General features: G+C 63.8%; 102 protein-coding genes and 1 tRNA gene (2 of these 103 cut by a window edge). 48 read left to right on the top strand and 55 right to left on the bottom strand.

The annotated features are described in order from the left end of the window. A protein-coding gene (gene cphA, locus ACJRPG_RS08260) for a cyanophycin synthetase (protein ID WP_407999585.1) crosses the window boundary here: on the bottom strand, window positions 1-652 show its start. The gene continues 1,919 nt to the left of window position 1, outside the view; the window shows 652 of its 2,571 coding nt (coding positions 1-652); its start codon is at window positions 650-652; its stop codon lies off the left edge, out of view. A 15-nt stretch (window positions 653-667) separates the two neighbouring features. Next, complete coding sequence (locus tag ACJRPG_RS08255; RefSeq protein WP_407999584.1) at window positions 668-2,845, bottom strand: cyanophycin synthetase; 2,178 nt, start codon at window positions 2,843-2,845, stop codon at window positions 668-670. Between the two features lie 223 nt (window positions 2,846-3,068). Here ACJRPG_RS08255 and ACJRPG_RS08250 point away from each other — a divergent pair, with 223 nt between their 5' ends. Both ACJRPG_RS08250 and ACJRPG_RS08245 read left to right on the top strand, forming a co-directional pair. After that, window positions 3,069-5,354, top strand: a complete 2,286-nt coding sequence (locus ACJRPG_RS08250; RefSeq protein ID WP_407999583.1) for a cyanophycin metabolism-associated ABC transporter — start codon at window positions 3,069-3,071, stop codon at window positions 5,352-5,354. Next, window positions 5,341-5,811 carry a cyanophycin metabolism-associated DUF1854 family protein gene (locus tag ACJRPG_RS08245; RefSeq protein ID WP_407999582.1) on the top strand — a complete coding sequence of 157 codons (471 nt, stop codon included), beginning with the start codon at window positions 5,341-5,343 and terminating at the stop codon, window positions 5,809-5,811. Before ACJRPG_RS08250 ends, ACJRPG_RS08245 begins: the two co-directional genes overlap by 14 nt. Before the next feature lie 11 nt (window positions 5,812-5,822). On the opposite strand, the gene ACJRPG_RS08240 is transcribed toward ACJRPG_RS08245, so the two are convergent. Both ACJRPG_RS08240 and ACJRPG_RS08235 read right to left on the bottom strand, forming a co-directional pair. Beyond that, window positions 5,823-6,395: a hypothetical protein gene (locus ACJRPG_RS08240; RefSeq protein WP_407999581.1), complete on the bottom strand. Its 573-nt coding sequence runs from the start codon at window positions 6,393-6,395 to the stop codon at window positions 5,823-5,825. A gap of 58 nt (window positions 6,396-6,453) precedes the next feature. Further along, window positions 6,454-7,350, bottom strand: a complete 897-nt coding sequence (locus ACJRPG_RS08235; RefSeq protein WP_407999580.1) for a hypothetical protein — start codon at window positions 7,348-7,350, stop codon at window positions 6,454-6,456. 94 nt (window positions 7,351-7,444) lie between these two features. Between ACJRPG_RS08235 and ACJRPG_RS08230 the strand changes: the two genes are divergently transcribed. Next, window positions 7,445-8,677: an alpha/beta hydrolase family protein gene (locus ACJRPG_RS08230; protein WP_407999579.1), complete on the top strand. Its 1,233-nt coding sequence runs from the start codon at window positions 7,445-7,447 to the stop codon at window positions 8,675-8,677. A 6-nt stretch (window positions 8,678-8,683) separates the two neighbouring features. On the opposite strand, the gene ACJRPG_RS08225 is transcribed toward ACJRPG_RS08230, so the two are convergent. The 6 genes from ACJRPG_RS08225 to ACJRPG_RS08200 all read right to left on the bottom strand — a co-directional run bounded on the left by ACJRPG_RS08225 (window position 8,684) and on the right by ACJRPG_RS08200 (window position 12,265). Next, complete coding sequence (locus ACJRPG_RS08225; RefSeq protein ID WP_407999578.1) at window positions 8,684-9,574, bottom strand: alpha/beta fold hydrolase; 891 nt, start codon at window positions 9,572-9,574, stop codon at window positions 8,684-8,686. A gap of 68 nt (window positions 9,575-9,642) precedes the next feature. Continuing rightward, the gene (locus ACJRPG_RS08220) at window positions 9,643-10,041 is read right to left on the bottom strand and encodes an FKBP-type peptidyl-prolyl cis-trans isomerase (protein ID WP_407999577.1); all 399 of its coding nucleotides are present in this window, start codon (window positions 10,039-10,041) and stop codon (window positions 9,643-9,645) included. Between the two features lie 151 nt (window positions 10,042-10,192). Beyond that, window positions 10,193-10,267, bottom strand: a tRNA-Val gene (locus ACJRPG_RS08215). A gap of 36 nt (window positions 10,268-10,303) precedes the next feature. Further along, the gene (dnaQ, locus tag ACJRPG_RS08210) at window positions 10,304-11,005 is read right to left on the bottom strand and encodes a DNA polymerase III subunit epsilon (RefSeq protein WP_407999576.1); all 702 of its coding nucleotides are present in this window, start codon (window positions 11,003-11,005) and stop codon (window positions 10,304-10,306) included. A gap of 38 nt (window positions 11,006-11,043) precedes the next feature. After that, on the bottom strand, window positions 11,044-11,487 hold the full coding sequence (rnhA, locus tag ACJRPG_RS08205) for a ribonuclease HI (RefSeq protein ID WP_407999575.1): 444 nt from the start codon (window positions 11,485-11,487) through the stop codon (window positions 11,044-11,046). After that, window positions 11,480-12,265, bottom strand: a complete 786-nt coding sequence (locus ACJRPG_RS08200) for a class I SAM-dependent methyltransferase (protein ID WP_407999574.1) — start codon at window positions 12,263-12,265, stop codon at window positions 11,480-11,482. Before ACJRPG_RS08200 ends, rnhA begins: the two co-directional genes overlap by 8 nt. A 17-nt stretch (window positions 12,266-12,282) precedes the next feature. On the opposite strand from ACJRPG_RS08200, the gene gloB reads away from it, so the two are divergent. Both gloB and ACJRPG_RS08190 read left to right on the top strand, forming a co-directional pair. Then, on the top strand, window positions 12,283-13,068 hold the full coding sequence (gene gloB / locus ACJRPG_RS08195) for a hydroxyacylglutathione hydrolase (RefSeq protein ID WP_407999573.1): 786 nt from the start codon (window positions 12,283-12,285) through the stop codon (window positions 13,066-13,068). A 10-nt stretch (window positions 13,069-13,078) separates the two neighbouring features. Then, the gene (locus ACJRPG_RS08190; RefSeq protein WP_407999572.1) at window positions 13,079-13,726 is read left to right on the top strand and encodes a 2-hydroxychromene-2-carboxylate isomerase; all 648 of its coding nucleotides are present in this window, start codon (window positions 13,079-13,081) and stop codon (window positions 13,724-13,726) included. A gap of 6 nt (window positions 13,727-13,732) precedes the next feature. On the opposite strand, the gene aceB is transcribed toward ACJRPG_RS08190, so the two are convergent. Continuing rightward, window positions 13,733-15,325 carry a malate synthase A gene (gene aceB / locus ACJRPG_RS08185; protein WP_407999571.1) on the bottom strand — a complete coding sequence of 531 codons (1,593 nt, stop codon included), beginning with the start codon at window positions 15,323-15,325 and terminating at the stop codon, window positions 13,733-13,735. A 113-nt stretch (window positions 15,326-15,438) separates the two neighbouring features. Between aceB and ACJRPG_RS08180 the strand changes: the two genes are divergently transcribed. Continuing rightward, window positions 15,439-16,344 carry a LysR family transcriptional regulator gene (locus ACJRPG_RS08180; RefSeq protein WP_407999570.1) on the top strand — a complete coding sequence of 302 codons (906 nt, stop codon included), beginning with the start codon at window positions 15,439-15,441 and terminating at the stop codon, window positions 16,342-16,344. 67 nt (window positions 16,345-16,411) lie between these two features. Here the strand turns inward: ACJRPG_RS08180 and ACJRPG_RS08175 are convergent, their stop codons facing one another. The 4 genes from ACJRPG_RS08175 to ACJRPG_RS08160 form a co-directional block, all read right to left on the bottom strand. Next, window positions 16,412-16,615, bottom strand: coding sequence for a cold-shock protein (locus ACJRPG_RS08175; RefSeq protein WP_231769333.1), 204 nt, complete (start codon window positions 16,613-16,615; stop codon window positions 16,412-16,414). A 264-nt stretch (window positions 16,616-16,879) separates the two neighbouring features. Continuing rightward, on the bottom strand, window positions 16,880-17,236 hold the full coding sequence (locus tag ACJRPG_RS08170) for an Hpt domain-containing protein (protein ID WP_407999569.1): 357 nt from the start codon (window positions 17,234-17,236) through the stop codon (window positions 16,880-16,882). A gap of 2 nt (window positions 17,237-17,238) precedes the next feature. Next, complete coding sequence (upp, locus tag ACJRPG_RS08165) at window positions 17,239-17,889, bottom strand: uracil phosphoribosyltransferase (RefSeq protein WP_407999568.1); 651 nt, start codon at window positions 17,887-17,889, stop codon at window positions 17,239-17,241. A gap of 41 nt (window positions 17,890-17,930) precedes the next feature. Beyond that, window positions 17,931-19,625 (bottom strand): isovaleryl-CoA dehydrogenase, encoded by a 1,695-nt coding sequence (locus ACJRPG_RS08160; RefSeq protein ID WP_407999567.1) that lies wholly within the window; start codon window positions 19,623-19,625, stop codon window positions 17,931-17,933. Between the two features lie 218 nt (window positions 19,626-19,843). Between ACJRPG_RS08160 and ACJRPG_RS08155 the strand changes: the two genes are divergently transcribed. Together ACJRPG_RS08155 and ACJRPG_RS08150 are read left to right on the top strand one after the other, a co-directional pair. Then, window positions 19,844-21,574 carry a putative bifunctional diguanylate cyclase/phosphodiesterase gene (locus tag ACJRPG_RS08155; protein WP_407999989.1) on the top strand — a complete coding sequence of 577 codons (1,731 nt, stop codon included), beginning with the start codon at window positions 19,844-19,846 and terminating at the stop codon, window positions 21,572-21,574. Beyond that, window positions 21,571-23,067: an HDOD domain-containing protein gene (locus ACJRPG_RS08150; protein ID WP_407999566.1), complete on the top strand. Its 1,497-nt coding sequence runs from the start codon at window positions 21,571-21,573 to the stop codon at window positions 23,065-23,067. The genes ACJRPG_RS08155 and ACJRPG_RS08150 overlap by 4 nt, the downstream gene beginning before the upstream one ends. Here the strand turns inward: ACJRPG_RS08150 and ACJRPG_RS08145 are convergent, their stop codons facing one another. Both ACJRPG_RS08145 and aroC read right to left on the bottom strand, forming a co-directional pair. Then, complete coding sequence (locus ACJRPG_RS08145; RefSeq protein WP_407999565.1) at window positions 23,068-24,219, bottom strand: MFS transporter; 1,152 nt, start codon at window positions 24,217-24,219, stop codon at window positions 23,068-23,070. A 63-nt stretch (window positions 24,220-24,282) separates the two neighbouring features. Beyond that, the gene (gene aroC / locus ACJRPG_RS08140) at window positions 24,283-25,386 is read right to left on the bottom strand and encodes a chorismate synthase (protein WP_407999564.1); all 1,104 of its coding nucleotides are present in this window, start codon (window positions 25,384-25,386) and stop codon (window positions 24,283-24,285) included. 168 nt (window positions 25,387-25,554) lie between these two features. Here aroC and ACJRPG_RS08135 point away from each other — a divergent pair, with 168 nt between their 5' ends. After that, window positions 25,555-27,816 (top strand): EAL domain-containing response regulator, encoded by a 2,262-nt coding sequence (locus tag ACJRPG_RS08135; protein WP_407999563.1) that lies wholly within the window; start codon window positions 25,555-25,557, stop codon window positions 27,814-27,816. Between the two features lie 18 nt (window positions 27,817-27,834). Here the strand turns inward: ACJRPG_RS08135 and ACJRPG_RS08130 are convergent, their stop codons facing one another. After that, complete coding sequence (locus ACJRPG_RS08130) at window positions 27,835-28,290, bottom strand: CBS domain-containing protein (protein ID WP_407999562.1); 456 nt, start codon at window positions 28,288-28,290, stop codon at window positions 27,835-27,837. A 143-nt stretch (window positions 28,291-28,433) separates the two neighbouring features. Here ACJRPG_RS08130 and ACJRPG_RS08125 point away from each other — a divergent pair, with 143 nt between their 5' ends. Continuing rightward, window positions 28,434-29,135 (top strand): alpha/beta fold hydrolase, encoded by a 702-nt coding sequence (locus tag ACJRPG_RS08125; RefSeq protein WP_407999561.1) that lies wholly within the window; start codon window positions 28,434-28,436, stop codon window positions 29,133-29,135. On the opposite strand, the gene ACJRPG_RS08120 is transcribed toward ACJRPG_RS08125, so the two are convergent. Beyond that, complete coding sequence (locus ACJRPG_RS08120) at window positions 29,132-30,502, bottom strand: YihY family inner membrane protein (RefSeq protein ID WP_407999560.1); 1,371 nt, start codon at window positions 30,500-30,502, stop codon at window positions 29,132-29,134. The genes ACJRPG_RS08125 and ACJRPG_RS08120 overlap by 4 nt on opposite strands. A 38-nt stretch (window positions 30,503-30,540) precedes the next feature. Between ACJRPG_RS08120 and wrbA the strand changes: the two genes are divergently transcribed. The 11 genes from wrbA (at window position 30,541) to ACJRPG_RS08065 (ending at window position 43,203) form a co-directional block, all read left to right on the top strand. Next, window positions 30,541-31,149 carry an NAD(P)H:quinone oxidoreductase gene (gene wrbA, locus ACJRPG_RS08115; RefSeq protein ID WP_407999988.1) on the top strand — a complete coding sequence of 203 codons (609 nt, stop codon included), beginning with the start codon at window positions 30,541-30,543 and terminating at the stop codon, window positions 31,147-31,149. Beyond that, complete coding sequence (locus ACJRPG_RS08110; RefSeq protein WP_407999559.1) at window positions 31,149-31,538, top strand: DUF2069 domain-containing protein; 390 nt, start codon at window positions 31,149-31,151, stop codon at window positions 31,536-31,538. The genes wrbA and ACJRPG_RS08110 overlap by 1 nt, the downstream gene beginning before the upstream one ends. 1 nt (window position 31,539) lies before the next feature. Continuing rightward, entirely contained in the window at window positions 31,540-32,952 is a 1,413-nt protein-coding gene (locus ACJRPG_RS08105) for an FAD-binding oxidoreductase (protein ID WP_407999558.1), read from the top strand. Continuing rightward, window positions 32,949-33,374, top strand: coding sequence for a DUF4124 domain-containing protein (locus tag ACJRPG_RS08100; protein ID WP_407999557.1), 426 nt, complete (start codon window positions 32,949-32,951; stop codon window positions 33,372-33,374). Before ACJRPG_RS08105 ends, ACJRPG_RS08100 begins: the two co-directional genes overlap by 4 nt. Continuing rightward, on the top strand, window positions 33,365-35,923 hold the full coding sequence (locus tag ACJRPG_RS08095; RefSeq protein ID WP_407999556.1) for an FtsX-like permease family protein: 2,559 nt from the start codon (window positions 33,365-33,367) through the stop codon (window positions 35,921-35,923). Before ACJRPG_RS08100 ends, ACJRPG_RS08095 begins: the two co-directional genes overlap by 10 nt. Beyond that, entirely contained in the window at window positions 35,923-36,987 is a 1,065-nt protein-coding gene (locus ACJRPG_RS08090) for a lipocalin-like domain-containing protein (RefSeq protein WP_407999555.1), read from the top strand. Before ACJRPG_RS08095 ends, ACJRPG_RS08090 begins: the two co-directional genes overlap by 1 nt. Window positions 36,988-37,009: 22 nt before the next feature. Then, complete coding sequence (locus ACJRPG_RS08085) at window positions 37,010-38,851, top strand: ABC transporter transmembrane domain-containing protein (protein WP_407999554.1); 1,842 nt, start codon at window positions 37,010-37,012, stop codon at window positions 38,849-38,851. Between the two features lie 96 nt (window positions 38,852-38,947). Beyond that, window positions 38,948-39,961 (top strand): threonine aldolase family protein, encoded by a 1,014-nt coding sequence (locus ACJRPG_RS08080; protein ID WP_407999553.1) that lies wholly within the window; start codon window positions 38,948-38,950, stop codon window positions 39,959-39,961. Then, complete coding sequence (locus ACJRPG_RS08075; protein ID WP_407999552.1) at window positions 39,958-41,508, top strand: DEAD/DEAH box helicase; 1,551 nt, start codon at window positions 39,958-39,960, stop codon at window positions 41,506-41,508. The genes ACJRPG_RS08080 and ACJRPG_RS08075 overlap by 4 nt, the downstream gene beginning before the upstream one ends. A 31-nt stretch (window positions 41,509-41,539) precedes the next feature. Next, window positions 41,540-42,511 carry a thymidylate synthase gene (locus tag ACJRPG_RS08070; RefSeq protein WP_407999551.1) on the top strand — a complete coding sequence of 324 codons (972 nt, stop codon included), beginning with the start codon at window positions 41,540-41,542 and terminating at the stop codon, window positions 42,509-42,511. Beyond that, window positions 42,508-43,203, top strand: a complete 696-nt coding sequence (locus ACJRPG_RS08065; RefSeq protein ID WP_407999550.1) for a uracil-DNA glycosylase — start codon at window positions 42,508-42,510, stop codon at window positions 43,201-43,203. The genes ACJRPG_RS08070 and ACJRPG_RS08065 overlap by 4 nt, the downstream gene beginning before the upstream one ends. On the opposite strand, the gene ACJRPG_RS08060 is transcribed toward ACJRPG_RS08065, so the two are convergent. Next, entirely contained in the window at window positions 43,166-43,414 is a 249-nt protein-coding gene (locus ACJRPG_RS08060) for a DUF3297 family protein (protein ID WP_407999549.1), read from the bottom strand. The two genes, ACJRPG_RS08065 and ACJRPG_RS08060, sit on opposite strands and share 38 nt — an antisense overlap. A gap of 9 nt (window positions 43,415-43,423) precedes the next feature. Then, window positions 43,424-44,047: a type 1 glutamine amidotransferase family protein gene (locus ACJRPG_RS08055; protein ID WP_407999548.1), complete on the bottom strand. Its 624-nt coding sequence runs from the start codon at window positions 44,045-44,047 to the stop codon at window positions 43,424-43,426. 82 nt (window positions 44,048-44,129) lie between these two features. Here ACJRPG_RS08055 and ACJRPG_RS08050 point away from each other — a divergent pair, with 82 nt between their 5' ends. Both ACJRPG_RS08050 and ACJRPG_RS08045 read left to right on the top strand, forming a co-directional pair. Beyond that, complete coding sequence (locus ACJRPG_RS08050) at window positions 44,130-44,618, top strand: dihydrofolate reductase (protein ID WP_407999547.1); 489 nt, start codon at window positions 44,130-44,132, stop codon at window positions 44,616-44,618. A gap of 94 nt (window positions 44,619-44,712) precedes the next feature. Continuing rightward, window positions 44,713-46,965, top strand: a complete 2,253-nt coding sequence (locus tag ACJRPG_RS08045) for an Orn/Lys/Arg family decarboxylase (RefSeq protein WP_407999546.1) — start codon at window positions 44,713-44,715, stop codon at window positions 46,963-46,965. A 30-nt stretch (window positions 46,966-46,995) separates the two neighbouring features. On the opposite strand, the gene ACJRPG_RS08040 is transcribed toward ACJRPG_RS08045, so the two are convergent. Continuing rightward, a complete protein-coding gene (locus tag ACJRPG_RS08040; RefSeq protein ID WP_407999987.1) occupies window positions 46,996-47,883 on the bottom strand; it encodes a dioxygenase family protein in 888 nt (295 codons plus the stop codon). 44 nt (window positions 47,884-47,927) lie between these two features. After that, window positions 47,928-48,419, bottom strand: a complete 492-nt coding sequence (locus tag ACJRPG_RS08035) for a Spy/CpxP family protein refolding chaperone (protein WP_407999545.1) — start codon at window positions 48,417-48,419, stop codon at window positions 47,928-47,930. A gap of 150 nt (window positions 48,420-48,569) precedes the next feature. On the opposite strand from ACJRPG_RS08035, the gene ACJRPG_RS08030 reads away from it, so the two are divergent. Continuing rightward, window positions 48,570-49,262, top strand: coding sequence for a response regulator transcription factor (locus tag ACJRPG_RS08030; protein WP_407999544.1), 693 nt, complete (start codon window positions 48,570-48,572; stop codon window positions 49,260-49,262). A 2-nt stretch (window positions 49,263-49,264) separates the two neighbouring features. Continuing rightward, complete coding sequence (locus ACJRPG_RS08025; protein WP_407999543.1) at window positions 49,265-50,878, top strand: sensor histidine kinase; 1,614 nt, start codon at window positions 49,265-49,267, stop codon at window positions 50,876-50,878. Window positions 50,879-50,884: 6 nt separating this feature from the next. On the opposite strand, the gene dcd is transcribed toward ACJRPG_RS08025, so the two are convergent. Then, entirely contained in the window at window positions 50,885-51,451 is a 567-nt protein-coding gene (dcd, locus tag ACJRPG_RS08020; protein ID WP_407999542.1) for a dCTP deaminase, read from the bottom strand. 77 nt (window positions 51,452-51,528) lie between these two features. Next, complete coding sequence (locus ACJRPG_RS08015; protein WP_407999541.1) at window positions 51,529-52,368, bottom strand: alpha/beta fold hydrolase; 840 nt, start codon at window positions 52,366-52,368, stop codon at window positions 51,529-51,531. A 72-nt stretch (window positions 52,369-52,440) separates the two neighbouring features. Between ACJRPG_RS08015 and ACJRPG_RS08010 the strand changes: the two genes are divergently transcribed. Then, entirely contained in the window at window positions 52,441-52,878 is a 438-nt protein-coding gene (locus ACJRPG_RS08010) for a GNAT family N-acetyltransferase (RefSeq protein WP_407999540.1), read from the top strand. On the opposite strand, the gene ACJRPG_RS08005 is transcribed toward ACJRPG_RS08010, so the two are convergent. Genes ACJRPG_RS08005 through ACJRPG_RS07985 form a run of 5 tightly spaced genes read right to left on the bottom strand, consistent with a single transcriptional unit; the run spans window position 52,875 to window position 59,383 of the window. Next, complete coding sequence (locus ACJRPG_RS08005; RefSeq protein ID WP_407999539.1) at window positions 52,875-55,310, bottom strand: DNA internalization-related competence protein ComEC/Rec2; 2,436 nt, start codon at window positions 55,308-55,310, stop codon at window positions 52,875-52,877. The two genes, ACJRPG_RS08010 and ACJRPG_RS08005, sit on opposite strands and share 4 nt — an antisense overlap. Window positions 55,311-55,352: 42 nt before the next feature. Continuing rightward, the gene (locus tag ACJRPG_RS08000) at window positions 55,353-56,156 is read right to left on the bottom strand and encodes a TatD family hydrolase (protein ID WP_407999538.1); all 804 of its coding nucleotides are present in this window, start codon (window positions 56,154-56,156) and stop codon (window positions 55,353-55,355) included. 4 nt (window positions 56,157-56,160) lie between these two features. After that, window positions 56,161-56,850 (bottom strand): lipoprotein-releasing ABC transporter ATP-binding protein LolD, encoded by a 690-nt coding sequence (gene lolD / locus ACJRPG_RS07995; RefSeq protein ID WP_407999537.1) that lies wholly within the window; start codon window positions 56,848-56,850, stop codon window positions 56,161-56,163. Next, window positions 56,843-58,111: a lipoprotein-releasing ABC transporter permease subunit gene (locus ACJRPG_RS07990; RefSeq protein WP_407999536.1), complete on the bottom strand. Its 1,269-nt coding sequence runs from the start codon at window positions 58,109-58,111 to the stop codon at window positions 56,843-56,845. Before ACJRPG_RS07990 ends, lolD begins: the two co-directional genes overlap by 8 nt. Window positions 58,112-58,117: 6 nt before the next feature. Continuing rightward, window positions 58,118-59,383: a lipoprotein-releasing ABC transporter permease subunit gene (locus ACJRPG_RS07985; protein ID WP_407999535.1), complete on the bottom strand. Its 1,266-nt coding sequence runs from the start codon at window positions 59,381-59,383 to the stop codon at window positions 58,118-58,120. A gap of 75 nt (window positions 59,384-59,458) precedes the next feature. Here ACJRPG_RS07985 and ACJRPG_RS07980 point away from each other — a divergent pair, with 75 nt between their 5' ends. Together ACJRPG_RS07980 and recJ are read left to right on the top strand one after the other, a co-directional pair. Beyond that, window positions 59,459-60,475 carry a hypothetical protein gene (locus tag ACJRPG_RS07980; RefSeq protein WP_407999534.1) on the top strand — a complete coding sequence of 339 codons (1,017 nt, stop codon included), beginning with the start codon at window positions 59,459-59,461 and terminating at the stop codon, window positions 60,473-60,475. Continuing rightward, on the top strand, window positions 60,472-62,166 hold the full coding sequence (gene recJ / locus ACJRPG_RS07975; RefSeq protein WP_407999533.1) for a single-stranded-DNA-specific exonuclease RecJ: 1,695 nt from the start codon (window positions 60,472-60,474) through the stop codon (window positions 62,164-62,166). Before ACJRPG_RS07980 ends, recJ begins: the two co-directional genes overlap by 4 nt. Window positions 62,167-62,170: 4 nt before the next feature. Here the strand turns inward: recJ and ACJRPG_RS07970 are convergent, their stop codons facing one another. The 4 genes from ACJRPG_RS07970 to tssF all read right to left on the bottom strand — a co-directional run bounded on the left by ACJRPG_RS07970 (window position 62,171) and on the right by tssF (window position 65,837). Next, a complete protein-coding gene (locus tag ACJRPG_RS07970) occupies window positions 62,171-62,620 on the bottom strand; it encodes a YybH family protein (protein WP_407999532.1) in 450 nt (149 codons plus the stop codon). 46 nt (window positions 62,621-62,666) lie between these two features. Continuing rightward, entirely contained in the window at window positions 62,667-63,320 is a 654-nt protein-coding gene (locus tag ACJRPG_RS07965; protein WP_407999531.1) for a hydrolase, read from the bottom strand. 85 nt (window positions 63,321-63,405) lie between these two features. Further along, window positions 63,406-64,266: a type VI secretion system baseplate subunit TssG gene (gene tssG / locus ACJRPG_RS07960; protein WP_407999530.1), complete on the bottom strand. Its 861-nt coding sequence runs from the start codon at window positions 64,264-64,266 to the stop codon at window positions 63,406-63,408. Beyond that, window positions 64,230-65,837, bottom strand: a complete 1,608-nt coding sequence (tssF, locus tag ACJRPG_RS07955) for a type VI secretion system baseplate subunit TssF (protein ID WP_407999529.1) — start codon at window positions 65,835-65,837, stop codon at window positions 64,230-64,232. The genes tssG and tssF overlap by 37 nt, the downstream gene beginning before the upstream one ends. Before the next feature lie 128 nt (window positions 65,838-65,965). On the opposite strand from tssF, the gene ACJRPG_RS07950 reads away from it, so the two are divergent. From ACJRPG_RS07950 to ACJRPG_RS07935, 4 genes are read left to right on the top strand one after another with little or no spacing between them, the layout of a single operon-like run. Next, entirely contained in the window at window positions 65,966-66,403 is a 438-nt protein-coding gene (locus ACJRPG_RS07950) for an antitoxin Xre/MbcA/ParS toxin-binding domain-containing protein (RefSeq protein ID WP_407999528.1), read from the top strand. Then, a complete protein-coding gene (locus ACJRPG_RS07945) occupies window positions 66,404-67,093 on the top strand; it encodes an RES family NAD+ phosphorylase (protein WP_407999527.1) in 690 nt (229 codons plus the stop codon). A gap of 17 nt (window positions 67,094-67,110) precedes the next feature. Next, the gene (locus tag ACJRPG_RS07940; protein ID WP_407999526.1) at window positions 67,111-67,431 is read left to right on the top strand and encodes a DUF2288 domain-containing protein; all 321 of its coding nucleotides are present in this window, start codon (window positions 67,111-67,113) and stop codon (window positions 67,429-67,431) included. Between the two features lie 6 nt (window positions 67,432-67,437). Further along, complete coding sequence (locus tag ACJRPG_RS07935) at window positions 67,438-68,274, top strand: DUF817 domain-containing protein (RefSeq protein ID WP_407999525.1); 837 nt, start codon at window positions 67,438-67,440, stop codon at window positions 68,272-68,274. Window positions 68,275-68,344: 70 nt separating this feature from the next. On the opposite strand, the gene ACJRPG_RS07930 is transcribed toward ACJRPG_RS07935, so the two are convergent. The 6 genes from ACJRPG_RS07930 to ACJRPG_RS07905 all read right to left on the bottom strand — a co-directional run bounded on the left by ACJRPG_RS07930 (window position 68,345) and on the right by ACJRPG_RS07905 (window position 76,027). Continuing rightward, window positions 68,345-68,968: a sulfotransferase family protein gene (locus ACJRPG_RS07930; RefSeq protein ID WP_407999524.1), complete on the bottom strand. Its 624-nt coding sequence runs from the start codon at window positions 68,966-68,968 to the stop codon at window positions 68,345-68,347. Between the two features lie 85 nt (window positions 68,969-69,053). After that, complete coding sequence (locus ACJRPG_RS07925; RefSeq protein ID WP_407999523.1) at window positions 69,054-69,776, bottom strand: ABC transporter ATP-binding protein; 723 nt, start codon at window positions 69,774-69,776, stop codon at window positions 69,054-69,056. 13 nt (window positions 69,777-69,789) lie between these two features. Then, on the bottom strand, window positions 69,790-71,736 hold the full coding sequence (locus tag ACJRPG_RS07920; protein ID WP_407999522.1) for a branched-chain amino acid ABC transporter ATP-binding protein/permease: 1,947 nt from the start codon (window positions 71,734-71,736) through the stop codon (window positions 69,790-69,792). Window positions 71,737-71,740: 4 nt separating this feature from the next. Further along, complete coding sequence (locus tag ACJRPG_RS07915) at window positions 71,741-72,631, bottom strand: branched-chain amino acid ABC transporter permease (protein WP_407999521.1); 891 nt, start codon at window positions 72,629-72,631, stop codon at window positions 71,741-71,743. 69 nt (window positions 72,632-72,700) lie between these two features. After that, on the bottom strand, window positions 72,701-73,864 hold the full coding sequence (locus ACJRPG_RS07910) for an ABC transporter substrate-binding protein (RefSeq protein ID WP_407999520.1): 1,164 nt from the start codon (window positions 73,862-73,864) through the stop codon (window positions 72,701-72,703). Window positions 73,865-74,041: 177 nt separating this feature from the next. After that, window positions 74,042-76,027 (bottom strand): bifunctional 2',3'-cyclic-nucleotide 2'-phosphodiesterase/3'-nucleotidase, encoded by a 1,986-nt coding sequence (locus ACJRPG_RS07905; RefSeq protein ID WP_407999519.1) that lies wholly within the window; start codon window positions 76,025-76,027, stop codon window positions 74,042-74,044. Between the two features lie 142 nt (window positions 76,028-76,169). Between ACJRPG_RS07905 and prfB the strand changes: the two genes are divergently transcribed. The 5 genes from prfB (at window position 76,170) to ACJRPG_RS07880 (ending at window position 81,157) form a co-directional block, all read left to right on the top strand. Beyond that, a protein-coding gene (gene prfB, locus ACJRPG_RS07900) for a peptide chain release factor 2 (RefSeq protein ID WP_407999518.1) occupies window positions 76,170-77,274 on the top strand; the annotation gives its coding sequence in 2 pieces (ribosomal slippage) (window positions 76,170-76,250 and window positions 76,252-77,274; 1,104 coding nt in all). 3 nt (window positions 77,275-77,277) lie between these two features. Further along, window positions 77,278-77,958 (top strand): HAD family hydrolase, encoded by a 681-nt coding sequence (locus ACJRPG_RS07895; RefSeq protein ID WP_407999517.1) that lies wholly within the window; start codon window positions 77,278-77,280, stop codon window positions 77,956-77,958. Between the two features lie 22 nt (window positions 77,959-77,980). Beyond that, window positions 77,981-79,510: a lysine--tRNA ligase gene (lysS, locus tag ACJRPG_RS07890; protein WP_407999516.1), complete on the top strand. Its 1,530-nt coding sequence runs from the start codon at window positions 77,981-77,983 to the stop codon at window positions 79,508-79,510. 97 nt (window positions 79,511-79,607) lie between these two features. Beyond that, window positions 79,608-80,534, top strand: a complete 927-nt coding sequence (locus ACJRPG_RS07885; protein WP_407999515.1) for an alpha/beta fold hydrolase — start codon at window positions 79,608-79,610, stop codon at window positions 80,532-80,534. A gap of 74 nt (window positions 80,535-80,608) precedes the next feature. After that, window positions 80,609-81,157: a hypothetical protein gene (locus tag ACJRPG_RS07880; protein WP_407999514.1), complete on the top strand. Its 549-nt coding sequence runs from the start codon at window positions 80,609-80,611 to the stop codon at window positions 81,155-81,157. 9 nt (window positions 81,158-81,166) lie between these two features. On the opposite strand, the gene ppnN is transcribed toward ACJRPG_RS07880, so the two are convergent. After that, complete coding sequence (gene ppnN / locus ACJRPG_RS07875; RefSeq protein WP_407999513.1) at window positions 81,167-82,537, bottom strand: nucleotide 5'-monophosphate nucleosidase PpnN; 1,371 nt, start codon at window positions 82,535-82,537, stop codon at window positions 81,167-81,169. 217 nt (window positions 82,538-82,754) lie between these two features. On the opposite strand from ppnN, the gene ACJRPG_RS07870 reads away from it, so the two are divergent. Both ACJRPG_RS07870 and ACJRPG_RS07865 read left to right on the top strand, forming a co-directional pair. Next, on the top strand, window positions 82,755-84,260 hold the full coding sequence (locus ACJRPG_RS07870; RefSeq protein WP_407999512.1) for a peptide MFS transporter: 1,506 nt from the start codon (window positions 82,755-82,757) through the stop codon (window positions 84,258-84,260). A gap of 224 nt (window positions 84,261-84,484) precedes the next feature. Continuing rightward, the gene (locus tag ACJRPG_RS07865) at window positions 84,485-84,934 is read left to right on the top strand and encodes a hypothetical protein (RefSeq protein WP_407999511.1); all 450 of its coding nucleotides are present in this window, start codon (window positions 84,485-84,487) and stop codon (window positions 84,932-84,934) included. Window positions 84,935-84,942: 8 nt separating this feature from the next. Here ACJRPG_RS07865 and glpD read toward each other — a convergent pair whose 3' ends face one another. Next, entirely contained in the window at window positions 84,943-86,481 is a 1,539-nt protein-coding gene (gene glpD / locus ACJRPG_RS07860; protein WP_407999510.1) for a glycerol-3-phosphate dehydrogenase, read from the bottom strand. A 204-nt stretch (window positions 86,482-86,685) separates the two neighbouring features. Here glpD and ACJRPG_RS07855 point away from each other — a divergent pair, with 204 nt between their 5' ends. Both ACJRPG_RS07855 and ACJRPG_RS07850 read left to right on the top strand, forming a co-directional pair. Then, window positions 86,686-88,995, top strand: a complete 2,310-nt coding sequence (locus ACJRPG_RS07855) for a penicillin-binding protein 1A (RefSeq protein WP_407999986.1) — start codon at window positions 86,686-86,688, stop codon at window positions 88,993-88,995. After that, a complete protein-coding gene (locus tag ACJRPG_RS07850; RefSeq protein WP_407999509.1) occupies window positions 88,992-89,795 on the top strand; it encodes a PP2C family protein-serine/threonine phosphatase in 804 nt (267 codons plus the stop codon). Before ACJRPG_RS07855 ends, ACJRPG_RS07850 begins: the two co-directional genes overlap by 4 nt. On the opposite strand, the gene ACJRPG_RS07845 is transcribed toward ACJRPG_RS07850, so the two are convergent. Then, window positions 89,792-91,561, bottom strand: a complete 1,770-nt coding sequence (locus ACJRPG_RS07845) for a methyl-accepting chemotaxis protein (protein WP_407999508.1) — start codon at window positions 91,559-91,561, stop codon at window positions 89,792-89,794. The two genes, ACJRPG_RS07850 and ACJRPG_RS07845, sit on opposite strands and share 4 nt — an antisense overlap. 221 nt (window positions 91,562-91,782) lie before the next feature. Here ACJRPG_RS07845 and mfd point away from each other — a divergent pair, with 221 nt between their 5' ends. The 3 genes from mfd to ACJRPG_RS07830 are packed head-to-tail and all read left to right on the top strand — an operon-like array spanning window position 91,783 to window position 96,374. Further along, window positions 91,783-95,226, top strand: a complete 3,444-nt coding sequence (gene mfd / locus ACJRPG_RS07840; protein WP_407999507.1) for a transcription-repair coupling factor — start codon at window positions 91,783-91,785, stop codon at window positions 95,224-95,226. Beyond that, window positions 95,226-96,092 carry a phosphoserine phosphatase SerB gene (serB, locus tag ACJRPG_RS07835; protein WP_407999506.1) on the top strand — a complete coding sequence of 289 codons (867 nt, stop codon included), beginning with the start codon at window positions 95,226-95,228 and terminating at the stop codon, window positions 96,090-96,092. Before mfd ends, serB begins: the two co-directional genes overlap by 1 nt. Window positions 96,093-96,146: 54 nt before the next feature. Further along, on the top strand, window positions 96,147-96,374 hold the full coding sequence (locus ACJRPG_RS07830; protein ID WP_407999505.1) for a hypothetical protein: 228 nt from the start codon (window positions 96,147-96,149) through the stop codon (window positions 96,372-96,374). A gap of 14 nt (window positions 96,375-96,388) precedes the next feature. Here ACJRPG_RS07830 and ACJRPG_RS07825 read toward each other — a convergent pair whose 3' ends face one another. Beyond that, window positions 96,389-97,582, bottom strand: coding sequence for a CaiB/BaiF CoA transferase family protein (locus ACJRPG_RS07825; RefSeq protein WP_407999504.1), 1,194 nt, complete (start codon window positions 97,580-97,582; stop codon window positions 96,389-96,391). A gap of 64 nt (window positions 97,583-97,646) precedes the next feature. Between ACJRPG_RS07825 and ACJRPG_RS07820 the strand changes: the two genes are divergently transcribed. Together ACJRPG_RS07820 and ACJRPG_RS07815 are read left to right on the top strand one after the other, a co-directional pair. After that, window positions 97,647-98,027: a c-type cytochrome gene (locus ACJRPG_RS07820; RefSeq protein WP_407999503.1), complete on the top strand. Its 381-nt coding sequence runs from the start codon at window positions 97,647-97,649 to the stop codon at window positions 98,025-98,027. Continuing rightward, window positions 98,024-98,371 (top strand): GFA family protein, encoded by a 348-nt coding sequence (locus ACJRPG_RS07815; RefSeq protein ID WP_407999502.1) that lies wholly within the window; start codon window positions 98,024-98,026, stop codon window positions 98,369-98,371. The genes ACJRPG_RS07820 and ACJRPG_RS07815 overlap by 4 nt, the downstream gene beginning before the upstream one ends. A gap of 3 nt (window positions 98,372-98,374) precedes the next feature. On the opposite strand, the gene ACJRPG_RS07810 is transcribed toward ACJRPG_RS07815, so the two are convergent. Together ACJRPG_RS07810 and ACJRPG_RS07805 are read right to left on the bottom strand one after the other, a co-directional pair. After that, window positions 98,375-99,772 (bottom strand): hypothetical protein, encoded by a 1,398-nt coding sequence (locus tag ACJRPG_RS07810; RefSeq protein ID WP_407999501.1) that lies wholly within the window; start codon window positions 99,770-99,772, stop codon window positions 98,375-98,377. 98 nt (window positions 99,773-99,870) lie between these two features. Then, window positions 99,871-100,365: a TspO/MBR family protein gene (locus tag ACJRPG_RS07805; RefSeq protein ID WP_407999500.1), complete on the bottom strand. Its 495-nt coding sequence runs from the start codon at window positions 100,363-100,365 to the stop codon at window positions 99,871-99,873. Between the two features lie 117 nt (window positions 100,366-100,482). Here ACJRPG_RS07805 and ACJRPG_RS07800 point away from each other — a divergent pair, with 117 nt between their 5' ends. Then, window positions 100,483-100,839, top strand: a complete 357-nt coding sequence (locus tag ACJRPG_RS07800; protein ID WP_407999499.1) for a DUF4870 family protein — start codon at window positions 100,483-100,485, stop codon at window positions 100,837-100,839. Here the strand turns inward: ACJRPG_RS07800 and ACJRPG_RS07795 are convergent, their stop codons facing one another. Further along, window positions 100,840-102,003 carry a cystathionine beta-lyase gene (locus ACJRPG_RS07795; protein WP_407999498.1) on the bottom strand — a complete coding sequence of 388 codons (1,164 nt, stop codon included), beginning with the start codon at window positions 102,001-102,003 and terminating at the stop codon, window positions 100,840-100,842. A 2-nt stretch (window positions 102,004-102,005) separates the two neighbouring features. Beyond that, a complete protein-coding gene (gene rimO, locus ACJRPG_RS07790; protein WP_407999497.1) occupies window positions 102,006-103,415 on the bottom strand; it encodes a 30S ribosomal protein S12 methylthiotransferase RimO in 1,410 nt (469 codons plus the stop codon). A 92-nt stretch (window positions 103,416-103,507) separates the two neighbouring features. On the opposite strand from rimO, the gene ACJRPG_RS07785 reads away from it, so the two are divergent. Continuing rightward, window positions 103,508-104,530 carry a LacI family DNA-binding transcriptional regulator gene (locus tag ACJRPG_RS07785; protein WP_407999496.1) on the top strand — a complete coding sequence of 341 codons (1,023 nt, stop codon included), beginning with the start codon at window positions 103,508-103,510 and terminating at the stop codon, window positions 104,528-104,530. Window positions 104,531-104,592: 62 nt separating this feature from the next. Here ACJRPG_RS07785 and ACJRPG_RS07780 read toward each other — a convergent pair whose 3' ends face one another. The 7 genes from ACJRPG_RS07780 to phaC form a co-directional block, all read right to left on the bottom strand. After that, window positions 104,593-105,651 carry an ABC transporter ATP-binding protein gene (locus ACJRPG_RS07780; RefSeq protein WP_407999495.1) on the bottom strand — a complete coding sequence of 353 codons (1,059 nt, stop codon included), beginning with the start codon at window positions 105,649-105,651 and terminating at the stop codon, window positions 104,593-104,595. Between the two features lie 3 nt (window positions 105,652-105,654). Next, window positions 105,655-106,518: a carbohydrate ABC transporter permease gene (locus ACJRPG_RS07775; protein ID WP_407999494.1), complete on the bottom strand. Its 864-nt coding sequence runs from the start codon at window positions 106,516-106,518 to the stop codon at window positions 105,655-105,657. Further along, on the bottom strand, window positions 106,515-107,405 hold the full coding sequence (locus ACJRPG_RS07770; protein WP_407999493.1) for a carbohydrate ABC transporter permease: 891 nt from the start codon (window positions 107,403-107,405) through the stop codon (window positions 106,515-106,517). Before ACJRPG_RS07770 ends, ACJRPG_RS07775 begins: the two co-directional genes overlap by 4 nt. Then, on the bottom strand, window positions 107,399-108,637 hold the full coding sequence (locus ACJRPG_RS07765) for an ABC transporter substrate-binding protein (protein ID WP_407999985.1): 1,239 nt from the start codon (window positions 108,635-108,637) through the stop codon (window positions 107,399-107,401). Before ACJRPG_RS07765 ends, ACJRPG_RS07770 begins: the two co-directional genes overlap by 7 nt. A 130-nt stretch (window positions 108,638-108,767) precedes the next feature. Continuing rightward, window positions 108,768-110,144 (bottom strand): GH1 family beta-glucosidase, encoded by a 1,377-nt coding sequence (locus ACJRPG_RS07760; RefSeq protein ID WP_407999492.1) that lies wholly within the window; start codon window positions 110,142-110,144, stop codon window positions 108,768-108,770. A 168-nt stretch (window positions 110,145-110,312) separates the two neighbouring features. Then, window positions 110,313-110,867: a polyhydroxyalkanoate synthesis repressor PhaR gene (gene phaR / locus ACJRPG_RS07755; protein WP_407999491.1), complete on the bottom strand. Its 555-nt coding sequence runs from the start codon at window positions 110,865-110,867 to the stop codon at window positions 110,313-110,315. 198 nt (window positions 110,868-111,065) lie between these two features. Further along, window positions 111,066-111,740, bottom strand: partial view of a class I poly(R)-hydroxyalkanoic acid synthase gene (phaC, locus tag ACJRPG_RS07750; protein ID WP_407999490.1) — the final stretch only. The gene runs 1,059 nt beyond the window's last position; 675 of the gene's 1,734 nt are visible here — the last part of the coding sequence; its start codon lies beyond the right edge, outside the window — the gene reads right to left on this strand; its stop codon occupies window positions 111,066-111,068.

Raw genomic sequence — 111,740 nt, 5'->3', positions numbered from 1 at the left:
GCACGCCTGCGGCGTCCAGCAGTTTCTTGGTCAGTTCCTTGTCCTGCGCGATCGATTCGGCGATGGCGCTGGTGCTGTCCATTTCGGCAGCCTGGATGCGGCGCTGGCGCGAACCCCAGCCGAAGCTCACCATGCTGCCGCTGGTCATGCGGCGGTAAGGAATATTGCGCACCACGGCGGCATGCACGATGGCGCCGGTACTCGGGCCAAGGCGCACGTCCTCGTCCAGGTCGCGCAGTTCGGTCAGCGCGGCGTTCAGGTCGAACGGTTCATCCTTCAGCGCGGCGTTGATCAGCTTCTCCGCCAGCTCAACGGCGAGGCGGCCCACTTCTTCTTCCGTGTATTCCACCACCATCTGGAAAATGCCTTCTTCCAGGGTGGGCGTGGTGCGGCTGAAAGTCACCGGGCAGCCCGCTTCGGCCTGCAAGGCCAGTGCGGTCAGCTCCAGCACATGCACCATCGGCACGGCGTCCGCATGGCCATCCGGCTGCAGCTGGGCGATGCGCGGGAAGCGTGCGCGCAGGCGCACTTCGAAGCCTTCCAGCTTGTCGACTGCCATTTCCTCCGGCGTGCAGGAGACGATGGCCTCGATCGCGGTGTGGTGGCTCCACAGATTTGGTCCACGCAGCGCGCGGGTACGAATTACTTCCATTCCCTGTATTCCCGATTAGTTATTCTTGGTGTTCCACTCGAACGTGCGCAGTGCGGCGCCGATCAGGTCCGGCTGCAGGCCGAGCGCCCAGCCGGTGCCAATGGCGGCCAGCACGGCCTCGGTGCAGCCGGACTCGCTCTCCGGCAGACAATTCAGCGGCAGCGTTGCCACCACATCGGCGCCATCAGCCATCACGTAGCCGTCGGCGCGCAGGAATACAGCGCGCTGGCCGTCCTGCAGCTGGGCGGCAATCGCCGGCACGTGTTCATCGGTGCCGTAGAAGATCACGGAACCGTCGCACAATCCGGCCATTTCAGCCACCTGCGCATCCGATGCATTGAGCACGGCCGCGCCTTCCGGCAGCACCACGTCCACCTGCGTGCGCAGCACGTTGAACATCTGTTCTTGTTCGCTGATGTAGAACTCGCCCAGCTCGCCGTGGCCCTGCGCGTCGGTGACGACGCCTACCAGGCACTTGTCGTAGGCATAACCTTCGGTCAGCACCATGCGGTTGCCGTTGGCAAAAACGGCGGCTTCCACGTTCTTGTTCAGCAGCAGGCGCTGGCCGGATTCCCATTCGCTCAGCGGCCCGCGCGGCACCTTGCGGCCGTTCAGGTGGACGCCTTCTTCATTGGCCATGCCGACATAACGGCCGCTGACCTGCAGCAGCCACGCGGTGATACGCGCGATCAGCGCCGTGTGGCGGGTGCCGGACACGCCGACGATTGGAATACGGCCGTCTTCGCCTTCGGCAAACAGCTGGTCCACAATCGCCGCGCCGACAGGACGTGCAATGCCGCCTTCCGCAGGCTTCAGGTGCGCCAGCAGGCCGGGGCTTGCGTTCACTTCGATCACGGCGCCGCCCTGCTCCTGCAAGGGCTTCGAGACATCCTGCACCACGAGGTCGATGCCCGCAATGTCCAGGCCTACGGTGCGCGCAGCCAGCGCGGCCATCTCGGCCACTTCCGGATGCACCAGGTCGGTCACGTCGTTGGCCACATTCCCGTTCAGCTGGATCAGCACACGGCGCCCCGCTTCCGGCACGGAGTCCGGCGTCAGGCCCTGGCGCTGCAGGTCCAGCTGCACTTCGGTGGACTTGCGCGGCTCTACGATATTGAGCGGGAATTCTTCGGTGGTGCCGCGGCGCGGATCGGTGTTGATCTGGGTATCGACCAGTTCCTGCACGCTCTGCTTGCCGTCGCCGGTCACCCACAGCGATTCGCCTTTGGAGGCGGCCACCACCTTGCGGCCGACCACCAGCAGGCGGTGTTCGTCGCCCACGATGAAGCGTTCCACGATCACGCTCTCGCTGCCACCGCGCTGCACGGCGATGTGGTAGGCGGCCTTCACGTCGGCTTCGGTGCCCAGGTTCAGCGACACGCCGCGGCCATGGTTGCCGTCATACGGCTTCACGGCAACCGGCAGGCCGATGTCCTGCGCTTCTTCCCATGCTTCGTCCGCGCTGCGCACCAGCACGCCCTCGGGCACCGGCACGCCAACGGCAGCCAGCAGGTCCTTGGTCATGTCCTTGTCGCTCGCAATGCCTTCGGCAATGGCGCTCGTATGGTCGGTTTCCGCGGTCCAGATGCGGCGCTGGCGCGCGCCATGGCCCAGTTGCACCAGGTTGCCGTCGGTCAGGCGGGTATGGGGAATCTTGCGGTCGGTCGCGGCATCCACGATATTGGCCGTGCTGGGGCCGAGGCAGAGCGACTCCACCATATCGGTCAGCTGCGCCACGGCAGCGTCCAGGTCGAACGGCCGGTCTTCGATGGCGGCCATCAGCAGTTCGCGGCCGGCAGCCAGCGCGGCGCGGCCCACCTGCTCCTGGCGCGTGCGGAATGCCATTTTGTAAATGCCGCTGCCTTCGGCCGTCTGGCGCGTCTTGCCGAAACCGGTGCGCATGCCTGCCAGGTTCTGCAGCTCCAGCACCACGTGTTCGAGGATATGGCCGGCATAGGTGCCGTCGCGCAGGCGCTCCAGGAAGCCGCCGACCTCGCCCACGCCGCAGCGGTGCTCAACCAGATTGGGCAGCATGGCCGTCAGCCGTTCGTACAGGCCAGGAAGTTTGTTCGAAGGGAAGTTTTCCAGCTCGCCGATATCGAGCCAGGCTTCGATCACCGGCCGATAAGTCCAGATATTTGGCCCACGCAGGTGCGTCACGCGGAGCACTTCAATGTCTTTCTTCTTTGTCATGTTTTTGCTCTGATACCTTTTGCGCTTATACTTCCGCAAAAAGCTGGGCCTTCCTCTTCGTAAATCGTCAAAGTTGATAGCTGAAGAATACAGTAAATAGCAGCTTCCTTCTTCGCCATCCTTATCGTGTTAGCGTTCCGCTTTTTAAGGCCGTACCCTATATTTTCCCACTGTTTCATGTTTCTTGCCACTTGGCAAAGACCGCACCGGAGTCTGTTCCATAATGACAACAACTGATCTTTCCCCTGAACCGATCCGCACCGAGCTGCCCGAAAAATGGCGCTCCGATGTGCAGACACAGCTGGCCTCAGGGGAAAACGTGCTCGGCGCAATAGAGGTTGACCTCGACGCGAAACTGCACTTCGCTAAAGGCTTCATCCTGCTGACCGAGCGGCGCATTATGGCACGCGGTCCGGGTGAGTCGCAGTGGAAACAGTGGCCTTATCAGGAAGGCATGTCGCTCAAGCTGCACGACCATGCCGGCGTGGGCCACCTGGAGCTGTTCGATGCCCACCGCCGCCTCGACTGCTGGCGCTTCACGCTGGGACAGAACCTGCAGGCGATCCGCCTCAGCGAGCAGTTCGCGCCGCTGGTGGAAAGCCACCTGACCGGCAAGCCGGTGGAGAAGGAAGAAGAACACGCCTGCCCGACCTGCAAGGCCCCGCTGGAGCCGGACGAGGAAGAATGCCCGATCTGCGCCAAGGTCGAGTACACGCCGCCCACCACCTGGACCCTGTTCCGCCTGTGGCGTTTTGCCCATCCCTATCGCTGGCAGCTGCTGCTGGGCTTCACGCTGATGCTGCTGTCCACCGGCGCCCACCTGATTCCGCCCTACCTCAGCATTCCGCTGACGGACAATGTGCTGGTGCCTTACCAGAACGGCAAGCCGGTGGACACCGGCCTGGTGGTGCTGTACATGAGCGGCCTGCTCGCTTCCGCCATCCTGGCCTGGGTGCTGGGCTGGGGCAAGACCTATGTGCTGGCGCTGGTGTCCGAGCGCATCGGCGCCGACCTGCGCACGGCTACCTATGAACACCTGCTGCGCCTCTCGCTCGAATACTTCGGCGGCAAGCGCACCGGCGACCTGATGTCGCGCATCGGCAGCGAAAGCGACCGCATCTGCGTGTTCCTGTCGCTGCACCTGCTGGACTTCGCCTCCGACTGCCTGCTGATCGCCATGACCGGCGTGATCATGTTCACCATTAACCCGTGGCTGGCCATCGTCACGCTGGTGCCGCTGCCTTTCATCGCCTGGCTGATCCACCTGGTGCGCGACAAGCTGCGCACCGGCTTCGAGAAAATCGACCGCGTGTGGGGCGAAGTGACCAATGTGCTGGCCGATACGATTCCCGGCATCCGCGTGGTGAAGGCCTTCGCACAGGAGGCACGCGAAGCGAACCGCTTCCGCATCGCCAACAAGCACAACCTGGCCGTGAACGACAAGTTGAACAAGGTGTGGTCTCTGTTCTCGCCCACCGTGTCCTTCCTGACCGAGATCGGCCTGCTGGTGATCTATGTGTTCGGCATTTACCTGGTGTCCAAGGCCAGCATCACGCTCGGCGTGCTGACGGCTTTCCTCACCTACTCCGCTCGCTTCTACAGCCGCCTGGATTCCATGAGCCGCATCGTGTCCGTAACGCAGAAATCGGCGTCGGCGGCGAAGCGCATCTTCGATATCCTGGACCACGTTTCCAGCGTCCCGGAACCCGCGAATCCGGTCAAGGTCAACAGGGTGGAAGGCAATATCACGCTGCGCGAAGTGGGCTTCCGCTACGGGAACCGCGCCGTCAACCGCGGCGTCAACCTCGATATCAAGGCGGGCGAGATGATCGGCCTGGTGGGCCACAGCGGCTCCGGCAAATCCACGCTGGTGAACCTGATCTGCCGCTTCTATGACGTGGCGGAAGGCGCGATCCTGCTCGATGGCACCGACATCCGTTCGTTCGCCGTGTCCGATTACCGCCGCAACATCGGCCTGGTGCTGCAGGAACCCTTCCTGTTCTTCGGCACCATCGCCGAGAACATCGCTTACGGCAAGCCGAACGCCACACGCGCCGAAATCATGGCCGCTGCCCGCGCCGCGCACGCGCACGATTTCATCCTGCGCCTGCCGCAGGGTTACGACTCGATGGTCGGCGAACGTGGCCAGGGCCTGTCCGGCGGCGAACGCCAGCGCATTTCGATTGCCCGCGCGCTGCTGATCGATCCGCGCATCCTGATTCTCGATGAAGCCACGGCATCGGTGGACTCCGAGACCGAAAAGGAAATCCAGAAAGCGCTGGACAACCTGGTAGCCGGCCGCACTACCATCGCCATCGCGCACCGCCTGTCCACGCTGCAGCGCGCCAACCGCCTGGTGGTGATGGACCGCGGCAAGGTGGTGGAAGAAGGCCCGCACGAAGAGCTGATGGAAAAACAGGGCGCCTATTACCGCCTGTACCAGGCCCAGGCCCGCAACGTCGACACCGACCTGGACGACGCACCGAAGGAACGCCATGACGACAATTAATTTCCGGCTGGAGCGCGACGCCTTCGGCCGCCTCAACCTCACCGACGCGCAAGGCGTGGTACATGAACACGTGACGCCGGTGCGCGCCTTCCCGATCCAGGCGCCCGATGAAGGCCTGTCGCTGATGAACAGCGATGGCAAGGAAGTGGCATGGCTGGACAGCCTGAACGAACTGCCCGCCGATGCTGCCGCGCTGGTGCGCGATGAACTGAGCGGCCGGGAGTTCATGCCCGAAATCAGCCGCATCATCAACGTCACCAGCTTCGCCACGCCCTGCACCTGGACCGTGGCCACCGACCGGGGCGAAACCGACTTCGTGCTGCGCGGCGAGGAGGACATCCGCCGGATCGGCGCCGATGCCCTGCTCGTCTCGGACAGCCATGGCATCAACTTCCTGATCCGCAACCAGTATGAACTGGATAAGCACAGCAAGAAGATTCTGGACCGCTTCCTGTAAGCGGCGAAGGCTCAGCGGCGGGCGGCCGGCTCGTCGTTAATACAGATCGGCGCGCGTTTCGCGTAGCTGCTGCAGGCTCTGCGGAAGCAGGCCGCAGCGGCCTCTCCTGCATATTCCTTGCACTGCGCCAGGCGGCGCTCCACGCTTGCGCGCGTCATCCTGGGCTCGCGCACGGCTTTCGCCTGCGCCGGCGCCTCCGTGCGGCGCGCCGGCTTGGCAGGCGCCGGCTGCGTTTTTTCCACCCGGACCGGACGCGATGCGGGCGGCACGGCAGGTGCGGGAGAATGAGAGCTTGGCTGCCCTTGCGGCGCCAAGGCTGGCGGCGGCACCGGCGCCGGCAGCGGCAAGACGGCCGGCGGCGCGGAAGCCTGTATCACAGCAGTGTTGGCGGATTTGCTGATCTGCGCCAGCGTGCGGTCAGCCTGCAGGCTTTTCAGCACGATCATCAGCGATCCCAGTAAAGCGAGCAGCAGCGCGGCGACACCTGCCCACAGGGCAATCGTCTTGCCACGGCTGATCCCGCCGCTGTGCTCCTGGTCTTCGTGGGCGCGGGGTGCTGCGGGCGGCTGCTGCGGTTCGTCCATGATCTGTCGCTAAAATCGTACACAGCAGCAGATTAACGAATTTGCGGAAATTGTGTCGCTACGCTTTGCTCGCCTTTTGCGATTTCGCACGGCAGGCGGCGCTGGCCTTGTTGGGGGCGGTGCAGCGGACCGGTACGGCTTTGCGCACGGTCTTCGCCGCGGCAGCCTTGCTCCTGGAGGAAACCGCAGCCTTGGCCGTCTTTTTGGCGGCAGCGGCTTTGGCGGAACGCTTTGCGGCGGTGGCCTTGGCGGTGGCCGTCTTCGCCGCTGCTGTCTTTGCGGTGGCTGTCTTCGCCGCCGCTGCCTTGGCGCGGCGCGCAACGCGGACCTCGTCGCGCACTACTGGCACTGCACGCACGGGCGCCTCTGCGGCCTGCGCTACGGAGCGCGGAGCGGCGGGCGCTTTATCCGGCTGTGCGGCGACGGCGGCTCCGGTGGCCAATGCGGCAGCGCCTGCCAGCGCGGCCGGCGGCACAGTTGCCCCCTGGGCCGCTGCCGCTTCGGGTGCGGCAGCAGGAGTCTCCGGCGTGCCGCCATCGGTGTGCGGCGGCAGCGGAATGGCCGACGGCACGTGTTCGGGCGCAGGCGGATGCGAGAAATCCGGTGGCGGCAAAGCCTTGGCGGACATGCCCTCCGGCGCCGTCAATGCGGGTTCGGCTTTTTTGGGATGCTGGCCGGCCGTACTGCCGATCCAGGCAATCGCCCCGATCAGGCCCGCGATCACCACTGCGGCGCCGCCAAGCAGCACAGGCTTCAGCGCGCGGCGCGGGGCCTCAGCATCAACAGGCGCCGGCGCTTCGGGCACGCTGTCCGCTACCGGTGCTGCGGGCGGCTCAGCCGCGAACGTGGGTTCAGGATCAAAGGCCGGTGCCGCTGCCGGCGCCGGTGCGGGCGCCATATATTCCTCATCGAACAGGCTGGGTTCAACCCTTTGTACTGCAGTTTCTTTCTTCATTGACTATCGCTTTGTGCTGACGGAGCTGGCGGTCAGCACTCTACCATACTCGGACGGCATGCTATCCTCCCGCCACCCAACCCGGAGTACGCCAATGAAGCCGCTACTTTTTGCCTTGATGGCGCTTGCACATGCCCTCGCATCCGCACAGGACGTCACCTTGCAGGACGTGGCCCGCATGCCCGCGCCGCAGATCCTGCATTCCGAACCGGCGGCTTCGGACGGCATTACGGTTCGCCACATCGTGTTCCGCTCGACCGAGGTTGGCGGCGTGCCGAATGAAGTTTACGCGGTGCTCGCGGCCCCAAGGCATGCGGGCCCGCACCCCGCGCTGCTGGTGCTGCACCCGGGCCGCGCCGCCGCTCAGGCTGCCATCGCCGAGGAATGGGCGCGCAAGGGCTATGTGGCCATATCGCCCGACCTGCCCGGCATCGCCAATCCTGATCTTGCACCCCGTTCCGGCGGCCTGTGGAAGCAGCGCCCGTACGGCGCCGACCGCTGGACGGTCAGCCCCTCGCTGGCGCACAGCACGGTCTTCCAGTCGCTGGCGGCAGGCGCCGGCGCAATTCGCCTGCTCCAGCAAATGGACAATGTGGATGCGAAGCGTATCGGCATCATTGGTGCCTCCTGGGGCAGCTATATGACGACCGTCCTCGCCGGCTTGCTGGGTGAGGACATCCGCGCCGCCTACGCGGTCTGGGGCGCCGGATTTTTTGAAGACACGGTGTTCGCCACCAACCTCGCCAGCCTGAGCGACGCTGAGCGCAGCCGCTGGCAGTCGGCGCTGGGGGCGGAGCACTACCTGCCACGCATCAGCGCACGCTTCTTTATCGCGGGAGCGAGCAACGACCGGGCGTTCTACCTGCCCTCGCTGGTGCGCAGCTACGAAAACATCCAGGCGCCCAAAGGCATCGTGTTCGGGCCGAACGCCGATCACGATGCCGGCGGCTATGCAGGCGGCCCGCCACCGGACGGCAGGAACTGGACGGCGCAGGAAGTCACCTTCTTCGAACATGCGCTGAAAGGCATCGGCGTACCGCTTCCCCACGTGGATACGGTGAAGCTCGCACCGCAGTTCGCGGAGGTGCAGGTGGAGGCCGAGGCCGGCGTGCGCGAGCTCGCACTGTTCCATGCACCCGCCGGTACGCCATGGCCGCAACGCCGGTGGACGCAGCTCGCCGCAGAGCGCATCAAGGTGATCGGCGGCAAGCGCTACCGGATCGACCTGTCAGGCCTGGAACCGGGCGCATGGTATGTGATTGCCACCGACCTGCGCGGCGTATCGGCTTCTTCGCTGCCCAAGCCCCTCGACGGTCAGCGCTTGTAGAGGATCTCAGGAAAAGAACGGCAACACACGGGCCAGCAGTTCAGCGGGCGCCTCCTCCGGCACGTAGTGCCCGCAAGGCAGCGTGCCGCCATCGACATTGTCGGCCACACGACGCCACTCCTTCAGCGGCTCGAAGCAGCGATGCACCACGCCTTGCTCGCCCCACAGCACGAGCAGCGGCATGGACAGCCGCCTGCCGGCCTCGATGTCGGCGCGGTCGTGTTCCAGGTCGATGCTGGCGGCGGCGCGGTAATCCTCGCAGATGCCGTGCGCAGCGCCCGGCAGCGCCAGGCAGCGCTGGTATTCGGCCAGTGCACGCGGATCGAAGGGCGCCAGCCCCGCGCTGCGGCCGCCCATCACATCGCGCACATAGGCTGCTGGATCAGCCTCGATCAGCCGTTCCGGCATCGGCGCGCGCTGGATCAGGAAGAACCAGTGCCAGTAGGCCCGCGCAAAAGCCTCCGAGGTCTGGCTGTACATTGCCAGCGTGGGTGCGATATCGAGCAGCGCGAGGCGCTCCACCGCATCCGGATGATCGGCCGCCAGCCGGTGCGCCACGCGGGCGCCACGGTCGTGCGCCAGCACGCGGAAACGCTGAAAACCCAGCGACTGCATCACCTTCAGCACATCGAGCGCCATGGTGCGCTTGCTGTAGTTGGCATGATCGCCGGCGCCTGCCGGTTTCGAAGAATCGCCGTAGCCGCGCAGGTCGCAGACCACCAGCGTGAAGTGGCGGGCCAGCGCCGGCGCAACCTTATGCCAGATGACATGGGTCTGGGGATGGCCGTGAAGCAGCAGCAATGGCGGCCCGCCGCCCCCTGTCACCGCATTGACATGCACACCTGCTTCGGTTTCCACCCGCAGGTTTCGAAATCCGGGAAAAAGCTCCGACGTCATTGCCGCTCCAGCGAAGATTGGAGCCGCAATTATGGCATCAGTGCCGCAACCGCGTTGCGCTTCGGCGTTTATTGAACGTCCAGCAGCTCAATGTCGAAGATCAGGTTTGCGTTCGGAGGAATCGGGCCGATGCCGTTGGCGCCATAGCCCATCTCGGCCGGCACAATAATCGTGCGCTTTCCGCCCACTTTCATGCCCTGCACCCCGATGTCCCAGCCTTTGATGACCTGGCCGCCATCGACCTGGAAGCTGAACGGAGAACGCCCGGCCGACGAATCGAACTGCGCGCCATGCTGCGCCTCGGCCTTCGGCTCATACAGCCAGCCCGTGTAATTGACGACGGCAGTGGAACCGGACGTTGCCTCCTTGCCCGTACCAACCACAGTATCGATCTTTTGAAGCGCGAGGGCCGGCGCCGTTTCGGACGCAGCTGGCGCCGGCGGGTCCGCGCGCTTGCAGGCGGACATTGCAATTGCCGTTGCCAGGGCCAGGGCGGAACAGGAAAGCAGCTTTTTCAAATCAACACCTCGTCAATGGATAAGTTACGCGCAATGAAAAAAAGCCGACCTGCAAGCAGATCGGCTTTCGTAGCGAGTGATTGCAACCACTCTGGAATTCTGGTGGGAAGTGCAAGTTTCGAACTTGCGACCCCTGCAGTGTGAATGCAGTGCTCTACCCCTGAGCTAACCTCCCGAAGAAGCAGCATTATAGATGCTGCCTTGAAGAACGTCAAGCGGCTGGAGTGCGCCAGATGCAAGTTCCTTTTACTGCCTTATCCAGGCCGTTCAACAGATCCTCGTGCGCGGCCAGTTCTGCGTCCGAAGCGCGCACCACGAGGATGTCGGCCAGCGCCACCTGCGCCAGCTCAACGCCGCCAACCGCTACTTCCTCCTCGATGTCCATGCCCAGGCTGTTCTGGCCGCGCGTCATGGCCAGGTACACGTCCGCCAGCAGCTCCGCGTCCAGCAATGCGCCGTGCAGCTTGCGGTGCGCGTTGGAGATGCCGTAACGGTCGCACAGCGCGTCCAGCGAGTTGCGCTTGCCCGGATGGAGCTCCTTGGCGTGGACCAGCGTATCGATCACGCCGCTGATATGGTCATCGAAAGCCGGCAGGTTCAGCATCCTGAACTCATGATTGAGGAAGCCGAGGTCGAAGGGCGCGTTGTGGATGATGACTTCCGCATCACGAATATATTCGCGCAGCTCTTCCACCACCTCGTGGAAGCGCGGCTTATCGCGCAGGAATTCAGTGGTCAGGCCGTGCACCGCCAGCGCGCCCTCTTCCGAATCGCGCTCCGGATTGATATAGCGGTGGAAGTTATTCCCCGTCAGCATGCGGTTGTGCAGTTCGACGCAGCCGATTTCAATGATTCGGTTGCCCAGCTTGGGATTAATGCCGGTGGTTTCGGTATCGAGAACGATTTGACGCATGGGAGTTCAGCCTGAAAACGGTTGGGCAGTATAACAAATCAGCGTTTGCTGCGGACCAGTTCGACGCCTTTGTTGGCCAGCATGTCGGCGCGTTCGTTGCCAGGGTGGCCGTTGTGGCCGCGCACCCAGCGCCAGTCCACCTTGTGGACGGATTGAGCCTGGTCGAGCGCCTGCCACAGGTCGGCGTTTTTTACCGGCTCCTTTGTCGAGGTCTTCCAGCCCCGCGCTTTCCAGCCGTGGATCCATTCGCTGATGCCCTTCTGGACGTACTGGCTGTCCGTATGCAGGATCACTTCGCAGGGGCGCTTCAGCGCGTTCAGCGATTCGATCACCGCCAGCAGCTCCATGCGGTTGTTGGTGGTATTCAGCTCGCCGCCGAACAGCTCTTTCTCGTTGTCGCCTGCCTTGAGCCAGGCGCCCCAGCCGCCGACGCCGGGATTTCCCTTGCAGGCGCCATCGGTGAAAATCTCTACTTTATCCATTACCCTGTTCTTTGTGCTTGTTGGTCGCCGGGACGGCGACCGGTGATTTGGCGGCCTTCTTGCTCCACGCGGGGCCGATCAGGCGCATGCCTTTGACGCGCTTGATGGCCTGCACCATATACACGGCGCCGAAATACGGCCAGTAGCGCGCTCCGGCACGGTCCATGAAGGCGTAGCGGGCCAGCCAGCGCTCGGTGCGGCAGGCTGGTGCGTAGCAGCCGAAGTGGCTGTTGCTCACGCCCATATTCAGCAATTTTAACCAGTCTTTGATACGCGGCATAGAGATGAATTCGCCTGCTTCCGGCAGATAGTGGGAGCGCGTAATGCGGCCCGTCACCTGGCGCAGCCCCCACAGGCTGGCGGGATTGAAGCCGCACACGATCAGCTGCCCTTCCGGAATCAGCACCCGCTCCACTTCGCGCAGCACCTGGTGCGGCTCGGCCGAGAATTCGAGCACATGGGGCAGCACGATCAGGTCCAGGCTATTGCTGGCAAACGGCAGCTCGCTGCAGTCGAAGGTCACATCCACGCGGCGCATGCCCTCCCCGCCCGCACCCTCGGGACGCAGGCGGGTATCGGCCAGCAGCTGGTGCGGCATGCGGTTGGCGGCCAGTGCGTTGATCATCGGGGTGCCGATCTGCACCGCGTTGAAGCCGAAAATATCCGCCGTGAGCTCGTCCAGGCAGCGCTGCTCCCAGGCGCGCACGTAGGCGCCTGCCGGCGTTTGCAGCCAGCTTTCCAGCGCTATAATGGATTTTTCGGATGTTGCGCTATCCATGCGACCCTTTCAAGCCAATGAGCACTCCTGCAGCTGTACTCACCGTTCCTGCGTTCAAAGATAATTACCTGTGGCTCATTCACGATGGCAGCCATGCCGCCGTGGTCGATCCCGGTGACGCTCAGCCGATCCTGGCGGCGCTGGACGAGCACGGCCTGTCCCTTACCGCCATTCTACTCACCCACCACCATGCTGACCACATTGGCGGCGTGGACGAGCTTTTGCGCCGCCATGACGTGCCGGTGTTCGGGCCGCGCCACGACGGCATCGCGGCCGTCACCGTGCCGCTGGGCCAGGACGATACCGTGCAGGTGCCGGGACTGGACCTCAGGCTCTCCGTGCTCGATGTGCCGGGCCACACGCGCGGCCACATCGCCTACGTGCGCGAAGGCCGGGAGCCATGGCTGTTCTGCGGCGACACCCTGTTCGGCGCGGGCTGCGGGCGCCTGTTCGAAGGCACGCCGGCGCAGATGTTCGACTCGCTGGTCAAGCTGGCCGCGCTGCCGGACGATACCCGGGTGTTCTGCGCCCATGAATACACGATGTCCAACCTGCGCTTCGCGGCGGCCGTGGAGCCTGGCAATGCAGCGCTGCAGGACAGGATAGCCGATGCCACGGCGAAGCGGGCCCGCGGCGAGCCTACCATTCCAAGCACCATCGGCCTGGAACGGGCCACCAATCCTTTCCTGCGCGGCGATCAGGCGGAGATTGCGGCGCAGCTGGATGCTGCGGGCAGGCTGGGAAGCGACCGCAGGCCGGTGGCCGTGTTCACCGCACTGCGGGAATGGAAAAACACTTTCTGAAGGAGATTGCATGGAGCAGCTGACGTTCTACTTCGACCCCATCAGCCCTTTCTTCTGGCTGGCCACGAAGCAGATTCCGCGCATCGAGGCGGCCGGTGTGCAGGTGGTGATGCAGCCGGTACTGTTCGCCGCGATGCTGAATGCGCATGGACTGGTGGGGCCGGCCGAGGTGCCGGCCAAGCGCGAACTCACCTTCCGTGATGTGATGCGGCTGGCCGATGCGCAGGGACTGAACTTCGTGGGACCGCCCGGCCACCCCTTCAACCCCCTGCTGGTGCTGCGCATGGCGATTGCGATTCCTCAGCGCGAGGCGCGCATCCGCTTTGCGGTAGCGGTGGCGGAGGCCACCTGGGAAAAGGGACTGGATGTATCGAATCCGGACGTGATGCGCGAGATCGCGCTGCAATGCGATCTGGATGGGGAGGCGCTGCTGCAGGCGGCCGCGCAGCCTGAGATCAAGCAGGCACTGAATGCGGCCACCGAACAGGCCATTGCCGCAGGCCTGTTCGGGGTGCCGAGTTTTGTCTACCAGGGGGAGCTGTTCTGGGGTGCGGACCGCATCGATTCGCTGCTGCGCCGCATTGCGGGCCATCGCATCGACGAGGCCCGCCTGCAGGACTTCCTGGCGCGCCCTCCGCTGGCGCAGCGGAAGGCGTAAGCCGGATCAGATTTCCTCGTACAGCGGCAGCGTGAGGAATTCGGCGAAGTTTTCGGACGTCGACATCTGTTCGAAGATCTGCGCTGCGCGCTCGTAGGCCGGGCTGCCGCCGTCCGGCGCCGCCGTTTTCACCTTCGCCAGTTCTTCCGGAATCATGGCGCGCACCATATCGGCTGTCACCTTGCGGCCGTCTTCCAGCTGGCCCTTGCTGGAGCGGATCCACTGCCACACCTGCGAGCGGCTGATCTCCGCCGTCGCTGCATCTTCCATCAGGTTATGGATAGGCACGCAGCCATTGCCGCCCAGCCAGCTGCCCAGGTAATGGATGCCCACGTTGATGTTGTAGCGCAGGCCTGCTTCCGTGATCGGCGTTTCAGGCTGGAAGTTCAGCAGCTCGGCCGCCGTCACTTCCACATCCGGACGCTGTTTGGAGATCTGGTTCGGCGCATCGCCCAGCACCTTTTTGAACTCGCCCATCGCCAGCTCCACCAGGCCCGGGTGCGCCACCCAGCCGCCGTCGTAGCCGTCGCCCGCATCGCGCGCCTTGTCGTTGCGCACGCCGCCCATGGCCACGTCGTTCTTCTCCGGATCGTTCTTGATCGGAATCAGCGCCGACATGCCGCCAATCGCCGGCGCGTTGCGCTTGTGGCAGGTCTTCAGCAGCAGCAGCGCATAGGCGCGCATGAAGGGCGAGGTCATGGTGACTTTGGCGCGGTCGGCCAGGCAGAAGTCCTTGTCCAGCTTGAACTTCTTGATGCAGCTGAAGATATAGTCCCAGCGGCCGGCGTTCAGGCCCGCGCTGTGCTCGCGCAGCTCGTAGAGGATTTCGTCCATCTCGAAAGCGGCGAGAATGGTTTCGATCAGGACGGTGGCCTTGATGGTGCCTTGCGGCAGGCCCAGTTCGTTCTGCGTCATCACGAAGATGTCGTTCCACAGCCGCGCTTCGAGGTGCGATTCCATTTTCGGCAGGTAGAAGTATGGACCGGCGCCGCGCGCCAGCTGCTCTTTCGCGTTGTGGAACATGAACAGGGCGAAGTCGAAGATGCCGCCGGAGATGCGCTTGCCATCCACCAGCACGTGCTTTTCATCGAGGTGCCAGCCGCGCGGGCGCACCACCAGCGTGGCGACCTTGTCGTTCAGCTTGTAGGACTTGCCGTTCTGCTCCAGCGAGATTGTCTTGCGCACCGCGTCCATCATGTTGACCTGGCCGCTGATCTGGTTATCCCAGTTCGGAGTGTTCGAGTCCTCGAAGTCCGTCATATAGCTGTCGGCGCCCGAGTTCAGGGCGTTGATCACCATCTTGCGCTCCACCGGGCCGGTGATTTCCACACGGCGGCATTCCAGCGCTTTCGGGATCGGCGCAATTTTCCAGTCGCCTGCGCGGATATGGGCGGTTTCGGCGAGGAAGTCCGGGCGTTCGCCCGCGTCCAGCCGTTTGGCGCGGGCAGCGCGTGCGGCCAGCAGTTCCTGGCGGCGCGGCTCGAAGGCGCGCGTCAGCTTCGCCACCAGCGCGAGCGCTTCCGGCGTGAGGACCGTTTCGTAACCGGGTTTGATATCAGCCTTGATTTCCATGCCGGCAGGCAGAGTGAGGGTGCTCATGGGACGATCTCCAAGTGATGGTGTTGTGTAATGTTTTCCAGTATATTGACTTAATACTTAGCTAAACGAGACAAATAATCACTTCATCTGTGCGTTTTTGTCATAAGTGACCCATGGACCAATTCCGCCAGCTCTCCACCTTTGTCGAGGTCGTCGCCCGCGGCAGCCTCTCCGCTGCGGCCCGTGCCGAGGGCATTGCCCCCGCTGTCATCGGCCGCCGCCTGGATGCGCTGGAACAGCGGCTGGGCGTCAAGCTGCTGCAGCGGACCACGCGCAAGCTGGCGCTGACGGACGAAGGCACAGCCTTCCTCGAAGACTGCCAGCGCATCCTGGCCGAGCTGGAATCGGCCGAGGCCGCAGTGGCCGAGCGCAGTGCGCGCGCCACCGGCCACCTGATGATTTCGGCGCCGGCCGGTTTCGGCCGCCAGCATGTGGCGCCGCTGATCCCCTCCTTCCTCGCCGAGCACCGCGAGGTCACGGTAACGCTGCACCTGAACGACCGCGTGGTGGACCTGATCGGGGAAGGCGTGGACGTGGCGATCCGCATTGCCAGCCTGTCCGATTCTAATCTGGTGAGCGTAAAGCTGGCGGACAACCACCGCGTGGTGGTGGGCACGCCCGCCTACCTCAAGCGCCATGGCGCGCCAAAGACGCTGGACGACCTGGCGCAGCACAACTGCATGGCCATCAGCAGCGAAGGCAGCCAGCGCGGCTGGACCTTCCAGGACGGCGGCAAGAGCGTGACGCTGAAGGTGACGGGAAATATGAGCTGCAACGATGGCGCCGTGCTGCATGACTGGGTGCTGGCCGGCAAAGGACTGGCGTGGCGCTCGATGTGGGAAGTGGGCGGCGATATCGAAGCAGGCCGCCTGCGCACGGTGCTCGACCAGTATTCGGCGCCGGGCAACGACCTGTATGCAGTGTTCGCGCAGCGCCGCCATTTGCCCTTGCGCATACGCGCTTTCGTGGACTTTCTGCGCCGGACTTATGCGCAGCCCGAATACTGGAAAAAAGGCTGAACCAAAACTGACAGGCAAAAAAAAATCCCCGGGAACCGAGGATTTTTGCGTCGTTTAATTCAGCGTCTTACAGAGGTTGAATGTTCGAAGCCTGCTTGCCTTTCGGGCCGGCGGTCACTTCGAAAGACACTCGCTGGTTCTCTTGCAGCGATTTGAAGCCTTGGGTTTGAATCGCCGAGAAGTGCGCGAACAGATCTTCGCCGCCTTCGTCAGGGGTGATGAAACCAAAACCCTTCGAATCATTGAACCATTTTACGATACCAGTTGCCATTACAATTCCTATTACAGTTAAATGAGCTTGCGCCCGTGATATCGTTTAACCCAAGTATGCGATGGCAATCCAACTGCACTACATTGAAACTAAACGATCCCGTATTATACCGGACCCCGCAGGAAAAGTACGTTTTAACTGAACTTTCCGCAAAATCTCGGCAATTTCACGCTGCGTTCGCGACAGGGGAGTGTTTTTTTCACCCAAATGTGCTTGGCATGAATGTAACTATAGACAATATCGCTTGACTACGTTTGATAATTATCAATCGTGCGCGGGGTATGTTGCAGATTGGGGATCGCGACGGGCCCAGGCCAGGAATTCCCGGATGCCGGCCTCGGCATTTCCCCACGGCGCGCCCTGCTCCAGCATGGCCCGCACATCCTGCTCCAGGCGGCGCGCCTGCTCGCCCAGCAGGCGGAAACCGAAGGAACCGGCCGAGCCTGCAATGGTGTGCAGCGCATGGTGCAGGACTTCCAGCTGCGCAGTTGTTGGATTGCCACTAAGACAGCCTTCCAGTCCCTGCTCTACCGCGTCCAGCCGTTCCGGCAAGGCGGCGGCGTACTTGTGGGCCAGGGCCAGCAGGCGTTCGCGGAAGGACGGGTCGGCAGGCGTGGCCATGCTTATTTGGTGCCGAAGATGCGGTCCCCTGCATCGCCGAGGCCCGGCATGATGTAGGCGTGGTCGTTGAGGTGGGAATCCAGCGAGGCGCAATAGATTTTTACGTTCGGGTGCGACTTCTGGAACACTTCGATCCCTTCCGGCGCTGCCACCAGGGCCAGGAAGATAATCTGCTCGTCGCTCACGCCGCGGTTTTTCAGCACGTCCACCGCGTGCACCGCCGAGTTGCCGGTGGCAACCATCGGGTCGCACAGGATGAAGGTGCGGTCCACCAGGTCCGGCAGGCGCACCAGGTATTCCACCGGCTGGTGGGTTTCCGGGTCGCGGAACACGCCGATATGGCCGACGCGGGCCGAGGGCACCAGGTTCAGCAGGCCGTCGCTCATGCCGATGCCGGCGCGCAGGATAGGCACCACGGCCAGTTTTTTACCGGCGATCACCGGCGCGGCGATGGTTTGCAGCGGGGTTTCGATCTCGCGCGTGGTGAGCGGCAGGTCGCGGGTGATTTCATAGCCCATCAGCAGCGTGATTTCCTTCAGCAGCTCGCGGAAGGTGCGGGTGGACGTGGACTTGTCGCGCATGTGGCTCAGCTTGTGCTGAATCAGCGGGTGGTCGGTGATAAACAGGTTCGGGAAGCGCGGATCTTGTTTCATATGAGGTGATGTTCTGGCGTTTGTATGCCGCATTATCCCAGTCAAGTGCGCGGGCTGTCCACTGGCAGGGCCCGCGCCAGAATGGCTGCGCAGTCCACGCCGGCCGGCAGCCGGCCGAAGGCGCCGCCAGGCTCGCGCGCAATGCGCGAGGCGATGAAGGCGCCGCTGACGGCGGCCGGCGCATGGCGCAGCAGCAGGCCTGCCTGCACCGCCAGCACGATGCGTTCCGCCAGCAGGCGCGCGCCGTATTCGTCGATGGCCTGCGAACGCAGCTGGGCCAGCAAGGCGCCGGTGAAACGCAGGTAGTCGGCATTGTCCCCGCCGGCCAGCTGCAGTTCGGCTTCCAGCGCATCGGCGGCGGCGGGCGAACGGCCGAAAGCGCGCAGCAGGTCCAGGCACATCACATTGCCCGAGCCCTCCCAGATCGAATTCACCGGCAGCTCGCGGTACAGGCGGGCCAGCGGGCTTTCCTCCACATAGCCGCTGCCGCCGATGACTTCCATCGCTTCCGCGCCAAAGGCGGGACCGCGCTTGCAGATCCAGTATTTGCCTGCGGGCGTGAGCATGCGGCCCAGCGCTGTCTCGGCCGCATCTGCCGGATGGTCGAAACAGCGCGCCAGGCGCAGCGCGAAGGCGGTAGCCGCCTCGGATTCCAGCGCCAGGTCGGCCAGCACGTTCTGCATCAGCGGCTGTTCGGCCAGCGCCTTGCCGAAGGCGCTGCGCTGGCGCGCATGATGCAGCGCATGGGTGAGCGCGGCGCGCATGGCGCCGGCGCTGCCGAGCACGCAGTCCAGCCGCGTGTGGCTGCCCATTTCAAGGATGGTAGGAATGCCGCGCCCCGGTTTGCCGAGCAGCCAGCCGTAAGCGCCGGTGAACTCCACTTCCGAAGAGGCATTGGAGCGGTTGCCCAGTTTGTCCTTCAGGCGCTGCACGCGCACTGCATTGTGGCTGCCGTCATCCAGGAAGCGCGGCACAAGGAAGCAGGACAGGCCGGCGCTGCCCTCATCGTCGGTTTGCGCCAGCACCAGGTGGGCGTCGCTCTGCGGCGCCGAAAAGAACCATTTGTGGCCCACCAGGCGGTATACATCCAGGCTGTGGGCGCCGAACACGCGCTGCGCTTCGGCCGGCGGCACGGGCTCGGCCCGCGTGGTGTTCGAGCGCACGTCGGAGCCGCCCTGCTTCTCCGTCATGCCCATGCCGATCAGGGCGCCGCGCTTCTGGTCGATGGGCAGCGGGCGCGGGTCGTACTCGGTGGACAGGATCTTGGGCAGCCAGCGCGCAGCCAGCGCCGGCGACTGGCGCAAGGCTGGCACGCTGGCATAGGTCATCGTGACCGGGCACTGGGAGCCGTTCTCCACCTGCCCGAACAGCAGGTAGGCGGCCGCCCGCGCCACCTGCGCTCCGGGGCCGGGGCGGGTCCACGGCGCCGAATGGGCGCCCGAACTGATCAGCAGCATCATCAGCGCGTGCCAGCTGGGGTGGAAGTCGATTTCGTCGATGCGGCGCCCCTGGCGGTCGAAGTTGCGCAGCACCGGGCCATTGGCGTTGGCCTGCTGAGCCAACGCCAGGGTTTCGGCCCGCCCCAGCCGCCGTCCCAGTTCGGCCAGCTCGGGAATATGGCCGCGCCCGCCTTCCCTGGCCAGGGCTTCCTGCAAAGGAAGGTCGGCCTCAAACAAATTAACATTTTCGAAGGCTGCCGCCTGATTAAAAACGTGGTGCGTATCGAACTGGTTCATGGTCCCTCCGCATGTCTCCGGTACCGGCAATATTGCCCAATAAATCATCAAGATGCGACATTTTCCTCACCCATTTTGCATAATTGCCGCACGCCAACAGCCTTTTTTGCGTTAAGTTGGCCTTTAATTGTCTTTTTTCATGTAATAAATGTCAGTTCGGTGATACATTTGTTTCTGCTTTACCAGTTGAAATACTCTGAAAGACCTTTTTATTCGTGATGCAGCCTAGCTCCACCATCCCTGCGAACGATCCCCGGCCCGAATTCGACAGTTTGCTCGAAGAGGCCGGCGATGTGGTGTTCCGCCTCAATATGGCGGGCCAGATCCTGTTCGCAAGCCGGCGCAGCGCAGCCATTGTCGGCCATGCGCATGAAATGCAGGGGCAGCCGCTGGTCGTATTCGTGTCCGAACTGGACCAGATGGCCCTCAAAAGCGCGCTGGCCGATGTGATGCAGGTGCAGCCGGTCAGCCGCGTGGAAGCGCGCCTGCGCTGCGGCGAACTGGAAGTATGGTTCGAATTGCGCGTTTCCGCCTATGCCAACACGGCAGGCGTGCGCGAGCTGCTGGTGGTCGGGCGCGACATGACCATGCAGCACGCCACCGAGGAGCGCCTGCGCCATATGGCCACGCACGACGCTCTCACCGAACTCCCCAACCGCCTGCTGCTGTCCGACCGCCTGCGCATGACCATCGCCCAGGCCCGGCGTTCCGGCCAGGGCTTTTCCGTTGCCACGATAGGCCTGGACAGCTTCAAGAAAGTGAACGACGGCCTTGGCCATCCGGTAGGCGACGCCGTGCTGCGCATGGCCTCCGCCCGCCTGCGCAAGACGCTGCGCGACTCGGATACCCTGGCCCGCGTGGGCGGCGACGAATTCGTGGCCATCCTGCCCGGCACCTTCAATGACGCGCAGATCAAGCTGGTAACGGGGCGCCTGCTGGCTACCCTGCAGTCGCCGTTTGAAGTGGAAGGCCACACCATCTATATCGGCGCCTCGGTCGGCGTGTCGGTTTACCCCGAACACGCGGAAGATGAGATCCGCCTGGTGGCGATGGCGGATGCCGCCATGTCGCGCGCCAAGCAGACCGGCAAGGCGCGCAGCGTGGTGTACAGCCCGCGCGACAACGGCCCGCCGGAACACGATATCTCGCTGGAAGCGGCCATGTTCTCGGCCGTGCGCGAGGGCGAGTTCATGCTCTATTACCAGCCCATCGTGGATGCGCGTTCGCGCGAGATCGAAGGCTTCGAGACCCTGATGCGGTGGAAGCACCCTACCCTCGGCATGGTGCCGCCGGCGCGCTTCATCCCGATCGCCGAGACCAATGGCCTGATCAACCTGCTGGGCGCCTGGGCCCTGAAGTCGGCCTGCGTGCAGCTCAAGCAGTTCCAGGAAACCGCCAAGCGTCCGCTCTATATCTCGGTGAATATCAGCCCGCGCCAGTTCCGCAGCGACAAATTCCTCGAAGTGCTGGATGAGGCGATCGCGCTCTCCGGCCTGTCCGGCGAACAGCTGGTGCTGGAAATCACCGAGGGCACACTGATGATCGACCCGGTGCATGCGGAAGAGATCCTGGGCCGCATGGCCGAGCGCAAGGCGCGTATCGCCATCGACGACTTCGGCACCGGCTATTCCTCGCTGGCCTATCTCAAACGATTCCCCATTTCCGTTCTCAAAATCGACCGCGTCTTTATCCGCGACCTGCCTGCGTCCCAGAAGGATGCTGCGATCTGCAATGCCGTACTGGACCTGGCCAAGCACCTTGACCTGTCCGTGGTGGCCGAAGGCGTTGAGAACGAAGACCAGCTGCACTACATCAAGGAGCGCGGCTGCCAATACATTCAGGGATACCTGACCGGCAAGCCCATGGCCGCCAATGTCGCCGTCGCCGCCCTGCGCGACAGCACATATGCCAGCCTGATGCCGGAAGAACTGCGCCAGGTAGCACAATGAACATGCCTTCAGAATCCCGACATCCGCTCGGCGAGCAAACCATCGCCCTGCTGTGGGAACGCACCCGCAGCCGCGGCGACATGCCTGCTTTCGCCAAGGCCATTACCTCGATTCTCGGCGCGATGCGCGGTGAGGACGACAGTGAATTCAGCATGACCGAGACCGTGCTGTCCGACCCCGTCCTCACGCAGAAGGTGCTGCGGCTTGCCAACAGCAGCATGTATTCGGCCTTCGGCCAGCACGTCAACACCGTTACCAAGGCCGTGCTGGTGCTCGGCACGGAGGCCATCGGCCACCTGGCGCTGGGCCTGAAGCTGATCGAGGAGCTGTCGGTGGCATCGCCGGACAGCACCCTGGCCCACATCGAAATGGAAAAGGCCGTGCTGGCCGGTATGGTGGCGCGCGAAGTGGCCACCAGCGCCGAAAGCCGCCACGCCGAGGAAGCGGTGGTCTGCTCCATGCTGCATACGCTGGGCCGCATGATGGTGACGTTCTACATGCCCGAAGTGTGGGCGCGCATGCAGCAGCGCGCCGGTTCGGGCAAGGAAGATCTCGCCGCTCCCGAGCTGCTGGGGCTTTCGCTGGAAGAGATTGGCCGCACCACCGCCGAGCACTGGGGACTGCCGCAAAACCTGCTGTCCGGCATGCGCACGCTGGAACCGCCGCCGGCTGGCGCCGAGGTATCGCATGCGGACTGGATTGCGGGCGTGTCCACGCTGTCGCGCCTGTGCGCTTCCTCGCTGTGGAATGACGACGAAGCCGGCGCCGCCGAAGTGGCGCGGCTGGCGGAACGCTATTCGTCCATGGTGGGCGTGGCGCCGGAAAAAATGCATACGGCGATCGGCCATGCGCGCGCTGCGGCAGCGGCCGACCTGTCCATCGCTCCCCTGTCCCGCCCTGCCGAACGCCGCGCCCGTGCGCTGGCGAAAACGCGGCAGCGCGCCGCGGGCAACAAGATCCTGCTGCGCGGCCTGGCCGATATGCGCGATATGGTGGACACGGCGAGCCCTGGCCAGATGGTGTCCGTGGCGCTGGAAATCGTCTACAAGGCGCTGGACTTCTCGCGCGCCGTCGCCTTCGTGCGCAACCGCCGCGACGGCCGCTATGCGGCCAAGATGTGCTTCGGCGATTCCGTGAAGGAGTTCATGTCCGCCATGGCGTTCGACGATATCTACGAGCCGAACGTCTTCCATGCTGCGCTGAACAGCGACCGCGTGATCTTCATCGAGAACGCGCGCGACGCCAAGTTTGCCTCCAAGCTGCCGCAATGGTGGAAAAGCACGCTGGCCACCGCGCGCAGCTTCGTGATCCTGCCGCTGTCGGCCAACGGCCAGCCGGCGGGCTTCATCTACGGCGACTGGGACGAATCGTTCCCGCCCATTCAGCTGAGCCAGACGGAGTTCGGCCTGCTGAACGATATGCGTGCGCTGGTGGTGAAAGCCGTCGAACGCCGCCACCAGCTCGAAGTCTTCAACACCACCCGCGTGGCCTGATTACGCTGCGTCCAGGCGCTGGAAGCGGAAGCTGAGCACCGCTGCCAGCGCACTGGCGGCCACCATCGCCGACGCCACGTAGTAGACCGAGGCCGGCCCCATGTTTTCCCAGCATTGCGTGAGGAACAGGCTGCCCAGCGAGCCGCCAAGGCCGAATGACAGGCTGATATACAGCGCCTGGCCGCGCGCCTGCAGCGAACCCGCGAACCAGCGCTGCATCGTGGTGACCGCGGTGGAATGGTGCAGCGCGAAAGTGGCGGCGTGCAGAACCTGCGCTACAACGAGCCAGAGCAGCGAATCGGCCAGCGCGCCAATCATGGCAAAGCGCACCACACCTATGCCGAGCGCCACATACATCATGCGCTGCGCGCCCCAGCGCCGCATCAGGTTGCCCTGAAAATAGAACAGCAGCACCTCGGCCGCCACTCCCAGCGACCACATGGCGCCGATCACCTTCTTGCTGTAGCCATGCTGTTCCAGGTACAGCGAATAGAAGGTATACAGCGCCATATGGGCCGCCACCATGAAGGCGGTGGAGAGGAAGAAGGCCTGCACCTCACGCTTGCGCAGCACCTGCATCAGCACCGGCGGCGGCCCTTTGTGCTCGATGCGCGGCACTTCGCGCAGGCGCAATGCCGCCAGCAGCACGCATAGCAGCAGCGCGCCGGCCGCCCAGGGCAAGGCCAGCGCCCCATGCCGGTCGAGAATGAAGGAGGCGCACGTTACCGTCAGGATGAAGCCGATGGAGCCCCACATGCGGATGCGCCCGTAATGCGTGAGGTTGCCGCGCATTTCGGACATCATCAGCGCCTCGCAGATCGGCCCCTGCGCGCTGGTGAAAAGGTTCAGCAGCACCATGGCTGCAAACATGTGGGCCAAGGTGGAGCCGAAGAAGAAGCCGGAGAATGCCGTCAGCGCGCAGATGCCGGTCAGGCGCAGCACGAACACGCGGCGCTCCGAATGGTCGGCCACATAGCCCCACACATTCGGGCCCAGGATACGCATCACCTGGATCAGCGCCATCAGCGTGCCGATCTGGCCGACCGTCATGCCTTTCTCGGCGAAGAACAGCGGCGCGTAGGTGGAGAAAGTGCCCGCGTGGGCGTAGTAGCAGAACAGGAAGAGCGCGAAACTGGCGGCTTGTGCGGGCATGGTGTGGGACGGCGGTGCTTCAATGCGCTGGCGGGGCGCCGCTGCCCCGCCGCAGGACTGGGTTTACTTCCGGCGTGCGATATCCGGCGTGTTCACATGAACGTCGCCGCATTGCGCGCGGTGCTGCAGGGCGTGGTCCATCAGCACCAGGGCCAGCATCGCTTCGGCGATCGGCGTGGCGCGGATTCCGACGCAAGGGTCGTGGCGGCCGAAGGTTTCCACCATCAGCGGATTGCCTTCCTTGTCGATGGAGCGGCGCGGCGTGCGGATCGAGGAAGTCGGCTTGATGGCGATGGACACCGTGATATCCTGCCCCGTCGAGATGCCGCCGAGGACGCCGCCAGCGTTATTGCCGACGAAGCCTTCCGGCGTCAGTTCGTCGCCGTGCTCGGAGCCGCGCTGCGCCACCGAGCCGAAGCCGGCGCCGATTTCGACACCCTTTACGGCGTTGATGCCCATCATGGCGTAGGCGATGTCGGCATCCAGCTTGTCGTAGATTGGCTGGCCCAGGCCGACCGGCACATTGCGCGCCACCACGTCGATGCGGGCGCCGATGGAGTCGCCATCCTTGCGCAGCGCATCCATATAGCTTTCCATGCGCGCGATCAGGTCCGCGTCGCCGGTGGCCGCGAAGAAGGGGTTGGACGGTACATGCGACCAGTCCTGGAACGGCACCGCGATCTCGCCCAGCTGGCTCATGCAGCCCGCGAACTCGGTGCCGTACTTCTCCTTCAGCCATTTCTTCGCAATCGCGGCAGCGCCAACGATGGGCGCCGTCAGGCGCGCCGAGGAACGGCCGCCGCCGCGCGGGTCGCGCACGCCGTATTTGTGCCAGTAGGTGTAGTCCGCGTGGCCGGGCCGGAAGCTCTCGGCGATATTGCCGTAGTCCTTGCTGCGCTGGTCTTCATTCCTGATCAGCAGTGCGATCGGGGTGCCGGTGGTCACGCCTTCGTACACGCCGGACAGGATCTGCACCGAATCCGGTTCCTGGCGCTGCGTCACGTGGCGCGAGGTGCCGGGCTTGCGGCGGTCCAGCTCCGGCTGGATGTCCGCTTCGGACAGCGCCATGCCGGGCGGGCAGCCATCGATCACACAGCCGATGGCCGGACCATGGGATTCGCCGAAAGTGGTGACGCTGAAGAGCTTGCCAAAGGAATTGCCAGACATAATTTGCCGAATTGCACTGAAACCATACATTCTACCGCGATCGGGCTTGCCGAACCAGCGAGAAATTCTCGCAACAAAAGTCACTTTTCTTAGTAGAAACATATGTTCCAGACGGAATCCGCTATATACTGCCTTTCAAGGAACACCAAGCTATTGGAGAAGTGACACATGCCCCCATCGATCACTCCCCTTGGCCCTGCCAGGGACGATCAGGACGATTTGGTATTCCTGGACGAGCCCGCCACGCAGACGACCGGCGGCGCCCAGCGCAGCGCATGGCGAGTGATGATCATCGACGACGATGAAGACGTGCACTCGACCACCACCTTTGCCCTCGGCAGCCTTGAGATGCAAGGCCGTCCGCTGGAGTTCGTGCATGCCTACTCGGCCGCCCAGGCGCGCGAGCTGCTCAAGCACGAACACGATATCGCCGTCATCCTGCTCGACGTGGTCATGGAACAGGACGACGCGGGCCTGCACCTGGTGCGCCATATCCGCGAAGTGCTGAAACTGGCCGATGTGCGCATTATCCTGCGCACCGGCCAGCCGGGCTATGCGCCGGAAATCGACGCCATCCGCGATTTCGACATCAACGATTACAAGACCAAGTCCGAGCTCACGCGCATCAAGCTGTACACGACCGTGACGGCGGCCGTGCGCTCCTATGAACAGATCCGCAAGATCAGCGACAGCCGGCGCGGCCTGAACCAGATCGTCCACGCGGGCACGGAGCTGATGGCGCTGCACGGCGTGCGCAATTTCGCTGCCGGGGTGCTGGCGCAGGCCGCGAGCCTGTTGGGCCAGCAGGCCAACGGCGTGCTGTGCGTGCAGGAGTGCCCGGATACCGGCTGCACCGACCTCGCCGTGATGGCGGCCATGGGCGGCTTCCACCATCTCGGCAACCGCGACGTCACGGTACACAGCGATGCGCGCGTGCTGGCGGGCATGGAGCAGGCCGTATCGCGCCGCCGCAATGTGTACACGGGCGATGCCGTGGCCCTCTACTTCGCGGGCAAATCGAGCCGGGTCTTCGTGGCATGGCTGGAGATGCCGCGCCCGCCCACCGAACTGGAAGAGCGCCTGCTGGAAGTGTTCTGCGCCAACGTGGCGGTGGGCCTGGACAATGTTGAACTGGTGTCGCACCTGCACAATGCGGCCTTCTACGACAATCTCTCCAAGCTGCCCAACCGCACACGCCTGATCGAGATCCTGGATGCCACCCTGGCGGGACCGGCGCGCGACGATGCCACGCTGTCGCTGGTGGACCTCGACCACTTCGCGGAAACCAATGACGCACTGGGCCATGCCTTCGGTGACACGCTGCTGGTAGCCGTGGCAATGCGCCTGCAGACCAGCCTTGGCCAGCAGCTCACCGTGGCCCGCATCAGCGGCGATATTTTCGGCGTGCTGGGCGATGCCACCCAGGTCAATCCGGCCGCCATCCTTGCCCTGTTCCAGAAGCCCTTCAGCATCGACGGCCAGGATGTGCAGCTTTCGGCCACGCTCGGCCTGGTACGCCTGTGCGAACACGATGGCAACGGCTCGGATGCGCTGAAGGACGCCGATATCGCGCTGAAGCGCGCCAAGAGCCAGCAGCGTTCCGGCCATTTCTACTTCACGCGCAGCATGGGCGTGGAGATCCGCGAACGCGTGCGCATGATGCATGCCCTGCGCACGGCATTCAGCAAGAACGAACTGTTCGTGATGTACCAGCCGCAGATCGATTTACGCACGCGCCGCCCGGTCGGCGCCGAAGCGCTGCTGCGCTGGCGCACTGCAGACGGCAAGTTCGTTTCGCCGGACCGCTTCATTCCCATTGCGGAGTATTCGGGCCTGATCATCGAGCTGGGCGAATGGGTGCTGCGCACCGCCTGCCATGAGCTGGTCACGCTGCGCGCGGCGGGACATGAGGACTTCACGATGTCGATCAACGTTTCGCAAGTACAGTTCCGCCATCCCCTGTTCCTGCAGATGCTGAAGCAGGCGCTGGCCGATACGGGCGCCCCGCCTGAATACGTGGAGCTCGAAATCACCGAATCGATGGCGATGGAGGAACCCAACCTGCTGATCGAAATGCTGGCCCAGATCAAGCAGACCGGCGTGAGCATCGCGATCGACGATTTCGGCACCGGTTTCTCTTCCCTCTCCTACCTGCAGCGCCTGCAGATCGACCGCCTCAAGATCGACCGCGCCTTCGTCACCGAAATCACGCACTCGGCGCGCGGCAGCAGCATTGCGGAAATGGTGATCCAGCTGGGCCGCAACCTGGGCCTGTCCGTGATTGCGGAAGGTGTGGAGGACGAGCGCCAGGCGCAGATCCTGTATTCGCTGGGCTGCCCGATGGCGCAGGGCTTCCTGTTCGCCAAGCCGATGACAGCCGATGTGCTGGATGCGTGGCTGGGCAAGGATGCCCTGAAGGGCGTCGCCTGATTGACGCCGCCGCGCGGGTCAGTTCGCGGTTTCGTCGGCTTCCGCAGGCCAGTCGCGGATATAGGCCTTGAGCATACGGTTTTCGAAGCTCTGCGCTTCCAGCACGGCACGCGCCACGTCATAGAAGGAAATCACGCCGAGCAGGGTTTTGGCGTTCATCACCGGCAGGTAGCGCGCATGCTTTTCCAGCATGATGCGGCGTACTTCATTCACTTCCGTATCCGGCGTCACCGTAATCGGGTGGTCGTCCATATGCTTGCGCACCGTGCCGCCGCCAACCGAGCCATTGTTCGTGTGCAGGGCGCGCAGCACTTCGCGGAAGGTCAGCATGCCCACCAGGTCGCCGAACTCCATGACGACCAGCGAGCCGATGTCCTTTTCGGCCATGGTGTTGGCCGCCTCCACCAGCGGTTGATCCGGGGTGATGGTGTACAGGATGCTGCCTTTAACCTGGAGAATTTCGGAGACTTTCATGATGGCCCGTCCTGTCCGCTGTGAATGGAGTTTGTTTTATTGTAAGCCTTACTGGGGAATTTAGCGTAAGCCGGATTAAAAATCCAGTATTGAGCATAATCAGAAATGCAACAATATTCATATTAGTGATAAAGGAGACAGGCATGAGCCAAACCGTCGTGTTCATCCACGGTGCACTGAACGATCATTCGGTATGGAATCCGCAGGCCGCCTCACTGGCGCAGCAGGGTTTCCAGGTGCAGGCGCTGGACCTGCCGGGCCATGGCGCCCGCCCCGGCCCCGCGCCGGCCTCGGTGGAGGAGATGGCAGTGTGGCTGCTGGCTGAGCTGGAGCGGCTTGGCATCGGCCAGGCGGTACTGGCGGGACACAGCATGGGTTCCCTGGTTGCGCTGGAAGCGGCCTTTCGTGCCCCGCAGCGCGTCGCGAAGCTGGCGCTGCTGGGCACTGCCTGCCCCATGCGGGTATCCGACGCCCTGCTCGACGCCGCGCTGAACGACGAAGCCGCGGCAATCGGCATGGTGACGGAATGGTCGCATTCCCTGCCCGCGTACAAGGCAACGTCGCGGCAGCTGATGGAGCGCGTGGCGGCCGGCGGCGGCCTGCTGCACCGCGACCTGAGCGCCTGCAAGGCCTATGCGAACGGCGAAACGGCGGCGCAGTCCTTGCGCTGCCCTGCCCTCATCGTCTTTGGCGAAAAGGATGTGATGACGCCGCCGAAAGCGGCGCGCCGGCTGCTGGAGGCCATGCCGCACGCGCAGCAGGCCACGGTGGATGCGGGACACCAGATGATGTCCGAGCGGCCGGAGGAAGTGAGCGCCGCGCTGGCGGCTTTCCTGCGCGGCTAGCGGCAGTCCAATGGGCCGAAATGGTCGGTCAGGGTGCGGCCCAGCCCTGTCTCCACCGCCGATTCCACTTCGCGCGCCAGGCGGGCAGCTTCGCGGCTGGCCTGGATGTCGCGCTCGTCGTCGGAATCGTTGGCTACGCCGGCGTTGACAGCCATGCCGCCGAAGACAAAGAGGCGGTACACGTCTGCCAGCGTGAGTTTGTCCATATTCGCCAGCAGCACCCAGTTGTCGCCGCCGTCGCTCACGCGCTTGCCGAACTGCACGCGCGGCGCGGCGTCCACCTTGACGCGGCCGACCCAGCCCTGGGCCTGCATCTGCTCCAGCAGCGTCTCCATTTCGTCGAAACCAAGCCGCGTGCGGGAACGGATGGCCGCCGCACTGACCAGCGCCGTATCGCCGCATTCACTGGCCACGTGCAGCACGCGCAGCACAGCCATGGCATCGACAAAGGCGCCGCCCGGCACCGCCTCATGCCACCAGCGCTCGTATTTCACCACCGGCAGCGCCGCCGTCAGCAAGGCGCCCAACAGGGCGATGAGCCAGGAGAGATACACCCAGAGCAGGAACAGCGGCAGCGCCGCCAGCGCGCCATAGATGCGGGAATAGGTCGGGAACTGCGTGATGAACACGGCAAAGCCGCGCTTCGCCAGTTCGAAGGCCACCGCGGCCAGCATGCCGCCGCACAGCGCATCGCGCCAGTCCACCACGCGGTTCGGCACCGCCATGTAGAGGAAGGTGAAGCCCGCCGTGGCGAGCACCACCGACAGCAGCGTGTAGAACAGCTGGCCGAAGATATCGCCCACCAGGCTGGTGGTGGCGCTGAAGATGTGGGTGGATAGCGTGATCGACACGCCCACCAGCAAGGGCCCCAGCGTGATCAGCGCCCAGTAGACGAGGATGCGCCGCGTCCAGCGCCGTTCCGCCTTCACGCGCCAGATGCGGTTGAAGGCGCGCTCGATCATGCCCATCATGGCCACCGACGTCAGCACCAGCGTCACCGCGCCCACGGCGGAAAGGCGCGTGGCCTTCGAGGCGAAGGTGGTGAGGTAGTTCAGGATGGTGTTGGCAATGGCCGGCGGCAGCACCCCCTGGATGAAATAGGCTTCCAGCGAGGTGCGGAAGGTCTTGAACATCGGGAAGGTGGTGAACACGGCCAGCGCGATGGTCAGCACGGGCACAAGCGCGAAAACCGTGGTGAAAGTGAGGCCGCCTGCCACCTGGGGCAGGCTTTCTTCGCGCAGGCGGCGGCGCGCAAACAGCATCAGGTCACGGATTTCGTTCCACGAAAGCGCGCGCAAGTCGGCGATGCCGCTGCGGCAGGTACGCGAAACGTAATTGAAGAATGGGGCGATGTACTTGGAAAGCATGTATTCGTTTTTGGACGTGCAGCCCTATAATACCAATGATGAACGATTCCAACCTGATAATTCTTGTCCTATATTATTCCCGCCACGGCTCGACCCGCAAACTGGCGGAACTGATCGCCCAGGGCATCGAGAGCGTGCCGGGCTGCGATGCGCGCCTGCGCACGGTGCCTGCCGTATCCACGGTGACGGAGGCGACCGCGCCGGATGTGCCGGCGGACGGCGCGCCCTATGTGGAGCTGTCCGACCTGGAGGAATGCGCAGGCATCGCCGTCGGTTCGCCTACGCGTTTCGGCAATATGGCGTCGGCCATGAAGTATTTCTGGGACGGGACGTCGGCGCAATGGCTGTCCGGCGCCCTTTCCGGCAAACCGGCCTGCGTATTCACCTCCACCGGCAGCCTGCACGGCGGCCAGGAATCGACGTTGCTGACCATGATGATCCCCCTGCTGCACCACGGCCTGATGGTGCTCGGCCTGCCCTACAGCCATCCGGAACTGATGACGACCGCCAGCGGCGGCGGCCCCTACGGCGCCAGCCACTGGTCCGGCCTGGAAGGCAAGAAGCCCATCACGGACGACGAAAAGCGCCTCGCCATCGCGCTCGGCCGCCGCCTGGCCGAAACCGCCGTGCGCCTGGGAGGCCGCTGATGCGCCGCGCCGGATTGTTCCATTACGGGGCGCTGGCCAGCGTGGTCCTGCTGATCCTGTGGTGCGTGGCGTGGGAGATGTTCATCGCGCCGCTGAAACCGGGCGGCTCGTGGATGGCGCTGAAGGCCCTGCCGCTGGTCTTTCCGCTGGCCGGGGTGCTCAAGCGCGACATCTACACCCTGCAGTGGACCTCGATGATGATCCTGCTGTATTTCACCGAAGGCGTGGTGCGCGGCTGGAGCGACAAGGCCCATGCATGGCTGGGCTGGGGCGAAGCGGCCATCTCCGTGGCCTTCTTCATCTGCGCCATCCTGTATGTGCAGCCGTACAAGAAAGCCGCGCGCAAGGCCGCCAAAGACCTGCTCGACAAGATCAACCAGGCCCGCTGACATGAGCCAGAGCTTCCTCGACCAATGCCGCGCACTGCTGGGCGAGGCGCACGTGCTGCACGAGGAAGCCGATATGGCGCCCTTCCTGCGCGACTGGCGCGGACGCTTCACGGGCCGTGCGCTGGCCGTGCTGCGTCCGGGCAGCGTGGAGGAAGTGGCCGCCGTGGTGCGCAGCTGCGCCGCGGCGCGCATTCCCATCGTGCCGCAAGGCGGCAATACGGGACTGGTGCTGGGCAGCGTGCCGGACGCCAGCGGCAAGTCCATCGTGCTGTCGCTGGCGCGCCTGAACAAGGTGCGCCAGGTGGATGCGGTCAACCGCACCATGACCGTGGACGCAGGCTGCATCCTGCAGCAGGTGCAGGAAACCGCTGCGGCGCAGGGCTGCCTGTTCCCGCTGTCGCTGGCGGCGGAAGGCAGCTGCACCATCGGCGGCAACCTCTCCACCAATGCGGGCGGCACAGCGGTGCTCCGCTACGGGAACACGCGTGAACTCTGCCTCGGCCTCGAAGTGGTGACGCCCCAGGGCGAGATCTGGAACGGCCTGCGCGGCCTGCGCAAGGACAACACCGGCTACGACCTGCGCGACCTCTTCATCGGCGCGGAAGGCACGCTGGGCATCATCACGGGCGCTGTGCTCAAGCTCTATCCGCAGCCTGAGGCCAGCATCACGGCGCTGGTGGCACTGGCCTCCCCGCACAATGCGCTGCGCCTGCTGTCGCTGATGCAGGACCGCTGCGGCGCCAGCCTGACCGGCTTCGAACTGATGTCTGCGTTCTGCCTGCAGCTTGTAGCGAAACACTTCCCCGCCCTGCCTCAGCCCTTCCCGCCGGCGCACGCGCAGTATGTGCTGCTGGAGCTGTCCAGCAGCGAATCCGAAGCGCATGCCGTGTCCTTGCTGGAAGGCGCCGTGGGCGCAGCGCTGGACGCTGGGATTGCCGAAGATGCAGCCGTGGCCGCGAGCGTCGCCCAGTCGCTGGCCCTGTGGCAGTTGCGCGAGCACATTCCCCTGGCGCAGGCGGCGGATGGCAAGAACATCAAGCACGATATTTCGCTGCCGGTGTCCCGCATCGCCGAATTCATCGAACATACCGGGCCGCTGCTGCAGCAGGCCTTCCCCGGCTGCCAGCTGGTGTGCTTCGGCCACCTGGGCGACGGCAACCTGCATTTCAATGTGGCGCCGCCGCCGGGCATCGGCAATGAAGAATTCCTGGCCAACCAGGATGCGGTCAACCGCGTGGTGCATGACAACGTGGTGGCGTTCAATGGTTCGATCTCCGCCGAACACGGCATCGGCGCGCTGAAACGCGATGAGCTGGCGCGCTACAAGCCGCCGGTGGAGCTGTCCATGATGCGCGCCATCAAAGCCGCGCTGGATCCGCTCGGTATTATGAATCCCGGAAAAATACTGGGATGAAGACCATGCTGACCATCGCCGCCCTGCTGTTCGCTGCCGCCGCGCAGGCGCAGACCATCCACAAATGCACACATGAAGGCAAGGTAACGTATAGCGAAGCGCCGTGCGAGCATGGCGCGGGATCCGTGCTGGCCGTACCGGATGCGCCCGCGCCTGATCCACAGGCGAAAATCGCGCTGCGTGCGCAGCAGAAGGAAGCAAAGCTGCTGGAAAAGGAGCGCAAGGCGCGCGAAGCGCAGCAGGACCGCGAAGATGCACGCCAGGACAAGCTGGCCGCCGGCAAACGCCGCCGCTGCGACAAGCTGCGGCTGGACCAGAAGTGGGCCAATGATGATGTACGGCGCGCTTCGCCCCAGGGCATGGAGACGGCACGCCTGAAAGCGCGGCGCGCCTCGGAACGCATGGCGCTGGAATGCGGCTGACCCTATCGCGCTGGCTGCTGCTCGGTGAATGGCGCGCGCATCCGCTGCGCGCCTTGATGGCCGTGGCCGCGATTGCAGTCGGCGTATCGCTCGGCTTTGCCATTCACCTCATCAATGCGGCGGCCTTCAATGAATTCTCGACGGCGATCCGCAGCCTTTCCGGCCAGGCCGACGTGCAGGTCAGCGGCGCCGAAGCCCTGTTTGACGAGCAGGTCTACCCTATCCTCGCGCGGCGCGACGGTGTTGCGGTGGCGTCGCCGATACTGGAATTCGATGCGTCGCGCCCGGACGGCAGGCAGCCACTCAAGATTATCGGGCTCGATGTATTCCGCGCCGCCTTCATTTCGCCCGACCTGGTTGGCGCACCGTCCGACAACGATGCTTCCGCCACACTGGCCGACGATGCGATCTTCCTCTCCCCGGCCGCCCTCGCATGGCTCGGCGTTCAGCCGGGCGGCACGGCGCGTTTCCAGTCCGGCACGCAGGCGCTTGAACTGCGCGTGGCAGGTTCGCTGCAGCGCGCGCGTGTCGGCCAGCGCTTCGGCGTGATGGACATCGGCGCCGCCCAGTGGCGCTTCAACCGGCTCGGCAAGCTATCGCGAGTTGACCTCAAGCTGCGCGAAGGCGTGAACCGCGAGGCCTTCCGCGCCGCGCTGGCGGCGGACCTGCAGCGCGCATTCCCCGGCCGCTTCCGCGTTGGCCAGCCGAACGACGAGGACCAGGAAAGCCGCAACAGCAAATTGAGCCGCGCCTACCGTGTGAACCTCAGCGTACTCGCGCTGGTGGCGCTGTTCACCGGCGCCTTCCTCGTGTTTTCAACACAGGCATTGTCGGTGATGCGCCGCCGCAGCCAGTTCGCACTGCTGCGTGTGCTGGGCCTGGAGCGCCGCATGCTGCTGGCACAGATTCTGGCGGAAGGCCTCAGCCTGGGCGTCCTTGGCGCGGCGCTCGGCATCGCGGCCGGCTACGCCATGGCGGCAGCCGCGCTGCACTTCTTCGGCGGCGACCTTGGCGGCGGCTATTTTGCGGGCGTGCAGCCGGAGGTGCAGTTCACGCCCGTCGCGGCCACCGTCTATTTCGTTCTCGGCGTGGGCGTGGCCTTGCTGGGCTGCGCCGCGCCGGCGCTCGAAGCGGCGCGCGCCACGCCCGCGGTGGCGCTGAAGGCCGGGGCGGACGAAGTGGCGCTGTCCCGCCTGTCGCGCGCCTGGCCCGCCCTGCTCTGCCTCGTGCTGGCGGCGGGCATGACGCAGCTGCCGCCCGTGCTGGAACTGCCCATCTTCGGCTACCTGTCCATTGCCCTGCTGCTGATCGGCGGCATTGCGCTGATGCCGCGCATCGCCTCCATCGTGTTCCGTTTTGCGCACACGCGCTGGGCCGCCGCCACGGCGGCGCATCCGGCGGCGCCTGCGGTGCCCACGCTGACACTGGCGCGCCTGTCCAACGCATCCGGCCAGGCCGGCGTGGCGCTGGGCGGGGTGCTCTCGAGTTTCAGTCTCATGGTGGCGATGGCGATCATGGTGTCCAGCTTCCGCGTATCGGTGGACGACTGGCTGCTGCAGGTGCTGCCTGCCGACCTGTATGCGCGCACGGCGGGCGGCGGCGCCACCTCCGGCCTCGCGCCGCGCGAACAGGCCGCGCTGCGTGCGCTGCCCACGCTGGCCCGTGTGGAATTCATGCGCCTGCGTTCCGTATCGCTCGCCGCCGGGCGACCGAATGTGGCGCTGCTGGCGCGCGACATCGATCCGGCCCATCCTGGCCGCACCATGGTGCTGGTGGGACCGGAAGCGCAGCAGCGCGGTGGCACGCTGCCGCCGGCATGGGTTTCGGAAGCCGTGGCGGACCTGTACGGCGCACGGCCCGGCGGCACCATCCTCCTGCCCCTGCAAGGCGCGCAGCATGAGTTTTTCGTCGCCGGCACCTGGCGCGACTATGCCCGCTCCACCGGCGCCATCCAGATCATGCGCAGCGATTACGCGCGCATTACGGGAGACCAGGACGTGAGCGATGCCGCCATGTGGCTGGCGAAGGGCGCCTCCGTCGCCGACGCGCAGGCCGCCGTGCGCGCACTGCCGTTCGCATCCGCACTGGAATTGAGCGTGCCGTCCGAGATCCGCGCGCTGTCGCTGCGGATTTTCGACCGCAGCTTCGCCGTTACCTACCTGCTGGAAGCGATCGCCATCGTGATCGGCCTGTTCGGTGTTGCCGCCACCTTTTCGGCGCAGACGCTGGCGCGGGCGCGCGAGTTCGGCATGCTGCGGCATGTGGGCGTTACGCGCCGCCAGATCCTCGGCATCCTGGCCATCGAAGGCGGCTCGCTGACCGCACTCGGCATCCTCACCGGCTTGCTGCTGGGCTGGTTTATCAGCCTGATTCTGGTGCATGTGGTGAATCCGCAGTCCTTCCACTGGTCGATGCAGATGCATTATCCGTGGCCGCTGCTGGGCAGCGTGGCGGCGGCCTTGCTGGCGGCGGCCATGGTCACGGCACTGGCGTCCGGACGGCAGGCGCTGTCCGCCGGGCCGATTCGCGCCGTAAGGGAGGACTGGTGATGCGTTCCGTACTGATACTGTTCCTGCTGGCCTGCCAGCTCGTTTTCGCCGCGGCACCGGAATATGCGCCGGTACGGCCTGGCGTTGCGCTCAGCTTCCCCCGCGATTTTGGCGCGCATCCGGACTTCAAAACCGAGTGGTGGTACGCAACCGGCTGGCTGAGGACCGCCGACGGCCGCCAGCTCGGCTACCAGGTGACTTTCTTCCGCAGTGCGACCGCGCACGATACCGCCAACCCCAGCCAGTTTGCGCCAAAACAGCTCATCATCGGCCATGCCGCCGTATCAGATCCCGCCATCGGCAAGCTGCTGCACGACCAGCGCAGCGCGCGTGAGGGATTCGGCCTCGCGTATGCCTCGGTGAAGGATACGGACGTGAAGCTGGACGACTGGCATATGCAGCGGCGGGCGGATGGGCGCTACCTGGTCGACGTCCGTGCTGCCGAATTCTCGCTGCAGCTGGTGCTGGAGCCTACCCAGGCGCCACTGCTGCAAGGCGAAAACGGCTTTTCGCAGAAAGGGCCGCGTCCCGAACAGGCCAGTTATTACTATAGCAAGCCGCAGCTGCGCACCAGCGGGGCCCTGGTCATCAAGGGCAAGCGGGTGGAAGCCAGCGGCATGACCTGGCTCGATCACGAGTGGTCCAGCCAGGTGCTCGATGAAAATGCCTCGGGGTGGGACTGGCTGGGCGCCAACCTGGACGACGGAAGCGCCCTGATGGCATTCCAGATCCGCAGCAAGCAAGGTGCTAAACTATGGGCCCACGCGACACGGCGCGACGCATCCGGTAAGATCACGCATTACGCCCCGGATCAGGTCAGCTTTGCGCCGCAGGCGCACTGGCGCTCTCCCCGCACCCATGCCGAGTATCCGGTAGCGAGCCGGATTGCCACCGGCACGGCCGTGTGGGAGATTGAGCCACTGCAGCAGGACCAGGAACTGGATTCGCGCCGCTCCACCGGCGCGGTGTACTGGGAAGGCGCAGTGACGGTGCGGCGCGACGGCAAGACCGCGGGCCACGGCTATCTGGAACTGACAGGCTATGTCAGGCCAATGAAACTGTAGAGACAAAAAGACTACCAACACAATGAGCAACAGCACCACCAGCAGCGCCTCCACCCAGCACAGCAACCCGCCCGAAGCCCGTGAACTGAAAAAAGGCAGCCTGGCCGCATTCAAGGGCCTGGCGCCTTTCCTCAAGCCCTACCGCAAGCAATTCGCCATGGCCGCGATTGCGCTGACTGTCGCCGCCGGCGCCACCCTGGCGATTCCCGCCGCCTTCAAGCGGATGATAGACCTCGGCTTCGGCGCATCGGCTGGCGTCCACAGCGTGGAGCATGTGAATGCCGTGTTCCTCGCGCTGTTCGCCGTAGCCACGGTGCTGGCGATTGCGACGGCCGCCCGCTTCTATACGGTGTCCTGGCTCGGCGAGCGCGTTACGGCCGATATCCGCAGCGCAGTGTACCGCCATGTGGTGCAGCAAAGCCCTGCGTTCTTCGAAACGACGCAAACCGGTGAGGTGCTGTCGCGGATTACTACCGACACCACACTGATTCAGGCCGTGGTAGGGTCCAGCATCTCGATGGCGCTGAGGAACACGCTGCTCTTCATGGGCGGCCTGGTCATGCTGTTCATCACCAGCCCGAAGCTGTCCTCCATCATTATCGGCCTGCTGGTGCTGACGGTGCTGCCGATAGTGCTGTTCGGCCGCCGCGTGCGCAAGCTCTCGCGCGATTCCCAGGACCGCATTGCAGACGCTTCCGCCATGGCGGGCGAGATCCTGAACGCCATGCCGACCGTGCAGGCTTTCACGCACGAGAAAATGGAAACCCGGCGCTTCGGCGCATCCGTTGAAAATGCCTTCGTTACGGCCATGCGCCGCATCCGTGCGCGCGCGCTGCTGACGATGCTAGCGATTGTGCTGGTGTTCGGCGCCATCGTATTCGTGCTGTGGCTGGGCGCCCATGCCGTGCTGGAAGGCGCCATGACGGGCGGCGACCTTGGCCAGTTCATCCTGTACGCCTCCATCGTGGCAGGCGCGATCGGCGCCCTGTCCGAAGTGATGGGCGAGGCGCAGCGCGCCGCCGGCGCCACCGAGCGCCTGCTGGAACTGCTGGCCGTGCAGTCCGAGATCCAGTCGCCTTCGCAGCCGCTCGCCCTGCCGCCGCGCACCGCCAACGGCGCGGCGCTGACGCTGGCCGACGTGACCTTCTGCTATCCATCGCGCCCGGAAACGGCGGCGCTGTCCCACCTGTCCTTCGATATCCGTCCCGGCGAAACCGTGGCCGTGGTCGGCCCTTCCGGCGCCGGCAAGACCACGCTGTTCCAGCTCTTCCTGCGCTTCTACGACCCGCAGCAAGGCACCATCCGCCTCGATGGCGTGGATATTCGCCAGCTGGACCTGCATACGCTGCGCGACGCCATCGGCATCGTGCCGCAGGATACCGTGATTTTCTCGGCGGACGCGATGGAAAACATCCGCTACGGCCGCGCCGATGCCACTGATGAAGAAGTGATCCAGGCTGCGAAGCTGGCCGCGGCCCATGAATTCATCGAGCGCCTGCCGAACGGCTACAAGTCCTTCCTCGGCGAACGCGGCGTGCGCCTGTCCGGCGGCCAGCGTCAGCGCATCGCCATCGCGCGCGCCCTGCTCAAGAATCCTCCGCTGCTGCTGCTGGATGAAGCGACTTCCGCACTGGATGCGGAATCGGAACGCCTGGTGCAATCGGCGCTGGAAGCGGCCATGGTGGGCCGCACCACCGTCATCATTGCGCACCGCCTGGCGACGGTGCAGCGTGCGGACCGCATCCTCGTGATGGAAGATGGTAAGGTTGTGGAAATGGGCACGCACCAGACGCTGGTAGCGCTGGGCGGCATCTACGCCAACCTGGCCGCGCTGCAGTTCCATAACGTTCATGTAGCCCACTAAGGAGCGGCCATCGTGAAGGACGCCGAACTACGCCGGCAATGCCATACAGTCCTGCCGGGACACAAACAGCTGACGCCAGCCGAAAGCTTCGCTGCAATGGCGTCCTGGTGTGAGGCGAACGGGATCGCAGCGGACGTATACGGCGAGGGCGACGCGATCCAGGCGCTGGAGCGCAAGGTAGCGGACCTGCTGGGCTTCGAGTCCGCCGTGTTCTGCATCACCGGCACGATGACGCAGGTGACGGCCTTGCGCCTTGCCTGCATGGACGGCAATAGCCAGCTCGTGGCGCTGCACCCTACCGCTCACATTCTCAAGCATGAACGGGGCAACCATCAGTTGCTGAATGCCTTTCACGCGCTGCAGATCGGCAGCCCGCACCGCCCGTTTACGCTGGAGGAACTGAAAGCCATCCCCGACCGCCTCGGCGCAGTATCGATCGAATTGCCTGCGCGCGAAATCGGCGGCCAGGCGCCGTCGTGGGATGAGCTGGACGCGTTCAAAGCCTGGGCACGCGAAACCTCCACGCACCTGCATATGGACGGCGCCCGGCTGTGGGAAGCCGCCGCAGGCTATGGGCGCACGCCGAAGGAAGTGGCGGCGGGCTTCGATTCCGTCTACGTCTCGCTGTACAAGGGCATTGGAGGCATGGGCGGCGCCATCCTCGCAGGCAGCAGGGACTTCACGGCCCGCGCCGCCGAATGGTTCAGGCGCCAGGGCGGCAATGTGTTCACGCGCACGCCATATGTGGCGGCCGCCGCCATGCAGATCGATGAGCGGCTTGCAGCGATGCCGGCATGCTTCGAACGCACGCGGCAGCTGTATGCCATGCTGCACGGCTATCCGCTGCTGGTGCCGAATCCTGCGCAGCCGCAGGCGAATATGCTGCATGTTCATATGCCGGTAGAGCGCGAGCGCGCATTGGAGGTTCGCAACCAGATCGCGGAAGAACATGGCGTCTGGCTATTCAACTACGCTTCGCATGCGGCGCTGCCGGGGCACTGCTACACGGAGTGGTATGTAGGCGATCTCACGCTCGGGCTCAGCGACGAACAGCTGCAGCGCGCGCTGAACCTTTGGCATGCCGCGATGGCGCGCGAGGTGGCCCAATGAGCTTCCATAGCCTCAAGCTGATCGACCCGCTGCTGCAAACCCTTTCCGCGCTGGGTTACGACAAGCCTACGCCGGTGCAGCAGCAATCCATCCCCGCCGTCCTGGCGGGCCGCGACCTGATGGCGGCGGCGCAGACTGGCACCGGCAAGACCGCCGGTTTCGCCCTGCCCCTGCTGCAGCGGCTGACGATGGAAGGCCAGGCCGCCCCGCAATCCGTGCGCTGCCTGGTGCTTGCGCCAACGCGCGAACTGGCCGAGCAGGTGTACGAGAGCTTCCGCAAATACGGCAGCAAGCTGCCCCTGCGCAGCGCCGTGGCCTATGGCGGCGTGGCGATCGAGCCGCAGGTAACGAAGCTGCGCAAAGGCCTGGACGTGCTGGTGGCAACGCCGGGCCGCCTGCTGGACCTGCACCGCCAGGGGGCGGTCGGCTTCCAGCAGCTGCAGACGCTGGTGCTGGATGAAGCGGACCGTATGCTGGACCTGGGCTTTGCGCAGGATCTCGATGCGCTGTTTGCGGCGCTGCCGCCGCAGCGCCAGACGCTCCTGTTCTCCGCCACGTTCCCGGAAGCGATTCGCGCGCTGGCGGGCAAGCTGCTGTCCGATCCGGTGACGGTGCAGGCCAGCCCGGTCAATGCGGCGGCCAAAACGGTGCGCCAGCTGGTCTACACGACCGACAAGAAATCGAAACCCGAGCTGTTCCTGCACCTGCTGCGCGCGCAGCGCTGGGGACAGGTGCTGGTGTTTGCGAAGACGCGCAAAGGCGTCGAGCAGCTGGTGGGCCTGCTCAAGGCGCAGGGCGCCAGCGCCGATTCGATCCACGGCGACAAGCCGCAGCCGGCGCGCCTGCGTGCGCTGGAGCGCTTCAAGGCGCATGAGGTGCAGGTGCTGGTGGCGACCGACGTCGCCGCACGCGGCCTGGATATCCATGCGCTGCCGCTGGTGGTGAATTTCGACTTGCCGACAGTGGCCGAGGACTATGTGCACCGCATCGGCCGCACCGGCCGTGCCGGCGCCGAGGGTAATGCCGTGTCCATCGTATGCGCAGACGAAGTCGAGCTGCTGCGCGCGATTGAGACGCTGACGCGGCAGGTCTTGCCGCGTGAAGAGATTGCCGGCTTTGAAGCCGATCACCGCGTGCCTTCGACCGGTGCCGGGCCTGCGGGGACGAAAGCGGCGGCGCCGCGCGGCGCCAAAGCAGTCTCTCAGGAAGTGAGCCGCGACCCGCGCGGAATCTTCGGCGCCCCAGCGGCGCAAACGAAAGGCGCGAAGCGCGACAAGGCCGCTGCGCCTGCGCAGGATAAGGCGCGCGGCGCCGGCAGGCAGCAAGGGCCGGTTGGGCCAGGTGTGACGGCCGGTCCGGGCGGCGCAAAGCAGCGCGGACCGGGTACGCCCGGCGGAACGGGCCCTGCTGCCGGATTGCCCAAGGGCGCCGTCTTCGTAACAGCTGGACGCGGCGCGAAATCGGCGGCGAAGGTAGCGGCAAAGTCGGCAGCCAAGGCCATGGCGCGCGGCGGCCGCTCGCCCGGCGGACGCTCCGGCAAGCGCTAAGTTACAATCCTGTTTTCACGCGGAGATCCGAATGCAGCAATACCAGCAACTCATCAAAACTGTGCTCGACCAGGGTAGCTGGCAGGATAACCGCACCGGCATCCGCACGCTGAGCGTTCCGGGCGCGATGATGCGCTTTGACCTGAAAGACGGGTTCCCCGCTGTTACCACCAAAAAGCTGGCCTTCAAGTCCGTCGTCGGCGAGCTGTGCGCCTTCCTGCGCGCCTCCCGCAGCGCCGCCGATTTCCGCGCGCTGGGCTGCAAGGTGTGGGACCAGAACGCCAACGAAAACAAACAGTGGCTGGAAAACCCCTACCGCGAAGGCCTGGACGACCTCGGTCCCGTGTACGGCGTCCAATGGCGCCAATGGCCCGGCTACAAGCTACTGGATGCCGGCGAAGGCGCGCAGATTGCCGATGCGCTGCGCAACGGCTTCCGCCAGGTGGCGCCGCTGGAAGAAGGCGGCGTCAGGAAAGTCCTGCTGTACAAGGCCATCGACCAGCTGCGCGAATGCCTGGACACCATCATGAACAATCCCGGCAGCCGCCGCATCCTGTTCCACGGCTGGAATCCCGCCGTGCTGGATCAGGTTGCCCTGCCTGCCTGCCACCTGCTGTACCAGTTCATTCCGAACGCCACCACGAAAGAGCTGTCGCTGATTCTCTACGTGCGCAGCAACGACATTGGCCTCGGCACGCCCTTCAATATCGCGGAGGGCGCGGCCCTGCTCGCGCTGGTTGCGCGCCTCACCGGCTACACGCCACGCTGGTTCAGCTACTTCATCGGCGATGCCCATATCTACGAGAACCACATGGATATGGTGCAGGAACAGCTGAAGCGCGAACCGCTGCCATTGCCGCAGCTCGTCATCAACGAGCGCGTGCCTGCCTTCGCGGAAACCGGCAAGTACGAACCCGAGTGGCTGGAAAAGATCGAACCGTCCGACTTCACGCTCGAAGGCTACCGGCACCACGCCCCGCTTACTGCGCCGATGGCGGTATGAGCGAGGTAGTGGATTTTGTGGAAGCGCTGCGGCGCTTCTGCAAAATGCCGGACGTGTTCAATCCCTGGCGCGACCGGGACCGCGATCATGACGCGCGCCCCAATGCTGCCGATATCCGCGCCGAACACCTGCACCGCTACCTCTCGGAGCGCATTTCCAGCACAGGCATGGTGCTGCTGGCCGAAGCGCCGGGCTTCCAGGGCTGTCACTTCTCCGGCATTCCCATGACCTCCGAGCGCATCCTGCTCGGCCATCACCGCCACAATGACATTCACCCGGAAGACGTAACGCACGCTGCCTGCGCGCAGACCAGCAAACACCTGCCACAGGGGGCAAACGAACCCACGGCAACGATAGTCTGGAAAACGATGAAACAGGCGGGAATCGACACGCGTTCGGTGGTGCTGTGGAATGCCTTTGCCTTCCACCCGATGAATGGCAGCTATCTCACCAACCGCAAGCCGGCGCCGGAAGAACTGAAGAAGAACAGGCGCCTGCTGGAACAGTTCCTGGCGCTGTTCCCGAACCGGCCGCTGGTGCCGGTGGGACGTGTGGCAGAAGAAGTACTCGGCGAGATGGGCAAGGCCCACCTGCCGTATTTGCGGCACCCGGCCAATGGCGGCGCGGGTGCATTCAGCTCAGGACTGAAGGCGCTTAGCGGTAAAACGCTTCGACCTTGCCCTTCAGCTTGATCAGCATGGGATTGCCCTTGCGGTCGAGCGCCTTGCCGGCGGGGACTTTGATCCAGCCCTCGCTGATGCAGTACTCTTCCACGTCGTGGCGTTCCTTGTCGTTGAATTTGATGGCCACCTCATGCTCGAACACGGCAGGAACGTGGAACTTGCTGCGCGGATCGATCGACAGATGATCCGGCAATTCTGGTTTGGTCGTAGTATCGTTCATAGGCGCGCATTATACATCGGACATCGAGGCCACCAGCGCATGGTAATGCTGCTCTTCACGCGTCAGGAACAGCTTGTACCAGGCATCCAGCGTCTCCGGCTTGAACACATCCAGCATGGCCAGCACCTCTCGCGTGAACTCCAGCGGCGCCAGGCCGGTGGCCGTGACCAGGTTGCGGTCGCGCACCGCGGGCTCCTTGCGGTATAGCGCCGCGCCGCTGTATTGCGGACAGACCGACTGCAGGTAGCCCAGGTCATTGCTGGTGTGCTGCAGCCCGTTCAGCGCGCCCACGCGCGCCAGCCCCACGGTGGCGCCGCAGATGGCGGCCACGCGGAAGCCCTGCTCCAGCCGGTCGCGCGCGAACTGCAGGATCACGTCGTTGCCGTTCTCCCAGGTTTCGGCGCCCGGCAGGACCAGCACATCGTCCTTCTCCATGCGGATATCGTCCAGGCCCACATCGGGCGCAATGTGCATGCCGCCCATGCTCTCCACCGGCGCACGGGACAGCCCAAGCTTCATCAGCTGGACATTGGCCTTGGGATCACGGAAGAAGCGCTTGCTGTGCAATTCGGCAGTCAGGTAGCCGATTTCCCAATCGGCGAGCGTACTCAGAACGAACAGGTAAACTCTCATGGCAATCCTCCTTCAGGCAGGTCATACAGTGTAAACACAGAATCGCTATAATTGGCCCCTCGCCGACGAAAATATTGTATTAATGACACAGCTGACGATCATCGTTGCCACCGACGCCAAGGGCGGCATCGGCATCAACAACACCCTGCCCTGGCGCCTGCCGGAAGACCTGGCGCATTTCAAGCGCATGACGTCCGGCCATCCGATCATCATGGGCCGCAAGACCTTCGAATCGATTGGCCGCCCGCTGCCGAACCGCCGCAACATTGTCGTCAGCCGCAATGCCGAATGGCGAGCGGACGGCGTGGAAACCGTGACCTCGCTGGAGGCCGCACGCGCACTGGTGGAGAGCACGGACCAGGCTTTCATCATCGGCGGCGCGCAGATCTACCAGCAGTCGCTGCCCCTGGCGGACGTGGTGGTGCGCACGGAAATTGGCCAGGCGTTCGAGTGCGACGCCTTTTTCCCCGAACTGCCTGCCGGCGAATGGCAGGAAACGGCCCGCGAGCCGCATGTTTCCGAGGCCGGGCTGCCCTACGCCTTCGTTACCTTGCGCCGCAGGCAGGGCTGAAGGATTAGACTATTTTTTTCACCGGATTGCCGCATTTTCTGCGAGAATCCGTTCTCTTTTTTTATGGCGGCGCTGAACACGCCCGGAGATTACGATGAAATTTCGCTTCCCTATCGTCATCATCGACGAGGATTTCCGTTCTGAGAACACCTCGGGGCTGGGCATTCGCGCCCTGGCTGCGGCCATGGAAAAAGAAGGCATGGAAGTGCTGGGTGTTACCAGCTACGGCGACCTGTCCCAGTTCGCCCAGCAGCAGTCGCGCGCTTCGGCCTTCGTGCTGTCCATCGACGATGAGGAATTCGGCGGCGGTTCGGCGGAAGAAACCGACCACGCGCTGAAATCGCTGCGCGCCTTCGTCGAAGAAATCCGCTACAAGAATGCGGACATTCCTATTTACCTGTACGGTGAAACCCGCACGTCGCGCCATATCCCGAACGATATCCTGCGCGAGCTGCACGGCTTCATCCATATGTTCGAAGACACGCCGGAATTCGTGGCGCGCCACATCATCCGCGAAGCGAAGTCCTACCTGGACGGCCTGTCGCCGCCCTTCTTCCGCGCGCTGGTGCACTACGCGAACGACGGCTCCTATTCCTGGCACTGCCCCGGCCACTCCGGCGGCGTGGCCTTCCTGAAGTCCCCTATCGGCCAGATGTTCCACCAGTTCTTCGGCGAGAACATGCTGCGCGCGGACGTCTGCAACGCGGTGGAAGAACTGGGCCAGCTGCTGGACCATACCGGCCCGGTGGCCGCTTCCGAGCGCAACGCCGCCCGCATCTACAATGCGGACCACTGCTACTTCGTCACCAACGGCACCTCCACCTCGAACAAGATGGTGTGGCACTCCACCGTTGCGCCGGGCGATATCGTGGTGGTGGACCGTAACTGCCACAAGTCCATCCTGCACTCGATCATCATGTGCGGAGCGATCCCCGTGTTCCTGATGCCGACCCGCAACCACCTCGGCATCATCGGCCCGATCCCGCTCGAAGAGTTCACGATGGAGAGCATTGAGCGCAAGATCGCCAACAACCCGTTCGCACGCGACGCCGCGAACAAGAAGCCCCGCATCCTCACCATCACCCAGTCCACCTACGACGGCGTGGTGTACAACGTGGAAGTGCTGCGCGAAATGCTGGACGGGAAGATCGACACCCTGCACTTCGACGAAGCCTGGCTGCCGCACGCCACCTTCCACGACTTCTACAAGGACATGCATGCGATCGGCAAGGACCGCCCGCGCGCCAAGGAATCGCTGATCTTCTCCACCCAGTCCACCCACAAGCTGCTGGCGGGCCTGTCGCAGGCTTCGCAGGTGCTGGTGCGCGAATCGGAATCGGTGAAGCTGGACAAGGATGCCTTCAACGAGGCCTACCTGATGCACACCTCCACCTCGCCGCAGTACTCCATCATCGCTTCGTGCGACGTGGCAGCGGCCATGATGGAAGCGCCGGGCGGCACCGCGCTGGTGGAAGAATCGATCCTCGAAGCGCTGGACTTCCGCCGCGCGATGAAGAAGATCGACGAAGAATGGGGCAAGGACTGGTGGTTCAAGGTCTGGGGGCCGGATACCTTTGCCGAGGAAGGCATCGGCACGCGCGAAGACTGGATCATCCGCGCGGAAGACGAATGGCACGGCTTCGGCAAGCTGGCGCCGGGCTTCAACATGCTGGACCCGATCAAGGCCACCATCGTCAATCCGGGCCTGTCGCTGGACGGCCAGTTCGCCGAAAGCGGCATTCCGGCGTCCATTGTCACCAAATACCTGGCGGAACACGGCGTGATCGTGGAGAAGTGCGGCCTGTACTCCTTCTTCATCATGTTCACCATCGGCATCACCAAGGGCCGCTGGAACACGCTGCTGACCGCGCTGCAGCAGTTCAAGGACGACTACGACAAGAACATGCCGCTGTGGCGCATCCTGCCGGAATTCTCGGCGGCGAACCCGCGCTACGAGAAGATGGGCCTGCGCGACCTGTGCCAGTCGATCCACGACTTCTACAAGGCGTATGACGTGGCGCGCCTGACGACCGAGATGTACCTGTCGGACATGATCCCGGCAATGAAGCCATCGGAAGCGTTTGCCAAGATGGCGCACCGCGAGATCGAGCGCGTGGCGATCGACGACCTGGAAGGCCGCATCACTTCCATCCTGCTGACGCCTTATCCGCCGGGCATTCCGCTGCTGATTCCGGGCGAGCGCTTCAACAAGACCATTGTTGACTACCTGCGCTTCGCGCGCGACTTCAACGAGCGCTTCCCGGGCTTCGAGACCGACGTGCACGGCCTCGTGAAGCGCGAAGTAAACGGCAAGCGCGACTACTTTGTCGACTGCGTAAAGCAGTAAAACGAATCCCCGCTGCGACGGGGATTTTTTTCAGGCCACCACCGCCAGCGTCAGCGTCGCCACATAGCCGTCCGTGGCGTTGCCGCTCATCGTTGCCAGCTGAAGCGAATAGCCGTCGCTGAACACATTGTCCGTTGCATAGCTGATGCGCGCCAGGTTGCTCACGCTGGCGGCATAACCGCTGGCCGTGTAGGCCTCGTTCAGCGTCGCCATCGGGAAAGTGAACTGCGAGGTCTTGATGCGGTTCGATGCGCTCGCCGCCTTCACCAGCGACTGGTACACCTCGAAGTGCACATGCGGCATGCGGCCGTCGTAGCAGCCGGGGAAAATGGTGGTGAAGGTCACGTTGCCGTCCGCATCCGCCTCCTGCACGCCGCGCAGATAGTTCTGGTTCGTTACGCCGCTCGAATACAGCGAGTAGCGACCCTCGCGGTCGCAATGCCACAGGTAGACCGCGAAATTGCCCGCCGCGCCGCAGCTGGCGTTCGCGTTCAGTATGCGCAGCTTGATCGTCAGCGGCACGCCCGCCGCCGTGCCGCTTGAACCATTGAAGCTGCTGCGGATATCGCTCCTCACGACGCCGGTCTGGGTCAGCACGTTGACGATGCCGCTGCCATTGCTGTTCGTGCCATCTGCAGGATAAGGGCCTCCCGTTTCCTCGGGAATGGCGGTGCAGCTGCCAGCCGTGGTGCTGGTCGTGGTGCCGCCCGTGCCGGTTGTCGTTGCTGGCGTCGTGGTGGCGCCGTTGGCCGAAGTTCCGGCCGCAGCCGTGCCCGCGGCGCCTCCGCCGCAGCCCATCAGCGGCAAGGCTGCCGCGCCGGCGAACAGCATGCGCAGCGATTGCCTGCGTCCCGTATGCATCTTCAGCAGCGCCTCCAGGTCGGCGGCCAGTCCCTGGTCATGATTGTGAATTTCCATATTCTCCTGGCTGGCTGCACTGCTGGACATGATGGAACTGATGCTCATTGCGGCTCCCCTGATTCACGCTGTGGCGGACGTGGTGGTTGACGGTCCTGCAGCTTCTGGCGCTGCTCGGGCGTGAGCACGGCGAGCAGCTTCTGTTCGGTGCGCAAGTGCTGCAGCGTGATGTTGGCAATGGCCTGCGCCGAGGCCTGCGCCAGCTTCACCGCGGCAGCATCGTCGAACTTGCCCGCGTCATGCATTTCATCGAGCGCGCGTTCCGCTCTCTCGTGTGCCTTGCCCTGCTCGCGCAGATACGGCGCCTGGGCGTGCAGGATGGCGAACACCTTGTCTTCCTGCGCTTCCGTCAGGCCCAGGCCGCGCATGAACGGCGGTTCACCATCCGGGCCGGGGCCCGGCATGGCGCCGGCCCGGTGGGGCGCGCCACGCGGCGGGCCGCTGTGGCCCGGCCCGTCGCCGGCAATGGCGGCAAATGGCGCGGCCATGACGGCCGCCAGCAGCAGGCCTTGCAGGCTGAGTTTTGCTTTATTCATATTGTTGTCACCTTGAGGAACATGGGAAACTGAATTCTCTTTGCGGGAGGTGTAAAGCGCGGTTAGCGGCGAGTAAAAGCGTGTAAAGACAGCCATGGCCGCCACAGCCTGTTTGCTATGATGGGGGCCTCTTTTCAATGTTTCCGCACGATGAGCAAGGTCCTGCTGATAGACGACGATGTCGAACTGGTCGCGATGTTCCAGGAATACCTGGAGCGGGAAGGCTTCGAGGTTAAAGCGGCGCATGACGGCGTGAGCGGCGTGCAGGAAGCGCTGGGCGGCACGTTTGCAATTGCCGTACTCGATGTGATGATGCCGCGCATGAACGGCCTGGAGACCCTGCGCCGCATCCGGGCCGCGAGCAATATGCCCATCCTGATGCTGACCGCGCGCGGCGACGATACCGACCGCATCGTCGGCCTTGAACTGGGCGCGGACGACTATGTGACGAAACCCTGCACCCCGCGCGAACTGACGGCCCGCATCCGCGCCATCCTGCGCCGCACCCAGCCCGATCCTGCGGCCGTATCGCAAGGCCCGGCGCAGCTCACCGCCGGCCAGCTCACCATGTGGCCCGAGCAGCGGCGCGCAACATGGGCCGGCAACACGCTGGAACTGACGAGCACCGAATTCAACCTGCTGGAGGTACTGGCCCGCAATGCGGGCAAGCCGGTCAGCAAGAACACGCTGTCCGAACAGGGCCTGGGCCGCCCCATGGCGCGCTTCGACCGCAATATCGATGTACACCTCAGCAGCCTGCGGCACAAGCTGGGCACCGTGGCGGACGGCCGCTCCTGCCTGCAGACCGTGTACCGGCTTGGCTACCAGCTTATCAAGGACTGATCGTGGGACGGCTGTTCTGGAAGTTCTTCCTCTCCATCCTGCTGGCGCAGATTGCGGCAACGGTAGCGATCGGGGGCGCCATCTGGCTGAGGAACCGCAGCGACGCACAGATGAAGCGGCCGGATATCGATATGAGCCCGCCCGCCGGCCTGGCCATTGAATCCGCCGTCGCCACACTGCGCTATGGCGGCCCGGACGCCTTGCGCAGCCTGCTCGAAAACATGGACCGGCACCGCGTGTTTGCGGTGAACGAAGAAGGCAAGGAGCTGCTGGGCCGCATCGTCAGCCGCAGGCAGCAGGTGGAAGCCAAGCAGCTGCTGGACAAGGGTGACGAGCGCGTGGTGCGGCGGGTCACATTGCCCGACGGCAGCCGCTATATGCTATTCCTGCCCGCGCACGAGCCGCAGCGCGGCCTGCGCGCCAACGACGCGCGGCCACTGATCGCGGGCGCCGGCTTGCCGATACCGGGCGGCGAGCCAATGCAGCCTGGCCGTCCGCCTGCGCCGCCGGATGGCCTGCCGCCGCCCGTGCCGGGCCGCGCGAACCAGGCCACCGGAGCACATGATGCGCCACAGGCCGGCAACCTGCCATCACCGCGCACCGGCCAGGGCAGCGCCGGCGCCACGCCCGCCGAGCCCCCTGCCCGGCCGGATGCCGACGCGACGGGAGGTCCCCGCCGCGATGGGCCTGGCCGAGACGGTCCCGGTCCGCGCTTCCAGCCATTGACGCCGTTTGTGCCGCTGGCCTGCGCCGTGCTGGCCAGCCTTCTGTTCGCAGCGCTGCTGGCGTGGTACTTCTCGCGTCCCATCCGCTCTTTGCGCCAGGCCTTCGAGGCGGCATCCAGCGGCGATCTCGCGCCGCGTTTCGAACACCTCGGAATCAAGGGCGGCGACGAACTGCATGACCTCAGCCGCGACTTCGACCGCATGGCGGCACGCCTGCGCAGCCTGATCGAAGGCCAGACCCGCCTGCTGCATGACGTTTCCCACGAGTTGCGCTCCCCGCTGGCCCGCCTGCAAGCCGCCATCGGCCTCGCCCACCAGCAGCCCGACAAAATGGCCGCCTCGATGGAACGCATCGAACGCGAAAGCATCCGCATGGACAAGCTGGTCGGCGAGCTGCTGACGCTGGCCCGCCTCGAATCCGGCGCGCTGGAAACGGCAAAGGAAGATATCGATATGGCCGACCTGCTCGGCCAGTTGCTGGAAGACGCGGAATTTGAAGCCACAACCCACGGCCGCAAACTGATGCAGCACGGCGAAGGCGCCGTCATCATCCTGGGCCAGGCGGACCTGCTGGCGCGCGCCATCGAGAACGTGGTACGCAACGCCATCAAGCACAGCCCCATGGGCCAGGCGGTGGAAGTGGAGATCCGGCCCGAAGCGGACCAGCTCATGATCCGGGTGCTGGACCGCGGCCCCGGCGTTGCGCCACAGGACCTGAAGGCGATTTTCGAGCCCTTCTACCGCGGTGAAGGCACCGGGAAGGACGTGGAAGGCCACGGCCTGGGCCTGGCCATTGCCCAGCAGGTGGTGCAGCAGCATGGCGGCACCATCCACGCGGCCAACCGCGAGGACGGCGGCCTGTGTGTGGAGATTGCCCTGCCGCTGGCGTGAGGAGAATCAGGCCTTGGGCAGCGTAACGCCGTGCTGGCCCTGGTATTTGCCGTTGCGGTCCTTGTAGGACACTTCGCAGATCTCGTCGCTTTCAAAGAACAGCACCTGGGCGCAGCCCTCGCCCGCATAGATCTTGGCCGGCAGCGGCGTGGTGTTCGAGAACTCCAGCGTCACATAGCCTTCCCATTCTGGCTCGAACGGCGTGACGTTCACGATAATGCCGCAGCGCGCATAGGTCGATTTGCCGAGGCAAACGGTCAGCACGTTGCGCGGAATGCGGAAATATTCGATGGTGCGCGCCAGCGCGAAGGAGTTCGGCGGAATGATGCAGACGTCGCTCTTCACGTCAACGAAGGAATTCGAATCGAAGTTCTTCGGATCGACGATGGTGCTGTTGATGTTGGTGAATACCTTGAACTCATCGGCGCAGCGAATGTCGTAGCCATACGACGAAGTCCCGTACGAAATCACCTTGCGGCCATCGACGGCGCGCACCTGGCCCGGTTCGTATGGCTCGATCATTCCGTGTTCCTGCGCCATACGGCGGATCCATTTATCGCTCTTAATCGTCATCGCAAAGGCATTTTCTGTGGTTGCGGGAAATCCTGCGCCGGGGCGGCGCAGTCCAATGCGCTGGATTTTACGCGAAATCAGGCGCGGCGCAACGCTTCCGGGCCCTGGCAGAGGTCCAGTTTTTCGCCGACCAGTGCGCAGATCAGCTCCCGCGTGACCTGTGCAGCCAGTGCCGGGTCTTCCATCGGGAACAGGTGGCCACCCGGCACCACGCGGAAATGCTCGCCCACCAGCGCCTTGGTCGGCTCCAAACCGGCCAGGCGGTTCTCTTCCGAATCTTCGCCTGCGATGTAGGCGACCGGCACTTTCAGCCCTCTGGACAGCACCCGGCCCACATGATGCGGCAAGGTGCGGTAGACCGCCGTTTCGATCTCGCGCGAGAAGCGCAGCTGCACGCCCTCCGCATGCGGCGCCAGCCCATGCAGCATATAGTCCTGCAGCACGCCGGGCGCCCAGGCGGCGAAGATATCCTTGCCGGCAAAGTGCTCGTAGGCGGCACCTTCATCGGGCCACTGGTTGCGGCGGCGCACGGAGAATCTCGATGGCGAGAAGCGGTCTTCCCGGCCCAGCCACTTCACCACGCGCCACAGGAAGGCACGCCAGCCTGAGACGACCGGCGAATCCAGCATCACCACGCAGCGCGCCAGGTCGGGCCGCTGCGCGGCCGCGAGGAGGCTCAGCATGCCGCCAAGCGAGTGGCCGACCAGGATCACCGGCTCCTTGTAGCGGCGCTCCAGCTCCGCAATCAGCTCCGCCACCAGCCCGCGCCAGCCGTCGTCCACCGGGAAGGCCGGGTTGTGCGCATGCATATCCAGGGCCTGGATCTCGAAGTCCTCCCCGAGATATTCAAAATAGCGGCGATAGGTGCCGGCCGGGTAGCTGTTCGCGTGCGAGAAGTGGATTTTCGGTTTGCTCATGGCAGCCAATTGTAGGGGCCATGGCGGCGAAATTCTGGTATGAAGCCTCTAATTCGGCGCTAGAATGCATGGATGAGCACTCCCACCATACGCCCCGCTACCAGCGATGACGCAGGCATTATCGCGCTGCTGCTCACCGAGCTGGGGCATCCCACCACGCAGGAAGCCGTAGCGGCGCGCTGGGACGACTGGCACGCCGACGGCAATTGCGCCCTCGTGTCGCTCGACAGCAGCGGCGCCGTGACGGGCGCCGCAACGCTGCATGTGATGACGGTGCTGCACCGGCCCTACCCGGTTGGCCGCATCACGGCGCTCATCGTCGGCAAAACACTGCGCGGCACGGGAGTGGGCCGCGCGCTGGTAGCGGCGTCCGAAGCACTGCTGGCGGAACGCGGCTGCAAGCTGATGGAAATTACGAGCAACCTGCGCCTGACGGAAGCCCACGCCTTCTACGAGCGCATCGGCTACGGCCGCACCAGCGTGCGTTTCTCCCGTCCCCTCGGCAGCTAGCGGCCGTGCCAGTAGCGCGCGTGCTCGCGCCGGTATTCCGAGACGGCGATGCCGCCATCGAAATCGATGGTCAGCGCGCCTGACTGGTCGGTTCTCAGCACACGCACGTTCATGTCGCGGTAGCGCTGCACCACCTCGGCCTTGGGGTGGCGGTAGCGGTTGCGGTGCCCCACCTGGAAGATCCCTGTCGCAGGCATTACCGCCGCCATGAAGCCGGGCGTCGATGATGTGCCGCTGCCGTGGTGCGGCGCAAGCAGGATATCGGCGCGGATCGCGCCGCCCTCGCGTGCGAGCAGATCCTGTTCCTGCGCCGCCTCGATATCGCCCGGCAGGAGCAGCGAGCCGGCGGCACTGGTGATCTTCAGCGTGCAGCTGCGCGCATTCGTCTTCAGCGAACGGTTGGCATAGCTGGCCGCCGTGGGATGCAGGATGTCGAAGCGCACGCCGTCCCACTCCCAGTGCTGCCCGGCGGCACAACGCACATGGGGCGCCGCCCGCGCCACCGGATGCGCCAGGTCGAGAGAGGACAACAGCCAGTGTGCCCTGATGCTGGCGAGGATGGCCAGCGCACCGCCTGAATGGTCGCTGTCCGCGTGGCTGACGACCACCGCATCCAGCGCCCCGATGCCGCGCGCCCGCAAGTAAGGCAGGATGACGCGGTTGCCGCCGTTCGATTCGAGCGAATAGGCCGGCCCGGTGTCGTACAGCAGGCGGTGATTCGCGGTTTCCACCAGCAGGGCCATGCCCTGCCCCACATCGAAGGCCGTAACGCGCAAGGCGCCGGAGGCAGGCCGCCACGGTTCCGCCAGCAGCAGCGGTATCCACGTCGCAAGCCCCAGCCAGCGCATGGGCCAGCCGCGCGGTGCGAGCAGCCAGGCCGTGCCAAACAGCGCCCAGCAGAACAGCCACCACGGCGGCGCGGGCGCAGCCCATACCGCCCAGCGCAATCCGCTGCACCATTCCAGCGCGACGGCAAGCCAGCGCACCAGCTCATGCGCTCCGCTCAGCAGCGGCTTTGCCAGCAGGTCCGGCATCACGCTTCCGGCCAGCGCCATCGGTGTCACCAGCAGGCTGACCAGGGGAATGGCCAGCGCATTCGCAACCGGGCTGATAATCGAAATCTGGGAGAACAGCAGCATGGTCAGCGGCACCAGGCCGAGCGTGATCGCGTACTGCGTGTTGACCGCTGCCTGCAAGGTGGCCGCGAGGTGCTGCCGCCGCGTCAGCGGCTCGCCGCGCACGGGGTGCAGGCTGCCGGCGGCCAGGTCCGGCGGACGCGCCGCCTTATGCCCGGCGGTTCTGCCGACCGATGCGTACAGGATGATGGCGACGGCGCCGAAGGAGAGCCAGAATCCCGGCCACATTACAGCCCATGGATCTGCCAGCACCACGACCGCCGCCGCCAGCGCGAGCACGTGTGAAATGCTGGTCAGCCGGTCCAGCCATGTGGCGAGGGCCACCACGCACAGCATGTACAGCGTGCGCTGCGCCGGCACGCCGAAGCCCGCCAGCAGCACGTAGGCCAGCGCAGCGCACATGCCGGCGATGGCGGCGGCCTTGCGCGACGGCAGCAGCAGCGGCAAGCGGTATCTCCGCCCGGCAAAGGACCGGCGCCAGAACCATGAGGCCGCCGCGGCCGCCAGTCCGGCCATCATGGTGATGTGCAGGCCGGAGATTGAAATGAGGTGCGAGATGCCGGTGCGGTTGAAAATCGTCCAGTCGGATTGCGCGATGGCGCGCTGGTCGCCGATAACGAGGGCGATGATCACGCCGGCGTAAGGCCGGTCGCCGAGGAGGCGCTGGATACGGTCGCGCAGCTGCGCGCGGCTGCGTTCAACGAGGTTGTGCGGTGTCAGCACGAAGCTGTCGAGGCGGCGGTTGTCGCCTTCCGCGCGGATGTAGCCGGTGGCACGTACACCCTGCTCCATCTGCCACAGCTCATAATCGAAACCGTGCGGATTGGCATTGCCATGCGGGCGCTGCAGACGGACCTTGAGCTGCCAGCGTTCGCCCGGCCGCACATCTCCCACCGGCTGGGGATCGCCGCGAAAGCCCGCATACCAGGACAAGGCGATCCTCGGCGGCACAGCCGCCCTGGGCGTCAGCACCTGTTCGACGGCGAAGTTGAAGCGCTCGCCCTGGCTGAAGCGGTTCAGCAGGCTGTCCACCGTGCCGACGATGAGCAGGTCGCGCCCTTCGTCGGCCAATGCAAGTTCGGATGACAGCGTGGCATGGGCCAGCACGGCCGCCCAGCCAAAACCGAGCATTGCACCGGCGCCCGCGCATACAGCATGGCGTACCGCGGGAAGGCGGCGCGGCAAAAACGCAAGCAGCAGGCCGGCGGCAAGCCATAGGAATGGATATGCTGGAAGCGCGGCCTGATACTGCAGCAGCGCCGCACCGCCGATGAAACCGAGGATCGTGCAACGCATGCTGCAAGCTCCTTCCCCATCAGGCGGCAAGCCGCCGCGATATCAGCCTGCGATCAGCTGCCGCATGCGCGGCATGACCTCGCAGGCGTTCTCCGTGGTGACGGCCGCAAGCTCCGCCAGCGCGGCGCCGCGCAGTTCGGCCAGTGCTTCTCCGATCGCAGGCACCTGCTGCGGCGTATTCACGCCCGGATGCACCCACGCGGGTGCGATATCCGGCGAGTCCGTTTCCATCACAATCGAAGACAGCGGCAGTTCCGCCGCGAGGCGCCGGATCTGCAGCGCACGCGTGAACGTGAGGTTGCCGCCGAAGCCAAGCCGGAAACCCGCATCGATGAAACCCTGCGCCTGCTGGAAGCTGCCGTTGAAGGCGTGCGCGATGCCGCCTGCCGGTGGAATCTGCCGCACATGCTTGAGCACCTGGTCCTGCGACTTGCGCACATGTGTGAGCACCGGCAGGCCGAAGTCGCGCGCAATGCGCAGCTGCTCGCGCAGGAAGTGCACCTGCTTGTCGCGCATGGCAGGTTCGCAGAGTTCCGGCAGGAAGAAATCCAGGCCGATTTCGCCAATGGCGACAAAGCGTGGGTCGTCCATGGCCTGCGCCACCCGCTCGCGCATCAGCGCCAGGTCGGCATCCGTCGCCTTCGGCACGCAGATAGGATGGATGCCGATGCCGTAACAGGCGTTCGGCGCCGCCCGGCCCAGGTCGCGCACCGCATCGAAGTTGGCCACGTCGATGGCGGGAATCACGATCATCGACACGCCTTTGCCCGCCGCATCCGCCGCTACTTTCAGCGATTCGCCGCCGAATTCGCGCGCGTCAAGGTGGCAGTGGGTATCGATCCACATGGTCTCAGTCCGCGCGCAGGCCTTCGTCCGTCATGCGGAACACGCGGTCGCAGCGCTTTGCCAGTTCAGGATCGTGGGTGACGATGACGAACGCCGTACCGAGGTTGCGCGACAGTTCGAGCATCAGGTCGAAAATGGATTCGGCGGTGGAGTGGTCCAGATTACCGGTCGGTTCATCCGCCAGCACGCAGGCCGGCTGCGTGACCAGTGCGCGCGCCAGCGCCACGCGCTGCCGTTCGCCGCCGGAGAGTTCGCCCGGCACGTGCGACACGCGCTTGGCCAGGCCAACGCGCGCCAGCATCTCCTGCGCCTTCGCCGTGGATTCCGCGCGCTTCAGGCGGCGGATCATCAGCGGCATGGCCACATTGTCCAGCGCCGAGAATTCCGGCAGCAGGTGGTGGAACTGGTAGACAAAGCCCAGCGATTCGTTGCGCAGCGTGCCGCGCGCGGTTTCGCTCAGGCTGGCCAGATCCTTGTCCAGCAAGGTAACAATGCCTTCGCTCGGCGTATCCAGGCCGCCCAGCAGGTGCAGCAGCGTGGATTTGCCGGAACCCGAAGCGCCCACAATCGCCACGCGCTCGCCGCGGTAGACGGCGAAGTCGATGCCTTTCAACACATTGACCGAATAGCTGCCCTGCGTAAAGGTCTTGCCCAGGTTGCGGCAGGACAGTACCGGCGTTCCCTTGTCACTCATAGCGCAGCGCCTCCGCAGGATTCACGCGGGCCGCCCAGCGGCTTGGATACAGGGTAGCCAGGAAGGCCAGCGCAACGGACAGCGCGCCGATCTTCGCCACATCCGGCCAGCGCATGTCGGACGGCACGGTGCTGATGTAGTAGATATCCTTGGACAAGAACTGCACTCCCAATAAATGTTCGATAAACGGAACGATAACGTCGATGTTGAGGGCCACCGCCACGCCGCCGGCAACGCCCAGCGCGGTGCCGAGCAGGCCAACCAGGGCGCCCTGGATGACGAAGATTTTCATGATCGATGCCGGCGAGGCGCCCAGCGTGCGCAGGATGGCGATGTCCGGCTGCTTGTCGGTCACGGTCATCACCAGCGTGGAGACCAGGTTGAAGCCCGCAACGGCAATGATCAGGGTAAGGATAATGAACATCATGCGCTTCTCGGTTTGAACTGCCGCAAACCACGTGGCGTTCAGCTTTGACCAATCGCGCACTTCGAGGTTGGGCGGCAGCACCTTCTTGATTTCATCCGCCACCTGCGGCGCCTTATGCATATCGTCCAGGCGCAGGCGCAGTCCTGATGGCGCGTCCATGCGCAGCATGCGCTGGGCATCCTGCAGGTGCACGAAGGCCATGGTGGAATCGAACTCCTGATGGCCTGCATGGAAGATGCCCTGCACGGTGAAGGAGCGCATGCGCGGCACCATGCCGGCCGGCGTTACGGTGCCCTGCGGCAGGATCATTGTTACCTTGTCGCCGACACTGGCCTGCAGCGAGCGTGCCAGGTCCACACCGAGCACGATGCCAAACTCGCCGGGGCGCAGCTCGTTGAAGCTGCCCGCCTGGATATTGCGCTCCACGTCCGACACCTTCGGCTCCTGGTCCGGCAACACACCGCGCACGAAGGCGGGACGCAGCCCGTCGTTACCATGCATCAGCCCTGCCTGCATCGGAGTGAACGGCGCTGCGCCTTTCACATGCGGATTCTTCAGCACGGCCTGCTCCTGCGCCTGCCAGTCCTGCAGGCCGCCGTTCTTGTCATAGATTTCCACGTGCGCCAGCACGGAGAGCATGCGGTCCGTCACGTCCTTCTGGAAGCCGTTCATCACGGACAGGATGATGATGAGCGCCGCCACGCCCAGCGCGATACCCGCCATGGAAATCAGCGAGATGAAGGAGATGAAGCTGTTGCGGCTCGAACGCTTGCCGGCGCGCGTGTAGCGCAGACCCACCAGCCATTCGTAAGGAAGATTTTTCAGGATGCTCATTCCGCCTCACTCGTAACGCAGCGCTTCGGCAGGCTTGACGCGCGCCGCCCACCAGCTCGGGTACAGCGTCGCCACGAAGGCCAGCGCCACCGCCGTCGCGCCGATCGCCGCCACGTCCGGCCAGCGCAGGTCCGAAGGAACGGCGCTGATGAAATAGATATCCTTGGCCAGGAACTTCATGCCGAACAGGCTCTCGATGGCGGGCACGATCACGTCCACATTCCATGCCAGCGCCACGCCGCCCGCCACGCCGAGCGCCGTGCCGAGAATGCCCACCAGCGCGCCCTGGATCATGAAAATCTTCATGATCGAGCGCGGCGAAGCGCCCAGCGTGCGCAGGATGGCGATATCGGCCTGCTTGTCCGTCACCGTCATCACCAGCGTTGCCACCAGGTTGAAGGCCGCCACGGCGATGATCAGCGTCAGGATAATGAACATCATGCGCTTCTGCGTCTGTACGGCGGCGAACCAGTTGCTGTTCAATTTGGACCAGTCGCGGATCAGCAGGTTGCCGGACATGCTGCGCTTGAGCACCGCCGCCACTTCCGGCGCCCGCTCGGGATCTGCGACCTTGAGCCGCAGCCCGAAGGGCCCGGGCAGATTGATCAGCTGCTGCCCGTCTTCCAGGTGCACATAGGCCAGCGCCGAGTCGAATTCGTTATGGCCGGCCTCGAAGATGCCGGCCACCGTAAAGGTGCGCATGCCCGGCGCCGAGCCGCCATTCAGGCTGCCTTCGGCCAGCGCCATGGCCACCTTGCCACCCACCTTGACGTCCAGCGCACGCGCCAGTTCGTTCCCCAGCACGATATTGAAGGAACCCGGCTGCAGCGCCGAGAAGCTGCCCTGTTTGATGGTGCCGATGACGCCCGACACCTTCGGCTCCTCTCCCGGCAGGATGCCGCGCACCACGGCGGGGCGCAGCACATCGCTGCCGTGCGCCAGCAGCCCCTGGGTTTCCACAAACGGCGCCGCCCCCCGCACTTCAGGATCCTGGAAAGCCTCGCGCGCCGTGGCGCGCCAGTCCGCCATTGGTCCGCCCATCTGGTAAATCTCGATATGCCCCAGCACGGACAGCATGCGCGCCGTCACCTCTTTCTGGAAGCCGTTATACACCGACAGCACCACGATCAGCGCCGCGACGCCCAGCGCAATCCCCACCATCGAGATGGCCGAGATGAAGGAAATGAAGCTGTTGCGGCTCGAACGCTTGCCGGCGCGGGTGTAGCGCAGGCCGACCAGCCATTCAAACGGCATTTTCTGAACAAAACTCATAAAGGCGCCAGTGTTGCGAAACGCGAAAGCCCGCAGTTTGCCATATAAACAGCATCCCATGCACTACAATACCGCATGGCTTCCATCACCCTTGTTGTCCCCTTCGGCCTGCCGCCGGCGGAATTCGCTGCGGACCTGGTCCGCGCCGCACAGGCGCCCGCGCTCGCCGCCCTGCTCTCCCGCTGCAAAACCCAGGCTTACCATGCCTTCGACGTGGACAGCCGCGTGCTGCCCCACGAGGGATGGCTGGCGCAGCACCTGAACGCCCCGGGCGCCGGCGCCCCGCTGGCCGCCGCCGTGATGCAGGGCTACGGCGCGGCCCGGGATGCCGGCCACTGGTTTCTCATGCACCCGATCCATGTGCAGGCCGCCCGCAACCACCTGGTGATGCAGGACCGGCGTGCCCTGCAGCTCGGCGAAGCGGAATCGCGCACGCTGTTCGACGCCATCGAACCCTTCTTCGCCGAAGACGGCAAACAGCTGGTCTACGGCGACGCGCAGACCTGGTTCATGCGGGCCGACGACTGGGCGGGCCTCGCCACGGCCTCGCCGGATGCTGCGGCCGGCAGCAATATGGCCGCCTGGATGCCGGCCGGCGACGCGGCCCGGTCTTTCCGCCGCCTGCAGAATGAAGTGCAGATGCTGTGGCATTCCCACCCCGTCAACGCGGCGCGGCAGGAGCGTGGCCTGCCTGCCGTGAACTCCTTCTGGCTGTGGGCCGGCGCTACTGCCCCCGCTCCCGCGCCAAATATTCTCGCCTCGGTACACGCGCCGGACTGGCTGGCCGCCCTTGCCGCGCCCGCGCTGCGCAACGCGGCCCCGGACCAGCTGCTGGCGGCAAAGGGCGGCGCGGCGGCACTGTGCCACCTGCTGCCGGCCGGCCTGTCCGGCGACTGGTCAGAGTGGCTGCTGGGGATGGAAGCGCTCGATAAAGACTGGTTCGCGCCCATGCTGGGCGCCTTGCGCACCGGGAAAATCGACGAACTGGCGTTGGTATTCAGCCACCGTGACGGCTGGAGCGAGTTCCGAACGGGTAAAATGTCGCTGCGCCAGTTCTGGCGCCCGCTGAACCTGAAAAAGCTGTTGCCATGACCCGTATCGCGATTCGCCCCTGCCCCTTCCGCACCTCGGAAATGCTGCGCCAGGGAGGTGTACACCCCGTGCTGGCCCGCCTGTATGCGGCGCGCGGCCTGACCGACCCGCGCGAACTTTCGAGCGAGCTGGCTGCGCTGATTCCGCCCCCCGGCCTGCTGCATATCGATGCCGCCGCCGTCTTCCTTGCCGACTCCATCGCCGCCCGCAAGCGCATGGTGATTGTGGCCGACTACGACTGCGACGGCGCCACAGCTTGCGCCACCGCCCTGCGCGGCTTGCGCGCCATGGGCGCCGAGGTGGACTTCATCGTGCCGAACCGCTTCGAGTACGGCTATGGCCTCACGCCTGAAATCGTGGCGCTGACGGCGCGCGAGAAATCGCCGGACATCATCATCACCGTCGATAACGGCATCGCCAGCATCGACGGCGTGGAGGAAGCGAAACGGCGCGGTATCGAAGTGGTGGTGACGGACCACCACCTGCCGGGCGACCGCCTGCCGGACGCGCGCGTGATCGTGAACCCGAACCAGCCGGCCTGCGGCTTCCCGTCCAAGCATCTGGCCGGCGTGGGCGTGGTGTTCTATGTGCTGCTGGCCCTGCGGGCCGAATTGCGCCGCCGCGGGGTATTCGATGCCCAGAACCAGCCGAAGCTGGATTCGCTGCTGGACCTGGTGGCGCTGGGCACCGTGGCCGACGTGGTCAAACTGGACACCAACAACCGTATCCTGGTGGCGCAGGGCCTGAAGCGCATGCGCGCAGGCCGCATGCACGCCGGTATCGCCGCCCTGTTCCGCGTGGCCGGCCGCCAGGCGCGCAGCGCCACGCCCTTCGACCTCGGTTTCGCCCTCGGCCCGCGCCTGAATGCCGCCGGCCGGCTGGAAGACATGTCGCTCGGTATCGAATGCCTGCTTACCGACGATGAAGGCCATGCCTGGGCGCTCGCGCAGCGCCTCAATGAAATCAACCTGCAGCGCCGGGAAATCGAAGCCGAAATGCAGGATGCAGCCATGCTGCACCTGGACGACTTCAAGCCGGCCGACAGCACCACCATCACCGTGTTCGACGAAAGCTGGCACCAGGGTGTGATCGGCATTGTGGCGTCGCGCCTGAAAGAGAAGTTCTACCGCCCGACCATCACCTTCGCCCCCGCCGGTGACGGCTGGATCAAGGGTTCGGGGCGCTCCATCAGCGGCTTCCACCTGCGCGATGCACTGGACCTGGTGTCCAAACGCGCCCCCAGCCTGATCGACAAGTTCGGCGGCCACGCCATGGCGGCGGGCCTCAGCATCCGCGCCGATGCCTTCGAGGCCTTTTCCCAGGCCTTCGAAACCGTGGGACGCTCCCTGCTCAGCGAACAGCAGCTGGAACGCGTGATCGAAACCGACGGCCCACTGGAAGACCACTACTACACCACCCAGTTCATTGAGCTGATGGACGGCCAGGTATGGGGCCAGGGCTTTGCCCCGCCGGTTTTCTGCGACGAGTTCCGCGTGGTCAGCCAGCGCATCCTGAAGGAGCGCCACCTCAAGCTGCTGCTCGAAAAGAACGGCACCCGCTACGACGCCATCTGGTTCGGGCGCACGGACGGACTGGGCGACCGGGCGCGGGTCGCCTTCCGTCTCGATGCCAACGAATACAACGGCACCACCAAGGTGCAGCTGATGGTGGAGCACGCCGAACCGGCGTAAGCGCTCAGGACGCAGGTTTCGCGCAATTGCACACGTCTTCGCCACTGTCGAACACGATGCGCCATTTGCCATCCGGTTCGAGGCGCCAGATCGAATTGAAGCGGGCAATCAGCTTGCCTTCCGGGCTGTACACCGGTCCCGAAGAATAAGCCAGCGCGCCGGAAGCCAGCACCTCCACCTTGTCCGGCTCCCACGAAAACGGCGCTTTCCCACCCTCGTAGTATTTCTTCCATCCCGCCGCGACTGCGGCCTTGCCGCGCAAGACTTCCGGGCCTGGCGAGAATATCGCATCGTCCGCAAGGAAGGATGCGAACGCCGCATGGTCACGCGCCTTCATGGTGGCGGCGAATGCGCGTTCGGTATCGGCGACCTGTTGCTTCAGGTCGGGGGCCGCGATGGCGCCTGGCATCGACAATGCCAGCGCCAGGGCGAACAGCACAGGTTTGAGGCTCATCCAAACTTCCTTTGCATGGTTGGAGGAGCCTCGATCCTACTACCGATCAGTGGCCTTCGGAAGCGTTGAACATCTGCTTCGCGTAGATCAGGCCCAGGCCATAGGCGCCGCCATGCTCGATCGAGGTCTTTACGGTCTGGTCGTAGGTCTCGCCGCGCGCCCAGTCGCGCTGCAGTTCGAGCAGGTATTGCAGCGAAGTGATCGGACGGGCGCCAGCCTGCACCATGCGCTGCACGGCGCGCTCGTGGGCTTCTTCGGTGATGTCGCCGGAGGCATCGGTAATCACGAAGACCTCAAAGCCCTGGTCCAGCGCCGACAGTGCCGGGCCAACGATACAGACTGAGGTCCACAGGCCTGCGAGCACGATGCGGCCCTTGCCGATTTCGTTCACGCGGTCGGCAATGCGCTGGTCTTCCCAGGTATTCATCGTGGTGCGGTCAATAGGCTCCTGTTCCGGGAACACCGACTGGATCTCTTCGTAAATCGGGCCGGAGAAGGACTTCGCTGCCACCGTGGTCAGGATGGTGGGCACATTGAATTCACGCGCAGCCTTCGATACCAGCGCGGCGTTGTTACGCAGTACGGTGGCGTCGATGGACTTGGTGGCGAAGGACATCTGCGACTGATGGTCAATCATGATCAGGGTGTGATCGTTACCGTTGATGAGCTGTTTACCTGGCTGGGCTTTTGCGACTGGCATGATGAATCCTTTCGATAGTGTGGTCATTTAATCTGCACCAGATATTTTGTCTCGTGCAGTGCTGATGGAATGAAGTATGACCCGCTCACCCGGAAAAGAAAAACGGAAAGATTACCGTTCTATCATCGATTTTTTCGAAAGTACCCAACCGCTCCAGGCAAGCATCGAAGCCGAGCCGGATCTCGCCCAGCACCGGAGCCAGCGCATCGCCCGCCAGCTCCAGGCGCGCAGTGCAACGCAGCGGCGCGAGATCCATGCGCTCCACCATCGCACGCAGCGCTGCAGCGCCGGCGCTACCGGGAAGCAGGCGCTCGAAATCCTCGCGTCCCAATGGACCGAGGCATAGCGCAATGCCGGTATCGCGCCGCCAGAGCCGCTCGCCAAGTGCCATGCCCGCGCCCAGCGTGCTGTTGGCGCATCCCAGCCGCCAGCGGTGCGGCTCCGGCAGCACATCCCATGCTCCCGCAAACTGCTGCACGCGCACGGGAATGCCGAAGTGCTCCGACACCATGGCTGCCATGGCATCCGCAGGCAACGCAGCCTGGCGCAGGCGCCCCGCATGGAAGGCCATCCAATGCGGCGCCCCGGCCGGTGCGCCCGCAAGCGCCAGCAAGGCCGCGGCAAAGCCGCCATGCTCGGGACGGTGCTTGCGCCATGCCTCGCAATACAGGGCCACACTGCGCGAGGAAAGCAGGTCCATGAACGCCAGGGGCGCGGCGCCGCCATGCATCAGCAGGCGCTCGGTGTAATGAAATGGCAGCGTGCCGCTGGCCCCGAGCAGGCCAATGAAGGCGGGCGCAAACGCCGGCGGGTCTGTCGAAGCCCACGCGATATCGCGCGGCGCGAAGGCCAGCGAAGGATCGTTTTCGAATGCCGCATTGCTGGCCGATTCCCCCAGCGCCAGCAGCATCAGCTCAAAAGAAGGTTCCCGTTCCGGGGCTGGCATCGCAGCAGCTCCTGTTCCGTGGTTGACGACACCAGCACCAGTTGCATAAAGCTGTTCAGGTGAACGTAGAGGCCAAGGAAGTTGTCGATCACCTCGCCGAACAGGTGCACGCCGCAACCGGCCAACCCTGCCTCTTCGACATGCAGCCGCACCTCTACGCCATGCAGTTGCGCCGCGCCGTGGCGGTCGCGCAGCATCAGCGTGGCGGGGCGGCATTCAAGCCCCCTGACCGACGCAATCTGCGCCTGCGTAACGGAGGACCGCGCCACATCGTACAGCGCCAGCATCTCCAGGAATGGTTCAAGTCCTTCCCGCACCAGCGAGCGTGTGGCCAGCGAGAGATGGGATACCAGGCGCCAGTGATTGCCTGCCGCCTGGGGAATGCGATACGCCATCGATGGCTTGCGCAACAGCGTTCCGGCGCCGCTCTCGCCGCGCAGCTCCGTGCCCGGCGCCAGCCGGCGGGCATGATCGCGGTTGCTGCAGCTAAGATCGATGGTGGCGCAAGCCGTACCGGCAGGCTGGCGGCTGAAGGCAATGCTGACCTCATAGCCCGGCGCCGCGCGCGCCATCGCGGGGTTGCGGCGCTCCATCCAGTAACGCCCTCCCGCCTCTTCATGGCGCCGCGTGTAGAACGGATGGTATTCATCGCCCCCAATGCGCACGCGGTCGATGCTGTAGATTTCGTAGTCCTCGGGCCGTGGCACATTGGGGGCGACGATGTGCGTTTTGCAGCCGTCCGCGATGAAAGGCCGCGCCGCGAGCGGGAACAGGTTGATGGCGGGCGCACAGCCGGTGAGGATGTTGTCCGCGTTCAGCGCAGCCAGCATGCGCGCCGGAGCACCGCCATCCAGCGCGAGGAGCAGCCTTGCCTCACGGGCGCCGGGCGCAGCGCACAGGTCGATGTCGAGGAAGCTGAACTTCTCCGGAAACCCAAAAAACTCGCTGAGAATGCGGCAGCCCTCATGGTGGCGTGGGCCGCGCGGCAGCAGCGCCTCATCGCAGCTGAAGCCCGCGCTGCGCAGCGGGCTGCGCTCCAGCCGGATTTCCGCGCCGTCAACCTCCAGCACCGCATGGGCCACATGCATCATCAGCGTATCGCGCAGGGCCGCGCAGAACGCCTGCTCGCCGTCGAGAAAAATGCGCAGCGACGCAGGCAGCGGCTGGCCGCCGCCATCCAGCTGCAGCGTTACCACGCCGGCGGCATAGCCCGCGAAGGTGACGGCCGCCTTTGGCGCGGCGGTGATGCCGGCGAGCCTGAAACGGCATTCTCCCGCCTGCAAGAACTCACTTCCACCACCCTGCACGATGGCGCAGGCGGGAAAACTGCGCAGGTAATGTGGATACAGTCCGTGGAACAGGGCCTCCACATAGTGGGGATATTCGTCGTGCAGCCGCTTCGCCGTGCGTGCGTTCAGCAGTGCGATACCCTGGATGAGCCGCAGCACATGCGGATCGCCGGAATTGCCCGGCAGGCGTCCCGCCAGCCTGGGATAACGGCGCCCGAACTCGGCACGCGTGCGCTCGAAGGACGACAGCTCCGCCTCGGCAAAGGGAAACAATTGATCCATAGCAAATCCCTCCCATGCAATCATGCAATGGTGACATTGCTGGGCGTTAAGACTTTGAGCCAGCACAATACAGGGAACTTGAAACAATTCCGAAAATGGAGTATAACTAATCCAGAAACGGAGGAAATATGCACGCCGCCTATGCCTACCCCAAGAGTTCCTTTGAAGCCCAGGTTCCGGTTGACCTCAGCGCCCGTGAAGAACGCGAGCGCCTGTCCCGCTCGGCGCTGAAAGGCTTCTTCAAGCTGGCCGCCGCCTGGAAACTGCGCGACGACGACGCCCGCGAGCTGCTGGGCGGCCTGTCGAGCAGCGCCTTCTATGAATGGAAAAAGAATCCCGACCGGGTGCTGGAGATCGACCGCATCACGCGCATCTCCTACCTGCTGGGCATTTACAAGTCCCTGCACATCATTTACGGCGACAAACTGGCCGATGAATGGGTGAGCCTGGCCAACCGCAACGCCATTTTCGGCGGCCGCACGCCGCTGGCCTATATGGTTGCGGGCGGCCTGATCGCCATGCAAACCGTGCGCAAGCTGGTCGATGCCCGCCGCGGAGGCCTGTAATTGCCCGTCTCCGCCCTGCCGCCGCAGCGCCTGCTGCGGCAATTCGACACCTGGCGCCTGATCCCCTCACGCTTCGTGGATGTGGAAGATTCCGTCCTCTCGCCGCTGGCCGACAGCGACGCCGAATTGCGCGACCTGTTCGAACTCGATAACGCCACCAACTCCCGGTTGCTGGCCGAACATGGCGGCGCACCGGGCATTGGCATCGATGAACTGATTTTCCGCGTGCCGAATTACCGCATGGTCAACGCTGCCTTTACCTATGCGCGCCCGGAAGGCAGCCGCTTCAACGACGGCGAGCGCGGCGCCTGGTATTGCGCTTTCGAGGCCGAAACCGCGCTGGCGGAGATCACCTTCCACAAGGCGGTGGAGTACGCAGAAATCGGCTATTTCGAGGACAGCGTCAACTACCAGGCCGTGCTGGCCGACTTCACCGCAGTGTTCCACGATATCCGCGGCCTGCCCGGCTTTGCGCCCTGCCTGGCGCCGGACAGCTATATCGAATCCCAGAAGCTGGCGGCCAGGCTGCTGGGCGAAGGCTCCACCGGCATCATCTACCCCAGCGTGCGGCGCGCCGGCGGCACCAACCTCGCCTGCTTCCGTCCCGCCCTCGTGGGCAATGTTCGCAAAGGCGCGGCCTATCGGCTAACATGGGAAGGTACGCCAACGCCGCGCGTTGAGCCGATCTGAGTAATCCAGGAATGACAATGCAAACCAAGCCAGAAAAAGACATCGAACTGCAACAGAAGGTCAACCGTGAAACCGCCCGCCTGCCATGGACGGAGCTGATCCGCCATTTCGCCTCCGGCAACGTGGTGTGGGTGTCCGGGGAACTGGACCTGATCGATGTCGCCGTCCGCATCGCGCATGACGACAAGGCCAATGTCGCGCAATGGATGGCCGAAGGCAAAATCGCCAAGGTATCGGACGGCCAGGCCGAAACCTGGCTGGCGGCGAACGCCACGCTGTGGGCCAGCGTCGTCAGCCCCTTCATCCTGGTGCAAGAAGAAAAACGCCAGGTTCACTAAGCGCACATGCTGGCCCGGCTCGACAACTACCTTATCGATTCCGCGCCACGCCAGCTGGGCCTTGCGCGGCCGCTGGTGGAATTGCTCTGGTTCGGCATCAAGGAAGCGCGCGCCTGCCTGTTCGTCGGACTGTTCTTCCTTGCCGTATTCAGCGTGCCCCGCGCCGGCCTGCTCGGCGTTCCGCGCTACGACCTGCTGCTTATCATCGCGCTGGCCATCCAGGTCTGGATGGTGGCGGCCAAACTGGAAACCTGGGACGAGCTGAAGGCCGTGTGCCTGTTCCACGCGGTCGGCTTTGCGCTTGAGGTGTTCAAGGTCTCCGGCAGCATCCAGTCCTGGAGCTATCCCGATCCGGCCTACACCAAGGTATTCGGCGTGCCGCTGTTCTCCGGCTTCATGTATGCGGCAGTGGGCAGCTACATCATCCAGGCCTGGCGCCTGCTGGACCTGCGCATCCGCCACCATCCGCCGCACTGGATGGCGGCGCTGATCGCCGTCCTGATCTACGCCAACTTCTTCACCCACCACTATATCGGCGACTACCGCTGGTACCTGGCCGCCTGCGCACTTGGCCTGTATGCCCGCACCACCGTCATCTTCCGCCCGCTGGACCGCGACCGCCAGATGCCCCTGCTGCTGGGCTTCGTGCTGACCGGCTTCTTCATCTGGCTGGCGGAGAACATCAGCACCTTCTGGGGCGTATGGGCTTACCCGAACCAGCTGGGCGCCTGGTCGGCCGTCCACGTCAGCAAATGGAGCTCATGGTCGCTGCTGGTCATCATGACCTTCACCATCGTGGCGAACCTCAAGCACATCAAGGCGCGGATTCACATTCCCGAGTGATCGAACATGCGGCGACCTGGTCCGCCACCGCCCGACGCGATGGCGGCGGCCGCCATGATTTGAAGAGCCGTCAGAAACGATAGCCGAACAGATCGATTTCCCTGCGATACATGGTTTCGATTGCGGCCGCTTGCGACGGAGTCAGGACCTCGCGATAGTGGCGGCGGTCCGTCCGGTAGCCGGATTTCGCGCGTACGCCAAGATCACCGGAGAACGGGATACCGAGCATGGGGAGGACTTCCCCCAGCTCCACATCCAGGCTCTCGTAGCGCAGCACGCGGTCCACAAGGATCGTTTGTCCATCTTCCGCGAGGTAGTGCGGGTGATTGAGGCACATCGGACCGCGTTCGAGGTAGCGGTCCAGTGTGATATCAGGCCCTAAGCCCAAGTTGTGGGCTGGAGAGTTTTTCGTCATGAAGTAATGGGACAGTACCTTATCCCAGGGATTCCGCTCGACGCAGAAAGTGAAGTAATCCTCCCACACCTGTCCCCCGGCACGCGCGCGGATATCGCGTGCCGGCATATGATTATAAAAGCCTTCGTGATTGCGTGGCCGATGCGGATCGACGTGAGGGGAAATGGGCGTCACTACGTCATCCTCGCCGCAATGTGATGAGAGGAAGACCTCAATGCTGGTTCCCGCTGTCTTCATGGTCTTGACGAAGATAAAGCAGTGCTTGTGGGAGATGATCATACTAATCGCGGCCGTCCGTTCATGTGTCGCGAGATAGTACAGCGGCCCATGCGCCGGCGGCAAGCGCTGGGCCGCTTGTGCCGGTTCAGTGGCTGCCGCCGAGGTAGGCGGCGACCACTTTCGGGTCGGTTTTGAGGCTGGCCGCCGGGCCGTGCACCGAAATGCTGCCGTTTTCCAGCACATAGCCGTAGTCGGCCACGTTCAGGGCCGCGGCGGCGAACTGCTCCACCAGCAGCATGGTCACGCCCTCGGACTTGAGGCGGGTGATGATGCGGAACACTTCCTCGACCAGGATAGGCGCCAGCCCCATGGACGGCTCATCCAGCAGGATCACCTCCGGGTTCAGCATCACCGCACGCGCCATCGCCAGCATCTGCTGCTCGCCGCCGGACAGCGTGCCGGCCAGCTGGGTGCGGCGCTCCTTCAGGCGCGGGAACAGCTCCATCGCCTTTTCCAGGTCCTGCTTCACGTCGCCCTTGGGCCGGGCGTGCGTGAAGCGCGGGAAGGCCCCCAGCAGCAGGTTGTCGGTGACGCTCATGCTGGCGAACACGCGGCGGCCCTCGGGAGAATGCGCCAGCCCGGCCCGCGCAATCCGGTGCGAGTCCATGCCGCTCATCTCCTTGCCGTCCAGCTTTACGCTGCCGGATTTTGGCTTGATCATGCCAGTAATCGCACGCATGGTCGTGGTCTTGCCGGCGCCGTTGGAGCCGATCAGGGTCACCAGTTTGCCTTTCGGGACCTCGAGCGAAATGCCGTGCAGGACTTCCACCTTGCCGTAAGCTGCGTGCAGGTTCGAAACAGATAACATCGGTATCCCCTTCTCAATGCGCGGCGGCGGCTGGAGGCGCGGCATCGGCGCTGCCGCCCAGGTAGGCTTCGATCACGCGCGGATCGCTCTGCACCGCGGCCGGAGCCCCTTCGGCGATCTTCTGCCCGAAGTCCAGCACCGTCACCACATCCGACAGGGCCATCACCACATCCATATGGTGCTCGATCAGGATGATGGTGATGCCATGCTCGCGGATCTTGCGGATAATGGCCATCAGCTCCTTGATATCCGGCGCTGTGAGGCCGGCCGCCGGTTCGTCCAGCAGCAGCAGGCGCGGCTTGAGGCCCAGCGCGCGCCCGATTTCCAGCAGGCGCTGCTTGCCGTAAGGGAGGTTGCGCGCCTCCTCATTGGCCATGGCGGACAGGCCCACGAATTCAAGGATGCTGGCCGCCTGCTCCCGCGCCGCGCGCTCTTCGCGGCGGTAGCGCGGCGTCTGCAGCATCACATCCAGCACATTGGAGCGGAAGGTATGGTGCAGGCCGACCAGCACGTTCTCGGTGGCCGTCATCTCGCCGAACAGCTGCACGTTCTGGAAAGTGCGCGCCACCCCGCCCAGCGCAATCTCGGACGGCGTGCGGCCGGAAATGGCCACGCCGTCGAATTCCACCTTGCCCCCGGTGGGCTTGTAGATGCCGGTGAGGACGTTCATCATCGTGCTCTTGCCGGACCCATTGGGACCGATCAGGCCATGCACGGAGCCGTCCGCCACGTCCAGGTTCACATTGTTCAGGGCCTTCAGGCCGCCGAACTGCATGAGGATGGAGTCCACCTTGAGCAGGCTGCCGCTGCGCTGGACCGCCCTGGCGCCCGCAAAGGGATCGGCCTTCGCCTCCACCGCCAGCGTTTTATCGTGGACGGCGCCGCGCCCCAGCAAGCCCATGACCCAGCCCACGATCCCGTCCTGCAGGTAGTAGACGACGAACAGCGTCATCAGGCCGAAGATGGTCAGCCGCCAGTCGACGATGTTCTCCAGCTTGTAGGAGAAGGCGGCCATGCCGATGGTGGCCGCCAGCGGCACGACCACGCCGCGCACCGTCTTGCGCTTGCGCGCCAGCGCGATGCCGGCGCCCACCACGGCCAGCACGGCGGCCACGGTGGCGATCTTGCGGAACAGTTCCAGGTCGGCCAGCAGGCTTGGCAGCATCACCACGATCAGGGCGCCGATCAGGGCCCCGGAACGGGTCTTGCGGCCGCCCATGATCACGGCCAGCAGGAACATCACCGTCAGCTCGAAGTTATAGGTATTGGGCGAAATGTACTCTTCCGAATACGAATACAGGCTGCCGGCCAGCCCGGCCAGGCCGGCGCTGATGACGAAGGCATACACCTTGTAGCGGTAGACGGAAACGCCCATGCAGTCCGAGGCGATCGGGCTGTCGCGCAGCGCTTCGAAGGCGCGCCCCAGGTTCGACTTGAGGATGCGGTGCACGACCAGCAGCGACAGCACCATCAGCGCCGCCACCATGTAGTAGTAGCCGATTTCGCCCAGCTTCTGCCCCGCGATGACCGGCTTGCTGATCTTGATGCCGAGCGGCCCTTCGGTGAGGAAGGTCATCTCGTTGATCAGGATCTGGATGATGGTGCCGAAGGCCAGCGTGACCATGGCCAGGTATGGACCTGTCACCCGCAGCGCAGGCAGCGCAAGGATCGCCCCGAACAGCGCGGCGCCGGCAATGCTGGCCGGTATCGCAATCCAGAACGGCGCGCCCAGCTTGAACACCAGGCAGCCCGTGACATAAGAGCCTATGCCGAATAGGCCAGCATGCCCCAGCGACACCTGCCCCGTGTAGCCGACCACGATATCGAGCCCGAACAGCAGGATGGCGTAGATCAGGATGGTTTCGAACAGGTGGATGTAATAGGGATTGGTGAACACCAGCGGATACAGCGCCAGCACGGCCAGGCCAAGAATGGAGATGACGAGCGTTTTGCGGGTCATGGGTTCACACCTTCTTGATGGCGGCTTTGCCGAACAGGCCGGAGGGCTTGATGGCCAGCACGAGCAGCAGCAGGAGCAGTCCCGGCACTTCCTTGTAGCCGGTGGACACATAGAAGCCGGTCAGCGTTTCGGCAATGCCGAGTATCAGGCCGCCGACAATGGCGCCCACGCCGGAGGTCAGGCCGCCGATGATCGCCACCGCGAAGGCTTTCAGGCCCAGCGAGGCCCCCATGGTGGCGCCGGTCAGCGTCAGCGGCGCCACCAGCACGCCGGCAAAGGCGGCTGTCGCGGAAGACAGCGCATAGGAAAAGGTGATGACCGCGCCCGTGTTAATGCCCATCAGTCCCGCCGCGTCGCGGTCGTTGGCCGTGGCCACGACGGCCTTGCCGTAGATGGATTTGCGGTTGAAGATTTCCACGGCGAGCATCATGGCCAGTGCGCCCAGCACCACGGCAATCTGCATCGGCTGCACGTTGGCGCCGAACACGGTGAACGGCGCGGCATCCAGCGGAGACGGGAAGGTCAGGTCATCCTTGCCCCAGATATTCTCCGCCACATTGCGGAAGATGATCGCCAGCGCGATGGTGGACATGATCCAGCCGAACTCCGACTTGATCTTGATGGCCGGCCGCACGCCTATCCATTCCACGAACACCCCCTGCAGCGCGCCGAACACCAGTACCAGGGGAATCATCAGCAGGTAGTTCATATACGGCCCGCCGTGGATGCTGCCCACCAGGCTGAGGCCAACCAGGGCGCCAAGCATCAGAGCTTCGCCCTGTCCAAAATTCAGTGTGCCGGAAGTGGCGAAGGTCAGTTGATACCCGAAAGCGATCACTGCGTAGATCATGCCAAGCGCAATGCCGCTGAAAACCAGTTGCAGCAGAATGTCCATAGCTACCCTCGAAGACGGACGGAAACCGCCCTCCCCGGCAGCATGCCGGCGGAGGGCGGACGCGAGCTATTACTTGCCGGCGGCGACGACGCGGCCGTCTTTGACCTCGCCGAACTGCACGTTATTGGCGTTGATCGCTTCGTGGTCGGTTTTGCTGTACGGCTTGTCGTAGGTGGTGACGACCCCTTCCAGCTTCTCGTTCAGGTTCTCCAGTGCGGCGCGCACTTTCGGGCCGTCAGTGCTGCCGGCCTGCTTCATGGCGGCCGCCAGCAGGTAGACCGAGTCGTAGCCCTGCGCCGCGGACACCGGCGACGGCATGCGGCCGTTGGCCGGCTTGTAGGCCGCCACATAGGCATCGATGAAGGCCTTGCGCTTCGGGGTATTCGGGTCCTGGATGAAGGTCTGCGGCATGCGGGTGCCGTTGCCGTTCTTGCCTGCGTTGTCGATGAAGTTACCCATGGAGAGGGTCCAGCTGCCGATCATCGGCACTTTCCAGTTCAGCTTTTCCATGCCGTTGGCAATCTGCGCCAGCTCGGGGCCGATGCCGTAGGTCAGGACCGTTTCGGCGCCCGCGGCTTTCGCCTTCAGCAGCTGCGCGGTCATGTCCACATCCTTGATGTTGTACTTCTCCACCGCCACGGCCTTGATACCCTTGGCCGCCAGCGCCTTCTCCAGGTCTTCGCGGCCCAGCTGGCCGTAGTTGGTGGAGTCGGCGAGAATGGCCACCTTCTTGAAGCCGCGGCGCGTCACCGCTTCTTCAACGATCATCGCGGACTGAATGGAATCGTTTGCGGAATTCCGGAACACGTAGTTTTCAGGCTGGTCCGCAAACTGCTTGGTGATGATGGTCCCGGTGGCCACATTGTTCATCACGGGGATCTTGGCTTCCTGGTAGAAGCGCTGCGAGGCCAGCGCCACGCCGGTATTGATGTAGCCGACGGTGGCGACGACCTTTTCCTTGTTGATCAGCTCCTGCGCAATCTGCACGCCGCGCTCGTTCTTCGCTTCGTCGTCGCGCTCCACCAGCTGGATCTGGCGTCCCAGCACACCACCTTTTGCATTGATTTCCGCAGCGGCCAGCTTCACGCCGTCACGCATCGAAACGCCCATGGGCGCGGAACCGCCGGTGAACGGACCGGCCACGCCGATCTTGATTGGTTCTGCCGCCATGCTGCCGCTTGCTGAAAACCCGAGTACTGCAACTGCAACGAGCGATTTCATTTTGAAATTCATGTCTCATCTCCGTTATCTGCACTGCGTTTCTGTCGAGTGGTACGCTGGTCAAACCTCCCCATCGGTGGAGCATTGTAGGTGCATAATATTTAGTCAGCAATGAAATGATGTGACGCGCCGCAACACGTAGCAATAACGCCAATGTGTAAGCGGAACGTAAGGAAGGCGTGTTGAAACTCAGCGCAACTCGATGGCGTAGAGGGCGAAGCCACGCCCCAGCCCATCATCCGCCTTCAGCTGCGTCACCGTGGTAAGACCAGCCGCCTTCGCGAGCTCCAGTTTGCCCGGCGCAGAGTGAAAAACAACTGGACCTTTGGTCAGGACGGGGGTGAAACGCCAGCTGCGGGCAAGGGCCGGTCGCACCGTTCTGGTGGCCTGGATATGGGCGATCAGCACATCGCGGTTATTGTCCGGCGTGGCCGCCACGGTGCGGCTGCCGTCCAGCGCGGGGAAGCCTCCGCCCCCGGCAGCGCGGTAGTTGTTGGTCGCCACGATGAACTCCTGCGCTGCCTGCACGGGAACGCCGCGGTATTCGAGCTTGCCGATACGCTTGCCGGGCGGCTGGGTCACGTCGATCTCATAGCGGACGTCCGCACCGGTCATCATGTCGAAGTTATAGCCGGGGAAGCCGGTATTCACCAGCTCCTGCGGCGCGGTCTTCGACGGGTCGATCGTATTGAAGCGCTCCGCCGCCTTTTCCAGCCAGGCTTTCAGCTCGGCGCCATTCACTTTCACGCCCTGCAGGGAATTCGGATACAGGTAGAGGTCGGCCGCATTATTCAGCGCAATGGGTCCGGGCGCCACATCGGTGTAATCGGTCACGCCGGCCGAACCGGCCTTGAAGGGAGAGGCCACGGAAAGCACCGGCAGGTTCGCATACTGCGGCAGGTTGGCCTGCACGTAGCGCTTCAGGTATTCGGCCTGCGCCTCGTTAACCAGCTGCACGGCGCTCACATCGCCCACGTCGGCAAAGTAGGTGGACATGCGGATGGTGGAAGTGCCGATCGGCGTTTTCACATAGCGGATGGTGTCTTCATGTTCCTGCGCCAGCAGCGGTGCGATGGCGGGATCGGCATCGACGAAGCGCTTCTCGCCGGTCTGCGTGGCACGCACGGCAACGTTCGTCTTATCCTGCTCCACCACCCAGCGTTTGCCGTCATGCCGCAGCTGCAGCGCGATGACGCCCAGCTGCTTGCCCCACAGGCTGGGCATCACGGTCGGCACGCCGTGTACAGTGCCGCGTGCCTTGTCCACGCCCGGCAGGTTGAACTGCGGGACGGTGCTGGCGGCATTCGGGAACTGCTGGTGCGAATGGCCGATCAGCATGGCGTCGATGCCCGGCACCTGTGCCAGGTGCCAGCTGCCGTTTTCCATCGTTGGCGAATACGGGCTGTCATCCAGCCCTGCATGGGAAATCGCCACCACCAGGTCCGCCCCGGCAGCGCGCATCTCGGGCAGGTACTTCTGTGCCGTTTCCTTCACGCCTTCGGTGCGAACCTTCCCTTCCAGCCAGCGCTTGTCCCAGGTAAGGATGGTGGGCGGCACGAAGGAGATGATGCCCACGCGGACCGTGGCCTCAAGCGGCTTGCCGTCCGGACCTGTGGCCTGCACGCGCTTGTCGATGATGTGCCATGGCTTGAACAGCGGCTTGCCGGACCTGATGCTGTAGACATTAGCCAGAACCTGCGGGAAGTTCGGCCCCGCGCAGACCGGCTTCGCCGGATCGACGCCATCAACATCGAAACGGTTGCCCGTTACCTGGCTGAGGAAGGCCAGGCCGTAATTGAAGTCGTGGTTGCCGATGCCGGTGCCGTCGTAGCCCAGCTGCCTGAAAGCCTTGTAAATGCCCAGCACCTGCCCGCAATCCACCTGCGCCACCAGCGCCTGGTAGTCCGCCAGTGCCGTGCCCTGGATCGTGTCGCCGTTATCGAGCAGCACATTGTTGGGGAATTCGGCCCGCGCCTGGCGGATCAGGGTAGCCGTGCGCTCCAGGCCCAGCGACGCATCGGGCGCCAGCTTGTAATAGTCATAACTCAGCACATTCGAATGCAGGTCGGTGGTCTCCAGCAGGGCCAGGGTGGTGCGGCTGCCGGCAGGCGTGTCCTGCGGCAGCGCGGCGCAGCCGGCAAGCAGCAGGGAAATCAGGCTGAAAACGATGCGCATGTGCAATAAAAGTGAGCAGTAGACGCTGCATGATACGCAGTGAGTGCGGGCGCAGCAAGATCGGCCCCGGCCCGCTTCGGCAGACCCCGCGCCGTAGGGTATAATCTAGGGTTTGATTGCACTCTACAGATAAAGAAAAGCCATGGAAGCCGAACGCATCAATTCCCTCACCGCCCTGCTCGCCGATCTGACGACCCGCGAAGCCGAACTTCGGAGGTATCTTTGACTTCGATAAGAAGTCGGAGAAACTCGAACAGCTGAACGCCGAACTGGAAGACCCGGCGGTCTGGAACGATCCCAAGAAGGCCCAGGACATGGGCCGCGAGAAGAAAGCGCTGGAAGCCATCGTCGATGCGCTGACCAAGGCGCGCAGCGACCTGTCGGACATGCAGGAACTGCTCGAAATGGGCAAGGAAGAAAACGACGACGCCACGCTGGAATCCGTCATCGCCGACACCGAAGAGATCAAGAAGGTCATCGAAGGCCTGGAATTCCGCCGGATGTTCAACAATCCGATGGACCCGAACAACTGCTTCATCGACATCCAGGCCGGCGCCGGCGGCACCGAAGCCCAGGACTGGGCCTCCATGCTGCTGCGCCAGTACCTGCGCTATTGCGAGCGCAAGGGCTTCAAGGTCGAGGTGATGGAAGAATCCGAGGGCGAGGTTGCGGGCATCAAGACCGCCACGCTGAAAGTGGAAGGCGACTACGCCTACGGCCACCTGCGCACCGAAACCGGCGTGCACCGCCTGGTGCGAAAATCGCCGTTCGACAGCGCCAACGGCCGCCACACTTCCTTCACGTCCCTGTTCGTGTATCCGGAAGTGGATGATTCGATCGAGATCGAGATCAATCCGGCCGACCTGCGCATCGACACCTACCGCGCGTCCGGCGCGGGCGGCCAGCACATCAACAAGACCGACTCCGCAGTGCGCCTGACGCACGCGCCGTCCGGTATCGTCGTGCAGTGCCAGAACGACCGCTCGCAGCACCGCAACAAGGCCGAAGCGATGGAGATGCTGAAGGCCAAGCTGTACGAGCAGGAACTGCGCAAGCGCATGAGCGAACAGCAGAAGCTGGAAGATTCGAAGACCGACGTGGGCTGGGGCCACCAGATCCGCTCCTACGTGCTGGACCAGTCCCGCATCAAGGACCTGCGCACCGGCTTTGAGACCGGCAATACGAAAAACGTGCTGGACGGCGACCTGGACGACTTCATCGCCGCTTCGCTGAAACAGGGCGTATAAGCCATGACCGCAACGCAGCGCGCCTTCATCTTCGATATGGACGGCACCATCGTCGACAACATGGCCTTCCATACGAAGTCCTGGCTGGAGTTCTTTGCCCGCCGCGGCCACACCGTGGACGCGGAGGAGTTCTTCCGTTCCACGGCCGGCCGCCAGGGCTACGAGATCATGCGCACCTATATGGGCGAGCACATCACCAAGGAAGACAGCATGCTGCTGGACGCGGAGAAGGAAGAGCTGTACCGCGAACTGTATGCGCCCCACCTGGAAACCGTGGCCGGCTTCGACCAGTTCATCGCCGGCGCCCAGGAGGCCGATGTGCGCCTAGCCGTGGCCACCGCCGCGCCGCCCGCAAACATCGTGTTCACGCTCGATGGCCTCGACCTGCGCCGCCATTTCGACGCCGTGGTCGGCGCTGCCGATGTGGCGCGCGGCAAGCCGAATCCGGATGTGTTCCTGCTGGCGGCCGAACGCTGCGCAGTGGCGCCGGAACAGTGCATCGTGTTTGAAGACGCGCCGCTGGGCGTGGAAGCAGCGCGCCGCGCAGGCATGCCCTGCGTGGTGCTGAGCACCACCCTGCCCCCTTCCGCCTTTGCTGAATTCGACAACGTCATCGCCATCGTGCGCGACTTCAGCGAACTGAATATCGCCAGCCTGCTTTCCGGCAGCACGGCCAATAACTAAATCCATCAACACCTCTACCACCATGACTACGGAAAATCACGAACAGGCGCCAGGCCAGGACGACAACAAAATCATCGCTGAACGCCGCGCCAAGCTGGCTGCGATCCGCGAGAAAGGCGTCGCCTTCCCGAACGACTTCAAGCCCGAACACAAGGCCGCCGACCTGCACCTGCAGTATGGCGAGAAGTCGCGCGAGGAACTGGAAGCATCGCCCGTGACCGTAACGCTGGCTGGCCGCATGATGCTGAAGCGCGAAGCAGGCAAGAAAGCCGCTTTCGCCACGCTGCAGGATTCCTCCGGCGCGCGCGCCGACGGCCGCATCCAGATCTACGCAACGCTGGACCTGACCGGCGAAGCTGCGATGGAAGCGCTGCACCACTATGACCTGGGCGACATCCTGGGCGTGACCGGCACCCTGTTCAAGACCAAGACCGACGAACTGACCATCAAAGTCACGGAACTGCGCCTGATCACCAAGTCCCTGCGCCCGCTGCCGGACAAGTTCCACGGCCTGGCCGACCAGGAAACCAAGTACCGCCAGCGCTACGTGGACCTGATCGTGAGCGAAGAGACGCGCCGCACCTTCAAGGCGCGCACCGCGGCCATGTCCTCGATCCGCCGCTTCATGGAGAAGCACGAGTTCATGGAAGTGGAAACCCCGATGCTGCACCCGATTCCGGGCGGCGCGGCGGCCAAGCCTTTCATCACCCACCACAACGCGCTGGACATGCAGATGTACCTGCGTATCGCGCCTGAGCTCTACCTGAAGCGCCTGGTGGTGGGCGGTTTCGACCGCGTGTTCGAGATCAACCGCAACTTCCGCAACGAAGGCGTGTCGATCCGTCACAACCCAGAATTCACGATGATGGAGTTCTACGCGGCCTATACGGACTACGACTGGATCATGAACTTCACCGAAGCCGTGATCCGCCAGGCCGCGGTGGACGCCCACGGTTCCGCCACGCTGACCTACGGCGGCCGTGAGCTGGACCTGTCGAAGCCTTTCCACCGCCTGACCATCGTCGGCGCCATCAACAAGTATGCGCCGCACTACACCGAAGCGCAGCTCAACGACGAAGCCTTCATCAAGGCCGAGCTGCTCAAGTTCGGTGTGAAGCCGCACGCGCACTCCGGCCTGGGCGCGCTGCAGCTGGCGCTGTTCGAGGAAACCGCCGAAGCGCAGCTGTGGGAGCCGACCTTCATCATCGACTACCCGGCCGAAGTGTCGCCGCTGGCGCGCGCCTCCGACACGCGTGCAGGCATCACCGAACGCTTCGAACTGTTCATGGTGGGCCGCGAAATCGCCAACGGCTTCTCGGAGCTGAACGATCCGGAAGACCAGTCCGCGCGCTTCCTGGCGCAGGTTGAAGCGAAGGAAGCCGGCGACGATGAAGCCATGTTCTACGACGCCGACTATATCCGCGCGCTGGAATACGGCATGCCGCCGGCCGGCGGCTGCGGCATCGGCATCGACCGCCTGATGATGCTGCTCACCGACTCGCCGAACATCCGCGACGTGCTGCTCTTCCCGCACCTGCGCCGCGAAGACTAAGTGCTGCGCTTACCGCAACAGAAAGCCGCCCTGCCCCGTGCATCGCGGCTTTTTTAATTTGAACGATTGTGGGCCTATGAACATAAGAAACCTGTTGGTGGCACTCGCAGCACTGCTCATCCCCATCGGCGTATGCCATGCTGAGGATCGGAAGATCGATACTTTGCTGACGCCTGACATCGGCGGAATAAAGCAGGTCATCGAAATCAAGACCGATGACTCGCGCAAGCCCATTCTGCTGTTCTTGTCGGGCGGCCCGGGTAGTTCGATGATGAATGGCGCCAGCGCGTTCACCGATGCCTTAAAGAGCCGGTTCACTATCGTGCAATGGGATCAGCGGGATGCGGGCAAGACCTTGAAGCTGAATCCGTCTCCCGTTCCGCCATCGGTTGCGCAGATGGGTGAAGATACCTACCAGGTCATACAGTTCATCACAAAACGGCTAGGCCAGGAGAAAATTTATCTGCTGGGGAGTTCGTGGGGGAACGTACTCGGCTTCGACATGGTAAAAAAACACTCCGGGCTGCTGCACGCCTATATCGCCGTCAATCCAGTCGTGAGCCAGCTTGCGAGCGAAAAAGAACTGCTCCGCATCCTGAAGAACCGCTTCAAGGACGATCCGGTAGCCTCTGCGGAACTGGCCAGCGTCAACATACCATTCAAGGTTGACGAAGATCTGTTCTATCTGCGCAAATGGCTGTTCTACAGCGAGGGGAAAACCTTCGTAACGGGCAGTGATTTCAAAACCGGTTTTCTGCAATGGTCGAAAACATGGTCCCCAGTCTGGAACGAAGTCATGGCGACGGACCTGCCGGAGACGCTGAATGAAGTTGTTTGCCCAGTCTATTTCCTGGTCGGCCAGAACGACATTCAAACCTCTACCGCGATTACCAAGGCCTACTTCCAGGCATTGAAAGCCCCGCGGAAAGACCTGTTCTTGTTTGAGAAGTCGGGACACCAGATACACCGTGATGAGCCTGAGAAATTTCAAAGTACGATCCTCACGCTGCTCGACAGGAATTGATGCAGCTCAGTACCGCGCTTGAAAGAGCGCTCCCGCTTGCTTGACCCGATGCGGTGCGGGGCGCAGCATACGCTATGAACTCTCCATTTTCACGCGAAGAACTGGATGCCAAACTGACGACGATCAGCAGCGTCAGTGACGAGCGCTGGAACCTGATGCTTCAGGTGACGACGGAAATTCGTGAATCCGTCCGGAAGCTGCATATCACTGTGATCCTGACTGGCATCGGCGTCGTCATCGGTGTGGCTGGCGTCAATTCCTCATTGCTCTCGGGCATGGTCGGCGCTTTCGAATCGGGCCAAGGCATGGGCAAACAAGCCGAGGTCGTCAACAGGCGCATGGAAGGCATGGAACAAAGACTGGGCGGCGTGGAGCAAAGGATTGGAGGCATGGAGCAAAAGATCGGAGGCATGGAGCAAAAGATCGGGAAACTTGAGACTGGGGTTGATGCATTAAACGCCAGCCTCCGCGCCGACATGGCGAAGCGCGACGCCCAGCTTCGGGCAGAAATGGCGGAGCGCGACGCCCGCCTTCGCGCCGACATGGCACAGCAGCAAAGGGAAACCCGGGCCCTGCGCGAAAGCGTGGACCGCATTGCTGCCCACCTGGGCAGCAAGCGGTAGCCATTTTGCTTACTTCACAACCTTATAGCAGGGAATATAGACCTTGCCCGGCAGCTTCATGCGGCTGTGCGCGACGAAGGATGCCAGCAGCGCATCCATCGGCTCCATGATTTCCGGATCGCCGTGAATCTCAAAGTGCCCGTACTTCTCGATGGCGCGAATACCCTCTTCCTTCACATTGCCGGCCACCACGCCCGAGAAGGCGCGGCGCAACTGGGCCGCCAGCAGGTGCACCGGCTGATCCTTGTGCAGGCGCAGGTTGCGCATATTCTCGTGCGTTGGCGAGAAAGGACGCTGGAATTCCTCGTCGATGCGCAGCGCCCAGTTGAAGTAATACGCATCGCTGCGCGACTTGCGGTACTCGCGCACCTGCTTGATCCCCTCCTGCATCTCGCGCGCCACCTGGGCCGGATCGTCCACGATGATCTTGTAGCGCTTCTGCGCTTCAGCGCCCAGCGTCAGCCCGATGAACTCGTTGATCTGCGTGAAGTAGTCGCGTGCCGTTTCGGGCCCCGTGAAGATCAGCGGGAACGGCAGCTCCGCATTGTCCGGGTGCAGCAGGATGCCCAGGATGTACAGGATCTCCTCCGCCGTGCCGGCGCCGCCCGGGAACACGATAATGCCGTGCCCCGTGCGCACAAAGGCTTCCAGGCGCTTCTCGATATCCGGCATGATCACCAGGTCGTTGACGATGGGGTTGGGCGATTCCGCCGCAATGATGCCCGGCTCCGTAATGCCCAGATAGCGGCCGCTGGTAAAGCGCTGCTTGGCGTGGCCGATGGTGGCGCCCTTCATCGGGCCTTTCATCGCGCCCGGGCCGCAGCCGGTGCAGATATCCAGGCCGCGCAGGCCGAGCTGGTAGCCCACTTCCTTCGTATAGTTATATTCCGAGCGGTTGATCGAGTGGCCTCCCCAGCACACCACGAGATTGGGATTGGACTGCGGCTTCAGCACATTCGCGTTGCGCAGGATGTGGAAGACCGCGTCGGTGGTGCCTTCCGAACTGCCCAGGTCGAACTTGGGATTGCCCGTGACCTCATTGCTGACGAAAACAATATCGCGCAGCACCGCAAACAGGTGCTCGTGTATGCCCTTGATCATCTTGCCATCGACGAAAGCGATGGCCGGCGCACCCTTGATATCGAGCTTGATGCCGCGCTCGCGCTGTATGATGCTGATGTCAAACGATTCGAAGCGCTCCAGCAGCTCCTTGCCATCGTCGATGGTGCTGCCGCAATTGAGCACGGCCAGCGCGCATTTGCGGAAGATGGGATAAAGCCCACCCGTGCCCGAATCGAGCAGTTTGGCAACTTCCGCCTTCGAGAGAACTTCCAGCTTACCTTCCGGCGAAATCTGTGTATCGACAATGCCATGTTCCATGATGCGATAAATCCTATTCTGGTTTTCTGAATTCAGCGTTACCACTGCTTACCACTTGTGTCCGCAGCCCCAATATACGCCATCCGTAACACTTCTGCGGGCACAACAGAGTTGCAAACTTGGCAAACATACCACAATGCTGCAGCGCATCACGTGAAGTCCTCGACAAGCGAACCCGGTAGATTACAATGGCGCCTTTTTCACCAGGAGAAACTGCATGAGCGGTGCCACCACCACCCCAACCGAATCCAGTATCCCTGAATTCAAGCAGATCATGGGCCACCCAAGCCCACTCTGGATGTTGTTCATGACCGAATTCTGGGAACGTTTCGCGTTCTATGGCATTCGCTGGGCACTGGTCCTCTACATCGTGGCGCAATTCCACGGCGGCGCCTCAACCGGCGAGGCCGATGCCAACCTCACCTACGGTTCCTACCTCGCGCTGGTGTATGCTGCCGCGCTGTTCGGCGGCTATGTGGCGGACCGCATCCTCGGCTACCAGCGCTCGATCCTGGTTGGCGCGGCCTTCATGGCGGCCGGCCTGTTCATGATTGCCTACCCGGACCCGACCATCTTCAAGCTCGGCCTGGCAACCATCATCACTGGTAACGGCCTGTTCAAACCGAACATCTCGACCATGGTCGGCAAGCTGTACAAGCAAGGCGATGCCCGCCGCGACTCCGGCTTCACCATCTTCTACATGGGCATCAACAGCGGCGCCTTCGTGGCGCCGATCCTGACCCAGTACCTGGCGCAATATGTATTCGGTTCGGGCGACACGCCAGCCTACAAGATCGTGTTCATCGCCTCCGGCGTCGGCATGCTGATCAGCCTGGTGTGGTTCTACATCGGCCGCAATGTGCTGAAAGGCATCGGCCAGGCCGAGCCGGAAGCTGCCAGCCCGGCCCGCATCGCCTATGTGGCGCTCGGCTGCCTGGCTGTGATTCCGATGGTATTCGGCCTGCTCGCCGTCGGCGCGCAGACCCTGCAGGGCGTGCTGACCGTGCTGTTCCTGCTGCTGGCCGTGATGCTGATGGTTGAGGGTATCCGCGGCGGCAAAGTGGTGCGCGACAAGACCATCGCCATGCTGATCATCTTCGGCTTCAATATCCTGTTCTGGATGTTCTTCGAACAGGCAGGCAGCTCCTTCACCTTCCTGGCCGAAAATATCGTCAACCGCGACTTCGGCGGCTGGGTCTTCCCGACCGCCTGGTTCCAGAGCGTGAACTCGATCGCCATCATCACCTGCGCGCCGATCGTGGCCGCCACCTGGGTGTGGCTGTCGCGCCGCAGCGCCGATCCATCGATCCCGCGCAAATTCGGCCTGGGCCTGATATTCAACGGCCTGGCCTTCCTGCTGCTGATGTTCGCGCTGTCCTCGCTGGTGGACGCCAACAACAAGATCCCGTTCTGGACCCTGTTCATGGTCTACGTGATCCAGTCCGTGGGCGAGCTGTGCCTGTCCCCGATCGGCCTGTCGATGGTGACGAAGCTGGCGCCGGTACGCCTGGTGGGCTTCGGCATGGGCGGCTGGTTCCTGTCGACCGGCATCGGCAACAACCTGTCCGGCATCTTCGCCTCCCATGTTTCCGGCGAGTCCGGCATGTCGGTCGCCTCCGCGCTGTCCGGCTACACCTTCGGCTTCTGGTCGCTGGTGGGCGGCGGCGTGCTGCTGTTCCTGGTGGCCCCGCTGATCCAGAAACTGATGCACGGCGTGAAGTAATCTTCACCGCACAGCAAAAAGCCGGCCCGATGCAAATCGCGCCGGCTTTTATTTCACCTTGTGCTATGCGGCAATCGATGTTGTGTCGTTCCCGCCGCCAGCAGCGACGGCGCGAGAAAACAGAGTACATTCACGATACGGCTGGCTTCCGATGCCGACGCAAATCAGGCGCCCCCGCTGAAATAGCCTGACCAGCCGCTACTACTTATGATTGAGGAGGACACGTGCGGCACACCATCATTTCAACACTTCTGACCCTGTCCGCCATCATGGATGTGGCAAACGCGCGGCAAGAGATTGGAATAAGCGAATCAACCTTGCAGGGGCAATGGTACGGGGGCGATACCGCCTCGGAAGCCATCTACGGCTTGATGGAAATATCCGGGAACAGGATCTCCTGGGGTTATGGCAAGAAGAGAAAACCGGCATGTTCAACAACCTTTGTCGTCGAAAAGGAGCGTGCTGGCAGCAGCTTCAAGGATATTCGGGATCACACGACGATCATCGACGCGAAGAACTCCGCAAGGAGCTATCTGCTGGTACTTGCCCAGGCCAGATGCGTTAAGGCTCAGAAGCTAAGGCTAACGTTTTCCCAGGAGTCGGAACCGGACTACCTTGAAATGATTGAATACGACCCTGACGTCAGCGGGATGATGCATTTCCACCGTAAATAGCAGGGAGCTCAGGCTGCAGGCGGCGTAGCGCTGAGCCAGGCGTCAAGGCGCGCTTCGGCGCCCGCGGGAAGGTGGATGCCTAATTTGGAACGTCGCCAGAGGATGTCGGCGGCGGTGGTGGCCCACTCGTGGCGGCGCAGGTAGTCGGCTTCGGCCTCGTACAGGCCGGGGAGGATTTCGACGCCCATGTCGGCCAGCGCGTGGCGGCCGCCGAGCAGAGTGTGGATGCGGGTGCCGTAAGCGCGCGCGTAGCGGCTCACCAGCTTCGGATCAAGCCAGGCGTACTGCACCTGCAGGCCTGCGACCCACGGCCCGAATTCCTGCACCGAACGGTTCTGCGGCAGCGCGCCGAAGATGTCGCCGCCGGGCAGGCAGGCTTTCTCGGTCCATGCCGGCGCCGATTTTCCCAGTGATTTGCAAATCTGGTCGGCCGCTTCTTCGGCCAGTTTGCGGAAGGTGGTGATCTTGCCGCCGAAGACGCTCATGATGGGCGCCCCGCCCTGCGTGTCGGTGTCCAGGCGGTAGTCGCGGGTCACGGCCTTGGCGTCGGCCGCTTCGTCCTCCAGCAGCGGGCGCACGCCGGCATAGGTCCACACCACGTCGGCCGGCCGCACCGGCTCGCGGAAGTAGCTGCTGGCCAGCTCGCACAGGTAGCTGATTTCTCCTTCGGAGATGGCTACGGCATTCGGATCACCCTGGTAGTCGATATCGGTAGTGCCGATCAGCGTGAACTCCCGCTCATAGGGAATTGCGAACACAATGCGGCCGTCGCGGTTCTGGAAGATGTAGGCGTGGTCGTGTTCGAAGATGCGCTTGACCACGATATGGCTGCCCTTGATCAGCCGCAGGTGGCTGGCATGCGGCTTGTGCGTGGCGGCGTCGAGGAAGGATGAGGTCCACGGGCCTGCCGCGTTCACGATGAAGCGCGTGGTAATGGTCTTTTCGCTGCCATCCGCCTTGCGCAAGGTGGCGTACCAGCGGTCGGCCTCGCGCCGCAGGCTCAGGCAGCGCGTGCGCGGCAGGATGCAGGCGCCTTTCGCTTTCGCGTCCATGGCGTTCAGCACCACGAGGCGAGCGTCGTCCACCCAGCCGTCGGAATAGACGAAACCTTTGCGGAATTCAGGCTTCAGCGGCCGCCCGGCAGGATGGCAGGACAGGCGCACGCCGCAAGATCCCGGCAGCAGTTCGCGCCTGGCCAGCAGGTCATACAGGAACAGTCCCGCGCGGATCAGCAGCGCGGGCCGCTGCCCCGCTGCATGCGGCATCACGAAGCGCAGCGGCCACATAATGTGAGGCGCGGAGCGCAGCAGCACTTCGCGCTCGGCCAGCGCCTTGCGCACCAGCTTGAATTCATAGTATTCGAGGTAGCGCAGGCCGCCGTGAATCAGCTTGGTGGAGGCCGAGGATGTGTGGGAGGCGAGATCGTCTTTCTCGACCAGGGCGACCGACAAGCCGCGTCCGGCCGCGTCGCGCGCGATGCCTGCACCATTGATGCCACCGCCCACGACCAATACATCACAATCGACGTCCTGCCCTGCTTCCGCCATGCCGCTTTCCCAGCAATGAAATTTCTATCAAGATACGGCATTTCCCCCAATTCAAGCAACTTTTAGTGGTGGGCAGCCTCTAAGTCGGGCCGAAACCGTGGTCTATAATGAACGCGACTCCATAACCGTGAGATATCTGTTTTGAGCAATCCGACTTCCAGCCTGCCACAATGGCTGAACCGCCGCAACGTGTTGCGGGCGCTGATGGTGGCGGGCGGCGGCGCCCTGGCCGTGCTGCTGGTGCTGCTGGCTTACCTGTTCTTCTATATCCGCCCCAACCTGCCCGCGCTGGATGCCGTCACCGATTACAAGCCCAAGATCCCGCTGCGCATCTACACCGCCGACAATGTGCTGATCGGCGAATTCGGCGAGGAGCACCGTGATTTCGTGCCGATCAAGCAGATTCCGGACATGATGAAGAAGGCCGTTCTCGCCATTGAGGACGCGCGCTTCTACGAACACGGCGGCATCGACTGGATCCGCGCGCTGGGCGCCGCCCGCGCCAACCTGCGCGGCGGTTTCCGCCAGGGCGGCTCCACCATCAGCATGCAGGTGGCGCGCAACTTCTTCCTGACGAAGGAAAAGGTCATCTCGCGCAAGCTGAACGAGGTCATGCTGACCTATAAGATGGAAGATGCGCTGAGCAAGGACCAGATCCTGGAGCTGTACATGAACCAGATCTACCTGGGCCAGCGCTCCTTCGGCTTTGCGGCAGCCGCCCAGGTCTATTTCGGCAAATCGCTGGACGAGCTGTCGATTGCCGAGACGGCAATGCTGGCAGGCCTGCCACAGAATCCCTCGCGCCATAATCCGGCGGCCAATCCCAAGCGCGCCCGCGCGCGCCAGCACCTGGTGCTCAAACGCCTGTACGAGCTGGAATACATCAGCGAAGCCCAGTACCAGCAGGCGCTCAAGGAGCCGCTGCGTGTCAATAACAAGGGCCAGGAATTCGATTCGCATGGCGAATACGTGGCCGAACTGGCGCGCCAGGCAGTGTTTGCGGAATATAAGGAAGCGGCGTACTCGCTGGGCATCAACGTCTATACCACCATCCTGAAAGCCGACCAGGACGCAGCCTACGAATCGGTGCGCCGCAACGTCATCGCTTACGACCAGCGGCACGGCTACCGCGGCCCGGAAGCTTACATCACGCTGCCGGAAGACGCCGAGGAGCGCGAAGATGCCATCGACGAGGCGCTCTCCAAACGCATGAGCAGCGACGGCCTGATTGCCGCCGTGGTGCTGGAAGCCTCGCCCACCGCCGTCAAGGTGGAAACGGCCGATGGCGAAGATGTCACCATTACTGGCGACGGCCTGAAACTGGGCGCTACGGCGCTGTCGGCCAAGGCGAAGGACGCCTCGCGCATCAAGCCGGGCGCCATTATCCGAGTCATGCGCAACGATAAAAAGCAGTGGACCATCAGCCAGGTGCCGAAAGTGGCCGCGGCCTTCGTGTCCATCGACTCCACCACGGGCGCCTACCACGCACTCGTGGGCGGCTTCGACTACAAGCTGCAGAAGTTCAACCACGTTACCCAGGCGTGGCGCCAGCCGGGTTCCGCGATCAAGCCTTTCATCTATTCCGCAGCAGTGGAGAAAGGCTACTACGGCGGCACCCTGGTGCTGGACGAGGCGATCGAAATGCCGGGCGGCGCCAACGGCGAGCCATGGAAGCCGAACAACGACGATTTCGTGTTCGACGGCCCGATTACGCTGCGCCGTTCGCTGGCCGCATCGAAGAACGTGCCTTCGGTGCGCATCCTGCGCGCCACCGGCCTCGAAGAAACGCACGGGCATCTCGGCAAATTCGGCTTCGACCTGCCGAAGCATCCGAAGAACTACACGATGGCGCTCGGTACCGGCGCCGTCACGCCGCTGCAGATGGCGGGCGCCTACGCGGTGTTTGCCAACGGCGGCTACCGCATTGAGCCCTACCTCATTGCGCGCATTACCGATTCGAAGGGCAAGGTGCTGAAGCAGGCCAAGGCGCCGCCCGCACTGGATGAGGACCGCCGCGTCCTGAACGCGCGCAATGTCTACATCATGGACAGCCTGCTGCACGAGGTAACGCGCAGCGGAACCGGCGCAGCCTCCACGCAGCGCATTGGCCGCAGCGATATCGCGGGCAAAACCGGCACCACCAGCGATGCGATGGACGGCTGGTTCGCGGGCTATGGCGGCGGCATCGTCGCTGTGGCCTGGATGGGCTATGACGAGCCGAAATCCCTGGGCGGCCGCGAGTTCGGCGCCACGCTGGCCCTGCCGATCTGGATCGACTACATGAAAGTGGCGCTCAACAAGCGCCCTGCGGTGGAACGCAGCGCGCCGGAAGGCGTGGTGCAGCTGGATGGCGAATGGATCTACGAGGAGTATGCGAACGATCCGACCGTGCGCGGCATCGACCTGGAAGAAGCTCCGCCGGCTGCGCCGGAAGACGGCCCTGCCACGCTGGAGACGATGCCCGAAGTGCCGGCGCCGCCCCCGCCGCCGCAACCCGCACAGCCACTGCAATGAACGGCTGGCAGCAACTGTCGCCGTCCACCTACCATCGCCTGCCGATGGGCGTGGCCTTCGGCATCAGCGACACCGGCACGGTACGCTCGTCCAACCAGGACAATCTGCTGATCGCGCCGGAGCTCGGCCTGCTGGCCGTGGCGGACGGCATGGGCGGCCACCAGGGCGGCGAAGTGGCGAGCGCGGAAGCCTTGCGCCTGCTGGCAGGCTACCTTGCCGCGCACCGCCCGCAGGGCGATCCCGACGCCACCTGGACCGGCCCCGCGGCCGCCGCGCGCGACCTGCTGCAGCACGCGCTGCTGGAGGTGAACGCAAATCTCTATGCCGCGAACAATGCGGCAGGCCACTCGGACGGCATGGGAATGGGTACGACGCTGACGGGCCTCTGGCAGCCCGCGCCGGCATCGCCGCTGCTGGTATTCCATGTCGGCGACAGCCGCCTTTACCGCTACCGCGACGGACAGCTGGCGCAGCTCACGCGCGACCAGACCATGTACCAGCAGGCGCTGGACATGGGGGCGGCCGAACCGCTGCCGCCGAAAAACCTGCTGCTGCAGGCGATGGGACCATCACCCGCCGTGCAGCCGGATGTGCAGGCCTATGCCGCGCTGCCGGGCGACCTTTACCTGCTGTGCACCGACGGCTTGCATGGCCCCTGCAGCCCCGGCGCGATTGCCGCCGCGCTCTCGGTAGCGCACGCGGACTCGCTGCATACCGTCTGCGCCAGCCTGGTCGACATGGCCAAGCATGACGGCAGCCGTGACAACATCACGGCCCTGCTGCTGCACATTCCTGCCTAGAATTCTTCCCAGTCGTCGCCGGCCGGTGCGGCGGCCACCGTTTCCTTGCGGGCGGCGGGCGCTTTCGAGGCCGTGCGGCGCGCCGGCTTGGCCAGCCGTGGCGCGGCCGGCGTTGCGGCTTCCGGCGCTGCCGCACGCACCTGTGGCCGTGGCGCCGGTCGGGCCGCTGCAGCAGTGGGCACTACGTCGAGCTGGAACACGCTGACCACGCGCGCCAGCGCCGCCGCCTGGTCCTGCAGCGCAGCCGTGGCCGCAGCCGCTTCTTCCACCAGTGCCGCATTCTGCTGGGTCACGTGGTCCATCTGGCTGACCGCCATATTGATCTGGTCGATGCCCGAACTCTGCTCCTTCGTCGCCATGCTGATCTCGGACATGATGTCGTTCACGCGCTGCACGCTCTGCACCACTTCATCCATCGTGCTGCCCGCTTCGGCCACCAGCTTGCTGCCGGCGGCCACCGTCTCCACGGAATCGGTGATGAGCTGCTTGATCTCCTTGGCCGCCGCGGCCGAGCGCTGCGCCAGGTTGCGCACTTCGGAAGCCACCACGGCAAAACCGCGCCCCTGCTCGCCCGCGCGGGCCGCTTCCACCGCCGCGTTCAGCGCCAGGATATTGGTCTGGAAAGCGATGCCGTCGATCACGCTGATGATGTCCACGATCTTGCCGGACGAGGTATTGATGGACTCCATGGTCTCCACCACGCGCGCCACCACGGCGCCGCCCTTTTCCGCCACGCCGGAGGCCGAGGAAGCCAGCTGGTTGGCCTGCTGGGCATTGTCAGCGTTCTGGCGCACGGTGGAGGTCAGCTCTTCCATCGAGGAAGCCGTCTCTTCCAATGAACTCGCCTGCTCTTCTGTGCGCGACGACAGGTCCATATTGCCGGTCGCGATCTGCGTCGAGGCGCAGGCGATGGCATCGGTGCCGGTGCGCACCTGGCCCACGATGTCCTTCAGGCTGTCGTTCATATTCTTCAGGGCCAGCATCAGCTGCCCGGTTTCTTCGGTAGTTTCCACCACAATCGTGCTGCGCAGGTCGCCGGAGGCCACGGTTTGCGCCACCTGCACCGCCTCCTCGATCGGTTTCGTGATTGCGCCGGTCACATACCAGGCGAAAGCCACGGCGATGACAATGGCGATCAGCGCCGACCAGACCATCATCGACTGGGCGCTGGAAATGGCGTGCATCCCTTCCTGCACGCTGCCTGCCGCCACCCGGTCATTCAGGGCGCCGATTTCGTCCAGCGTGCCGCTCGATTTAACATAGAGCGGACCGGCCGCCTCAAACTCCTCGAAGAACTGTGTGAACAGTTTCTTCTGCGTCTCTTCATCCTTGTTCGCCGCCAGCGCCGCGATGGTCGTTGCCATCTTGGCGTCCTGCGCCTTCCAGGCATTCCATTCGGTCACGAACCGTTTCCAGAGCACCGCCTCATCGGCAGTCTGCGGCAGCGGTTCGTACTTCTTCCACCCTTTTTCGGCCTCCGCCCAGGCCTGCTCGCGCTGTTTCAGCACGCCTGCAAATTGCGCCTGCGACTGGTAATTGTTCTCCCAGATCGCCGTGCGCAGGGTCACGCCCATGATGCCGGTCTGCGCCTCGCTGATGGCTGCAATGCCGAGCAGGGATGGCAAGCGGACATTGCCGATTTCGTCGACCGAAGCGCCGACTTTGTTGATTCCGCGGTAGCCGGACACTCCGACAAAAGCCAGGGCTACAAGCATGATGCCAACCAGCGTAGCCAGCTTCCATTTGATTAACAGATTGCGGAACATTTGCCTCCCCTTCCCAGTCTTGTTTGTGACATTGCGTGAGAATTTACTTTAGGTAACAAATATCGTACTTTTGGTGGAACGGCGTCAATGCAATTCATGCGGAGTGTGGCGCGCCGTGGACGGAACCGGGACAAGGCTCACAATTGTGGCTTGCACTATAATGTTGCCTGCGGCGCCGCCATGGGCGGCGCCCGACCGACGCCACTTCCGCACGCTCCTGCATGTCCTTCGACCTGATCAAAGCACTTCCCAAAGCCGGCAACCGATTTGTGCTGCCAACCCTGTACGGCTCGTCCGACGCCTACGCGCTCGCGCAGGCGGCGCTCGAATTGAAATCGCGTGGCCAGATGCTGGCCGTGATCGTGGCGCAGGCCAGCGATGGCCAGCGCCTGCTGGAGGAGATCCCGTGGTTTGCGCCCGGACAGCTGCGCTGCCACCTGTTGCCGGACTGGGAAACCCTGCCCTACGACGCGTTTTCCCCGCACCAGGACCTGGTGTCCGAACGCCTCGCCACGCTGCACGAGATCCAGACCGGACAGTGCGATGTAATGCTGGTGCCGGCCACTACTGCGCTGGTGCGCATGGCGCCGCCATCGTTTCTTGCAGCGTACACCTTTTTCTTCAAGCAGGGCGAGATTCTTGATGAAGCGCGCCTGAAAGCGCAGCTGACACTTGCGGGTTATACACATGTGACCCAGGTGATGTCGCCCGGCGAATACTCGGTGCGCGGCGGCCTCATCGACCTGTTCCCCATGGGCTCCGCCCTGCCTTACCGCATCGACCTGTTCGGCGACACGATCGAAACGATACGCACCTTCGACGCCGATACGCAGCGCTCGCTGTATCCGGTGAAGGAAGTACGCCTGCTGCCAGGCCGCGAGTTCCCGATGGACGAAGCGGCGCGCACCACCTTCCGCAGCCGCTGGCGCGAGACCTTCGAAGGCGATCCTTCGCGCGCCGTGATGTACAAGGACATCAGCAGCGGCATTCCATCGGCCGGTATCGAGTACTTCCTGCCGCTGTTCTTCGACGAACCGGCCACGCTGTTCGACTACCTGCCGGAAGGCTCGGCGCTGGCGACCGTGGGCGATATCGACGGCGCCATCCAGCGCTTCTGGGCCGATACCGAATCGCGCTACAAATTCCTCAAGGCGGACCGCGAACGCCCTATCCTGCCGCCGCAGCAGATCTTCCTGAGCGACGAGCAGTTCTACACGCTGGCCAAGCCGCATGCGCGCATTGCGCTGACGCGGACCGGCGACGGCGACGCATCCGCCCTGTCGGCCGCGATTCCGAATGTGGCGGTGAACCGCCACCTGGACGACCCGCTGGCCAACCTGCGCGCCTGGCTGCTGAAGCCGGGCCGGCGCGTGATGATCTGCGCCGAATCCAACGGCCGCCGCGAAACGCTGCAGCAGTATTTCGCCGAATTCGGCCTTTCGCCGGCGCTGGTGGAAGGCTATGAGGGCTTCCTCGCTTCGGATGCGCCGCTGGTGCTGGGCGTGTCGCCGCTCCAGCAAGGCTTCGAACTGCTGGCGGAGGGGCAGGCGCTGGGCTTCGTTACCGAGACCGAACTGTATGCGGGCTCCGGCCGCCGTGTGGGCAAGAAGAAGCAGGAGGCAGTGACCCAGGTCGAGTCCATGGTGCGCGACCTGTCCGAGCTCAAGATCGGCGATCCGGTGGTGCACATCAACCACGGCATCGGCCGCTACATGGGCCTCACTTCGATGGACCTGGGCGAAGGCGAAACAGAATTCCTGCACCTGGAATACGCGAAGGACACCAAGCTCTATGTGCCCGTTTCGCAGTTGCACGTGATCTCGCGCTATTCCGGCGGTTCGCCGGAAGACGCGCCGCTGCATACGCTGGGTTCCGGCCAGTGGGAGAAAGCCAAGCGCAAGGCGGCGGAACAGGTGCGCGATACCGCGGCCGAGCTGCTGAACCTCTACGCGCGCCGCGCGGCGCGCCAGGGCCACGCGTTCGAGTACTCGTCCAACGATTACGAGCGCTTTGCCGAAAGCTTCGGCTTCGACGAAACGCCGGACCAGGCGGCCGCCATCCTGAACGTGATCAAGGATATGACCTCGGGCAAGCCGATGGACCGACTAGTGTGCGGCGACGTCGGCTTCGGCAAGACGGAAGTGGCGCTGCGCGCCGCCTTCATCGCCGTCATGGGCGGCAAGCAGGTTGCCATTCTCGCGCCGACCACGCTGCTGGCGGAACAGCATGCCCAGACCTTTGCCGACCGCTTTGCGGAGTGGCCGGTGAAGATCGCGGAAATGTCCCGCTTCCGCACCGGCAAGGAGATTGCGAATGCGATCAAGGGCATGTCCGACGGCACGCTGGACATTGTGATCGGCACCCACAAGCTGCTGTCCGACGAAGTGAAGTTCGAACGCCTCGGCCTCGTCATCATCGACGAGGAGCACCGTTTCGGCGTGCGCCAGAAGGAGGCGCTGAAATCGCTGCGCGCCGAAGTGGACGTGCTGACGCTGACCGCCACCCCGATTCCGCGTACGCTGGGCATGGCGCTGGAAGGCCTGCGCGACTTCTCCGTCATCGCCACCGCGCCGCAGAAGCGCCTGGCCATCAAGACTTTCGTGCGCAGCGAGAACGACTCGGTGATCCGCGAGGCGGTGCTGCGCGAGCTGAAGCGCGGCGGCCAGGTCTACTTCCTGCACAATGAGGTGGAAACCATCCAGAACCGCCTGGCCGCGCTGACCGAACTGCTGCCGGAAGCGCGCATCGCCGTGGCGCACGGCCAGATGCACGAGCGCGACCTGGAAAAAGTGATGCGCGACTTCGTGGCCCAGCGCTACAACATCCTGCTGTGCACCACGATTATCGAAACCGGTATCGACGTGCCGACCGCGAACACCATCATCATGCACCGCGCCGACAAGTTCGGCCTGGCCCAGCTGCACCAGCTGCGCGGCCGTGTGGGCCGTTCCCACCACCAGGCCTATGCCTACCTGCTGGTGAACGATGTGCAGGGCCTGACCAAACAGGCGCAGCGCCGCCTCGACGCCATCCAGGCCATGGAAGAACTGGGCAGCGGCTTCTATCTGGCCATGCACGACCTGGAGATCCGCGGCGCCGGCGAAGTGCTGGGCGAGAGCCAGTCCGGCGAAATGCTGGAAGTGGGCTTCCAGCTGTACACCGACATGCTGAACGAAGCCGTGCGCGCGCTCAAGGCGGGCAAGGAGCCCGACCTGGCAGCGCCGCTGGCCACCACCACCGAAATCAACCTGCACGTTCCCGCCCTGCTGCCCGCGGACTTCTGCGGCGACGTGCACGAAAGGCTTTCAATCTACAAGCGCCTGGCCAACTGCGAATCGCAGGAAGCCATCGACGGTCTCCACGAGGAACTGATCGACCGCTTCGGCAAGCTGCCGGACGCGGTGAAGGCCCTGATCGAAACCCACCGGCTGCGCATTGCGGCGAAAGAGGTAGGCATCGTCAAGATCGATGCCCATGGCGAGGCCGTGAACATGCAGTTCATGCCCAAGCCGCCTATCGACCCGATGAAGATCATTACCCTGATCCAGAAGCACAAACACATCAAACTCAATGGACAGGACAAGCTGAAGATCACCGCCAGCATGCCTGACCTCACCGCGCGCGTCACCCAGATCAAGACCGCCATCAAACAACTGCTCGCCTGATGAAGACCACCGACGAAACGACCATGAACCTCGTGCTGCAAGGCCTGCCGGGCTGCATGCCCAGCCTTGAGCGCATTGCCGCCCTCACCGCCCCCGAGCGCACCGTGCGCGTCTCCGCCACGGCGCTGCGCTGCGAAGGCATCAGCTATTCCGAAGCGCTGCGCCAGACCATCGACGTGGCGGCAAACGCAGCGCAGCTGGACGCCACCTTCTTCGTGGGCGCGCGCAAGCTGGATGACTTCCGCCTGGTGGCCATGGACATGGACTCCACCCTCATCACCATCGAGTGCATCGACGAAATCGCCGACATGCAGGGCCTGAAGCCGCAGGTGGCCGAAATTACGGAAGCGGCCATGCGCGGCGAGCTGGATTTCGCCGCCAGCCTGCGCCGCCGCGTCAGCCTGCTCAAGGGCCTCGACGCCACTGCGCTGGAGCGGGTCTATGAAGAACGCCTCGGCCTTTCGCCCGGCGCCGAGAACATGCTGAAAGCCGTGCAGGCGGCCGGCATGAAGACCCTGCTGGTCTCCGGCGGCTTCACCTATTTCACCGAGCGCCTGCAGGCCCGCCTTGGTCTCGACTATGCCCACGCCAACATGCTGGAGATTGTGGACGGCAGGCTGACCGGCGAAGTCCTGGGCGGCATCGTGGATGCGGAAGTGAAGAAGCAGACCGTGGAGCATGTCTGCGCGGCGCTGGGCATCAGCCCTTCGCAGGCCATTGTGATGGGCGACGGCGCCAACGACCTGAAAATGATGGGTATCGCCGGCATGTCGGTGGCCTTCCGCGCCAAGCCGGTGGTGCGCGAGCAGGCCGACGTGGCCCTGAATTACGTGGGCCTGGACGGCATTCTCAATCTGCTGAGCTGATTCGATACACTTTTTCTACAGTGTTCGCGCCGCGATGGGACTATCATTGCCGACATGGCAACAGTCATCACACATCGCGGCGTGCGCATCGTCACCCTCGAACCGGACGAAACACTGAAGCAGTGCTGCAGTGCGGACGACATTGCCCTGTGCCGCTGCAACAGCGGCTGGCTGGTGTACTTCGTGGGTGAAGATGGGGCGGAAGGCTACGACGAACCCTTCCCGGCCTATCAGGAAGCGCTGTGGGCTGCGAAGGCAGCCGCCGAGTTCGCAGCCGAGTAGTTACCCCCCCCTTTTTACTGCACCACGCCGCCGTTGCGCAGGCGCGCAATCTCCGCCTCGTTCAAGCCCAGCCCTGCCAGCACCTCGGCCGTATGCTGGCCCAGTTCCGGGCCCTGCCACTGCACAGCACCCGGCGTGTCGGACAGCAGCGGCACAATGCCCGGCATTTTCACCTTCACGCCGTCCGGCAGCGTGCTGTCCACGATCATGCCGCGCGCCTGGTAGTGCGGGTCTTCCACGATGTCCTTCACCGAATAGATGCGGCCCGCCGGCACATCGGCCGCCTCCAGCGCGGCCAGCACGGCTTCGATGGAGTGGGCCGAAGTCCAGCCGGCGATGGCGGCATCGATCAGCGCCGATTGCGCAGCCCGGCCGTCGTTCTGCGCAAACTGCGGGTCGTCCGCCAGGTCGGCGCGGCCGATCACGTTCATCAGGCGCTTGTAGATCGGGTTGCTGTTGCCGGCGATGACGACATAAGCGCCATCGCGCGTAGGATAAGTATTCGACGGCGCGATGCCGGGCAGCGCGCCGCCGCTGCGTTCCCGCACATAGCCCAGCAGGTCGTATTCCGGCACCAGGCTTTCCATCAGGTTGAATACGCTCTCCACCAGCGAGACATCCACCACCTGGCCTTCCCCCTGCCCGGTCTTCACCCGCAGCACGGACATCAGCGCGCCCATCACCGCGTGCAGCGAAGCCAGTGAATCGCCCAGGCTGACGCCCACGCGCGCCGGCACGCCCTCGGCCTCGCCGGTCGTATAGCGGATGCCGCCCATCGCCTCGCCGATGGCCCCGAAGCCGGGCCTGTCCTTGTAAGGCCCGGTCTGGCCGTAGCCCGAAATGCGCACCAGCGTCAGTTTCGGGTTCAGCGCATGCAGCACGTCCCAGCCCAGGCCGAGCTTCTCCAGCGCCCCGGGCTTGAGGTTCTCGATCAGCACATCGGCGTTTTCCGCCAGGCGCTTCACGATATCCACGCCCTCGGGCGACTTCAGGTTGACGGAGATGGACTTCTTGTTGCGCGACTGCAGATACCACCATAGCGAGGTGCCCTTGTGCAGCTTGCGCCATTTCCGGATCGGATCGCCGTCCACCGGCGCTTCGATCTTGATGACTTCCGCACCGAATTCGGCCATCAGCCGCGCGGCAAACGGCGCGGCAATCAGCTGTCCGATTTCGATAACCCGTATCCCCTGCAAAGGCCCGCCCATTCCCATGTCTCCCGAGTGAAAAGTCGGGGTATATTACTATTTTTGTCATCCGTGCTTTTCAAACATGCGCATCTTCGCCATTGCCCTGCTGGCAGCCGCAGCCGCTCCTGTCTCTGCAGCAGGCGATGCTGCCGCAGGCAAGCAGGCCTTTGCGCGCTGTGCCTCCTGCCATCAGGTCGGGCCGTCCGCGCGCAGCGCGTTCGGACCGCAGCTGAACGGCATTATCGGCCGCCATGCCGCAGCGGCGAAGGACTACCGCTATTCGGATGCCATGCGTAAATCGGGCATCGTGTGGGATGAGCAGCGGCTTGCCGCCTTCCTGCGTTCACCAGGCAAAGCCGTCCCCGGCACCAGCATGCGGTTCTGGGGATTGAGCGATGAGAAGCAGATAGGCGACCTGCTGGCCTATCTGCGTACATTCACACCAAAAGGAGACCAGCAATGAACTACAAAGTCAGCTGCCACTGCGGGAACGTGGCATTCGAGGTGGAAGGCAAGATCGATGGCGCGCTTTCCTGCAACTGCTCCATCTGCCAGCGCAAAGGCTCGCTGCTGTGGTTCAAGCCTTATGAGGACCTGAACTTCCTCACGCCGCCGAACTATGCGCGCAGCTACACCTTCAACCGGCATATGATCAAGCACTGCTTCTGCCCCGACTGCGGCATGCATACGCATGGCGAAGGCGTGGACCAGAAAGGCAACAAGACCGCCGCCATCAATATCCGCTGCATCGAGGGCATCGAGCTGGAAGGCATCCCGGTGCAGCACTGGGACGGCCGCAGCCACTGAGCGCTACAGCGCGCGCATGAAAGCCACCACGTCGGCCTTTTCCTGGTCGCTCAGCTTCGTCTCGAGGATAAGGTTGAAGAATTCAACCGTGTCCTCCAGCGTCAGCAGGCGGCCGTCGTGCATATAGGGCGGCGACTCCTTGATGCCGCGCAGCGGGAAAGTCTTGATCGGGCCATCGCCAACCGCCTTCATGCCGTTGATGAGTTTCGGCTTGTAGAAGCGCTCCGTTTTCAGGTTGTGCATCAGGTTATCCGTGAAATACGGCGCAGCATGGCAGCTCGCGCACTGCGCCTTGCCGTGGAATAGCGCTTCGCCGCGCAGCTCCTGCGCACTGGCTTTCTTCGGATCGAGCTTGCCCAGCACATTAAGTTTTGGCGCGGGCGGAAAGTCGAGGATGGCCTGGAATTCGGCCATGAAGTGCACCTGGCTGCCGCGCTCCAGCACATTCACGCCCTTCTTGGTGGCGATGACAGGGTCGCCGTCGAAATAGGCGGCACGCTGCTCGAACTCCGTGAAGTCTTCCACCGTCTTCAGCGCGCGCTGGGAGCCGAACAGGCGCTGCACGTTCACGCCGCGCAGCGTCGGCGTTTCGATACGGTGGCGCAGTTCCTGCGGCCGGATATCGCCCACCAGGTGGGTGCCGCCATTGGTGTGGCCGTTGGCATGGCAATCGAAGCAGGTCACGCCGCGCGAAGGCTTCACCGAACGGCGGTCTTCGGTCTGGTTGAACTGCTGCTGCGGGAACGGCGTTACCAGCAGGCGCAGGCCTTCGATCTGCTTGGGATTCAGCAGGCCGTTGAAGGTGTCGTAGAAATTGTCGATGGTGATCAGCTTCCCTTTCGACACGTCGCCCATTTCAGGATGCGTGGTGAGGAAAATCGGCGCCGGGAACTCCGGCAGGAAATGGTCCGGCAGGTCGAATTCAAGGTCGAAGCGGTTCAGGTCGCGCTGCTCCTGCTTCAGGATCTCGTCGATATGAAATTTCGGGAACAGCATGCCGCCTTCCGTATGGTTCGGATGCGGGAGCGGCATGAAGCCGGCCGGGAACAGCCCACGCTCGCGGATCTGTTCCGGCGTCATGTCCGCCAGCTGCTGCCATGAGACACCCGCCGGCAGCTTCACGCGCACGCCTTCCTGCACGGGCTTGCCGCGGAACATGGTGTCCTTCGAGGGCCGGTTGGCGAGATCGTAGCGTGATGCAAGCAGGTCCATCTGGCGCTTCATCACGATGGGCCGCGCGGCGCGCATGCGCTCCAGCGTGACCTGGAAGTCTTCACGGATATCGACCGGCATATAGCTGGTCGGCTTTTCCTTCGGCTTGTCCGGCTTGGCCACCTGGGTCCACACGACGGCTGGGGCAAGGGAAATGACGAGGGCAAGCGCAATCCGTGTCGCAATCATGGCGTTCTCCGGTTGAAGTCTCCAGAACCATTAAAGCAGGCGGAAGCGTCAATTCAAAGGGAACGCAAGATTGTTTTGTTTAATCGCAAAGATAGCCTTTAACCGAGGAGCTGCGGATTGCGCTGCCAGCAGGCATAGGTCAGTGCCGTAGCGAATGAAACCCAGGCCAGGTAAGGCAGCATCAGCACACCGGCCAGTTTGCGCACACGCCAGAACGCAAGCAGCGTGGCCGCGATCAGCAGCCACAGGACGATGACTTCGATGAAGGCGCTGCTGCCCGACTGCCAGGCGAAGAACAGCCAGCTCCACGCGGCGTTGGCGATCAGCTGGACGATATAGAGCGCCATCGTGCGCGGCGCTGCATCGAAGCCGCGCACGCGCCACACCAGCCAGGCGGCGACCGCCATCAGCACATAGAGCGCGGTCCAGACCGGACCGAATACGCTGCCCGGCGGCGCCCATCCCGGCTTGCTCAGCTGCGCATAGAATTCCGATGCTTCCATGGAGCCGATGGCGCCGATACCGCCGGCGCCCAGCGTCAGCAACAGCCAGCCTGCAAGTCCCTTGATGTCCCCCTGCCGCAATCCGCGCATCGCACTCCTCTTCATTTACACTGGAGTTGCAACTTTATCAGCTACGAAAGTGCGGCGGCGCACGGCGCGTGAACTTCGCGGAAACTATGCTAGCCTTGAACCAAAGGAGGAATACCAATGAACCAGGAACTGATTCTCGACGCACGCACCGACTCTGCCAAAAACCTGGCGTGGTGGCTGTACCTTGCCCATGCCGCCAGCTTCTTCTTTTCGCTCGGCCTGTTCTCCATCATTCCGCTGCTGTTCAACTATGCCAAGCGTGACGACACGCGCGGCACCTTCATCGAAAGCCATCACAGCTGGATGATCCGGTCCTTCTGGTGGTATGTGGTGTGGGTGGTAGTGGGCGCGGCCCTGTTTGTTACCATGGTCGGCATTCCCTTCGCCTTCCTGGTATGGGGCGTGGCGTGGATCTGGAAGGCCTACCGGCTGATTCGTGGCTGGGTAACGCTCAACCAGAACCAGCCAATCTGATTACAGCTGCGCGAGGGCCTGTTCGATGTCCGCGATCAGGTCCGCCGTGTCTTCCAGGCCCACGTAGAAGCGCACCAGCGTGCCGCCGTGCTGCCAGCCGCGGCGCATGGCCTGGATACGGTATGGCACGCACAGGCTGTTGGCGCCGCCCCAGCTATAGCCGATCTTGAACAGCTTCAGCGCATCGACGAAACGGTCGGTCTGCTCTTCCGTATAACGCTCATCGAACAGCACCGAAAACAGGCCGCCAGCGCCGGTGAAGTCGCGCTTCCAGACTTCGTGGCCGGGACAATCCTCGAAGGCCGGATGCAGCATCGTCGAGATCTCGGGACGTTTTTTCAGCCATTCGGCAACCTTCAGCGCGCTCGCGTCATGCGCCTCGAAGCGCAGCTTCATCGTGGGCAGGCCGCGCATCACAAGGTAGGCATCGTCCGCGCCCACGCCGAGGCCGAGGCGCATATGCGCATTGGCCAGCTTGTCGTGCAGCTCGCGGTCACGCGTGATGACGGCTCCCATCAGCACATCCGAACCGCCGGACTGGTATTTGGTGAGGGCCTGCATGCTGATGTCCACGCCAAGGTCAAAGGGACGCAGCGCAAGGCCGGCGGACCAGGTGTTATCCAGCGCGACCAGCACGCCCTTCGCTTTCGCCGCTGCGCAGATGGCGCGCAGGTCGGGCACTTCCATCGACACTGAGCCCGGCGCTTCGGTCCAGATCAGCTTCGTGTTGGGCAGGATGAGTTCCGCGATGCCTGCGCCGATCAGGGGATCGTAGTAGCGCGCGGTGATGTTGAATGCTTCCTGCAGCCAGTTGCCGAGGACGCGGTTGGGATTGTAGATATTGTCCGGCAGCAGAACGTCGTCGCCGGTTTGCAGGAAGGCGAAATCGACCATCGCAATCGCCGCCAGCCCGCTCGGAGCCAGCAGGCAGCGCTCGCCGCCCTCGATCTCCGCGATGCGCGCTTCCAGCGTGAAGGTGGTCGGCGTGCCGTGCAGGCCATAGGTGTAGGAGTTCTTGTCCTTCCATTCGCCGGAACGCAGCGCCGCCACGTCCTTGAAGATGATGGTGGAAGCGTGGTGGATCGCCTGCGGAAAGGCTGCAAAGCCCTCAGGCGCCTTGTAATCGGAATGAATGATCGCGGTCTGAGGGGCTTTGTTTTTCATGTTCAGGCCTCGCCCCACAGGTCGTGCGCGTCGGCGCGGGTGATCTCGACGTCGAAGAACTGGCCGACAGCCAGCTTCTTGTGCGGCTCAAACGGCTTTTTCACGTGTACCACGCCGTCGATTTCCGGCGCATCGGCGGAAGAACGGCCGATGGCGCCGCTCGGGGTCAGCTCATCGATCAGCACCTTCACGGTCTTGCCGACCTTGGCCTGCAGGCGCTTGCGGGAGATTTCTTCCTGCAGCAGCATCACGCGGCCGCGGCGTTCTTCACGCACTTCTTCCGGCACCGGATTGGCGATCTCGTTCGCGGTGGCGCCTTCCACCGGCGAATAGGCGAAGCAGCCCAGGCGGTCGATCTGGGCTTCCTTCAGGAAGTCCAGCAGGTATTCGAATTCGGCTTCGGTCTCGCCGGGGAAGCCGGCGATGAAGGTGGAGCGGATGGTCAGGTCCGGATTCATCTCGCGCCATTTCAGGATGCGCTCCAGGTTCTTCTCGCCCGAGGCCGGGCGCTTCATCCGCTTCAGCACTTCCGGATGCGCGTGCTGCATCGGAATGTCCAGGTATGGCAGCACATGGCCGCCGCTCATCATCGGGATGATTTCATCCACATGCGGATACGGGTAGACATAGTGCAGGCGCACCCAGGCGCCGTACTGCTTGGCCAGCTCGCCCAGCGCCTGCGTCAGCTGCGTCATATGGGTCTTCACCGGACGGCCGTTCCAGAAGCCGGAGCGGAATTTCACGTCGATGCCGTAGGCCGAGGTGTCCTGCGAGATCACCAGCAGTTCCTTCACGCCGGCCTTGAACAGGTTCTCTGCTTCGATCATCAGTTCGCCGATCGGGCGCGACACCAGGTCGCCGCGCATCGACGGAATGATGCAGAAGGAGCAGCGGTGGTTGCAGCCTTCGGAAATCTTGAGGTAGGCGTAATGCTTCGGCGTGAGCTTCACGCCTTGCGGCGGCAGCAGGTCGATGAAGGGTTCGTGCGGTTTCGGCAGGTGGGTATGCACCTGGGCCATCACCTCGCCCACGGCGTGCGGGCCGGTAACAGCCAGCACTTTGGGGTGCACCTTCTGAATCAGGTCGCTGCCGTCCGTATCCTTCTTGGCGCCGAGGCAGCCGGTCACGATCACCTTGCCATTTTCGGCCAGCGCTTCGCCGATAGCGTCCAGCGATTCCTGCACGGCAGCGTCGATGAAGCCGCAGGTGTTCACGATCACCAGGTCCGCGCCGTCGTAGGACTTCGCGGTTTCATAGCCTTCGGCGCGCAGCTGGGTCAGGATCTGTTCGGAATCGACCAGGGCTTTCGGGCAGCCGAGCGACACAAAGCCGACTTTCGGCGCTGCGCCGGTGTTTGCTGGGGTGCCTTCGGAACCTGGCTTCGGGATACGGGAAAGTGGCTGGGATTGCATGATAATGTGGCAAGAAATGTTCGGACCAATCTGCCATTGTACCCTATGAAGGGCGCGTGCTACCATAGGCGATTCTAGCTCTGGGAGATTCCGTGGCAACGTTGAAGGACGTGGCAGCTCTTGCCGGTGTCGGCATGTCCACCGCATCGCGCGCCATTTCGGGTTCCGGCCCGGTTTCGGCGGACGCCATGCGCCGCGTCCAGGCCGCGATTGAGCAGCTGAATTTCCGCCCTTCCTCGATTGGCCGCTCGCTGTCCGCGAAGTCCCTGGGCATGATCGGAATCTTTGCGCCGACCTTCTTCGGCGCTTACTACGGCACCATCCTCAAACAGACCGATATCGAACTGCGCGCCCTGCGCCGGCACGTCGTGGTGGCCACCGGCTGCGGCCCCAACCCGCCGCGCGACGAGGCCCTGGAAGCGGTGAGGTTCCTGATCGACCGCGATTGCGATGGCATCGTGGTGCTTGGCCAGGATCTGCATGACCAGGACCTGATCGACCTGCACCGCATGCATCCCAAGATGGCGTTCCTGAACCGCAGCAGCCCGGCGCTGCCGGAATCGTCCTTCTGCCCGGACCATCACCATGGCGGCATGCTGGCGGCGCGCACGCTGCTGGAGCATGGACACCGGCAGCTCGCCTTTATCTCCGGCCCGCACGCGCCGACCGACAACGAAGCCCGCATGGCAGGCTTCTTCGACGAACTGGCGCGGCATGGCATCCGGCGCGAGGACGTGCAGTGCGTGGATTCGGACTTTACGCGAGAGGGCGGCTTTGCGGCGGCGGCGTCGCTGCTGAAGAGCGGCCGGCGCTTTACCGGCCTGTTTTGCGCCAATGACGATATGGCGGTGGGCGCCCTCTCCTGCCTGCACCGGAACGGCATTTCGGTGCCGGGCGAGGTGTCCGTGATCGGCTACGATGACGACTATTCGGCGGCTTTCACCGTGCCGGGCCTGACCTCGGTGCATATCCCGGTGAAGGAGCTGACGCAGAATGCCGTGCGCTGGCTGCTGAACCAGTGCTACGGCACTTCCTACCAGATCGCGCGCGAGTTCCCGGTGACGGTGACTATGCGCGAGTCGGTCGGCGTCGTTCCCGCGCAGGCGGGAACCTAGGGGCCATTCGGCGCAATCCTGGGCTCCGCGAAGGCGGACCGCGGCCTGCGCGGGAGCGACGCTTAGAGGCGCAGTTCGGTCGCTTCGTCGAACAGCGAAACGCCTTCGCTGCGGATCGAGAACGCGCCGCCTTCACGTTCATCCTGCACGATGGCTGCGAGCTGCGTGCCATGGAAATCCATCCACAGCACGCGGTGCGCGCCCATTGCCTCTACCAGCGTGGTGCCGGCGCGGTACTGGCCGTCCGACGACACCACCGTATCCTCCGGCCGCACACCCAGCACGCAGCGCGTGCCTGAAACCGGCGGCTGGCGGAAAGCGTAGCCCGACACATCCACGCTCATGTGCTCATTGCGGAACAGCGTCCGGCCGCCTTCCACGGCCAGCTCGCCGCGGAACATGTTCATGCACGGCGAACCGAGGAAGCCTGCCACGAACAGGTTGGCGGGCTCGCGGTAAATGGTATCCGGTGTATCGAACTGCTGGATCACACCGCCCTTCATCACGGCGATGCGGCTGGCCAGCGTCATCGCTTCCACCTGGTCGTGCGTAACGTAGATCATGGTGGCGCCCAGCTGCTTGTGCAGCAGCTTGAGCTCGCGGCGCAGCTCCGTGCGCAGCTTGGCATCCAGGTTGGACAGCGGCTCATCGAACAGGAACACATCCGCCTCGCGCACGATGGCGCGGCCGATGGCCACGCGCTGACGCTGGCCGCCCGACAGGTTGGCAGGCTTGCGGTCCAGCAGGGGCTGCAGGTGCAGCATTTCGGCGGCACGCGCCACGCGGCGCTTGATCTCTTCTTTCGGCGTGCCGTTGATGCGCAGGCCGAAGGACATGTTCTTCTCCACGTTCATGGTCGGGTACAGGGCATAGGACTGGAACACGAGCGCGATGCCGCGGTCCTTGGGGTCCACCCAGGTCATGTCCTTGCCGCCGATTTCAATCGAGCCGCCACTGACGTCGATCAGGCCCGCGATGCTGTGCAGCAGTGTGGACTTGCCGCAGCCGGAAGCGCCCAGCAGCACGACGAATTCGCCATCCTTCACTTCGAGGTTCAGCGAGTCGATCACCTTGTTCTCGCCCAGCGTGATCTGCAGATTTTTGATAGAGACGTTCGACATGCATTAACCCTTAACGGCGCCAGAGGCGATACCGCGCACGAACCAGCGGCCGGAGATGAAATAGAGGGCCAGCGGCACCAGTGAAGTGAGGATGGTGGCGGCCATGTTGACGTTGTACAGGCGTTCGCCCGTCGTCGTGTTGATGATGTTGTTCAGCTGGACCGTCATCGGCAGGTTGTCCGAGCCCGCGAACACGAGGCCCAGCAGGAAATCGTTCCAGATATTCGTGACCTGCATGATGACGGCCACCACGATCACCGGCGTGGACATCGGCAGCATCAGCTCGAAGAAGATGCGCCAGAAGCCGCCGCCGTCGATGCGCGCAGCCTTGAACAGTTCATCCGGCAGCGAGGCGTAGTAGTTGCGGAACAACAGCGTCATCATCGGCATGCCGAAGATCACGTGCACCAGCACGATGCCCGGCACGGAACTGTACAGGTCCACCGCCGCCAGCGCGCGCACCAGCGGGTACAGCATCACCTGCCCCGGAATGAAGGCGCCCATCATGAGCACGCTGAACAGCACCTTGGCGCCGCGCGGCTTCCAGAAGGACAGCGCGTAACCGTTGATGGCGCCAACGACGATGGAAAACACCGTGCTTGGCAGCGTGATCTTGACCGAGTTCCAGAAGCCTCCGCGTATGCCTTCGCATTCCAGGCCGGTACAGGCGGACTTCCAGGCCATGCCCCAGGCATCCAGCGTTGGCGCAGCGGGCAGCGCAAAGATATTCCCGAGGCGGATCTCGCTCATCGGCTTCACCGAAGTCACGAGCATCACATACAGCGGCACCAGGAAGAACAGCGCCGCCATGATGAGGAAGGCATACAGGCCGATGCGGCCCGGCGTCATGCGCGAGACGGGCTTCATGCCTTGCTCCTTTTCTGGACCGCCTTGCTGCGGGCGAAGTAAAGCGGCGCCACGATGGCCACCACGGTGGTCAGCAGCACAATGGATGCAGCCGAGGCCAGGCCGATATTGGCGCGGCCGAACAGGTAATCCATGATGAATTTCGCGGGCACCTCGCTGGCGGTGCCCGGACCGCCCTGCGTCATCGCCACCACCGGGTCGAACAGCTTGACCACCATGGCGAACAGCAGCACGAAGGCGGTTGAAATCGAAGGCCACAGCATGGGCAGCACGATGCTGATGTACACACGCCAGCGCGGAATGCCGTCGATGCGTGCAGCCTTCCACATTTCCTCGTCAATGCCGCGCAGGCCGGACAGCAGCAGCGCCATTACCAGGCCGGAAGCCTGCCAGACGGTGGCGATCACAATCGTGTAGAGCGCCTTGTCCTGGTCCACGATCCAGTCGAACTGCGCATCCTCGAAACCGATATGGCGCAGCACCTGCTGGATGCCGAGCGAAGGATTCAGGATCCATTGCCAGACAAGGCCGGTGGCCACGAAGGACATTGCATAGGGATACAGGAACACCGTGCGCAGCATGCCCTCCCCGCTCACCTTCTGGTCGATGAATACGGCCAGCAGAAAACCGATCACGAGGCAAAGCAGCACGAACAGCACGCCGTAGACGGCGATGTTTTCCAGCGACAGCAGCCAGCGTTCGTTGCGGAACAGGCGCGCATACTGGCCCAGGCCGACGAAATCGTTGGTGGGGAAAATGCGCGAGCTGCTGACGGAAACGCGCGCCGTGAACAGCATGGTGCCGATGTAGGCAAAAACCACCGTCAGCACCATGGGCAGCAGGGCGATCCACGCCGCGATGGACGTGCGGGAACGTGAGCTCACCATGTCTGGTCCTTCATGGCCTGGATGAAGTTCTTCTGCGCCTGCTCAGGCGTCTGGTTGCGGTTCCAGAAATTGGTCAGCACATCCTGCAGCGAACCCACCAGATCCGGTTCCAGCAGCATCTCCGGATTCGGCAGCTGGCGCGAGCGGTCCTTCATGATCTCGATGCCCTGCTTCGCGCACAGGTCCATTTTCGAGGTATCGACATCGGGGCGGATCGGGATGGAACCTTTTTTCACCGCGAAATCGGCCTGGGGACCTGGCGAAGTCACCACCGTCGCGAACAGCTTCTGGGCCTTCACGATCTGCGGCTTGGCCGATTTGGGGAACACGAAGGCATCGCCCGCTACCAGGTACGGCGATTTGGGACCGAAACCGGCAAAGCAGCCGAAATCCTTGCCCGCCACCTGGCCGGCAGCAGAGAACTCGCCCTTGGCCCAGTCACCCATGATCTGCACGCCCGCACGGCCCGTCACCACCATGGCGGTGGCGTCGTTCCAGTTGCGGCCCGGCGAGCCCGGATCGATGTAGTTGCGCAGGCTGCGGAACTTGATCAGCACCTGGCGGAAAGCTTCCGAGTTCACGGCGGCGTAGTCGCGGTCGCGGTAGATCTTCATGTACAGCTCGGGGCCGCCTACCAGCGCGAACACGGCGTCGAACAGGATTTTCTCCTGCCATACCTGGCCGCCGAAACCGAGCGGGATAATCCCGGCCTTTTTCAGCTTGTCCAGCGCGGCGATGAATTCTTCCCAGGATTTCGGCTCGCCCTTGATGCCCGCCTTGGCGAAGGCCGCTTTGGAATAGAAGAACCAGGCCGGCATGTGGATGTTCACCGGCGCGGCATAGTAGTGGCCATTGACCTTGATGACGTCGATGATGGGCTTGGCCAGCACATTGTCCCAATTGCCGGCGGCGGCCACGTCGTCGATGTTGTTCAACATGCCCTGGTCCACAATGTCGCGGAACTGCTTGGAGGTGTTGAACTGCGCGATCATGGGCGCATTGCCGCCGACGATGCGGTTCACGGTGGCGGCGCGCGAATTGTCGGCGCCGGCGATGGCCTGGTCAATCCACAGTCCGCCAGCCTTGTTGAACGCCTCCGCAAACACGCGCACGGCGGCCGATTCGCCGCCCGAGGTCCACCAATGCGATACGGTAGCTTTCAGCGGAGGCTGGGGCGCGGCTGGTGCCTTGGGCGCCGGCGGCGCCTTGGGCGGCTGCGGCGCCCGCGCCATGGCCGCGCCGCTGATGGCCAGCGCCAGCGCGCAGGCCAGTTGTGAAGCCTTCCTCATTCTGTCTCCTGGGCGCTCATGCGCCTTATTCTCGGTCGATGCTAATGATAGTTGAAACGGGCTTGCGGATGAATCAGTCCTGGCGATTTCTCCTCTTTGCCAGGAAGTCGCGCACCAGTTCCGCGCTGCGTTTCGGCGTGCGCTTCTGGGTCGCGTAATCCACGTGTACGATGCCGAAGCGGCGCTCGTAGCCGAAGGCCCATTCAAAATTGTCCATCAGCGACCAGATAAAGTAGCCGCGTACGTCCACGCCCGCCTTCACGGCCTGGTCTACCGCGGCCAGGTGCCGGTTCAGGAAGGACATGCGCTGCGCATCGTTCACGGCGCCGTCCTGCACCGCATCGTCGGAGGCGGTGCCGTTCTCGGTGATGTAGATAGGCGGCAGGTTCGCGTACTCGCCGCGGAAGCCGATCAGCAGGTCGCGCAGGCCGTCCGGGAACACTTCCCAGCCCATCTGCGTGCGCTCCACGCCATCCAGCGGAATTTCCGTGTAGCCGTGCGCTCCGTCGCTGCGCACATTGGTGCGGAAGTAGTAGTTGATGCCGAGGTAGTCCATCGGCGCGGCGATGACGGCCATATCGCCTTCTTCCACCACCGGCTCGGTGCCCGGCCACAGCTCGAACAGGCCTTGCGGGTAGGACTGCTTGAGCAAGGGGTCCAGCACCCAGTTGTTTTGCTGGATCTCGAACAGTTCGGCGGCGCGGCGGTCGGCAGCGGTGCCGCCATCCGTGGTGCCGCGCCCGATATTGGCCACGATGCCTTTCAGCGAAGCCGGATCGTTCCTGCGCAGCACCTGCATCGCCAGGCCGTGGCCCAGCAGCAGGTGGTGCATGGCCTGCAGCGCCAGCTTGTTGTCGGCTTTGCCCGGCGCATGGTGGCCGGTGCCGTAGCCGTGCATCGCCGAGCACCAGGGTTCGTTCAGTGTGGACCAGGCATCCACCAGGCCTGCCAGCTCGCGGCTCATCAGGTCTGCATATTCGGCAAAGCGGTAGGCGGTGTCGCGGTTGACCCAGCCGCCCTTGTCTTCCAGGTGCTGCGGCAGGTCCCAGTGGTAGAGGGTGACGAAGGTCTTCAGGCCCTTTGCGCGCAGGGACTGCAGCAGCTCGCGGTAGAAGGCGATGCCTTTCGGGTTGGGATTGCCGGCGGCGTCCATCACGCGCGGCCAGGCGATGGAGAGGCGGTAGGCTTCCATGTTCAGGCCGTGGATCAAGTCCACGTCCTGCTGCCAGCGGTGGTAATGGTCGCAGGCCACGGCGCCGGTATCGCCGTGCAGCACCTTGCCGGGAATGGCGGAGAAGGTGTCCCAGATCGATGGCAGGCGGCCGTCTTCCCCGGTGGCGCCTTCAATCTGGTAGGCGGCGGTGGCCACGCCGAGCAGGAAATCCTTGCGCCACAATACCGAGTCGGCCGGCGGCGCGAAGGCCGTCGTCAAAGCTGAGTCCTGACCCACTTGCACTCCTTCATTGGAACCGTTTCCACAAAGTGGTCATAGTACCAGCGTGCATTTTGCGCCGTCAACAAAATCTAATTGGGGACGGACCCGGATTATATGATTCGTATAATCCGGGTCCGTCCCCAATTAAAAAACCGGCGTCGCGCGCCGGTTTTCGTGGGGTGCTTACTTCTTGTCCGTGGGCGGCGGCGCGAAGGGGAAGGCGCCGAACAGGTTCTTGCTCTGGTTCTGCATCTGCTCCTGCATCTGCACGAACAGGCTCTTGGACTGGTCGATGTAGTTGTTCATCATGCCTTGCATGATCGGCGCCTGCACGTTCATGAACTGGGTCCACATCTCCGGGCTGAAGGTCTTGCTGTCGAAATTCGAGGCGCTGGCGGTAAACTTGCGCTGGATGTCGGTGAAGGCCTGAATGTTCTTTTCCAGGTAGGAGCCCATCATGCCCTGCATCGCGTGCCCGTAGTAACGGATGATCTGCGCCAGCACGTCGGTGCTGAACATCGGCACCCCGCTCGCCTCTTCTTCCAGGATGATCTGCAGCAGGATGCTGCGGGTCAGGTCTTCATTGGACTTGGCATCGACTACGGTGAAGTCTTCGCTGTCCAAAACCAGCTGCTTTACGTCGGTCAACGTAATGTAGGAGCTGGTCTGAGTGTCGTACAGCCGGCGGTTCGGGTACTTTTTGATCAGGCGTTCAGCACTTTTTTTTCCACTACTCATCACAGATCCGTTATTGCGCCGCAGCGCATACCTAAGTTGAAATCGAAAAAAAAGCGAACTGAGGTTCGCTTCTCACAAGCCTGCGCGCCCATTATAGAGTGAAAAAAACTCGGTTTGGGCGCCCGGAAACAAGAATATCGTGTTTATTGCGACGCAAAAAGCGATTCAGCGCGGCAATCTGGTAATAATTGCCACAAATTACTCGGCCTTTTCTTTTACATAACGCCCCGGCGCCGCTTCGATTGGCTTGTATTTGGTATTGCCCAGCTTGCTGCGCGCCTTCACATCCTTGCCGCCATTGGCTGCCAGGAAGGCTGCCCACTCCGGCCACCAGCTGCCCGGATGCTCCTGCGCGCCCGCCAGCCAGGTTTCGGCGTCCTTCTGCCCGGCTGCGTCGTTGACCCAGTAGCTGCGCTTGTTCTTGGCCGGGGAATTGATGACGCCTGCGATATGGCCGGAGGCGCCCAGCACGAAGCGGTTGTCCTTGCGCTTTTTCGGGTTCAGGATCTGCATCGAGGCGAAAGCCGACATCCAGGGCACGATATGGTCTTCGCGCGAGCCGTAGATGAAGGCGGGAGCCTCGATCTTCGACAGGTCCACCGCCTCGCCCGCCACGGTGAGCTTGCCCGGATGCTTGAGCTTGTTCTCCAGGTAGGTGTTGCGCAGGTACCAGCAGAACATGGGGCCCGGCAGGTTGGTGGAGTCGGAATTCCAGTACAGCAGGTCGAAAGGCGGCGGTTCGTTGCCCTTCAGGTAGTTCGATTGCACATAATTCCAGACCAGGTCGTTCGGGCGCAGGCTGGAGAAAGTACTTGCCAGGTCGCGGCCCGGCATCAGGCCGCCTGCGGCCAGCGCCTGTTCGCGCAGCTGCAC

Source organism: Pseudoduganella rhizocola (assembly GCF_045984285.3).
Classification (GTDB): Bacteria; Pseudomonadota; Gammaproteobacteria; order Burkholderiales; family Burkholderiaceae_D; genus Rugamonas.
Note: the sequence above shows the minus strand (reverse complement) of the source record. Positions and strands in the feature narration are given on the sequence as shown.

What these genes read in the sequence shown, in the direction of transcription:
- ACJRPG_RS08255 (WP_407999584.1), bottom strand. Translation starts at nt 2,845, where the DNA reads ATGACAAAGAAGAAAGACATTGAAGTGCTCCGCGTGACGCACCTGCGT.
- ACJRPG_RS08250 (WP_407999583.1), top strand. Translation starts at nt 3,069, where the DNA reads ATGACAACAACTGATCTTTCCCCTGAACCGATCCGCACCGAGCTGCCC.
- ACJRPG_RS08245 (WP_407999582.1), top strand. Translation starts at nt 5,341, where the DNA reads ATGACGACAATTAATTTCCGGCTGGAGCGCGACGCCTTCGGCCGCCTC.
- ACJRPG_RS08240 (WP_407999581.1), bottom strand. Translation starts at nt 6,395, where the DNA reads ATGGACGAACCGCAGCAGCCGCCCGCAGCACCCCGCGCCCACGAAGAC.
- ACJRPG_RS08235 (WP_407999580.1), bottom strand. Translation starts at nt 7,350, where the DNA reads ATGAAGAAAGAAACTGCAGTACAAAGGGTTGAACCCAGCCTGTTCGAT.
- ACJRPG_RS08230 (WP_407999579.1), top strand. Translation starts at nt 7,445, where the DNA reads ATGAAGCCGCTACTTTTTGCCTTGATGGCGCTTGCACATGCCCTCGCA.
- ACJRPG_RS08225 (WP_407999578.1), bottom strand. Translation starts at nt 9,574, where the DNA reads ATGACGTCGGAGCTTTTTCCCGGATTTCGAAACCTGCGGGTGGAAACC.
- ACJRPG_RS08220 (WP_407999577.1), bottom strand. Translation starts at nt 10,041, where the DNA reads ATGTCCGCCTGCAAGCGCGCGGACCCGCCGGCGCCAGCTGCGTCCGAA.
- dnaQ (WP_407999576.1), bottom strand. Translation starts at nt 11,005, where the DNA reads ATGCGTCAAATCGTTCTCGATACCGAAACCACCGGCATTAATCCCAAG.
- rnhA (WP_407999575.1), bottom strand. Translation starts at nt 11,487, where the DNA reads ATGGATAAAGTAGAGATTTTCACCGATGGCGCCTGCAAGGGAAATCCC.
- ACJRPG_RS08200 (WP_407999574.1), bottom strand. Translation starts at nt 12,265, where the DNA reads ATGGATAGCGCAACATCCGAAAAATCCATTATAGCGCTGGAAAGCTGG.
- gloB (WP_407999573.1), top strand. Translation starts at nt 12,283, where the DNA reads ATGAGCACTCCTGCAGCTGTACTCACCGTTCCTGCGTTCAAAGATAAT.
- ACJRPG_RS08190 (WP_407999572.1), top strand. Translation starts at nt 13,079, where the DNA reads ATGGAGCAGCTGACGTTCTACTTCGACCCCATCAGCCCTTTCTTCTGG.
- aceB (WP_407999571.1), bottom strand. Translation starts at nt 15,325, where the DNA reads ATGAGCACCCTCACTCTGCCTGCCGGCATGGAAATCAAGGCTGATATC.
- ACJRPG_RS08180 (WP_407999570.1), top strand. Translation starts at nt 15,439, where the DNA reads ATGGACCAATTCCGCCAGCTCTCCACCTTTGTCGAGGTCGTCGCCCGC.
- ACJRPG_RS08175 (WP_231769333.1), bottom strand. Translation starts at nt 16,615, where the DNA reads ATGGCAACTGGTATCGTAAAATGGTTCAATGATTCGAAGGGTTTTGGT.
- ACJRPG_RS08170 (WP_407999569.1), bottom strand. Translation starts at nt 17,236, where the DNA reads ATGGCCACGCCTGCCGACCCGTCCTTCCGCGAACGCCTGCTGGCCCTG.
- upp (WP_407999568.1), bottom strand. Translation starts at nt 17,889, where the DNA reads ATGAAACAAGATCCGCGCTTCCCGAACCTGTTTATCACCGACCACCCG.
- ACJRPG_RS08160 (WP_407999567.1), bottom strand. Translation starts at nt 19,625, where the DNA reads ATGAACCAGTTCGATACGCACCACGTTTTTAATCAGGCGGCAGCCTTC.
- ACJRPG_RS08155 (WP_407999989.1), top strand. Translation starts at nt 19,844, where the DNA reads ATGCAGCCTAGCTCCACCATCCCTGCGAACGATCCCCGGCCCGAATTC.
- ACJRPG_RS08150 (WP_407999566.1), top strand. Translation starts at nt 21,571, where the DNA reads ATGAACATGCCTTCAGAATCCCGACATCCGCTCGGCGAGCAAACCATC.
- ACJRPG_RS08145 (WP_407999565.1), bottom strand. Translation starts at nt 24,219, where the DNA reads ATGCCCGCACAAGCCGCCAGTTTCGCGCTCTTCCTGTTCTGCTACTAC.
- aroC (WP_407999564.1), bottom strand. Translation starts at nt 25,386, where the DNA reads ATGTCTGGCAATTCCTTTGGCAAGCTCTTCAGCGTCACCACTTTCGGC.
- ACJRPG_RS08135 (WP_407999563.1), top strand. Translation starts at nt 25,555, where the DNA reads ATGCCCCCATCGATCACTCCCCTTGGCCCTGCCAGGGACGATCAGGAC.
- ACJRPG_RS08130 (WP_407999562.1), bottom strand. Translation starts at nt 28,290, where the DNA reads ATGAAAGTCTCCGAAATTCTCCAGGTTAAAGGCAGCATCCTGTACACC.
- ACJRPG_RS08125 (WP_407999561.1), top strand. Translation starts at nt 28,434, where the DNA reads ATGAGCCAAACCGTCGTGTTCATCCACGGTGCACTGAACGATCATTCG.
- ACJRPG_RS08120 (WP_407999560.1), bottom strand. Translation starts at nt 30,502, where the DNA reads ATGCTTTCCAAGTACATCGCCCCATTCTTCAATTACGTTTCGCGTACC.
- wrbA (WP_407999988.1), top strand. Translation starts at nt 30,541, where the DNA reads ATGAACGATTCCAACCTGATAATTCTTGTCCTATATTATTCCCGCCAC.
- ACJRPG_RS08110 (WP_407999559.1), top strand. Translation starts at nt 31,149, where the DNA reads ATGCGCCGCGCCGGATTGTTCCATTACGGGGCGCTGGCCAGCGTGGTC.
- ACJRPG_RS08105 (WP_407999558.1), top strand. Translation starts at nt 31,540, where the DNA reads ATGAGCCAGAGCTTCCTCGACCAATGCCGCGCACTGCTGGGCGAGGCG.
- ACJRPG_RS08100 (WP_407999557.1), top strand. Translation starts at nt 32,949, where the DNA reads ATGAAGACCATGCTGACCATCGCCGCCCTGCTGTTCGCTGCCGCCGCG.
- ACJRPG_RS08095 (WP_407999556.1), top strand. Translation starts at nt 33,365, where the DNA reads ATGCGGCTGACCCTATCGCGCTGGCTGCTGCTCGGTGAATGGCGCGCG.
- ACJRPG_RS08090 (WP_407999555.1), top strand. Translation starts at nt 35,923, where the DNA reads ATGCGTTCCGTACTGATACTGTTCCTGCTGGCCTGCCAGCTCGTTTTC.
- ACJRPG_RS08085 (WP_407999554.1), top strand. Translation starts at nt 37,010, where the DNA reads ATGAGCAACAGCACCACCAGCAGCGCCTCCACCCAGCACAGCAACCCG.
- ACJRPG_RS08080 (WP_407999553.1), top strand. Translation starts at nt 38,948, where the DNA reads ATGGCGTCCTGGTGTGAGGCGAACGGGATCGCAGCGGACGTATACGGC.
- ACJRPG_RS08075 (WP_407999552.1), top strand. Translation starts at nt 39,958, where the DNA reads ATGAGCTTCCATAGCCTCAAGCTGATCGACCCGCTGCTGCAAACCCTT.
- ACJRPG_RS08070 (WP_407999551.1), top strand. Translation starts at nt 41,540, where the DNA reads ATGCAGCAATACCAGCAACTCATCAAAACTGTGCTCGACCAGGGTAGC.
- ACJRPG_RS08065 (WP_407999550.1), top strand. Translation starts at nt 42,508, where the DNA reads ATGAGCGAGGTAGTGGATTTTGTGGAAGCGCTGCGGCGCTTCTGCAAA.
- ACJRPG_RS08060 (WP_407999549.1), bottom strand. Translation starts at nt 43,414, where the DNA reads ATGAACGATACTACGACCAAACCAGAATTGCCGGATCATCTGTCGATC.
- ACJRPG_RS08055 (WP_407999548.1), bottom strand. Translation starts at nt 44,047, where the DNA reads ATGAGAGTTTACCTGTTCGTTCTGAGTACGCTCGCCGATTGGGAAATC.
- ACJRPG_RS08050 (WP_407999547.1), top strand. Translation starts at nt 44,130, where the DNA reads ATGACACAGCTGACGATCATCGTTGCCACCGACGCCAAGGGCGGCATC.
- ACJRPG_RS08045 (WP_407999546.1), top strand. Translation starts at nt 44,713, where the DNA reads ATGAAATTTCGCTTCCCTATCGTCATCATCGACGAGGATTTCCGTTCT.
- ACJRPG_RS08040 (WP_407999987.1), bottom strand. Translation starts at nt 47,883, where the DNA reads ATGGAAATTCACAATCATGACCAGGGACTGGCCGCCGACCTGGAGGCG.
- ACJRPG_RS08035 (WP_407999545.1), bottom strand. Translation starts at nt 48,419, where the DNA reads ATGAATAAAGCAAAACTCAGCCTGCAAGGCCTGCTGCTGGCGGCCGTC.
- ACJRPG_RS08030 (WP_407999544.1), top strand. Translation starts at nt 48,570, where the DNA reads ATGAGCAAGGTCCTGCTGATAGACGACGATGTCGAACTGGTCGCGATG.
- dcd (WP_407999542.1), bottom strand. Translation starts at nt 51,451, where the DNA reads ATGACGATTAAGAGCGATAAATGGATCCGCCGTATGGCGCAGGAACAC.
- ACJRPG_RS08015 (WP_407999541.1), bottom strand. Translation starts at nt 52,368, where the DNA reads ATGAGCAAACCGAAAATCCACTTCTCGCACGCGAACAGCTACCCGGCC.
- ACJRPG_RS08010 (WP_407999540.1), top strand. Translation starts at nt 52,441, where the DNA reads ATGAGCACTCCCACCATACGCCCCGCTACCAGCGATGACGCAGGCATT.
- ACJRPG_RS08005 (WP_407999539.1), bottom strand. Translation starts at nt 55,310, where the DNA reads ATGCGTTGCACGATCCTCGGTTTCATCGGCGGTGCGGCGCTGCTGCAG.
- ACJRPG_RS08000 (WP_407999538.1), bottom strand. Translation starts at nt 56,156, where the DNA reads ATGTGGATCGATACCCACTGCCACCTTGACGCGCGCGAATTCGGCGGC.
- lolD (WP_407999537.1), bottom strand. Translation starts at nt 56,850, where the DNA reads ATGAGTGACAAGGGAACGCCGGTACTGTCCTGCCGCAACCTGGGCAAG.
- ACJRPG_RS07990 (WP_407999536.1), bottom strand. Translation starts at nt 58,111, where the DNA reads ATGAGCATCCTGAAAAATCTTCCTTACGAATGGCTGGTGGGTCTGCGC.
- ACJRPG_RS07985 (WP_407999535.1), bottom strand. Translation starts at nt 59,383, where the DNA reads ATGAGTTTTGTTCAGAAAATGCCGTTTGAATGGCTGGTCGGCCTGCGC.
- ACJRPG_RS07980 (WP_407999534.1), top strand. Translation starts at nt 59,459, where the DNA reads ATGGCTTCCATCACCCTTGTTGTCCCCTTCGGCCTGCCGCCGGCGGAA.
- recJ (WP_407999533.1), top strand. Translation starts at nt 60,472, where the DNA reads ATGACCCGTATCGCGATTCGCCCCTGCCCCTTCCGCACCTCGGAAATG.
- ACJRPG_RS07970 (WP_407999532.1), bottom strand. Translation starts at nt 62,620, where the DNA reads ATGAGCCTCAAACCTGTGCTGTTCGCCCTGGCGCTGGCATTGTCGATG.
- ACJRPG_RS07965 (WP_407999531.1), bottom strand. Translation starts at nt 63,320, where the DNA reads ATGCCAGTCGCAAAAGCCCAGCCAGGTAAACAGCTCATCAACGGTAAC.
- tssG (WP_407999530.1), bottom strand. Translation starts at nt 64,266, where the DNA reads ATGCCAGCCCCGGAACGGGAACCTTCTTTTGAGCTGATGCTGCTGGCG.
- tssF (WP_407999529.1), bottom strand. Translation starts at nt 65,837, where the DNA reads ATGGATCAATTGTTTCCCTTTGCCGAGGCGGAGCTGTCGTCCTTCGAG.
- ACJRPG_RS07950 (WP_407999528.1), top strand. Translation starts at nt 65,966, where the DNA reads ATGCACGCCGCCTATGCCTACCCCAAGAGTTCCTTTGAAGCCCAGGTT.
- ACJRPG_RS07940 (WP_407999526.1), top strand. Translation starts at nt 67,111, where the DNA reads ATGCAAACCAAGCCAGAAAAAGACATCGAACTGCAACAGAAGGTCAAC.
- ACJRPG_RS07935 (WP_407999525.1), top strand. Translation starts at nt 67,438, where the DNA reads ATGCTGGCCCGGCTCGACAACTACCTTATCGATTCCGCGCCACGCCAG.
- ACJRPG_RS07930 (WP_407999524.1), bottom strand. Translation starts at nt 68,968, where the DNA reads ATGATCATCTCCCACAAGCACTGCTTTATCTTCGTCAAGACCATGAAG.
- ACJRPG_RS07925 (WP_407999523.1), bottom strand. Translation starts at nt 69,776, where the DNA reads ATGTTATCTGTTTCGAACCTGCACGCAGCTTACGGCAAGGTGGAAGTC.
- ACJRPG_RS07920 (WP_407999522.1), bottom strand. Translation starts at nt 71,736, where the DNA reads ATGACCCGCAAAACGCTCGTCATCTCCATTCTTGGCCTGGCCGTGCTG.
- ACJRPG_RS07915 (WP_407999521.1), bottom strand. Translation starts at nt 72,631, where the DNA reads ATGGACATTCTGCTGCAACTGGTTTTCAGCGGCATTGCGCTTGGCATG.
- ACJRPG_RS07910 (WP_407999520.1), bottom strand. Translation starts at nt 73,864, where the DNA reads ATGAATTTCAAAATGAAATCGCTCGTTGCAGTTGCAGTACTCGGGTTT.
- ACJRPG_RS07905 (WP_407999519.1), bottom strand. Translation starts at nt 76,027, where the DNA reads ATGCGCATCGTTTTCAGCCTGATTTCCCTGCTGCTTGCCGGCTGCGCC.
- ACJRPG_RS07895 (WP_407999517.1), top strand. Translation starts at nt 77,278, where the DNA reads ATGACCGCAACGCAGCGCGCCTTCATCTTCGATATGGACGGCACCATC.
- lysS (WP_407999516.1), top strand. Translation starts at nt 77,981, where the DNA reads ATGACTACGGAAAATCACGAACAGGCGCCAGGCCAGGACGACAACAAA.
- ACJRPG_RS07880 (WP_407999514.1), top strand. Translation starts at nt 80,609, where the DNA reads ATGAACTCTCCATTTTCACGCGAAGAACTGGATGCCAAACTGACGACG.
- ppnN (WP_407999513.1), bottom strand. Translation starts at nt 82,537, where the DNA reads ATGGAACATGGCATTGTCGATACACAGATTTCGCCGGAAGGTAAGCTG.
- ACJRPG_RS07870 (WP_407999512.1), top strand. Translation starts at nt 82,755, where the DNA reads ATGAGCGGTGCCACCACCACCCCAACCGAATCCAGTATCCCTGAATTC.
- glpD (WP_407999510.1), bottom strand. Translation starts at nt 86,481, where the DNA reads ATGGCGGAAGCAGGGCAGGACGTCGATTGTGATGTATTGGTCGTGGGC.
- ACJRPG_RS07855 (WP_407999986.1), top strand. Translation starts at nt 86,686, where the DNA reads ATGGTGGCGGGCGGCGGCGCCCTGGCCGTGCTGCTGGTGCTGCTGGCT.
- ACJRPG_RS07850 (WP_407999509.1), top strand. Translation starts at nt 88,992, where the DNA reads ATGAACGGCTGGCAGCAACTGTCGCCGTCCACCTACCATCGCCTGCCG.
- ACJRPG_RS07845 (WP_407999508.1), bottom strand. Translation starts at nt 91,561, where the DNA reads ATGTTCCGCAATCTGTTAATCAAATGGAAGCTGGCTACGCTGGTTGGC.
- mfd (WP_407999507.1), top strand. Translation starts at nt 91,783, where the DNA reads ATGTCCTTCGACCTGATCAAAGCACTTCCCAAAGCCGGCAACCGATTT.
- serB (WP_407999506.1), top strand. Translation starts at nt 95,226, where the DNA reads ATGAAGACCACCGACGAAACGACCATGAACCTCGTGCTGCAAGGCCTG.
- ACJRPG_RS07830 (WP_407999505.1), top strand. Translation starts at nt 96,147, where the DNA reads ATGGCAACAGTCATCACACATCGCGGCGTGCGCATCGTCACCCTCGAA.
- ACJRPG_RS07825 (WP_407999504.1), bottom strand. Translation starts at nt 97,582, where the DNA reads ATGGGCGGGCCTTTGCAGGGGATACGGGTTATCGAAATCGGACAGCTG.
- ACJRPG_RS07820 (WP_407999503.1), top strand. Translation starts at nt 97,647, where the DNA reads ATGCGCATCTTCGCCATTGCCCTGCTGGCAGCCGCAGCCGCTCCTGTC.
- ACJRPG_RS07815 (WP_407999502.1), top strand. Translation starts at nt 98,024, where the DNA reads ATGAACTACAAAGTCAGCTGCCACTGCGGGAACGTGGCATTCGAGGTG.
- ACJRPG_RS07810 (WP_407999501.1), bottom strand. Translation starts at nt 99,772, where the DNA reads ATGATTGCGACACGGATTGCGCTTGCCCTCGTCATTTCCCTTGCCCCA.
- ACJRPG_RS07805 (WP_407999500.1), bottom strand. Translation starts at nt 100,365, where the DNA reads ATGCGCGGATTGCGGCAGGGGGACATCAAGGGACTTGCAGGCTGGCTG.
- ACJRPG_RS07800 (WP_407999499.1), top strand. Translation starts at nt 100,483, where the DNA reads ATGAACCAGGAACTGATTCTCGACGCACGCACCGACTCTGCCAAAAAC.
- ACJRPG_RS07795 (WP_407999498.1), bottom strand. Translation starts at nt 102,003, where the DNA reads ATGAAAAACAAAGCCCCTCAGACCGCGATCATTCATTCCGATTACAAG.
- rimO (WP_407999497.1), bottom strand. Translation starts at nt 103,415, where the DNA reads ATGCAATCCCAGCCACTTTCCCGTATCCCGAAGCCAGGTTCCGAAGGC.
- ACJRPG_RS07780 (WP_407999495.1), bottom strand. Translation starts at nt 105,651, where the DNA reads ATGTCGAACGTCTCTATCAAAAATCTGCAGATCACGCTGGGCGAGAAC.
- ACJRPG_RS07775 (WP_407999494.1), bottom strand. Translation starts at nt 106,518, where the DNA reads ATGAAGCCCGTCTCGCGCATGACGCCGGGCCGCATCGGCCTGTATGCC.
- ACJRPG_RS07770 (WP_407999493.1), bottom strand. Translation starts at nt 107,405, where the DNA reads ATGGTGAGCTCACGTTCCCGCACGTCCATCGCGGCGTGGATCGCCCTG.
- ACJRPG_RS07765 (WP_407999985.1), bottom strand. Translation starts at nt 108,637, where the DNA reads ATGGCGCGGGCGCCGCAGCCGCCCAAGGCGCCGCCGGCGCCCAAGGCA.
- phaR (WP_407999491.1), bottom strand. Translation starts at nt 110,867, where the DNA reads ATGAGTAGTGGAAAAAAAAGTGCTGAACGCCTGATCAAAAAGTACCCG.